94 protein-coding genes and 3 tRNA genes (2 of these 97 only partly in view) are annotated in these 115,343 nt (G+C 72.2%); 67 read left to right on the forward strand and 30 right to left on the reverse strand.

Annotation, left to right across the window (positions count from 1 at the left end; all coding sequences use genetic code 11):
* Positions 1 to 210: the 5' end (the start) of a cation diffusion facilitator family transporter gene (locus ACFVS8_RS08345; protein ID WP_387060173.1), read on the reverse strand. 753 nt of this gene lie to the left of the window's left edge; only the first 210 of its 963 coding nucleotides appear in the window; its start codon is at positions 208 to 210; the stop codon falls past the left edge of the window.
* A gap of 22 nt (positions 211 to 232) precedes the next feature.
* Here ACFVS8_RS08345 and proC point away from each other — a divergent pair, with 22 nt between their 5' ends.
* The 3 genes from proC to ACFVS8_RS08360 are packed head-to-tail and all read left to right on the forward strand — an operon-like array spanning position 233 to position 3,100.
* Positions 233 to 1,087, forward strand: coding sequence for a pyrroline-5-carboxylate reductase (gene proC / locus ACFVS8_RS08350; protein ID WP_387060175.1), 855 nt, complete (start codon positions 233 to 235; stop codon positions 1,085 to 1,087).
* A gap of 26 nt (positions 1,088 to 1,113) precedes the next feature.
* A complete protein-coding gene (locus tag ACFVS8_RS08355; RefSeq protein ID WP_387060178.1) occupies positions 1,114 to 2,463 on the forward strand; it encodes a beta-N-acetylhexosaminidase in 1,350 nt (449 codons plus the stop codon).
* A 25-nt stretch (positions 2,464 to 2,488) separates the two neighbouring features.
* On the forward strand, positions 2,489 to 3,100 hold the full coding sequence (locus tag ACFVS8_RS08360) for a DUF402 domain-containing protein (RefSeq protein ID WP_387060181.1): 612 nt from the start codon (positions 2,489 to 2,491) through the stop codon (positions 3,098 to 3,100).
* Here ACFVS8_RS08360 and ACFVS8_RS08365 read toward each other — a convergent pair.
* The 6 genes from ACFVS8_RS08365 to ACFVS8_RS08390 all read right to left on the reverse strand — a co-directional run bounded on the left by ACFVS8_RS08365 (position 3,082) and on the right by ACFVS8_RS08390 (position 11,052).
* A complete protein-coding gene (locus ACFVS8_RS08365) occupies positions 3,082 to 3,765 on the reverse strand; it encodes a response regulator (RefSeq protein WP_387060184.1) in 684 nt (227 codons plus the stop codon). The two genes, ACFVS8_RS08360 and ACFVS8_RS08365, sit on opposite strands and share 19 nt — an antisense overlap.
* A complete protein-coding gene (locus ACFVS8_RS08370; RefSeq protein WP_387060187.1) occupies positions 3,762 to 6,323 on the reverse strand; it encodes a DUF4118 domain-containing protein in 2,562 nt (853 codons plus the stop codon). Before ACFVS8_RS08370 ends, ACFVS8_RS08365 begins: the two co-directional genes overlap by 4 nt.
* Positions 6,324 to 6,458: 135 nt before the next feature.
* Positions 6,459 to 7,064 carry a potassium-transporting ATPase subunit KdpC gene (gene kdpC / locus ACFVS8_RS08375; protein ID WP_387060190.1) on the reverse strand — a complete coding sequence of 202 codons (606 nt, stop codon included), beginning with the start codon at positions 7,062 to 7,064 and terminating at the stop codon, positions 6,459 to 6,461.
* A gap of 22 nt (positions 7,065 to 7,086) precedes the next feature.
* On the reverse strand, positions 7,087 to 9,279 hold the full coding sequence (gene kdpB, locus ACFVS8_RS08380) for a potassium-transporting ATPase subunit KdpB (protein WP_387060193.1): 2,193 nt from the start codon (positions 9,277 to 9,279) through the stop codon (positions 7,087 to 7,089).
* A 1-nt stretch (position 9,280) separates the two neighbouring features.
* Positions 9,281 to 10,963 (reverse strand): potassium-transporting ATPase subunit KdpA, encoded by a 1,683-nt coding sequence (gene kdpA / locus ACFVS8_RS08385; RefSeq protein ID WP_387060196.1) that lies wholly within the window; start codon positions 10,961 to 10,963, stop codon positions 9,281 to 9,283.
* Positions 10,963 to 11,052, reverse strand: a complete 90-nt coding sequence (locus tag ACFVS8_RS08390; protein WP_387060198.1) for a potassium-transporting ATPase subunit F — start codon at positions 11,050 to 11,052, stop codon at positions 10,963 to 10,965. The genes kdpA and ACFVS8_RS08390 overlap by 1 nt, the downstream gene beginning before the upstream one ends.
* 401 nt (positions 11,053 to 11,453) lie before the next feature.
* Between ACFVS8_RS08390 and ACFVS8_RS08395 the strand changes: the two genes are divergently transcribed.
* From ACFVS8_RS08395 to ACFVS8_RS08405, 3 genes are read left to right on the forward strand one after another with little or no spacing between them, the layout of a single operon-like run.
* A complete protein-coding gene (locus tag ACFVS8_RS08395) occupies positions 11,454 to 11,861 on the forward strand; it encodes a YciI family protein (protein ID WP_387060201.1) in 408 nt (135 codons plus the stop codon).
* Positions 11,858 to 12,265 (forward strand): YciI family protein, encoded by a 408-nt coding sequence (locus tag ACFVS8_RS08400; RefSeq protein WP_387060203.1) that lies wholly within the window; start codon positions 11,858 to 11,860, stop codon positions 12,263 to 12,265. Before ACFVS8_RS08395 ends, ACFVS8_RS08400 begins: the two co-directional genes overlap by 4 nt.
* Positions 12,262 to 13,551 (forward strand): DUF6596 domain-containing protein, encoded by a 1,290-nt coding sequence (locus ACFVS8_RS08405; protein WP_387060205.1) that lies wholly within the window; start codon positions 12,262 to 12,264, stop codon positions 13,549 to 13,551. The genes ACFVS8_RS08400 and ACFVS8_RS08405 overlap by 4 nt, the downstream gene beginning before the upstream one ends.
* A 50-nt stretch (positions 13,552 to 13,601) precedes the next feature.
* On the opposite strand, the gene rlmC is transcribed toward ACFVS8_RS08405, so the two are convergent.
* Entirely contained in the window at positions 13,602 to 14,753 is a 1,152-nt protein-coding gene (rlmC, locus tag ACFVS8_RS08410; RefSeq protein WP_387061189.1) for a 23S rRNA (uracil(747)-C(5))-methyltransferase RlmC, read from the reverse strand.
* Between the two features lie 68 nt (positions 14,754 to 14,821).
* Between rlmC and ACFVS8_RS08415 the strand changes: the two genes are divergently transcribed.
* Entirely contained in the window at positions 14,822 to 15,217 is a 396-nt protein-coding gene (locus tag ACFVS8_RS08415) for a hypothetical protein (RefSeq protein ID WP_387060208.1), read from the forward strand.
* 57 nt (positions 15,218 to 15,274) lie between these two features.
* Here the strand turns inward: ACFVS8_RS08415 and ACFVS8_RS08420 are convergent, their stop codons facing one another.
* Together ACFVS8_RS08420 and ACFVS8_RS08425 are read right to left on the reverse strand one after the other, a co-directional pair.
* A complete protein-coding gene (locus ACFVS8_RS08420) occupies positions 15,275 to 15,943 on the reverse strand; it encodes a potassium channel family protein (RefSeq protein ID WP_387060210.1) in 669 nt (222 codons plus the stop codon).
* On the reverse strand, positions 15,936 to 17,381 hold the full coding sequence (locus ACFVS8_RS08425; RefSeq protein ID WP_387060212.1) for a TrkH family potassium uptake protein: 1,446 nt from the start codon (positions 17,379 to 17,381) through the stop codon (positions 15,936 to 15,938). Before ACFVS8_RS08425 ends, ACFVS8_RS08420 begins: the two co-directional genes overlap by 8 nt.
* 73 nt (positions 17,382 to 17,454) lie before the next feature.
* On the opposite strand from ACFVS8_RS08425, the gene ACFVS8_RS08430 reads away from it, so the two are divergent.
* Positions 17,455 to 17,895, forward strand: coding sequence for an ArsR/SmtB family transcription factor (locus ACFVS8_RS08430; RefSeq protein WP_387060215.1), 441 nt, complete (start codon positions 17,455 to 17,457; stop codon positions 17,893 to 17,895).
* A 38-nt stretch (positions 17,896 to 17,933) separates the two neighbouring features.
* Positions 17,934 to 18,425: a DUF1772 domain-containing protein gene (locus tag ACFVS8_RS08435; RefSeq protein ID WP_387060217.1), complete on the forward strand. Its 492-nt coding sequence runs from the start codon at positions 17,934 to 17,936 to the stop codon at positions 18,423 to 18,425.
* 48 nt (positions 18,426 to 18,473) lie between these two features.
* On the opposite strand, the gene ACFVS8_RS08440 is transcribed toward ACFVS8_RS08435, so the two are convergent.
* The gene (locus ACFVS8_RS08440; protein WP_387060220.1) at positions 18,474 to 18,983 is read right to left on the reverse strand and encodes a GNAT family N-acetyltransferase; all 510 of its coding nucleotides are present in this window, start codon (positions 18,981 to 18,983) and stop codon (positions 18,474 to 18,476) included.
* 118 nt (positions 18,984 to 19,101) lie between these two features.
* Here ACFVS8_RS08440 and ACFVS8_RS08445 point away from each other — a divergent pair, with 118 nt between their 5' ends.
* The 4 genes from ACFVS8_RS08445 to ACFVS8_RS08460 all read left to right on the forward strand — a co-directional run bounded on the left by ACFVS8_RS08445 (position 19,102) and on the right by ACFVS8_RS08460 (position 21,743).
* The gene (locus ACFVS8_RS08445) at positions 19,102 to 19,200 is read left to right on the forward strand and encodes a 30S ribosomal protein bS22 (protein WP_003792170.1); all 99 of its coding nucleotides are present in this window, start codon (positions 19,102 to 19,104) and stop codon (positions 19,198 to 19,200) included.
* Positions 19,201 to 19,314: 114 nt separating this feature from the next.
* Complete coding sequence (locus ACFVS8_RS08450) at positions 19,315 to 19,584, forward strand: glutaredoxin family protein (protein ID WP_387060223.1); 270 nt, start codon at positions 19,315 to 19,317, stop codon at positions 19,582 to 19,584.
* A 113-nt stretch (positions 19,585 to 19,697) separates the two neighbouring features.
* On the forward strand, positions 19,698 to 20,627 hold the full coding sequence (locus ACFVS8_RS08455; RefSeq protein WP_387060226.1) for an HAD family hydrolase: 930 nt from the start codon (positions 19,698 to 19,700) through the stop codon (positions 20,625 to 20,627).
* Between the two features lie 189 nt (positions 20,628 to 20,816).
* Positions 20,817 to 21,743, forward strand: coding sequence for a DUF559 domain-containing protein (locus ACFVS8_RS08460; RefSeq protein ID WP_387060229.1), 927 nt, complete (start codon positions 20,817 to 20,819; stop codon positions 21,741 to 21,743).
* Between the two features lie 92 nt (positions 21,744 to 21,835).
* On the opposite strand, the gene aspS is transcribed toward ACFVS8_RS08460, so the two are convergent.
* Positions 21,836 to 23,194: an aspartate--tRNA(Asn) ligase gene (gene aspS / locus ACFVS8_RS08465; RefSeq protein ID WP_387060232.1), complete on the reverse strand. Its 1,359-nt coding sequence runs from the start codon at positions 23,192 to 23,194 to the stop codon at positions 21,836 to 21,838.
* Between the two features lie 156 nt (positions 23,195 to 23,350).
* On the opposite strand from aspS, the gene ACFVS8_RS08470 reads away from it, so the two are divergent.
* The 7 genes from ACFVS8_RS08470 (at position 23,351) to ACFVS8_RS08500 (ending at position 31,280) form a co-directional block, all read left to right on the forward strand.
* Positions 23,351 to 23,995, forward strand: a complete 645-nt coding sequence (locus ACFVS8_RS08470; RefSeq protein WP_387060234.1) for a histidine phosphatase family protein — start codon at positions 23,351 to 23,353, stop codon at positions 23,993 to 23,995.
* Complete coding sequence (locus ACFVS8_RS08475) at positions 23,995 to 24,624, forward strand: TlpA family protein disulfide reductase (RefSeq protein WP_387060237.1); 630 nt, start codon at positions 23,995 to 23,997, stop codon at positions 24,622 to 24,624. Before ACFVS8_RS08470 ends, ACFVS8_RS08475 begins: the two co-directional genes overlap by 1 nt.
* Before the next feature lies 1 nt (position 24,625).
* A complete protein-coding gene (locus ACFVS8_RS08480; RefSeq protein ID WP_387060239.1) occupies positions 24,626 to 25,381 on the forward strand; it encodes a cytochrome c biogenesis CcdA family protein in 756 nt (251 codons plus the stop codon).
* Complete coding sequence (locus ACFVS8_RS08485; protein WP_387060241.1) at positions 25,365 to 27,137, forward strand: cytochrome c biogenesis protein ResB; 1,773 nt, start codon at positions 25,365 to 25,367, stop codon at positions 27,135 to 27,137. The genes ACFVS8_RS08480 and ACFVS8_RS08485 overlap by 17 nt, the downstream gene beginning before the upstream one ends.
* 52 nt (positions 27,138 to 27,189) lie before the next feature.
* The gene (gene ccsB, locus ACFVS8_RS08490; RefSeq protein ID WP_387061192.1) at positions 27,190 to 28,224 is read left to right on the forward strand and encodes a c-type cytochrome biogenesis protein CcsB; all 1,035 of its coding nucleotides are present in this window, start codon (positions 27,190 to 27,192) and stop codon (positions 28,222 to 28,224) included.
* Between the two features lie 115 nt (positions 28,225 to 28,339).
* Complete coding sequence (locus ACFVS8_RS08495) at positions 28,340 to 30,919, forward strand: ATP-binding protein (RefSeq protein WP_387060244.1); 2,580 nt, start codon at positions 28,340 to 28,342, stop codon at positions 30,917 to 30,919.
* A 163-nt stretch (positions 30,920 to 31,082) separates the two neighbouring features.
* Positions 31,083 to 31,280: a hypothetical protein gene (locus ACFVS8_RS08500; protein ID WP_387060247.1), complete on the forward strand. Its 198-nt coding sequence runs from the start codon at positions 31,083 to 31,085 to the stop codon at positions 31,278 to 31,280.
* Positions 31,281 to 31,444: 164 nt separating this feature from the next.
* Here ACFVS8_RS08500 and ACFVS8_RS08505 read toward each other — a convergent pair whose 3' ends face one another.
* Positions 31,445 to 33,511 carry a carbohydrate binding domain-containing protein gene (locus tag ACFVS8_RS08505; RefSeq protein WP_387060250.1) on the reverse strand — a complete coding sequence of 689 codons (2,067 nt, stop codon included), beginning with the start codon at positions 33,509 to 33,511 and terminating at the stop codon, positions 31,445 to 31,447.
* A 277-nt stretch (positions 33,512 to 33,788) separates the two neighbouring features.
* On the opposite strand from ACFVS8_RS08505, the gene pulA reads away from it, so the two are divergent.
* On the forward strand, positions 33,789 to 39,842 hold the full coding sequence (gene pulA, locus ACFVS8_RS08510; protein WP_387060253.1) for a pullulanase-type alpha-1,6-glucosidase: 6,054 nt from the start codon (positions 33,789 to 33,791) through the stop codon (positions 39,840 to 39,842).
* Between the two features lie 58 nt (positions 39,843 to 39,900).
* Here pulA and ACFVS8_RS08515 read toward each other — a convergent pair whose 3' ends face one another.
* Positions 39,901 to 40,551: a hypothetical protein gene (locus ACFVS8_RS08515; RefSeq protein WP_387060256.1), complete on the reverse strand. Its 651-nt coding sequence runs from the start codon at positions 40,549 to 40,551 to the stop codon at positions 39,901 to 39,903.
* 109 nt (positions 40,552 to 40,660) lie between these two features.
* On the reverse strand, positions 40,661 to 41,644 hold the full coding sequence (locus tag ACFVS8_RS08520) for an o-succinylbenzoate synthase (RefSeq protein ID WP_387060259.1): 984 nt from the start codon (positions 41,642 to 41,644) through the stop codon (positions 40,661 to 40,663).
* Between the two features lie 50 nt (positions 41,645 to 41,694).
* Between ACFVS8_RS08520 and metH the strand changes: the two genes are divergently transcribed.
* The 3 genes from metH (at position 41,695) to ACFVS8_RS08535 (ending at position 48,020) form a co-directional block, all read left to right on the forward strand.
* Positions 41,695 to 45,345: a methionine synthase gene (gene metH, locus ACFVS8_RS08525; RefSeq protein ID WP_387060261.1), complete on the forward strand. Its 3,651-nt coding sequence runs from the start codon at positions 41,695 to 41,697 to the stop codon at positions 45,343 to 45,345.
* Between the two features lie 225 nt (positions 45,346 to 45,570).
* Entirely contained in the window at positions 45,571 to 46,713 is a 1,143-nt protein-coding gene (locus ACFVS8_RS08530; protein ID WP_387060263.1) for a TerC family protein, read from the forward strand.
* Positions 46,713 to 48,020: a hemolysin family protein gene (locus tag ACFVS8_RS08535; protein ID WP_387060265.1), complete on the forward strand. Its 1,308-nt coding sequence runs from the start codon at positions 46,713 to 46,715 to the stop codon at positions 48,018 to 48,020. The genes ACFVS8_RS08530 and ACFVS8_RS08535 overlap by 1 nt, the downstream gene beginning before the upstream one ends.
* Here the strand turns inward: ACFVS8_RS08535 and ACFVS8_RS08540 are convergent.
* Positions 47,998 to 51,168, reverse strand: a complete 3,171-nt coding sequence (locus ACFVS8_RS08540) for an ATP-binding cassette domain-containing protein (RefSeq protein WP_387060268.1) — start codon at positions 51,166 to 51,168, stop codon at positions 47,998 to 48,000. The genes ACFVS8_RS08535 and ACFVS8_RS08540 overlap by 23 nt on opposite strands.
* Positions 51,169 to 51,184: 16 nt before the next feature.
* Complete coding sequence (locus tag ACFVS8_RS08545) at positions 51,185 to 51,736, reverse strand: hypothetical protein (RefSeq protein ID WP_387060271.1); 552 nt, start codon at positions 51,734 to 51,736, stop codon at positions 51,185 to 51,187.
* Between the two features lie 80 nt (positions 51,737 to 51,816).
* Here ACFVS8_RS08545 and ACFVS8_RS08550 point away from each other — a divergent pair, with 80 nt between their 5' ends.
* From ACFVS8_RS08550 to ACFVS8_RS08560, 3 genes are all read left to right on the forward strand, one after another.
* Positions 51,817 to 52,743, forward strand: a complete 927-nt coding sequence (locus tag ACFVS8_RS08550) for a 1,4-dihydroxy-2-naphthoyl-CoA synthase (protein ID WP_387060274.1) — start codon at positions 51,817 to 51,819, stop codon at positions 52,741 to 52,743.
* Positions 52,744 to 52,786: 43 nt separating this feature from the next.
* On the forward strand, positions 52,787 to 54,040 hold the full coding sequence (locus ACFVS8_RS08555; protein ID WP_387060277.1) for an AMP-binding protein: 1,254 nt from the start codon (positions 52,787 to 52,789) through the stop codon (positions 54,038 to 54,040).
* A gap of 122 nt (positions 54,041 to 54,162) precedes the next feature.
* A complete protein-coding gene (locus ACFVS8_RS08560; protein ID WP_387061195.1) occupies positions 54,163 to 55,173 on the forward strand; it encodes a 1,4-dihydroxy-2-naphthoate polyprenyltransferase in 1,011 nt (336 codons plus the stop codon).
* Positions 55,174 to 55,220: 47 nt separating this feature from the next.
* Here ACFVS8_RS08560 and ACFVS8_RS08565 read toward each other — a convergent pair whose 3' ends face one another.
* A complete protein-coding gene (locus ACFVS8_RS08565) occupies positions 55,221 to 55,508 on the reverse strand; it encodes a DUF4229 domain-containing protein (protein ID WP_387060279.1) in 288 nt (95 codons plus the stop codon).
* Positions 55,509 to 55,580: 72 nt separating this feature from the next.
* Here ACFVS8_RS08565 and ACFVS8_RS08570 point away from each other — a divergent pair, with 72 nt between their 5' ends.
* From ACFVS8_RS08570 to ACFVS8_RS08580, 3 genes are all read left to right on the forward strand, one after another.
* Entirely contained in the window at positions 55,581 to 56,012 is a 432-nt protein-coding gene (locus ACFVS8_RS08570) for a PLD nuclease N-terminal domain-containing protein (RefSeq protein ID WP_387060282.1), read from the forward strand.
* Positions 56,005 to 57,789 (forward strand): 2-succinyl-5-enolpyruvyl-6-hydroxy-3-cyclohexene-1-carboxylic-acid synthase, encoded by a 1,785-nt coding sequence (gene menD, locus ACFVS8_RS08575; RefSeq protein WP_387060285.1) that lies wholly within the window; start codon positions 56,005 to 56,007, stop codon positions 57,787 to 57,789. The genes ACFVS8_RS08570 and menD overlap by 8 nt, the downstream gene beginning before the upstream one ends.
* Positions 57,790 to 57,910: 121 nt before the next feature.
* Positions 57,911 to 58,765, forward strand: a complete 855-nt coding sequence (locus ACFVS8_RS08580; protein ID WP_387060287.1) for a polyphosphate kinase 2 family protein — start codon at positions 57,911 to 57,913, stop codon at positions 58,763 to 58,765.
* 75 nt (positions 58,766 to 58,840) lie between these two features.
* Here ACFVS8_RS08580 and ACFVS8_RS08585 read toward each other — a convergent pair whose 3' ends face one another.
* Positions 58,841 to 60,214 carry an isochorismate synthase MenF gene (locus tag ACFVS8_RS08585; protein ID WP_387060289.1) on the reverse strand — a complete coding sequence of 458 codons (1,374 nt, stop codon included), beginning with the start codon at positions 60,212 to 60,214 and terminating at the stop codon, positions 58,841 to 58,843.
* Between the two features lie 64 nt (positions 60,215 to 60,278).
* Positions 60,279 to 60,560 carry a DUF427 domain-containing protein gene (locus ACFVS8_RS08590; protein WP_387060292.1) on the reverse strand — a complete coding sequence of 94 codons (282 nt, stop codon included), beginning with the start codon at positions 60,558 to 60,560 and terminating at the stop codon, positions 60,279 to 60,281.
* A gap of 121 nt (positions 60,561 to 60,681) precedes the next feature.
* Here ACFVS8_RS08590 and ACFVS8_RS08595 point away from each other — a divergent pair, with 121 nt between their 5' ends.
* The 6 genes from ACFVS8_RS08595 (at position 60,682) to ACFVS8_RS08620 (ending at position 67,178) form a co-directional block, all read left to right on the forward strand.
* Complete coding sequence (locus tag ACFVS8_RS08595) at positions 60,682 to 61,389, forward strand: class I SAM-dependent methyltransferase (RefSeq protein ID WP_387060295.1); 708 nt, start codon at positions 60,682 to 60,684, stop codon at positions 61,387 to 61,389.
* A gap of 102 nt (positions 61,390 to 61,491) precedes the next feature.
* Positions 61,492 to 62,616: a polyprenyl synthetase family protein gene (locus ACFVS8_RS08600; RefSeq protein WP_387060298.1), complete on the forward strand. Its 1,125-nt coding sequence runs from the start codon at positions 61,492 to 61,494 to the stop codon at positions 62,614 to 62,616.
* 68 nt (positions 62,617 to 62,684) lie between these two features.
* Entirely contained in the window at positions 62,685 to 64,064 is a 1,380-nt protein-coding gene (locus ACFVS8_RS08605; RefSeq protein ID WP_387060300.1) for an FAD-dependent oxidoreductase, read from the forward strand.
* 100 nt (positions 64,065 to 64,164) lie between these two features.
* Positions 64,165 to 64,866, forward strand: a complete 702-nt coding sequence (locus ACFVS8_RS08610) for a prepilin peptidase (protein ID WP_387060303.1) — start codon at positions 64,165 to 64,167, stop codon at positions 64,864 to 64,866.
* A gap of 175 nt (positions 64,867 to 65,041) precedes the next feature.
* Positions 65,042 to 66,010, forward strand: a complete 969-nt coding sequence (locus ACFVS8_RS08615; protein WP_387061197.1) for an alpha/beta hydrolase — start codon at positions 65,042 to 65,044, stop codon at positions 66,008 to 66,010.
* Between the two features lie 193 nt (positions 66,011 to 66,203).
* Complete coding sequence (locus ACFVS8_RS08620) at positions 66,204 to 67,178, forward strand: type IV toxin-antitoxin system AbiEi family antitoxin domain-containing protein (RefSeq protein ID WP_387060306.1); 975 nt, start codon at positions 66,204 to 66,206, stop codon at positions 67,176 to 67,178.
* Positions 67,179 to 67,309: 131 nt separating this feature from the next.
* On the opposite strand, the gene ACFVS8_RS08625 is transcribed toward ACFVS8_RS08620, so the two are convergent.
* Entirely contained in the window at positions 67,310 to 67,798 is a 489-nt protein-coding gene (locus tag ACFVS8_RS08625) for a YajQ family cyclic di-GMP-binding protein (protein WP_387060309.1), read from the reverse strand.
* Between the two features lie 70 nt (positions 67,799 to 67,868).
* Positions 67,869 to 68,888 carry a LacI family DNA-binding transcriptional regulator gene (locus tag ACFVS8_RS08630; protein ID WP_387060312.1) on the reverse strand — a complete coding sequence of 340 codons (1,020 nt, stop codon included), beginning with the start codon at positions 68,886 to 68,888 and terminating at the stop codon, positions 67,869 to 67,871.
* A gap of 162 nt (positions 68,889 to 69,050) precedes the next feature.
* Here ACFVS8_RS08630 and ACFVS8_RS08635 point away from each other — a divergent pair, with 162 nt between their 5' ends.
* From ACFVS8_RS08635 to ACFVS8_RS08655, 5 genes are all read left to right on the forward strand, one after another.
* Positions 69,051 to 69,218, forward strand: coding sequence for a hypothetical protein (locus ACFVS8_RS08635; RefSeq protein ID WP_170298535.1), 168 nt, complete (start codon positions 69,051 to 69,053; stop codon positions 69,216 to 69,218).
* A 4-nt stretch (positions 69,219 to 69,222) separates the two neighbouring features.
* Positions 69,223 to 69,906 carry a PH domain-containing protein gene (locus ACFVS8_RS08640; protein ID WP_387060316.1) on the forward strand — a complete coding sequence of 228 codons (684 nt, stop codon included), beginning with the start codon at positions 69,223 to 69,225 and terminating at the stop codon, positions 69,904 to 69,906.
* Between the two features lie 146 nt (positions 69,907 to 70,052).
* Positions 70,053 to 70,134 (forward strand) — tRNA-Tyr (locus ACFVS8_RS08645).
* A 227-nt stretch (positions 70,135 to 70,361) separates the two neighbouring features.
* Positions 70,362 to 71,201: an inositol monophosphatase family protein gene (locus ACFVS8_RS08650; RefSeq protein ID WP_387060319.1), complete on the forward strand. Its 840-nt coding sequence runs from the start codon at positions 70,362 to 70,364 to the stop codon at positions 71,199 to 71,201.
* Positions 71,202 to 71,516: 315 nt separating this feature from the next.
* Positions 71,517 to 73,067: a M23 family metallopeptidase gene (locus ACFVS8_RS08655; RefSeq protein WP_387060322.1), complete on the forward strand. Its 1,551-nt coding sequence runs from the start codon at positions 71,517 to 71,519 to the stop codon at positions 73,065 to 73,067.
* A gap of 310 nt (positions 73,068 to 73,377) precedes the next feature.
* Here the strand turns inward: ACFVS8_RS08655 and ACFVS8_RS08660 are convergent, their stop codons facing one another.
* Positions 73,378 to 75,126 (reverse strand): glycoside hydrolase family 13 protein, encoded by a 1,749-nt coding sequence (locus tag ACFVS8_RS08660; RefSeq protein WP_387060324.1) that lies wholly within the window; start codon positions 75,124 to 75,126, stop codon positions 73,378 to 73,380.
* 273 nt (positions 75,127 to 75,399) lie between these two features.
* Between ACFVS8_RS08660 and ACFVS8_RS08665 the strand changes: the two genes are divergently transcribed.
* The 4 genes from ACFVS8_RS08665 to ACFVS8_RS08680 all read left to right on the forward strand — a co-directional run bounded on the left by ACFVS8_RS08665 (position 75,400) and on the right by ACFVS8_RS08680 (position 81,464).
* Positions 75,400 to 76,632, forward strand: a complete 1,233-nt coding sequence (locus ACFVS8_RS08665; RefSeq protein ID WP_387060327.1) for an extracellular solute-binding protein — start codon at positions 75,400 to 75,402, stop codon at positions 76,630 to 76,632.
* Between the two features lie 127 nt (positions 76,633 to 76,759).
* Positions 76,760 to 78,400: an ABC transporter permease subunit gene (locus tag ACFVS8_RS08670; RefSeq protein WP_387060330.1), complete on the forward strand. Its 1,641-nt coding sequence runs from the start codon at positions 76,760 to 76,762 to the stop codon at positions 78,398 to 78,400.
* On the forward strand, positions 78,400 to 79,413 hold the full coding sequence (locus tag ACFVS8_RS08675) for a sugar ABC transporter permease (RefSeq protein ID WP_387060333.1): 1,014 nt from the start codon (positions 78,400 to 78,402) through the stop codon (positions 79,411 to 79,413). Before ACFVS8_RS08670 ends, ACFVS8_RS08675 begins: the two co-directional genes overlap by 1 nt.
* A gap of 125 nt (positions 79,414 to 79,538) precedes the next feature.
* Positions 79,539 to 81,464 carry a glycoside hydrolase family 13 protein gene (locus ACFVS8_RS08680; protein WP_387060336.1) on the forward strand — a complete coding sequence of 642 codons (1,926 nt, stop codon included), beginning with the start codon at positions 79,539 to 79,541 and terminating at the stop codon, positions 81,462 to 81,464.
* Positions 81,465 to 81,489: 25 nt separating this feature from the next.
* On the opposite strand, the gene ACFVS8_RS08685 is transcribed toward ACFVS8_RS08680, so the two are convergent.
* A complete protein-coding gene (locus ACFVS8_RS08685) occupies positions 81,490 to 81,807 on the reverse strand; it encodes a PAAR domain-containing protein (protein ID WP_387060339.1) in 318 nt (105 codons plus the stop codon).
* Positions 81,808 to 81,809: 2 nt separating this feature from the next.
* The gene (locus tag ACFVS8_RS08690) at positions 81,810 to 83,096 is read right to left on the reverse strand and encodes a hypothetical protein (RefSeq protein WP_387060342.1); all 1,287 of its coding nucleotides are present in this window, start codon (positions 83,094 to 83,096) and stop codon (positions 81,810 to 81,812) included.
* 184 nt (positions 83,097 to 83,280) lie between these two features.
* Here ACFVS8_RS08690 and ACFVS8_RS08695 point away from each other — a divergent pair, with 184 nt between their 5' ends.
* The 5 genes from ACFVS8_RS08695 (at position 83,281) to ACFVS8_RS08715 (ending at position 91,095) form a co-directional block, all read left to right on the forward strand.
* Complete coding sequence (locus tag ACFVS8_RS08695) at positions 83,281 to 83,904, forward strand: LuxR C-terminal-related transcriptional regulator (RefSeq protein WP_387060344.1); 624 nt, start codon at positions 83,281 to 83,283, stop codon at positions 83,902 to 83,904.
* A gap of 147 nt (positions 83,905 to 84,051) precedes the next feature.
* Positions 84,052 to 87,603, forward strand: a complete 3,552-nt coding sequence (locus ACFVS8_RS08700) for a hypothetical protein (protein WP_387060347.1) — start codon at positions 84,052 to 84,054, stop codon at positions 87,601 to 87,603.
* Positions 87,600 to 88,220 carry a DUF4255 domain-containing protein gene (locus tag ACFVS8_RS08705; protein ID WP_387060350.1) on the forward strand — a complete coding sequence of 207 codons (621 nt, stop codon included), beginning with the start codon at positions 87,600 to 87,602 and terminating at the stop codon, positions 88,218 to 88,220. The genes ACFVS8_RS08700 and ACFVS8_RS08705 overlap by 4 nt, the downstream gene beginning before the upstream one ends.
* Before the next feature lies 1 nt (position 88,221).
* Positions 88,222 to 90,273: an ATP-binding protein gene (locus tag ACFVS8_RS08710; RefSeq protein WP_387060353.1), complete on the forward strand. Its 2,052-nt coding sequence runs from the start codon at positions 88,222 to 88,224 to the stop codon at positions 90,271 to 90,273.
* Positions 90,274 to 90,423: 150 nt separating this feature from the next.
* Entirely contained in the window at positions 90,424 to 91,095 is a 672-nt protein-coding gene (locus ACFVS8_RS08715; protein ID WP_387060356.1) for a DUF4157 domain-containing protein, read from the forward strand.
* 101 nt (positions 91,096 to 91,196) lie between these two features.
* On the opposite strand, the gene ACFVS8_RS08720 is transcribed toward ACFVS8_RS08715, so the two are convergent.
* Both ACFVS8_RS08720 and ACFVS8_RS08725 read right to left on the reverse strand, forming a co-directional pair.
* Positions 91,197 to 91,970 (reverse strand): hypothetical protein, encoded by a 774-nt coding sequence (locus tag ACFVS8_RS08720; RefSeq protein ID WP_387060358.1) that lies wholly within the window; start codon positions 91,968 to 91,970, stop codon positions 91,197 to 91,199.
* Positions 91,967 to 94,144, reverse strand: a complete 2,178-nt coding sequence (locus ACFVS8_RS08725; RefSeq protein ID WP_387060361.1) for a hypothetical protein — start codon at positions 94,142 to 94,144, stop codon at positions 91,967 to 91,969. The genes ACFVS8_RS08720 and ACFVS8_RS08725 overlap by 4 nt, the downstream gene beginning before the upstream one ends.
* Positions 94,145 to 94,284: 140 nt before the next feature.
* On the opposite strand from ACFVS8_RS08725, the gene ACFVS8_RS08730 reads away from it, so the two are divergent.
* From ACFVS8_RS08730 to ACFVS8_RS08790, 13 genes are all read left to right on the forward strand, one after another.
* Positions 94,285 to 95,127 (forward strand): class II glutamine amidotransferase, encoded by an 843-nt coding sequence (locus tag ACFVS8_RS08730; protein WP_387060364.1) that lies wholly within the window; start codon positions 94,285 to 94,287, stop codon positions 95,125 to 95,127.
* Positions 95,128 to 95,260: 133 nt separating this feature from the next.
* The gene (locus tag ACFVS8_RS08735; RefSeq protein ID WP_387060366.1) at positions 95,261 to 96,838 is read left to right on the forward strand and encodes a phage tail sheath family protein; all 1,578 of its coding nucleotides are present in this window, start codon (positions 95,261 to 95,263) and stop codon (positions 96,836 to 96,838) included.
* Positions 96,839 to 96,883: 45 nt separating this feature from the next.
* Positions 96,884 to 97,330 (forward strand): phage tail protein, encoded by a 447-nt coding sequence (locus tag ACFVS8_RS08740; RefSeq protein WP_387060368.1) that lies wholly within the window; start codon positions 96,884 to 96,886, stop codon positions 97,328 to 97,330.
* A gap of 1 nt (position 97,331) precedes the next feature.
* Positions 97,332 to 97,787, forward strand: a complete 456-nt coding sequence (locus tag ACFVS8_RS08745; protein WP_387060370.1) for a hypothetical protein — start codon at positions 97,332 to 97,334, stop codon at positions 97,785 to 97,787.
* Positions 97,784 to 97,942, forward strand: coding sequence for a DUF6760 family protein (locus ACFVS8_RS08750; protein ID WP_387060372.1), 159 nt, complete (start codon positions 97,784 to 97,786; stop codon positions 97,940 to 97,942). Before ACFVS8_RS08745 ends, ACFVS8_RS08750 begins: the two co-directional genes overlap by 4 nt.
* Entirely contained in the window at positions 97,942 to 100,704 is a 2,763-nt protein-coding gene (locus ACFVS8_RS08755; RefSeq protein ID WP_387060374.1) for a hypothetical protein, read from the forward strand. Before ACFVS8_RS08750 ends, ACFVS8_RS08755 begins: the two co-directional genes overlap by 1 nt.
* Before the next feature lie 62 nt (positions 100,705 to 100,766).
* Positions 100,767 to 101,204 carry a phage tail protein gene (locus ACFVS8_RS08760; protein WP_387060377.1) on the forward strand — a complete coding sequence of 146 codons (438 nt, stop codon included), beginning with the start codon at positions 100,767 to 100,769 and terminating at the stop codon, positions 101,202 to 101,204.
* A 9-nt stretch (positions 101,205 to 101,213) separates the two neighbouring features.
* Positions 101,214 to 101,978, forward strand: a complete 765-nt coding sequence (locus tag ACFVS8_RS08765; RefSeq protein WP_387060380.1) for a LysM peptidoglycan-binding domain-containing protein — start codon at positions 101,214 to 101,216, stop codon at positions 101,976 to 101,978.
* The gene (locus ACFVS8_RS08770) at positions 101,965 to 103,803 is read left to right on the forward strand and encodes a VgrG-related protein (protein ID WP_387060383.1); all 1,839 of its coding nucleotides are present in this window, start codon (positions 101,965 to 101,967) and stop codon (positions 103,801 to 103,803) included. Before ACFVS8_RS08765 ends, ACFVS8_RS08770 begins: the two co-directional genes overlap by 14 nt.
* A 12-nt stretch (positions 103,804 to 103,815) precedes the next feature.
* Positions 103,816 to 104,226 carry a GPW/gp25 family protein gene (locus tag ACFVS8_RS08775; protein ID WP_387060385.1) on the forward strand — a complete coding sequence of 137 codons (411 nt, stop codon included), beginning with the start codon at positions 103,816 to 103,818 and terminating at the stop codon, positions 104,224 to 104,226.
* A complete protein-coding gene (locus ACFVS8_RS08780; RefSeq protein WP_387060388.1) occupies positions 104,223 to 106,172 on the forward strand; it encodes a putative baseplate assembly protein in 1,950 nt (649 codons plus the stop codon). Before ACFVS8_RS08775 ends, ACFVS8_RS08780 begins: the two co-directional genes overlap by 4 nt.
* A gap of 1 nt (position 106,173) precedes the next feature.
* On the forward strand, positions 106,174 to 106,728 hold the full coding sequence (locus ACFVS8_RS08785; RefSeq protein WP_387060391.1) for a phage tail protein: 555 nt from the start codon (positions 106,174 to 106,176) through the stop codon (positions 106,726 to 106,728).
* A 1-nt stretch (position 106,729) separates the two neighbouring features.
* Entirely contained in the window at positions 106,730 to 108,175 is a 1,446-nt protein-coding gene (locus ACFVS8_RS08790; protein ID WP_387060393.1) for an NADase-type glycan-binding domain-containing protein, read from the forward strand.
* A gap of 42 nt (positions 108,176 to 108,217) precedes the next feature.
* Here the strand turns inward: ACFVS8_RS08790 and ACFVS8_RS08795 are convergent, their stop codons facing one another.
* A complete protein-coding gene (locus tag ACFVS8_RS08795) occupies positions 108,218 to 110,752 on the reverse strand; it encodes a BTAD domain-containing putative transcriptional regulator (RefSeq protein ID WP_387060396.1) in 2,535 nt (844 codons plus the stop codon).
* A 314-nt stretch (positions 110,753 to 111,066) separates the two neighbouring features.
* Here ACFVS8_RS08795 and ACFVS8_RS08800 point away from each other — a divergent pair.
* The 4 genes from ACFVS8_RS08800 (at position 111,067) to ACFVS8_RS08815 (ending at position 113,409) form a co-directional block, all read left to right on the forward strand.
* A tRNA-Thr gene (locus tag ACFVS8_RS08800) sits at positions 111,067 to 111,138 on the forward strand.
* Between the two features lie 47 nt (positions 111,139 to 111,185).
* Positions 111,186 to 111,259 (forward strand) — tRNA-Met (locus ACFVS8_RS08805).
* A 196-nt stretch (positions 111,260 to 111,455) separates the two neighbouring features.
* Positions 111,456 to 111,629, forward strand: a complete 174-nt coding sequence (locus ACFVS8_RS08810) for a hypothetical protein (RefSeq protein WP_387060399.1) — start codon at positions 111,456 to 111,458, stop codon at positions 111,627 to 111,629.
* A 1-nt stretch (position 111,630) separates the two neighbouring features.
* Positions 111,631 to 113,409, forward strand: a complete 1,779-nt coding sequence (locus tag ACFVS8_RS08815) for an FAD-dependent oxidoreductase (protein WP_387060401.1) — start codon at positions 111,631 to 111,633, stop codon at positions 113,407 to 113,409.
* 91 nt (positions 113,410 to 113,500) lie between these two features.
* Here the strand turns inward: ACFVS8_RS08815 and ACFVS8_RS08820 are convergent, their stop codons facing one another.
* Both ACFVS8_RS08820 and ACFVS8_RS08825 read right to left on the reverse strand, forming a co-directional pair.
* Positions 113,501 to 114,286: a DivIVA domain-containing protein gene (locus ACFVS8_RS08820; protein ID WP_387060404.1), complete on the reverse strand. Its 786-nt coding sequence runs from the start codon at positions 114,284 to 114,286 to the stop codon at positions 113,501 to 113,503.
* Positions 114,283 to 115,343, reverse strand: the 3' portion of a protein-coding gene (locus tag ACFVS8_RS08825; protein WP_387060406.1) for a globin domain-containing protein. 133 nt of this gene lie beyond the right edge of the window; 1,061 of the gene's 1,194 nt are visible here — the last part of the coding sequence; the start codon falls outside the window, past its right edge; the stop codon is at positions 114,283 to 114,285. Before ACFVS8_RS08825 ends, ACFVS8_RS08820 begins: the two co-directional genes overlap by 4 nt.

Genomic DNA, 115,343 nt, shown 5'->3' on the forward strand with positions numbered 1-115,343 from the left:
GAAGGGGTGCTCCTTGTCGGCCGCCTTCTTGGCCTTGCGCCCGCCCAGCATGAGCAGCAGCTGGTTGCCCGAGTCGGCGACCGAGTGGATGCCCTCGGCGAGCATCGAGGCCGAGCCCGAGAAGGCCCATGCGATGAACTTGGTGATGGCGATGCCGAGGTTCGCGAGGAATGCCGCGACGATCGCCTTGCTGCCGCCTGATGCGCTCATGCGCCAATCCTAGGATGGTCGGATGAGCGCCGCAGACGAGCCCGTGACCCTCCCGACCATCGCCTTCCTGGGGGCGGGTTCCATGGCCCGCGCGATCCTGACCGGGCTGCTCCAGCCGGGCATCGAGGTCGCCGGGGGCATCCGCGCGACGAACCGATCGGCGGCGAACGCGGCGGCGCTGGCCGAGCTCGACGGAGTGACCTCCTTCGCGACCGAGACGGATGCCGCGGCCAACCGCACGGCCGTCGCCGGCGCGAAGATCGTGGTCGTCGCCGTGAAGCCAGCGATGGTGCCAGACCTGCTGCGCGAGATCGGCGACGCGCTCGAGCCCGACGCCGTGGTGGTCTCGGTCGCCGCGGGCGTGACGGTGGCGACGTTCGAGTCGCTGCTGCCCGAGTCGGTCGCCGTGGTCCGTTCGATGCCGAACACGCCCGCTGTCGTCGGCCGGGCGGTCACGGGCGTCTCGGCGGGCACCCGCTCCTCCGAGGCCGACCTCGCGCTCGCCGTGACGATGTTCGAGACCGTCGGCGACGTGATCGTCGTGCCAGAGGAGCAGATCGATGCGCTCTCGACGATCTCGGGCTCCGGGCCCGCATACGTCTTCTACCTCATCGAGCAACTCTCCGCGGCGGCGGTCGCCAAGGGCTTCACGCCCGAGCAGGCCTCGCTCATGGTGCAGGGCACGTTCCGCGGGGCGAGCGAGCTGCTCGCCGCCTCCGACGCCGACCCGGCCGAGTTGCGTCGCCGCGTCACGAGCCCGAAGGGCACCACCGAGCGCGCCGTCGCCGTGCTCGAGGGTGCCGGGCTCGAGGCGCTCTTCACCGAGGCGACGGATGCCGCGCTCGCGCGCGCCCGCGAGCTGGCGGCCGGAGCGTGAGCGGGGCCGCGTCCGTGCCTGAGCCCGTGTCTGTGCCGCTCGCACCGCTCGACCTCGCCGGCCAGCCGCGGTTCGCGTGGCGCGGTGTCATGCTCGACGTCGCGCGCCGGTTCCGGCCGATCGCCGAGCTGCGGCGCTTCGTCGACCTGCTCGCCGCCCACGGGCTCAACGTGCTGCAACTGCACCTCACCGACGACCAGGGCTGGCGCTTCGAGGTGCGGGCGTATCCGCTCCTCACCGAGGTCGGGGGCCGGCGCTCCGCGTCGCAGCTCGGCCACGGGCCGGCCTCGACGCTCGACGGCGTGCCGCACGAGGGGTCGTACTCGCAGGCCGAGCTGCGCGAGCTCGTCGCGTACGCGGCCGCCCGCGGCATCCGCATCGTCCCCGAGATCGACGTGCCGGGTCACGCGCAGTCGATCCTCGCGGCCTACCCGGAGTTCGGGGTCGGCGGGGCCGACGCCGTGCGGGCGCGCGTCGCCGAGCCGTGGACGCGCTTCGGCATCAGCGACGAGGTGCTGAACGTCGAGGAGCCGACGATCGACTTCGTGTGCACCGTCTTCGACGAGCTGTGCGACGTGTTCGACTCCGACGTCGTGGGCTTCGGCGGCGACGAGGCGCAGAAGCGCCGGTGGCGCGACGACCCGCGCACGCAGGAGCTCATGGCCGAGCGAGGGCTCGCCTCCGCGGAGGAGCTGCAGGCCTGGTTCCTCGGGCGGATCGCGGGGCATCTCGCCGAGCGCGGGCGTCGGGTCATCGGCTGGGACGAGATGCTCGAGGGAGCGGATGCCGCGGACGCGGCAGGTTCGGACGGCGCCCCGTCCGGCGCACCGGCTGTGCCGTCGCTGCCCGCCGACGCCGTCGTCGCGTCGTGGCGCGGGCCGGTGGGTGCCGAGCTCGGCGCCCGCCTCGGCCACGACGTCGTGCTGTGCCCCGACCTCTGGACCTACTTCGACTATCGGCAGTCGGATTCCGCCGACGAGCCGATCCCGGTCGGCACTGTGCTCTCGCTCGACGACGTCGCGACGTTCGACCCGGTGCCGGCGTCGGCACCGGAGTGGTTCGCGGAGCGCGTCGTCGGCGTGCAGGCCAACGTCTGGACCGAGCACCTCGACACGCAGGCACGCCTCGACTACGCGGTGTTCCCGCGCCTCGGCGCGTTCGCCGAGGTCGCCTGGAACGGCGGACCGCTCGACCCCGACGGGTTCGCGGCGCGGGTTCCCGGGTACCTCGCCTGGCTCGACGAGCAGGGCGTCGACTACCGGCCGCTCGACGGGCCGCGGCCTGACCAGCAGCGCCCGGGCGTGCCCGGGGTGCCGCGCTCGCGCGAGGAGCGCCTCGCCGAACTCGCGCGGCTGACGGCGACGCTCGCGCGCTGAGGCCCGGCGAGCGTACGGTGACGACGTGACGACCATCGAGCCTCCCAGCGGCAGCCGGCCCGCCCGGCCGTCACTCCGCTCGCCACTTCCCGGGACGCCCGTGCGCGTGCGGGCGAAGAAATGGGGCGGCCGCCCGCACTGGGAGTTCGACGGACTCTGGCTCGGCGCCGACGAGCACGGCGACTGGGTCGGGTTTCCGCCGGGAACCTCGTTCGCCCGGCCCGGCAACGCCTTCGACTCGAGCTGGCCGTCGATCTCGCTCTTCCCGGAGAAGGGATGGGTCGCCGTGTTCCATACGCGTCACCCCCGCGGGCTCGGCACCTACGTCGACCTCGCCACACAGCCCGAGTGGCGCACTGATGCGATGGGCGCGACGGTCTCGTACGTCGACCTCGACCTCGACGTGGTGGAGCGCGAGGGCGCCGCGGCCTTCATCGACGACGAAGACGAGTTCGCCGAGCACTCCGTGCGGTTCGGGTACCCCGCCGAGCTCGTCGAGCGCGTGCGAGCCGACGCCGACGCCGTGCTCGCCGCGGTGCTGCGGCACGAACCGCCCTTCGACGGGGCGACGGCCGCGACCTGGTTCGCACGCCTCGCCGCGCTCGACGTGCCGCCCGCTCAGGGCTCGAAGCGGTAGCCCATGCCCGGCTCGTTCAGGAAATGGCGCGGCTCCGACGGCACGGGCTCGAGCTTGCGACGCAGCTGCGCCACGTACAGCCGCAGGTAGCCGGCGTCGTTCGCGTGGTACGGCCCCCACACCTCGCCGAGCAGCATCTGCCGGGTGAGCAGCTTGCCCGGGTTCTTGAGGAACAGCTCGAGCAGGCGCCACTCCGTCGGCGTCAGGCGAACGGATGCCGCGGGGTCGGCGTCGTCGCGGATCGTCTTCGCCGCGAGGTCGACGGTGAGGTCGCCGATGCGGACCGCCGCGGCATCCGTCGTCTCGCCGGAGACGGTGCGGGCGCGGGCGCGGATGCGCGCGAGGAGCTCGTCCATCGCGAAGGGCTTCGTGACGTAGTCGTCGGCGCCCGCGTCGAGCGCCTCGACCTTCTCGGCGGAGTCGGTGCGGCCCGACAGCACGAGGATCGGCACCTTCGACCAGGCGCGCACGGCGCGGATGACGTCGAGCCCCTCGACGCGGGGCATGCCGAGGTCGAGCAGGATCAGGTCGGGGTGCGCGTTCGCGGCGAGGTCGATGGCCTCGGCGCCGTCGTGGGCGGCGACGATCTCGTACCCGCGGGCGGCGAGCGTGATGCGCAGGGCGCGTTGCAGCTGGTCGTCGTCGTCGGCGAGGAGGATCTTCACGGGGTCTCATTCGTGGCGTCGGGGTCGGCGTCGGCCGTGGCCGGGGCGGATGCCGCGTCGGCGGCGGTGTCCGGCGGCGTCGCCGCGTCGGCGACGGGCAGCGTCACGACCATGGTCAGGCCGCCGCCCGGGGTGTCCTCGACCTCGAGGCGGCCGCGCATGCCCTCGGCGAAGCCCTTCGAGAGCGCGAGCCCGAGGCCGAGTCCGGTGTCGTTGTCGGTGTCGCCCAGTCGCTGGAAGGGCGAGAAGATCTCGTCGCGGCGCTCGACCGGGACTCCGGGGCCGCGGTCGACGACGCGCAGCTCGGAGCCCCCGCGGAACGAGCTCGACGCGACCCGCACGCGCTCGCCCGACGGGCTGTGCCGCACGGCGTTCGCGAGCAGGTTCACGACCACGCGCTGCAGCAGCACGGCGTCGGCCTGCACCGGCAGCGTGTCGTCGGTGAGGTCGAGCTCGACGTCGGCCGGGCCGAGGCCGAGCTCGTCGAGCGCGGCGAACACGACGTCGGCGAGGTGCGTCGGCGCGAGCGAGACCCCGAGGGCGCCGGCCTGCACGCGGCTGACGTCGAGCAGGTCGGTGACGAGCGCCGCCAGCGAGTCGAGGCTCTCGGCCGCGGTGTCGAGCAGCTCGGCGCGCTCGGCGGCCTCGAGCGGCAGGTCGGGCGTGCGCAGCGCGCTCACGGCGGCCGACGCCGAGGTGAGCGGCCTCCGCAGGTCGTGCCCGACGGCCGCGAGCAGCGCCGAGCGCACGCGGTCGGTCTCGGCCAGCACGTCGGCCGTCGACGCGGCACGGGCGAGCGCGCCGTGCTCGAGCGCCTGCTCGATCTGGGTCGCGACCACCCGCAGCAGTCGACGCTCCGACGCCTCGAGATCGCCGCCGTGCAGTTCGAGCACGGCGCCGCCCGAGAGCGGGATGTTCGTGACCCGGTCGTCGCGCGCCGGTTCGCCGTCGGCGACGCGCGACGTGCCGTCGACGACGAGGCGCACGCCGGTGAGGCCGAACGCCTCCCGCGTGCGGGTGACCATGGCCTGCAGGGCGTCCTCGCCGCGCAGCACACTGCCCGCCATGCCCGCGAGCAGCTGCGACTCGGCGGCCGCTCGGCGCGCCTCGCGCGTGCGCTTGGCGGCCTGGTCGACGACGTAGCTCACGAGCACCGCGTTCGCGACGTAGAACACGAGCGCGAGGAACTGCCGCGGGTCGGCGATCGTGAGCGTGTGCACCGGGGCGACGAACAGGTAGTTGAGCGTCAGGCCCGAGAGCACGGCGGCGAACAGCGCCGGCCAGATGCCGCCCACGAGCGCGACGACGATGACGAGCAGCTGGTACGCCAGCACGTCGCTCGTGATCGAGGACTCGGTGTGGAACGACACGAGCAGCCAGCTGAGCAGCGGGCCTGCGACGAGTGCGATCGCGGCGCCCGCGATGAGCCGACGGCGTCCGAGCGATCCGCGCACGTTCGGCAGCGAGAAGCGGGATCCGGCCGATGCGTGCGTCACGATGTGCACGTCGATGTCGCCGGATTCGCGGATGACGGTCGCGCCGATGCCGGGCCCGGTGAGCGCCGCGGTCAGCCTCGAGCGGCGGCTGACGCCGATCACGAGCTGCGTGGCATCCGAGGCCTTCGCGAAGTCGACGAGCGCGCGGGGCACGTCTTCGCCGACGACCTGGTGGAAGGTGCCGCCCAACTGCTCGGCGAGCGTGCGCTGGGCGTCGAGGGTGCCCGGATGCCGCGGCCGCATGCCGTCGGGGTTCGTCACGTGCACGGCGATGAGCTCGCCGCCCGACGACCTCGCGGCGATGCGTGCGCCGCGGCGGAGCAGCGTCTCGCCCTCCGGCCCGCCGGTCAGCGCCACGACCACGCGCTCGCGCGCCTCCCACGTGCGCTCGATGCCGTGCTCGGCCCGGTACGCCTTGAGCGCCTGGTCGACCTCGTCGGCGAGCCAGAGCAGCGCCAGCTCGCGGAGCGCGGTGAGGTTTCCGAGGCGGAAGTAGTTCGACAACGCGGCGTCGATGCGCTCGGCGGGGTACACGAACCCGCTCGCAAGCCGGTCGCGGAGCGCCTGAGGGGCGAGGTCGACGACCTCGATCTGGTCCGCCGCGCGCAGTACCGAGTCGGGGATCGTCTCGCGCTGCGGCACGCCCGTGATGCGCTGCACGACGTCGGCGAGCGACTCGATGTGCTGGGCGTTCACCGTCGAGATGACGTCGATGCCGTGCGAGAGCAGCTCCTCGACGTCCTGCCATCGCTTCGGATGCCGCGAACCCGGCGCGTTCGTGTGCGCGAGCTCGTCGACGAGCGCGACCTCCGGCGCCCGCTCGATGACCGCGTCGAGGTCCATCTCGTCGAGGGCGAGCCCCCGGTGCGTGCTCGCGGCGCGGGGCACGAGCTCGAGGCCGTCGACCATGGCCGCGGTCGCGGCACGGCCGTGCGTCTCGACGAGGGCGAGCACGACGTCGCGCCCGTCGGCCGCGAGCCGGCGGCCCTCCTCGAGCATCGTGTACGTCTTGCCGACGCCGGGTGCGGCGCCGAGCAGCACCCGCAGTCGTCCGCGTTTCATGTCGTCAGTCTCCCATCACGCTCCCGTCGACACGGGAGGAGCCGCCCGGATGCATGGGGCATCCGGGCGGCCCGGTTCCGATCGGGTCGGCGGCGGTCGCCCGGTGGGTGGGCACGGGCCGCCGCCCCGATCAGGTCAGAGGCGCTCGAGCGCCAGGTTGAGCTCGAGCACGTTCACGATCGGGTCGCCCAGGTAGCCGAGGTCACGGGCCTGCGTGTGCGCCTCGACGAGCGAGCGCACCTCGGCCTCCGGCAGGTTGCGGGCGGCGGCGACCCTGGCGACCTGCTGCATCGCGTACTCGGGGCTGATGTGCGGGTCGAGGCCCGAGCTCGACGCGGTGACCGCGTCGGCCGGGATCTCCGACTCGTCGACGCCGTCGGACTCGGCGATCTGCGCCTTGCGGTCGGTGATCGCCGCGATGAGGTCGGCGTTCTCGGGCCCGTAGTTCGAACCACTCGACGCGCCGCCGTCGTAGCCGTCGCCCGCGGCGCTCGGCCGGGACTGGAACCATTCGGGCAGCGGCGCGCCCTCGGCATCCGTGAACGACTGCCCGATGAGCGATGAGCCGACGGCCTCGCCCGAGTCGTCGCGGATGACCGAGCCGTTCGCCTGGGCCGGCAGGGCGAGCTGGCCGATTGCGGTGACGGCGAGCGTGTATCCGACGCCGAGCACGACCGTGAAGACGAGCATCGCCCGGACCGCGACCCAGTGGGTGCGGGCGGTGTTGCGTGTGGTGGACATGGTGATTCTCTCCTAGGACGGCTCAGAAGCCGGGGATGAGGCGCACGACGAGGTCGATGAGCCAGATGCCGATGAACGGGGCGACGATGCCGCCGAGCCCGTAGACGAGCAGGTTGCGGTTGAGGATCTGCGATGCGCCGAGCGGGCGGTACTTGACACCGCGCAGCGCCAGCGGGATCAGCACGACGATGATGATCGCGTTGAAGATGATCGCCGAGAGCACCGCCGACGAGGGCGAGTGCAGCTGCATGACGTTCAGCACCGCGAGCCCGGGGAACACGCCCGCGAACATCGCCGGGATGATCGCGAAGTACTTCGCGATGTCGTTCGCGATCGAGAACGTCGTCAGCGCGCCGCGCGTGATGAGCAGCTGCTTGCCGATGCGCACGATGTCGATGAGCTTCGTCGGGTCGGAGTCGAGGTCGACCATGTTGCCGGCCTCCTTCGCCGCCGACGTGCCCGTGTTCATCGCGACGCCGACGTCGGCCTGCGCGAGCGCGGGGGCGTCGTTCGTGCCGTCGCCGGTCATGGCGACGAGGTTGCCGCCCTCCTGCTCGCGGCGGATCAGCGCGAGCTTCTGCTCGGGCGTCGCCTCGGCGAGGTAGTCGTCGACCCCGGCCTCCTTCGCGATCGCCGCGGCCGTGAGCGGGTTGTCGCCCGTGATCATGACCGTGCGGATGCCCATCGCGCGCAGCTCGGCGAAGCGCTCGACGAGGCCCTCCTTCACGACGTCCTTCAGGTGCACGACGCCGAGCACGGATGCCGCGCCGTCGGCCGAACGCCGTGCGACCACGAGCGGCGTGCCGCCGCCCTGCGCGATGGCGTCGACCTTGCGGTCGAGCTCGGCGTGCTGGCGCTCGGGGATCGGGGTGGATGCCTCCACCCACGCGACGACCGCCGAGGCCGCGCCCTTGCGCAGGACCGACCCGTCGGGCAGGTCGAGCCCCGACATGCGGGTCTGCGCCGCGAACGGCACGACCACGGCGTCGGCGACCGGGGAGACCGACAGGCCGCGCGCGACCGCGAGGTCGACGATCGACGCGCCCTCGGGGGTCGGGTCGGCGAGCGAGCCGAGGGCGGCTGCCGTGCCCAGTTCGGCCTCGCCGACGCCGTCGAGCGACACGAAGTCGGTCGCGCGGCGGTTGCCGTACGTGATGGTGCCGGTCTTGTCGAGCAGGAGCGTCGTGACGTCGCCGGCGGCCTCGACCGCGCGGCCCGACATGGCGAGCACGTTGCGCTGCACCAGGCGGTCCATGCCGGCGATGCCGATGGCCGAGAGCAGGGCGCCGATCGTCGTCGGGATGAGGCACACGAGCAGGGCGACGAGCACCGGCACCGAGGCGGGCGCGGCCGCGTACGAGGCGATCGGGTTGATCGTGAGCGCCACGACCACGAACACGATCGACAGGCTCGCGAGCAGGATGTTCAGGGCGATCTCGTTGGGCGTCTTCTGGCGCGCCGCGCCCTCCACGAGCGCGATCATGCGGTCGACGAACGTCTCGCCCGGCTTCGACGTGATGCGAACGACGATGCGGTCGCTGAGCACGCGCGTGCCGCCCGTGACGGCCGAGCGGTCGCCGCCCGACTCGCGCACCACCGGGGCGGACTCGCCCGTCATGGCCGACTCGTCGACCGAGGCGATGCCGTGCACGATGTCGCCGTCTCCCGGGATGATCTCGCCCGCGACGACGACCACGAGGTCGCCGATGCGCAGGTCGCCCGAGGAGACGTCGCGGGTCGGGGTGCGCTCGGCCGCGGCATCCGCCACCTCGTCGTAGCCGGTCACGACGTGCGCGACCGTCGACGAACGGGTGGCCCGCAGCGATTCGGCCTGGGCTTTGCCGCGGCCCTCGGCGACCGACTCCGCGAGGTTCGCGAAGATCACGGTGAGCCACAGCCAGACGGCGATCGCCCACGTAAAGGTCGCCGGCACGGCCGTGCCGCCCGACTCGCCCGCGCCGCCGAGGAACGGCTCGGCGATCGCGAGCGCCGTGGTGAGCACGGCGCCGATCTCGACGATGAACATGACCGGGTTGTGCCACATGAGCCGCGGGTCGAGCTTGCGCAATGCGCCCGGGACGGCGGCCGCGAGACGGCGCGGCGTGAACGTGCCGCCCCCGCGGCGGCCCGGACCGGACTGCTCCGGATGCCGGGGCGCGGCGCCCGAGGCATCCGATCCGCTGTGCGCGGAGGTGTCGGTGGTGATGGTGGACATGTCAGATCAGCCCTTCGGCGAGCGGGCCCAGCGTGAGCGCCGGGAAGTAGGTGAGCGCGGTCACGATGACCGTCACCCCGATGAGGAGGCCGACGAACTGCGGCCGGTGGGTGGGCAGCGTGCCCGCGGTGGCGGGGACCTTGCCCTGCGCGGCGAGCGAGCCGGCGAGGGCGAGCACGAGCACGATCGGCACGAAGCGGCCGAGCAGCATCGCGACGCCGAGCGCCGTGTTCAGCCACGGGGTGTTCGCGGTGAGACCGGCGAACGCCGAGCCGTTGTTGTTCGCGGCGCTCGTGAAGGCGTAGAGCACCTCGCTCATGCCGTGCACGCCGGGGTTCCAGATCGACGTCGACTCGACGTCGTCGCGCACGCCGGGGATCGCGAAGCTCAGGGCGGTGCCCGCGAGCACGAGGGTCGGCGTCACGAGGATGTACAGGCTCGCGAGCTTGATCTCGCGCGGGCCGATCTTCTTGCCCAGGTACTCGGGGGTGCGGCCCACGAGCAGGCCCGCGATGAACACCGCGATGACCGCGAGCACGAGCATGCCGTAGAGGCCCGAGCCGACGCCGCCGGGGGCGACCTCGCCGAGCATCATGTTGAGCATCGGCATCATGCCGCCGAGGGCCGTGTACGAGTCGTGCATCGAGTTGACCGCGCCGGTCGAGGTGAGCGTCGACGTCGAGCCGAACAGCGTGCTGCCCAGGATGCCGAAGCGCACCTCCTTGCCCTCCATGGCGCCGCCGGCGAGCTGCGGGGCGGTGCCTCCGGCGTTCAGCTCGAGCGCCGAGAGTGCGACGAGCGAGGCCGTGAAGATCGTCGCCATGACGGCGAGGATCGCGAGGCCCTGCTTCGGGCTGCCGACCATGCGGCCGAACGTGCGCGGCAGCGAGAACGGGATGACGAGCATGAGCACGATCTCGAACAGGCTCGTCCACGCCGTGGGGTTCTCGAACGGGTGCGAGGAGTTCGCGTTGAAGAACCCGCCGCCGTTGGTGCCGAGCTCCTTGATGGCCTCCTGGCTCGCGACCGGGCCGCCGGGCAGCGTCTGCGTGCCGCCGGTGATCGTCGCGACCTCGGTGAAGCCGTTGAAGTTCTGCACGACGCCGCCGATGAGCAGCACGATCGCCGAGACGAACGCGAGCGGCAGCAGCAGGCGCAGGCAGCCGCGCACGAGGTCGACCCAGAAGTTGCCGATCGTCGATTCGCCGCGCCGCGCGAAGCCGCGCACCAGGGCGATGGCGACGGCGATCCCGACCGCGGCGGAGACGAAGTTCTGCACCGCGAGGCCGGCGAGCTGCACCGTGTAGCCGAGCGTGAGCTCGGGGGAGTACGACTGCCAGTTCGTGTTCGTCACGAACGACGCGGCCGTGTTGAACGACAGGCCCTCGGGCACGGCCGGCAGGCCCAGCGAGTACGGCAGCACGGCCTGCGTGCGCTGGAGCACGTAGACGAACAGCACGCCGACGATCGAGAACGCGAGCACGCTGCGCGCGTAGACCTGCCAGCTCTGCTCGACGCGCGGTGCGACGCCGACGAGGCGGTAGAAGCCGCGCTCGACCTTGAGGTCGCGGTCGGAGGTGTAGATGCGCGCCATGTAGTCGCCGACGGGGCGGTAGGCGAGCGCGAGGATCAGCGCGACGGTCGCGGCCTGGAGCACGCCGAACCAGACGTCCACGGCGGCCATCAGAGCTTCTCGGGCTTGATCAGGGCGTACACGAGGTACGCGATGGCGGCGACGCCGAGGGCGGCGGCGATGAGGTCGAAGACGATCACAGCTTCTCGACCCCCTTCGCGATGAGGCCGATGACGACGAACACCGCGACGGTCGCGGCGACGTAGATCAGGTCGAGCACGGGGACTCCAAGGATGCAGGGCCGCCGACCGAACGCGGTGGGCGGGCAGTCGGTCAGTGACTGCGACTCCGATGCAACACCTCTGCCGGGTGCGCGAGGCCGATCCTCACGGTTCCCTAACGGGTCGGCCGCGGCATCCGTACGGGTCGCATACCGACCCGCGCGAACGTCGCGCCGAACAGCCCCGCACCGAACAGGCCCTCACTGAACTCGCCACGGACGATTTCGCCCGGTGTGTCGATTTCGAGGGGTCGACCCCGTCACCATGGTGTGACGAACGTCGTCACGGGCCCCGGATGGGGCAGGAGCTGAGGAGACGCCATGACTGACACGTACGTCTATCTGATCCACGAACCCGACTGGGACTCCGACGCGTTCCTCACGGGCGCCGACGGCGACGCCCACGCCGGTGCCGTTCCGGGTGGGGAACCGCAGAACAACTTCCCCGAGCACAAGGCGTTCCAGGACGCCGTGGCACGCCTCGGCGCCCGCATCGTCGGCGCGGCCGCGCTGCAGAACGCCCGCCACGGAGGGCAGGTCACCCCGGGTGCCGGAGACCGTGCGCACGAGGACGCCGTGTACTCCGACGGGCCCTACCCGGACACGAGCGAGGTCGTCTCGGGGTTCTACATGGTCGAGACCGACGACGAGGAGACCGCGCGCCGGATCGCCGCGCTCGTTCCCACCGGCGGGCACATCGAGTGGCGCAAGGTGTTCCCGATCTCATGACCGATGACACGGGGACGCCCGCGATGGACACCTACCTGTACCTCATCACCGAGGCCGACTGGGACTCCGATGCCTACGCGGGCGAGGGCGGTCCGGGCGGCAGGCTCGAGACCGACTTCCCGTCGCACGCGCTCTTCGCCGAGGCGGTGGCGAGGCTCGGCGCTCGCATCGTCGGCGGCGAGGCCCTGCAGAGCGCGCGGTACGGCGGTCGGGTGAGGCCCGGCCGCGGAGCGGACCCGGAAGAGGGCGCGGTCTATACCGACGGCCCGTTCCCGGACACCACCGAGGTCGTGTCGGGGTTCTACCTCATCGAGGCTGACGACGAGGCGGTCGCCAGGCGCATCGCGGCACTCGTGCCATGCACGGGGTACGTGGAGTGGCGCAAGGTGTTCCCGCTCTCGTGAACGATTCGATCGCGGGGCTGGGCGAGGACTTCGTTGAAGCCTGGCCCCGCATCGTGCGCGCCCTCGCCGCCTACACGGGCAGCCTCGACGATGCGCAGGAGTACGCCGCCGAGGCGGTGGCGAGAGCCGTCGCGCAGGCTGGCGGCGACGGGCCGCCGCTCGGCTCGCTCGCCGCATGGTGCACGACGGTCGGCAAGCGCGCCTGGATCGACGACCGGCGACGGGCCGCGACCGAGCAGCGGAATGCGCACGCCCTCGCGGCCGACCGCTCGACGTCGACCGGGGAGCCCCATGCACTCACCGAGGCATCCGCGACAGGGGCTCAGGTCGGCGACGGCCTCGACGACCGGGTCGCACTGCTCTTCGTGGCCTGCGACCCCGCCCTCACCGAGCAGGCGCGGCTCGTCCTCGCCTTGCGGGTTGTCTGCGGGCTCGACGTAGCGCGCATCGCGGCGCACCTCGGCATCCAGCAGTCGAGCGCAGCGGCGCGTCTCACGCGAGCCAAGCACGCGCTCGCGAAAGCGCGCGGGCGCTTCCGGGTGCCCGATGCGCCCGAGCGCTTGGTGCGACTGCCGGTCGTGCTCGCGAGCGTCGCGGGCATGTTCACGGTCGCGCACCGCGACGTCCTCGACCCGCACGACCCGCTCGACGACCTGGGCAGGCAGGCGCTGTCGATCGCCGATGCGCTCGTCGCCGAGTACCCCGACGACTCCGAGGTGCGCGGGCTCAGGGCGGTGATCCGGTTGGGCCTCGCACGGCGGCCAGGTCGCCTCGATGCCGAGGGCATCGCGGTGCCGCTCGACGAGGCCGACCGCGGCCGGTGGGACCGCCGCTTGATCGAGGCCGGGCTCGCGGATGCCGCGGCCGCCGCCGACCGGGGCGACGGCCGGTTCGTGCTCGAGGCCGCGATCGCGGGCCTGCACACCTCGGCGCCGAGCTTCGCCGCGACCGACTGGACCCGCATCATCGGGTTCTACCGGGCGCTCGAACGCGTGTGGGGGTCGCCCTCGGTGACCGCGGGCCGGCTCGCCGCCGAACTGCACCGGAGCCTCCTCGCGCCCGCTTCCGGTGAGCGCACCGCCACGCTCCGGGCGATCGAGACCGAACTGCGCGAGCTCGCTGCCGGCCCGGCGCCGTATGCCGCGCTCGACGCCCGGTTCGCGCTCGCCGACCTCGCGTGGCGCACGGGTCGCCGCGAGCAGGCCGCCGACGAGTACGCGCGGCTCGCCGAGCTCGTGCCGACCGAGCCGGTGCGCCGGTTCTGCCTGGGGCGCGCCGGGGCCTGACGGCCCGGTCGACGCCGGCCCGGCCGGCGGTCCGACGACTCGGCGACGCGTCAGACTTCGGCGCGCCGCTCCAGCAGCGTCATGACCTCGAAGTGCGGCGTCTGCGGGAACATGTCGAACACGCGAGCGCGCACCGGCCGGTACGACGGCATGGCCCCGAGGTCCTTCGCGAGCGAGGTCGCGTTGCAGCTCGAGTAGAGCACATGGCGAATGTCGGATGCCTCGAGCCACGCGCTGAGCTCCGCGCCGATGCCGCGGCGCGGCGGGTTCACGACCACGAGGTCGGGCGCCTCCGCCGCCGGGGCGTCGAGCGCGAAGCGCGTGGCATCCCCGGCCTCGAAGCGCACCCGGTGGAGCGCGGCATCCGTTCGGCTGAGCTCGGCGCTCGCGACCGCCTCGACGCTCGTCTCGATGCCCGTGACGGCGGGACCGGCGTCGGGGTCGTCGCCCGCGAGGTGCAGCGCGAAGCCGCCCACGCCCGAGTAGAGGTCCCACGCGGAGGCCGGGGCGAGGTCGGTGATCCAGTCGCGCGCCTCGGCGTAGAGCGCCGCCGCGATGGCCGTGTTCGTCTGGAAGAAGCTCTGCGGGCGCAGGTGCATCGTCACGTCGTTCAGCCGCATCGACAGCGTCTGCGCCTCGGTCAGCACGATCTCGTGCTCGCCCTCGAGCACGGCCTTGTGCTCGGGCAGCACGTTCACGCTCACGACGCGCGTGTTCGGCAGCTCGGCCAGCAGCGTCGGCAGGTGCTTGCGGATGCGGGCGACGGGCTCGGTCGAGCGCAGCACGAACCGCACCATGAGCTCGCCGTCGGGCGACTCGGTGACGATGAGGTGCTTCAGCTCGCCCGTGCGCCTCGGCACGTCGTACGGCGTGAGGCGCGCGAGCGTGATGAACCTCGCGATCGGCCCGAACGCCGCGCGGTGCCCGGGCGAGCAGATTCCGCACGCCTGCAGGTCGACGCCGTGGCCGTCGGCGTCGAGGATGCCGATGGTCGGCGCATCGACCGTGCCGCCGACGACCATCTTCGCCTTGTTGCGGTAGTCGCGCTCGCCGCTCGCGACGGGCGGATGCCACGTGCCGACGCCGAACGGCGCGAGCAGCTGCTCGGCCTTCGCCTGCTTCGCCGCGACCTGCGACGGGTACGTCTCGCCCATGAGCGAGCACGAGAGGCATCGCCCGGCGTCGAAGTACGCGCAGTCCACCATGCAAGGCTACGCACTGCCCGCTGATCGTTCGCCCGGGGCCTCCGCTCGCCGGTAGCGTTCTCGTCATGAGCGCGTGGGAGACGATCGGGGCGATCGCCGAGGTCATCGGGTGGGTCGGACTCGCCGTCGGGCTCGGATGCCTGCTGCTCGTGCTGCTCATCCGCATCGCCGACGGCCGCTGGCTGCCCACCGACGCCCTCATCGTCGACGGGGCCGAGGGCAGCGTCGTGCGGTGGTTCGCCGAGGGCGAGTTCCACTCGCGTCGGCTGAGCGCCGACGAACGCCAGCACGTCGCGAACCCCGAGGAGGAGCCCGCCTTCTACCGCGAACGCGAGCCCGAGCACCTGCGCCTGCACGAACCGCCCGCCGGGCGCCGGGTGCTGCGGCTGCTCGGCATCGTGTTCCTCGCGCTCGCGCTGGTCGCGGGCATCGTGGGCGTCATCGCCATGCTCGTCGCCTGATCGGCGACCGCGCCGTCACCGGCTTCTGACGGCACGACGGATGCCGCGGCATCCGCCCTACTCGAGTGCGGCGAACTTCTCGATGTCGCCCTCGGTGCCCGAGACGATGATGAGGTCGTGGTTGGAGACCACGGTCTGCTCGGTCGCGTAGGTGAACGGCTTGCCCGGACTCTTCACGCCGACGACCGTGACACGGTGCTTCGAGCGCACGCCCGATTCGGTGAGGTTCTTGCCGCGAATGGGCTTCGGCGGGTACATCTTCACCAGCGCGAAGTCGTCGTCGAACTCGATGAAGTCGAGCATGCGGCCCGACACCAGGTGCGCGGTGCGCTCGCCGGCCTCGCGCTCGGGGTAGATCACGTGGTTCGCGCCGATGCGCTCGAGGATCTTGCCGTGCGACGCCGAGATCGCCTTCGCCCAGATCTGGGGGATCTTGAGGTCGACGAGGTTGGCGGTGATGAGCACCGACGCCTCGACCGACGAACCGACGGCACACACGGCGATCGAGAAGTCCTGCGCACCGATCTGGCGCAGCGCGTCGATCGACTTCGCATCGGCGACGACCGCGTGGGTCACCCGCTCCGACCATTTCTGCACGAGCAGCTCGTCGGTGTCGACCGCGAGCACCTCGCGGCCGAGGCGGTCGAGCTGGCCCGCCGTGGCGGCGCCGAAACGCCCGAGCCCGATGACGAGCACCGGGGCGTCGTGCTTGATGCGATCAACCAACGATTGGCCTCTCTTCCGGACGCTTGAACAACTGCCGTCGCTGGCTCGCTGCGAGGGCCGCGGCGAGTGTCACTGTACCAACGCGACCCATGAACATCGTGGCCGCCATGACGTACACGCCCTCTGGCGGCAGCTCGGCCGTGAGCCCCGTCGAGAGGCCGCACGTGGCGAACGCCGAGATCACGTCGAAGAGCACGTTCTCGAACGGCTCCTTCGTGATCTGCAGGATGATGATCGACGATCCGGCGACGATCGTCGCGCCCCAGAGCACCACGCTGACCGACAGGCGCAGCATGTCACGGGGGATGCGGCGTCCGAACGCCTCCATCGAGGGCGCGCCACGGGCCTCGGCGACGGCGGCGAGGAACAGCACGGCGAGCGTCGTGACCTTGATGCCGCCCGCGGTCGAGGCCGAGCCGCCGCCGACGAACATGAGCATGCTGCTCACGAGCTGGCTCGAGCCGTACAGGTCGTGCATGTTGACCGTCGCGAAGCCGCCCGACCGCGTCATCGCCGACATGAAGAACGACTGGAAGACCGTCGCGCCGGCGTCGAGGTGCCCGTAGGTCTTCGGGTTCGCGTGCTCGAGGATGACGAACATCGCCGCGCCGAGCACGAACAGGATCACCGTGGTCGCGAGCGTGAGCTTCACGTGCAGGCTCCACTTGCGCGGCTGCCGCCAGGCGCGGGCGAGCGCGAAGATCACGGGGAAGCCGAGGCTGCCGAGGAACACCCCGGCCATGAGCAGCGACTGCATCCAGTAGTCCTGCTCGAAGGGCGCGAGCCCGCCGGGGTTCGGGTTGAAGCCCGTGTTCGTGAAGGCCATGGCCGAGTAGTAGAAGCTGTACCAGATGCCGTGGAAGCCGTCGTACCCGGCGGCGAGCATGCTCGGGATCATCGCGATCGCGATCACGCCCTCGATGACCAGCGCGCTGATCGCGACCGTGGCCAGCAGCCCGCCCACCTCGCCGAGCTTGACGGCCTGCCGCTCGGCCACCGGCCCGACGTGGATGCGCGACGGGTTCGTGTCGCTCGCGGCCATGAGCTTCGAGCGCAGCCCGAGGCGGCGCGAGATGACGAGCCCGAGGATCGAGGCGAGCGTGAGTACGCCGATGCCGCCGATGTTGACGCCGATGTAGACCAGCGCGTTGCCGAACGGCGACCAGTAGGTCGCCATGTCGACGGTCGCGAGGCCGGTCACGCAGATGACCGAGACGGCCGTGAAGAGCGCGTCGTGCAGCGGTGCCGCGCTGCCCTCGCCCGCACGCGCGATCGGCAACGAGAACAGCAGCGTGAAGATCAGGATGAGGCCGGCGAAGATGACGATCGCGAAGCGCGACGGCGAGCTCCTGACGAACACGTCGACCCCGTCGCGCAGGCGACCCAGCCACGACCGCCGCTCGAACCTGCCCGAGCGGCCCATCGCCTGAACGCGCATCGACCCCCCTCAGTGCCTTCGCTCGATCGCGTGAGTCATGGTACTCCCCGGCCGGAATGACTAGCCTTGCACCATGGCGGACATCTTCGACGTGGTGGCAGACGCGACCCGACGCGACATCCTTGCAGTCCTGCTCGAGCGCGAGTCCGTCTCGCCCGAGTCGAACGGCGAGATCAGCGTGTCCGAGATCGTCGCCGCGCTCGGACTCAGCCAGCCGACCGTGTCGAAGCACCTCAAGGTGCTCCGCGAGGCCGGGCTCGTGAGCGTGCGCGAAGAGGGCCAGCACCGCTACTACCGGCTCGACCGCGGCCCGCTCGAGACCCTCGAAGACTGGCTGATCCCGTTCACGTCGTCGGATGCCGCGGCCGACGCCGCGACCCTGGCCGGTGCGGAGGGGGTGGCGTCCGAGAGCCTCCGCGACGATCAGCGCGCGTTCGCGTCGGCGCTGGGCAAGGCGTTCGCCGAGACGGCGCACCAGGTCAGCTCGGTGGTCGCGCCGATCAAGCGCAAGTAGGCCTCCCGCCTGCGGGCGCCGTCGGGCAGACTGACGGGATGAGCGTCGCCGCCACTGTCCTGCTCCTCATCGGCATCGTCGGCACAGGGCTGGTCTGCGGGGTCTTCTTCGCCTTCTCCGGATTCGTGGTGCAGGGCATCGACCGGCTGTCGCCGGCGGATGCCGCGCGAGCCATGCAGGAGATCAACGTGACGGCGCCTCGACCGCCGCTCATGCTCGCGCTCTTCGGCACGGGACTCGTGCTGGTCGCGCTCGCCGTGCTCGCGTTCCTGTTCGGCGGCGCGATCGGAGTCTCGGACTGGTGGGTGCTCTCGGCCACGATCCTCTACGTGGTCGGCGCGATCGGCGTCACGGCCGCGGCGAACGTCCCTCGCAACACCCGGCTCGCCGCCGCCTCCGAGCATGACGAGGCGGCGCTGGCCGCAGCCTGGCGCGAGTTCCGCCCAGGCTGGCTCGCGTGGAACCACGTGCGCTGGATCACCTCGACGGCTGCCTGCGCGTGCCTCGTCCTGGCGCTGCTCGCCCGATAGGGGCTCCGACCCGTCGATGCGCTCTCGCGTCGATGCGCACCCGCGCGGTCAGCGCAGGCGCTTGATCATCTCGAGCTCGAGGCCGCCCGGCGCGAGCTCGTACGCTCGCGAGTGCCCCGTGAGGGTGAACCCGAGCTTCTCGTAGAACGCGATCGCTCTGGGGTTCTGCTCGTGCACCTCGAGGCGCAGGGCGTCGCCGTGCGCGAGGGCCCACTCCTCGACGGCCTCGAGCAGGCGCCGCGAGACGCCTCGCCCGTCGCCCCGGTACGCCGGGCTCACGTAGACGCCGACGAGCAGCGGGCCCGAGGCGGCATCCGGAACCCACCCGCCCATGTGGCCGACCCAGCGGTCGCGGTCGATGGCGACGATCGAGGTCTGCCCGGGAGTCGTGCCGCGCGCCGCGCGCATGCGCCAGACCGCCTCGCCGACGCCCAGCGCGTGCTCGTAGGTCTCGCCGAAGGCGATGGGCGTGTCCTGCAGCATCTCGAGCCGGAGGTCTCGAACCTGCTGCCAATCCTCTTCGCGGGTGGTGCGCACGGTGAGTTCTGGGCGGGGCATCCCTCGACGCTAACGCACCGTGATCAGGGGTGCGTCTCGAATCGGCTAGACTATCCCGAGGCTTTCTGCCTGCGGCTGCGACTCGCGCGGCCGACACGATCTTTTCTGTGAGGTTCTGATGGGTTCCGTCATCAAGAAGCGCCGCAAGCGTATGGCGAAGAAGAAGCACCGCAAGCTGCTTCGCAAGACGCGTCACCAGCGTCGCAACAAGAAGTAGTCCGCTGCTTCACCGCTGAGAGCGTCAGGCCCGCGGCCTGACGCTTTTTGGCGTACCCGGGTGCGCCGCACCCGATGAGGTCGGGCGCGAACACCGCCCGCGTAGGCTGGTGGCATGCCCCGCGACATCCGTCTCACCCTCATCGGCAAACCAGGGTGCCACCTCTGCGACGACGCCCGCGAGGTCGTGCAGTCCGTGGTCGCCGGGTTCGAGGCGACCGATGCAGGCTCCGCGCCGGTGCTCGAAGAGGTCTCGATCCTCGACGACGCCGCCCTCGCCGACCGCTACGCCGAGGAGATCCCGGTGCTGCTCATCGACGGCGAGATGCACGCCTACTGGCACGTCGACGCGGCGCGCCTGACGGAGGCACTGCGCTCGCGCTGACCACGTCGCGGCGAGGGTTTGACCGGCCTGCGCGATGAGGCGCGCCCGCGCATGGCGCCTTGCCTCGCGTCGCCGGCCGTGGCAGCGTGGAGCCCGACCGTCGAGGGGGCCGCATGGCGAACGATCTGGAATCGTGGGCCGATTCCGCGACGCGCAAGGCGATCACGGCCTTCGTCGAGCGGGTCTCCGGCCCGGGTGGCGTGCCCGAGGCCGAGCGCCTCGCCGTCTTCGACAACGACGGCACGCTCTGGAGCGAGAAGCCCATGCCGACCCAGCTGCACTACATCGTGCAGCGCTGGGCCGAGGCGGCGAAGGCCGACCCCGCGCTCGCCGAGCGCCAGCCCTACAAGGCCGCCGTCACCGGCGACTACGCCTGGCTCGGCGGCGCGGTCGACAAGCACTACGAGGGCGACGACAGCGACCTCAAGGTGCTGATCGGCGCACTCGTCGGCGTCACCGCCGGAATGAGCGTCGACGACTACGCGGCATCCGTCGCGGAGTTCTACGAGCACGCCAGACACCTCACGCTCGGCACGCCCTACGCCGACGCCGTGTACCGCCCGATGGTGGAACTGCTGCGCTACCTCGAGGCGCACGGGTTCACGGTCTACATCGTGTCGGGTGGCGAGCGCGACTTCATGCGGCCCATGACGCAGGAGTACTACGGCATCCCGCCCCAGCACGTCATCGGCTCGGCGCTCGGACTCGCGTACGACGAGGACTCGCACGAGGTGCGCTACACCGCCGGCCTCGACTTCTTCGACGACGGTCCCGAGAAGCCCGTGCGCATCTGGAGCCGCATCGGCCGGCGCCCGCTGATCGCGTGCGGCAACTCGAACGGCGACATGCAGATGCTCGACTTCACCCGCAAGGCCGACGGCCTGGCGCTCCTCGTGCACCACGACGACGACACCGGCCGCGGCGACGAGCCCTACGACAAGGGGGCGGATGTCGCGCTCGCCGCGGCCGACGACCGCGGCTACACGGTGGTCAGCGTCAAGCGCGACTGGGTGAACGTCTTCGTCTCGCCGGTCGGCGGCTGACACCCGGCCTCCAGACGCGTGATGTCGCGCGAATCGTCGTGATTCCAGTCGGGTTGCGACGATTTGCGCGACATCACGGGCGGGCGGCGCGGCCGGGGCCGTCCTCCACAGGCCGGCCCGGGGATGCTCCGTATGCAGGCAGACGGGTGGGCCGAAGGCGCGCGCGCCGTCGTCGCGGATGCTGGGCGGATGCGACCGCACGCCGCCCTGCCCGCCGCCCTGCGTAACCGCGCATTCACGTCGGCCGAGGCCGTCGCCGCCGGGGTCGGCCCCGGGCGGTTGCGCGGACGCGACCTCGTGCGTCCGTTCCACGGCGTTCGCGTCGCGGCCCCGGAGCCCGGGCTCGAGGCGCGGTGCCGAGCGAAGCTCATCGTGATGCGGCCGGGGCAGGTGTTCAGCCACGCCACTGCCTGCCGCCTGTACGGCATCGTCGTGCCATGGGCATCCGACGGCGATCGGATGCCCGAGCTCGACGTCGCGGCGTTCGCGCCGGCCGCGATCCCGCGCGGCCGGGGTGTGCGCGGTCATCGGCTCGGGGCGGGCGGCACCCGCGTGGGGCTGCTCCGCGGGTTGCCGATCGTCTCGCCCGAGGACGCCTGGTGCCAGCTCGCAGCGACCTCGTCGGTGCGCGACCTCGTCGTCGCTGGCGACTCGTTGCTTCGGCGGGAGCGTCCGCTGTCGACGCCCGAGGCGATGGGCGAGGCCGTGCGGCGGCATCGTGGGCGGCGTGGACACCGAGCGCTCGTCGAAGCGCACGGACTCGTGCGCGCTCGCACCGACTCGCCGCAGGAGACGCTGCTCCGACTCGACCTCGTGCGCCGCGGACTGCCCGAGCCCGTCGTCAATCTCGAGATCCTCGACGAGTCCGGGCGGCTCTGCGCGCTCGGTGATCTGGCGTACGCCGAGCAGCGAGTGCTCGCCGAGTACGACGGCGAGCAGCACCGCACCGACGACCGCCAGTATGCGCGCGACGTCGAACGGCTCGACGAACTGACACGGCTGGGTTGGCGGGTCATCCGCTTCACGAAGCGGCATCGCGGGCGAGCTCGGGCCGCGCAGCTCGACCGCGTGCGCGACGCGCTCCTGGCCCGGGGATGGGTCGACCCGAAGCCGTGATGTCGCACGAACTGTCGCCATCCTCGGAGGATGACGACCGTTCGCGCGACATCAGCGGCCCGGCGCTGGCGCGTTGCGCGCCACACGGCAGGTCAGGGGAGCAGGCGCGTCGGGCCGCGGAAGAGGTACGTGGTCTCGCGGATCGAGCTCTCGCCCAGCATGAGCATCAGCACGCGCGCGAGGCCCATGCCGAACCCGCCGTGCGGCGGGACGCCGTAGCGGAAGAAGTCGAGGTAGAACTCGAGCTCCTCGGGGTCGAGCCCCTTCTCCTTCGCCTGCTCGACGAGCACGTCGACGCGGTGCTCGCGCTGCGCCCCGGTCGAGATCTCGACGCCGTTGTAGATGAGGTCGTACGAGTTCGTGAGGCTCGCGTCGCCCTCGTGGCGCATGTGGTAGAACGGCCGGATGCTCGACGCGTAGTCGGTGAGGAACACGAAGTCGTGCCCGTAGGTCTCCTTGACGTACGCCGAGATCTGGCGCTCGCCCTCGGGGTCCATGTCGGCGTCGGCGCGGGGCACGACGTAGCCGTGGTCGGCGACGATCTGCTTGGCCTCGGCCAGCGGGATGCGCGGGAACGGGCGCGAGGGCACCGTGAGCTCGATGCCGAAGTGCTCCTGGATCTCGGCGCCGTGCTTGGCGACGACGGCCTCGAAGCCGGCGACGAGGAGTTCCTCGTGCAGGGCCATGACGTCTTCGTGCGAGTCGATCCAGCTGATCTCGGTGTCGACCGAGGTGAACTCGGTCGCGTGGCGCGACGTGAACGAGGGGTCGGCGCGGAACGCGGGGCCGACCTCGAAGATGCCGCCGAAGCCCGCGGCCTGGGCCATCTGCTTGAAGAACTGCGGGCTCTGCGCGAGGTACGCCTTGCCCTCGAAGTAGTCGACCTCGAAGAGCTCGGCGCGCGACTCGGAGGCCGAGGCCATGAGCTTCGGCGTCTGGATCTCGATGAGGCCCTTCTCGACCCAGACCCCGCGCAGCGCGTGCAGGAAGGTGGTCTGGATGCGGAAGATGAGGGCCTGCTTCGGGTTGCGCAGGTCGAGGAAACGCCAGTCCATGCGCTTGTCGAGGCTCGAGTCGGCCGCGATGGGCGTCTCGGGGTTGGCCTCGGAGACGACCTCGAGGGTCGCGAGCTTGACCTCGATGCCGCCGAGCTTCACGCGCTCGTCGTGCTTGAGCTCGCCGGTCACGCGGATGAACGAGCCGTGCGCGAGCGCCGAGATCGCCTCGGTCGTCGCGAGGCGTGCGGGAGCGGTCTCGTCGACCGCGCCGTCTTCGCCGGGCTCGGGCAGTTCGCGGAGCGCGGGGTTCACGACCTGCACGGCGCCGGACTCATCGCGGAGGATGACGAACTGCACCTTCTTCTGATCGCGGACGGTCTCGACCCATCCGGCGATCGTGACGGGGCCGTCGGGCAGCGCGGCGAGGTTCTTGACGAGGGTGCGTTCGTTCACGAGGGTCCATCCTACTGGGGGAGCGCCCGCGCCATCGGGCTAACCGGTTGATGCGGTAGCGGCGGTGGTGCGGATGCCGCGGCCGCGCGTCGCAGCCCGGTCGCGAGCCGCGACGCTCGGCGGTTTCAAAGGAACACGATCCCTAGACTGGAGACCGTGCCTGCCGAGCAGATCCATCTCGTGCGCCATGGCGAGGTGTTCAACCCCCAGGGCGTGCTCTACGGTCGTCTCCCGGGCTACGGGCTCTCCGACCTCGGGCGGCGCATGGCGCAGGCCGCGGCCGACGAACTCGTGCGCGTCGGGCGCCCCGTGACGAGCCTCGTCGCCTCGCCGCTGCAGCGCACGCAGCAGTCGGCCGAGCCCATGTCGGCCGCGTTCGGCCTCGAGCCGACGCTCGACGAGCGCGTCATCGAGCCCGAGAACCGGTTCGAGGGCAAGCGCATGCGCGGCCAGGGCGGCGCGCTCCGCGACATCCGCAACTGGGGCCTGCTCGTGAACCCGTGGGAGCCGAGCTGGGGCGAGCCGTTCGGCTCGATCGCCACGCGCATGCTGCTCGCCGTCGACGACGCGTGGCAGGGTGCCGACGGCGGCGACGTCGTGATCGTCAGCCACCAGCTGCCCATCTGGATGGTGCACCGCAGGCTCGCGGGCGCCTCGCTCGCGCACGACCCGCGCCGCCGCCGGTGCGCGCTCTCGAGCATCACCACGCTCGAGCGCCGCGGCGACCGCTTCGTCGAGGTCGACTACCGTGACCCCGCCTCCGGCCTCGCCGCGCAGGCCACCGACGTGGGAGCAGTGTGATGCGCCGAACCCTCCGCGGGCGCCGCCCCGCCACTGCAGCGACGACCGTCGCGGCACTCGCCGCGGCATCCGCCCTGCTGCTCACCGGATGCACGAGCGACCCGCTCGCCGACCAGTTCCGCGAGGGCAGCGGCAAGAACTACATCGCGGGCGACGGCAGCATCAGCGAGTACGCCGCGGCCGATCGCGGCGAGCCGATCGAGTTCGCGGGCGAGACCGTCGAGGGCGACGCGTTCGACTCGGCGGACACGCTCGGCGACGTGACGGTCGTGAACTTCTGGTACGCGGGCTGCGCGCCGTGCCGGGTCGAGTCGCCCATCCTCGAAGAGGTCTCGCAGGGCTACGCCGACGACGACGCCGACGTGGCGTTCGTCGGCGTGAACGTGCGCGACCAGGCCGGCACCGCCGCGTCGTTCGAGAAGGAGTACGGGGTGACCTACCCGTCGATCCTCGACGTCGAGTCGGGCGAGGCGCAGCTCGCGTTCGCCGGGCCCGTGCCGCCGGCCGCGGTGCCGACGACCATCGTGCTCGACCGCGAGGGCCGGGTCGCGGCGCGCGTGCTCGGCCAGCTCACCGAGGCGTCGATCCTCGAGTCGCTCGTCGACCGCGTGCTCGACGAGCAGGCCTGACGTGGGCGGCATCGGCGAGATCGTCCTGAACGGGCAGCTGCTCGCCGCAGTCCCGATCGCGATCGCGGCGGGCATCGTGTCGTTCCTCTCGCCGTGCGTGCTGCCGCTCGTGCCCGGCTACCTCGGGTACATCGGCGGGTTCGTCGAGGCGTCGGCGGATGCCGCGGAGGAGCGTCGGTACCGTCGCCGGCTCGTGTTCGGCGTGCTGCTGTTCATCGCCGGCTTCACGGCCGTGTTCGTCACGTTCAACCTGCTCGCGGGCGTCGCCGGGGCCTGGTTCAACGCCTACGGAGACGTCATCACGCGGGTGCTCGGCGTCGTGCTCATCGTCATGGGCCTCGTCTTCATCGGCCAGTTCACGTTCCTGCAGCGCACGATCAAACCGTCGTGGCGGCCCGCGACCGGCCTCGGCGGGGCGCCGCTGCTCGGCGTCGTGTTCGGGCTCGGCTGGACGCCGTGCATCGGCCCGACGCTCGCGGTCGTGCTCACGCTCAGCGCCGACTCGGGCTCGGTGTGGCGCAGCGTGCTGCTCGGCCTCGCGTACTGCCTCGGCCTCGGCATCCCGTTCCTGCTCGTCGCGCTCGGCTTCGGCTGGGTCACGGGCTCGCTCGCGTTCGTGCGTCGGCACATCCGCGCGATCAACATCATCGGCGGGTCGCTGCTCATCGCGATCGGCCTCCTCATGCTCTCGGGTCTCTGGACCATCTGGATGTACGAACTGCAGGCGGTGATCTCCGGCTTTGTCCCCGCGATCTGACCCGGGCGCGCTCTCGCGCCCCGACGACCACATCGACTCCCCGACGCCCGAGCCGGGCGACGGGGCATCCGTCTCGCAACCGAAGCTCGGCTTCGTCGGATGGGTGCGCTTCGCCTGGCGCCAGCTCACGAGCATGCGCACCGCGCTGCTGCTCCTGCTGCTGCTCGCGATCGCGGCCGTGCCCGGGTCGCTCGTGCCGCAGCGCTCGAGCGACCCGAACGGCGTCACCCAGTACTTCTCCGACAACCCCGACCTGGCGCCGGTGCTCGACTCGTTCCAGATGTTCGACGTCTACACGTCGGCGTGGTTCTCGGCCGTCTACCTGCTGCTGTTCGTGTCGCTCATCGGCTGCATCATCCCGCGCACGAAGCACCACTTCGACGCCCTGCGCGCCCGGCCGCCGCGCACGCCCGTGCGGCTCTCGCGCCTCGCCGGCTACACCGAGCGCGCGCTGCCCGACGACGAGACGGCGGATGCCGCGATCACGCGTGCCGCGGCCGAACTCAAGCGCGCCGGCTACCGGGTCGAGCGCTACGACGTGCGCGGCGAGCCGTCGGTCAGCGCCGAGCGCGGCTACCTGCGCGAGACCGGCAACCTGGTGTTCCACACCGCGCTGCTCGGCATCCTCGTGGCGGTCGGCATCGGCGGCGGGTTCGGGTTCGCCGGCCAGCGCGTCGTCGTCGAGGGGCAGTCGTTCGTGAACACGCTCGCGTCGTTCGACTCGTTCAACCCCGGCCGGTTCTTCAACGACGCGAACCTCGACCCGTACAAGCTCACGCTCACCGACCTCGAGGCCGTCTACGAGACCGAGAACCAGAAGGCGCTCGGCCAGCCCATCGACTTCACGGCGAACGTCGAGATCACCGCGCGCGGCAGCGACGAGACCACCGAGGGCCAGGTCAAGGTCAACCACCCGCTGCGCGTGCACGGCACCGACGTGTACCTGCTCGGCAACGGCTACGCGCCCACCATCACGGTGCGCGACGCCGAAGGGGAGGTCGTATTCACCGACGCGATCCCGTTCCTGCCGCAGGACGCGAACCTCACCTCGATCGGCGTCGTGAAGGTGCCCGACGGCATGCCCGAGCAGCTCGGCATGGTCGGCTTCTTCTACCCGACCCAGACCACGCTCGACTCCGGCGCCTACTCGTCGAGCTACCCCGATCTCGTCTACCCGGTGCTCACGCTCAACGTGTACTCGGGCGACCTCGGCATCGACGGCGGCACACCGACCTCGGTCTACACGCTCGACCCGTCGACCATGGAGCAGCTCACGGGCGGCACGACCGGCGTCGACTCGATCGAGCTCATGCCCGGCCAGACGCAGGACCTGCCGAACGGCCTCGGCACCGTCACCTTCGAGGACGTCACGCCCGACGGCGAGCCGAACGCCGCCGACGGCGACTACTCGCAGAGCGTCGACCGGTTCGCGAGCTTCGACATCCACCGCGACCCGTCGCAGGGCTGGGTGCTCGTGTTCGCGGTGCTGATCATCGCCGGCCTCCTCGTGTCGCTGTTCATCCCGCGCCGCCGCGTGTGGGTGAAGGCCGCGAAGCGCCCCGACGGCGCGGTCGTGCTCGAGTACGCCGGCCTCGCCCGCGGCGAGGACCCCGGCCTCGACGAGGCCGTCGCCTCGTTCGCCGACAAGCACGGCGGCCCGGCGCCGCTCGACGACGCAGATGGCGGCGATGACGCCGGCGACGCCACCCCCGAAGACCCCGAATCCGCCGGTGAACCGGCGAAACCGACGACGTAAGGTTGTAGTCGTGACGCTCGACGAGATCTCCATCACCCTCGTGTACTCGGCCATGGCCGTCTACGCGATCGCGTTCATCGCCTACGCGATCGACCTCGCGCGCCGCTCGGCCGTCGCCGCCAGCGCTGCGGATGCCGCGGCCGCCGCATCGGCAGCCGCCCAGCCGGCCACGGCGACCGTCGGTGCCCCCGCGACCGTCGGGGCTCCGGCGACCGTCGGCGGCGGCGTGTCGGGCGCCGGGCGCGCGGGCGGCGCACCCGCGAAGGGAGGCCGCGGCGCGGCATCCGTCTCGACGATCGAGGGCGCCTCGGTCGCCTACGGGCGCTCGCCGTCGCTGCGGGTCGGCGTCGCCATGACCGTGCTCGCGTGGGCGCTGCACCTGGCCGCCGACATCACCCGCGGTCTCGCCGCCGGCCGCGTGCCGTGGGCGAACATGTACGAGTTCGCCCTCACCGGCACGCTCATCATCACGACCGTGTACCTGCTCGTGCTCGTCGTCTCGAAGCACGACCTGCGGTTCCTCGGCACGTTCATCACCGGGCTCGTGCTCGTGCTGCTCGGCATCGCCACCGTGAACTTCTACGTCAGCGTCGTGCCGCTGCCGCCGGCACTGCAGTCGGCCTGGCTCGTCATCCACGTGTTCGTCGCGACCTCGGCGGTCGGCTTCCTCGCGCTCGGCTTCGCGCTCTCGGTCGTGCAGCTCATGCAGTCGCGCCGCGAGACGATCCTCGCGACCGCCAAGCAGGTCAAGCGCTCGTTCCTCGCGACGCTGCCGAACTCGGCCACGCTCGAGAACCTCGCCTACCGCGTCACCATCATCGGCTTCATCCTCTGGACCTTCACGCTCATGGCCGGCGCCATCTGGGCCGAGGCCGCGTGGGGCCGGTACTGGGGCTGGGACACCAAGGAGGTGTGGACCTTCATCATCTGGGTGGTCTACGCCGGCTACATCCACGCGCGGGCGACCCGCGGTTGGCGCGGCTCCCGGTCGGCGTGGCTCGCGATCATCGGCTTCTCGACGGTCATGTTCAACTTCACCGTCGTGAACCTGTTCTTCAAGGGACTGCACGCCTACTCGGGGCTCTGAGCCCGGCAGGCGGCAACGCGAGAGGCGGCACCCGGTCTTCGGAGCGGGTGCCGCCTCCGCGTGCATCGAGATCCGGTGATTGCGGGCGGCCGCCCCTGCGGAGCACCATCGCTGTATGGATTCGGCCGGACTGCTCGAGCGCGCGAGCGAGCTCGACGAGCTCGCCTCCGCCGCAGCGACCGCGCGCGACGGTCGCGGGTCGGTGCTGCTCGTGCACGGCGAGGCCGGCATCGGCAAGTCGAGCCTCGTGTCGGCACTCCGGGCCGATCCGCCGAGCGGATGCCGCGTGCTGGTCGGGTCGTGCGACGCCCTCGCCACGCCGCGAGCGCTCGGGCCGCTGCGCGACCTGGCCCCGTTCGTCGGGCAGCGCCTCGCGGATGCGCTGCGGGCCGGTGACCGCGACGAGGTCTTCGACGCGCTGCGCGACGAACTCGTGGGCTCGCCCGGCACCGTGCTCGTGGTCGAGGACGTGCACTGGGCCGACGAGGGAACGCTCGACGCGCTGACCTTCGTCGCCCGCCGCATCGAGGCGTTGCCCGTGCTGCTCGTGCTGACCTACCGCGACGACGAGGTCGACCAGCGGCATCCGCTCGCCCGGCTGCTCGGCGACCTGCGCGCGAACGTGCGGCACCTCGCGATCGCCCGCCTGTCGCGCGAGGCCGTCGACGGAATCGCCGCAGGCCGCGGCCTCGATGCCCAGCACGTGTTCGAGCTCACGCTGGGCAACCCGTACTTCGTCGGCGAGCTCGTGGCGTCGTCCGACGCCGACCAGGTGCCGCGCTCGGTCGTCGACGCGGTGACGGGGCGCCTGCATCGGTTGTCGCCCGAGGTGCGCGACCAGGTCGAGCAGCTCGCGGTGATCCCGTCGGCGGTCGGTTCGACGGAGATCGGGCGTCTCGTCGAGGGTGGGGCGGGATCGCTCGGGGAGGCCGAGGAGCGCGGGCTGCTCACCGTGCGCCCCGACGGGGTCGCGTTCCGGCACGAGCTCACCAGGCGGGCCATCGTCGACGCGATGCCCTCGGCGCGCCGCATCGAGCTGAACGGTCGGGTGCTCGCCGTGCTCCTCGAGGTCGGGGCCGATCCCGCGCGCATCGTCTCGCACGCGGTCGCGGCCGGCGACGGCGACGCCGTGGCGGCCTGGGCGCCGACGGCCGCACGCGACGCGGCGGTGAGCGGTGCGCATCGACAGGCGGCCGAGCACTACCGCGCGGCGCTCGAGCACGCCGATGCAGAAGGGTCCGAGCGCGCGGACCTCGCGGAGGCCTATGCGATCGAGCTGTACACGCTCGGTCTCGACCAGGAGGCGGTGCAGGCTCAGGCCGGCGTGATCCGCGCGCGGCGCGAGGCCGGCGATGCGACCGCGCTCGGGGCGAGCCTGCGATGGGCCTCGCGGTTCCACTGGCTCGCCGGGCAGCGCGCAGAGGCCGAGGCCGCCGCGCGCGAGGCATCCGCGTGTCTCGAGCACTCGGAGGACCGCGCGCTGTTCGCGCTCGCGCTGAGCAACGAGGCGCAGCTCGCGATGCTCGCGCACGACCTGTCGCGCACGCTCGAGCTCGCGCCGGCGGCCGTCGCGATCGCTCGCGAGACGGGCGACCGCCGGGCGCTGTCGCACTCGCTGAACAACCTCGGCACGGCGCACCTGCTCATGAACGACGACGAGGGCATCGCCGAGCTCGTCGAGGCGGCCGAGGTCGCCACGGCGGCGAACCTCATGGACGACGCGGCGCGCGCGCACGTCAACCTCGTGTGGAGCCTGCTCGACCAGTACCGGCTCGAGCTCGCGGAACGCCACCTCGACGCGGCCCTCGAGACCTCCTCCAGGGCCGAGGTGATGGGGCTCTGGACCTATCAGCAGGTCGAGCGGGCGCGACTGCACCTGGCGCGCGCCGAGTGGGACCTGGCCCTCGAGGCAGCCGCCTACGGGCGCGAGGCCCTGCCGCACGCGCACTGCGTGGCGCTCACGGTGACCGGACTCGTGCAGGTTCGGCGGGGCGACGCCGAGGGCGAGCAGACGCTCGTGGAGGCGGCTGCCGTCGCGGCGAGGCTCGGCGAGTTCCAGCGCACCGGACCCGTCGCGGCGGCGCGTGCCGAGGCGGCACTGCTCCGCGACGACCCGGCGGCGGCGATCGCGATCGCCGGAGGTGCGTACAAGGAGGCCGTGCGCCTCGGCGCGGTGAACCAGCAGGCCGAGCTCGCGGCGCTGCTGCGGAGGGCCGGCGCACACGACGCGGTGCCGCCGAACGGCCCGCTCCCGTTCGCGGTGCAGGCCGGAGGCGACTGGCGCGGCGCCGCCGACCTGTGGCGCGGGATCGGTGCGCCGTACCACGAGGCCGCGGCCCTCGCCCAGAGCCCGCACGACGCCGACCTGCTCGAGGCGCTCGCGATGCTCGACCGGCTCGGCGCGCTGCCGCTCGCGCACTCGGTTCGGTCGGAGCTGCGGGCCCGCGGCGTGCGCAGCATTCCCCGTGGGCCATCGGGCGCCACCCGTCGCAACCCCGAGGGCCTCACCGACCGGCAGGTCGACGTGCTCGCGCTCCTCGCAGGCGGGCTCACCAACGGCGAGATCGCCGACCGTCTCGTGCTCTCGGTGCGCACCGTCGAGAGCCACGTCGCGGCGATCCTGCAGAAGCTCGACGCGTCGTCGCGACAGGACGCGGTCGGGGCGGCTCGCCGGCTCGGCGTGCTCCCGGACTGACGGCGGTGGCGGCTCGCCCACGGGCGGGCGGATCCGCGGCATCCGGAGATCTCGGTGGTGCTCGCGCGAGAAGTCGGTACCGACCGCGGATGAGCGTGGACGGTGGACGCCGGTGAACTGAGGTGTGCCCTGATCCGGGCGCGAATCGAGGATCGAGGACCCAATGGACACCGCACTCGTCATCACCCCCCGGACGCCCGCTCGCCCCCTCCGTGCCTGGCTCGCGACGCACCTGCCCCGCCGGCATCCGCGCGCCGAGGCCACCTGGACCGAACTGGCCGAGCTGCACGAGCGTCAGGTGGTCGCCGCGCGGTTGCGCGATGAGCAGTTCCGCTCGATCGCGGTCGGCCGCCTGATCTGACGGTCGCCCGACTCGGCGGTCGCCCGGCGGGCACGCGGAGGCGCGCGCAGGCGCGGGAGCACGCGCCAGTGCGGGAACGTCAGAGGGCGACGCCGGAACACCGACGCCGCCCCCTTCCCGGCTCGCACCGCCGAAGGGCCCGGCGATGCGAGGTCTTCACCGGGTCACGCGCAGGGGTTGCCCGCGGTGACCGCGCCGCCCTTCACCTGCTGGTATCCGGCGCCGATCGTGTAGTCCTTCGACCCGTTGTTGTCCCACGTGCCCGATCCGTTGTTGAAGGCGGCGGTGATGCCCGAAGCCCCGTTCAGCGGGATCGACTTCATGACCCAGCCCGTGCAGGCGGCGGTCATGCCGACCCCGGGCACCGCGGTCCAGGCGCCGGTGCCGACGCGGTAGTGCACGTTGGTGGTCGACCAGCCGGCGGTCGTCGAGTAGTAGACGACCGCGGTGTCCGCGGGCGGGGGAGTCGTCGGGGTCGTGGCGCACGGGTCGACCGAACCGACGGCCCCGCCGTTCACGGTCGCGACCGCGCCGCTCAGGGCGTAGTCCTTCGAGCCGTTGTTGTCCCAGGTACCCGATCCGTTGTTGAAGGCGGCGGTGATGCCTGCGGCCCCTCCGGTGATCGTCTTCGACACCCACCCCGGGCAGGCGGCGGTCATGCCGACCCCGGGCACGGCCGTCCAGGCGCCGCTGCCGACGCGGTAGTGCACGTTGTAGCTACTCCACCCCTTCGAGGTCGAGTAGTAGACCTTCAGATCGCCGGCGCCGGGGTTCGTGCCCGGGTCGGTGCTCGTGCCGGCCTTCGCACCGAGGTGCAGGGCGAGCGCCGCGTTCGCGCCGACGGATGCCGTGAACGTGCCGTTCGCGGCGACCGAGACCGTGCCGCCGGCGCTGCATCCGGTGCTCGTCGGAAGCCCGACGATCACGTTGCAGTAGGTGCCGGCGGGCAGCGAGGTCTGGAACGTTCGGTCGACCGAGCCGCCGCCGCGGTTGATCACGACGTAGCCCTTGTCTCCGCGCCCGAATGCGATCGCGTTCGAGCCGTTGGTCCACGTGTTCGTGACCGCGGTGCCCGAGGCGGCGTTGCGGAAGCCGACCATGTTCTCGATGTTCGTCTGCGCGTGCTTGCAGGTCCACCCGTTCTGGCCGCAGACGGGATCGATCACCTCGCCGTTGCCGGCGAGTGCAGGGCCCGCCTCCTTGTCGGAGAACTGGTAGCCCGAGTGGATCGAGGGCGAGCCGTAGTTCCACGCGAGGGTGAAGATCTGCGCCAGGTCGTAGGTCGTGCCGTCCTTGTAGCTCAGGGTCTCGCCGTTGCGCTCCGTGTCGTGGTTGTCGACGAACACCGCGGCGTTGGCCTGGGGCAGGAAGCCCGCCCACGACGGTCCGATGCCGTTGCCCGTGACGAGCCAGTTGATGGTGCCGCCGCCGAAGGCCTCCTTCAGCTTGCGGGCGAAGGCGAACTCGTGGATGTCGCCGTACGACGTGTACTCCTCGGGCTGGATCGGCTCGTTCGCGCGGATGACCTCCTGCACGACGTAGAGACGTGCCCGGTCGTTCACCTTCGACATGATGCCCTGCATGTCGCTCGCCGCGATGTGCTTGACGGCGTCGATGCGGAACCCGTCGACCCCGAGCGAGACGAGGTCGTTGAGGTAGCCGGCGATCTTGCCCTGCACGTACGACGACGAGGTGTTCAGGTCGGAGAGGTTCACGAGGTTGCACTCCTGCACCTCGGTGCGGTTCTGGTAGTTCGAGATGTCGCGTCGGCAGGAGTGGAAGTCCTGCGACTGGTAGATGCCCGGGTAGTCGTAGTGCTGGAACGACGAGCCGGCCCAGCCGGTGCCTCCGGCGCTCTTGCCCGACATGTGGTTGATGACGGCGTCGGCGATGACCTTGACGCCGGCGGCGTGGCACGTGTCGACCATGGCCTTGAACTCGGCGCGGGTGCCGAGCCGCGACTCGACCTTGTAGCTCACGGGCTGGTAGTAGGTCCACCACTCCGGGCCCTGCACGTGCTCCTGCGGCGGGGAGGTCTGCACGAAGCCGTAGCCCGCGGGGCCGAGGTTGTCGGTGCACTCGCGGGCGATCGCGTTCCACGTCCACGAGAACAGCACGGCCGTCGTGTCCTTCGGGCCGGGGGCCGCGGCCGTCGCCGGCGCCGCGAACGCGGTGGCGGAGAGGAGGGTGCCGATGAGGGCGATGAGTGCGGTGCTCGCAAGAAATCGCAAGCGTTTGCGGTGCGTCGCGGGCGCTGCGTCCCGCGGGTGAACAGTGGCTGACATGGGAACTCTTCCTCGTGTCCTCACGCAGATCACAAGCCGGGAACCCCGTGGTCCGCGAATCTGCCGCGCCGATGCGGCAGCTACGCCGCGAACGGCGCGTGACCCTCAAGATAGGGTGACCCGCGCAAGAATTGCAAGCGCTTGCATTAACCATCGCGGCGCTGATAGGTTCGCCGCACATGTCCCCAGGCACGTCGCCGTGCCCGAGCAGCAGGAGTCGACGATGACGCAACGCGGACGCGCGCGCAGCTGGATCGCCATGGGGGTGACGGGTGCCGTCGCGGCATCCGCTCTCACCCTCCTACCGGGCCTCGCGGCCTCGGCCGAGGAGCGCACGTTCGCACTCGTCGGCGACCTCCAGACCGAGGTGGGGTGCGCCGCCGACTGGGCGCCCGACTGCGCCGAGTCCGAACTGCTCGCCACCGCGACCCCCGGCGTCTTCGCGGCGGAGTTCGAGGTGCCGGCCGGCGACTGGCAGTACAAGGTCGCCGTGAACGACACCTGGGACGAGGCGTACGGCAAGGGCAGCGCGCCCGGCGGCGACAACCTCGAACTCTCGGTCGACGGCCCGAGCACCATCCGCTTCGTGTTCGACGACACCCAGAAGAAGGTGGGCCTCGAGCTCGTCAGCATGCGCGCCGGCTACAGCGAGGCGGATGACGCGGCACTCGTCGCCGACCCCGTGCGCCAGCCGGGCAGCGACGAGCAGTTCTACTTCGTGATGACCGACCGGTTCGCGAACGGCGACCCCTCGAACGACGAGGGCGGCCTCACGGGCGACGCCCTCACGACGGGCTACGACCCGACGAGCCGGGCGTTCTACAACGGCGGCGACCTGCAGGGCCTGCGCGACCGGCTCGACTACATCGACGGGCTCGGCACGACGGCGATCTGGCTCACGCCGAGCTTCAAGAACCGGCCGGTGCAGGGCGAGGGGGCGAACGCGAGCGCCGGCTACCACGGCTACTGGGTCACCGACTTCACCCAGATCGACCCGCACCTGGGCACGAACGCCGAACTCGAGGCGCTCATCGCCGAGGCCCACGACAAGGGCATCAAGGTCTACTTCGACATCATCACGAACCACACGGCCGACGTCATCGACTACGAGGAGCAGCAGTACTCGTACATCGACCAGGCGACGAGCCCGTACACCGATGCCGACGGCAACGAGATCGACCTCGCCGACTACGCCGACGGCACGACGCCGTTCCCTGCCCTCGACGCCGCGACGAGCTTCCCGTACACGCCCGTCGTGCGCCCCGAAGACGCCGACCTCAAGGTGCCGGCCTGGCTCAACGATCCGACGCTGTACCACAACCGGGGCGACTCGACGTGGGAGGGCGAGTCGGTCACGTACGGCGACTTCGTCGGCCTCGACGACCTCATGACCGAGCACCCGACCGTGGTGAACGGCTTCGTCGACGTCTACGAGCAGTGGATCGACCTCGGCATCGACGGGTTCCGCATCGACACCGCCAAGCACGTGAACTTCGAGTTCTGGCAGCAGTGGTCGACGCAGGTGCTCGACTACGCGCACGAGCACGGCAAGCCCGACTTCTTCATGTTCGGCGAGGTCTACGACGCCGACCCGCAGAAGCTCAGCCCCTACGCGCGCAAGACCGACATGAACTCGGTGCTCGACTTCACCTTCCAGTCGCAGGCCGTGAGCTTCGCCGCGGGCAACTCGGCGAAGAACCTGCAGTCGCTGTTCGCGGGCGACGACTACTACACGACCGCCGACTCGTCGGCGACGGCGCTACCGACCTTCCTCGGCAACCACGACATGGGCCGCGTCGGCTCCTTCCTGCAGAACACGGATGCCCCGCTGCAGCGCGACGAGCTCGCGCACGACCTGCTCTTCCTCACGCGCGGCCAGCCCGTCGTGTACTACGGCGACGAGCAGGGCTTTGCGGGGATCGGCGGCGACCAGAGCGCACGCCAGACCCTGTTCGCGAGCCAGGTGGCCGAGTACCAGAACCAGAACCTGATCACGGGCGAGAACGCGGGCAGCGTCGACCGCTACGGCACGGATGTGCCGCTCTACGAGCACATCGCGGAGCTCTCGGCGCTGCGGCAGGCGCACCCGGCCCTCGCGACCGGTGCCCAGATCGAGCGCTACGTCGACAGCGGCGCGGGCGTCTACGCCTTCAGCCGCGTCGACCGCACCGACAAGGTCGAGTTCCTCGTCGCGGCCAACAACTCGACCGCCGAGAAGACGGTGCAGGTGCCGACGCTCACCGACGGCGGTGTCTTCACGCCCCTCTACGGCGGCGGAGCGGCCGTGACGGCCGACGCCGACGGCGTGGCCTCCGTCACCGTGCCGGCGCTCGGCGCCGTGGTGCTGCAGGCCGACCGCGAGGTGAGCGCGCCCGACGCCGCCCCGGCCATCACGGTCTCGACCCCGGCCGCCGGTGCGGGCGTCTCGGGCATCGCGCCCGTCGTCGCCGACGTCGACGACGCGACCTGGCAGGAGACGAGCTTCGCGTGGCGGGTCGCGGGTGCGACCGGTGACGACGCGTGGCACCCGCTCGGCACGGCCGAAGACACGAGCCCGCGCGTCTTCCACGACACGGCGGGCCTCGCCGACGGCACGCTCGTCGAGTACCGCGCGATCTCGACGGATGCCGCGGGCCACCGCGCCGCCGCGAGCACCTACGCGAGCGTGGGCGACGCTGTGAACCTCGTCGAGGAGGAGGAGCCCGAGCAGCCGATCGACCTCGTGACGGTGCCGGGCAACCACAACTCCGAGATGGGCTGCGCGGGCGACTGGGCTCCGGGCTGCGAGGCCGCGAAGCTCACGAAGCGCGCCGACGGCATCTACGAGGGCACGTTCACGATCCCGGCGGGCGACTACGAGTACAAGGTCGCGATCAACGGCAGCTGGGATCTCAACTACGGCGCGAACGGCGAGCCGAACGGCGGCAACGTCTCGTACTCGACCGACGGCACCACGCCGGTCACCTTCTTCTGGAACCCCGTGACGCACGTCGTCTCTTCGACCGCCGAGGGGCCCGTCGTGACGCTGCCCGGCAGCTTCCAGTCCGAGGTCGGCTGCGCGGGCGACTGGGCTCCCGACTGCCTCGCCTCGCTCATGCAGGACGGCGACAAGGACGGCGTCTACACCTACTCGACGTCGAGCATCCCCGACGGCGCGTACGAGGTGAAGGTCGCGCACGGCCGCAGCTGGGACGAGAACTACGGCGTCGGCGGAGCAGCCGGCGGGGCGAACTACTCGTTCACCGCGACCGGCGGCAAGCTCGTCGAGTTCCGGTACACGCTCGCCACGCACGTGCTCGAGATCGTGGTCAGCGACCCGCCGCTCGCGGGCACCGGCCAGACGCGTGCGCACTGGGTGAGCGAGGACACGCTCGCCTGGCCCGCCGAGCTGCTCGGCGCGGCCGACGCCGATGACCCGACCTGGACGCTCGAGCACTCCGCCGACGCGACCCTCGCGGTCATCGACGGTGCGGTGACCGGCGGCGGTGACCCGATCGAGCTCGAACGCGACCCGGCGGGCCTCACCGACGCGCAGCTCGCGAAGTTCCCGGCGCTCGAGGGCTTCATCGCGCTGCACCCGGTGGGCCTCGACCGATCCGACGTGCAGTCGCTGCTCACCCGGCAGCTCGGCGTCGCGCAGACGACGGACGACGAGCTGACCGCCTTCACGGGCGTGCAGCTGCCCGGCGTGCTCGACGACCTCTACGCCGACGCCGTGGCATCCGCTGCGCTCGGTCTCGGCTGGCAGGGCAAGCGGGCCTCGGCCACCCTGTGGGCGCCGACGGCGCGCGACGTCGCGCTCGAGCGGTGGAAGGCCGGCGCGACCGGCGACCCCGAGCGACTCGACGCCGAGTGGAACGAGGCCGACGGCACCTGGAGCGTCGACGGGCTGAAGCAGGGCGACGAGTACCGCTGGTCGGTCGACGTCTTCGCGCCGACGACGGGCGCCTACGAGGTGAACTCGGTCACCGACCCGTACTCGGTCGCGCTCACGACGAACTCGACCCGCACGGTGGTCGTCGACCTCGACGACCCGAAGCTCGCGCCGAAGCAGTGGGCGAAGACGAAGGCGCCGGTCGTCGACCGCCCGGTCGACCGTGCGATCTACGAGTTGCACGTGCGCGACTTCTCGATCACCGACGAGACGGTGCCCGAGGCCGAGCGCGGCACCTACCGGGCGTTCACGGCCGACTCGGCCGGAACCGCGCAGCTCGAGCAGCTCGCCGACGCCGGCATCAACACCGTGCACCTGCTGCCGACCTTCGACATCGCCACGATCGAGGAGGACCGTGCCGCACAGGCGACGCCCGACTGCGACCTCGCGTCGTTCGGGCCGGCATCGCCTGAGCAGCAGGCCTGCATCGACGCCGTGCGCGACGCCGACGGCTTCAACTGGGGCTACGACCCGTTCCACTTCCAGGCGCCGGAGGGCTCCTACGCGGTCGACGCGAACGGCGGCGCCCGGGTCGAGGAGTTCCGCGAGATGGTGGGCGCACTGCACGGCATGGGCCTGCAGGTCGTGCTCGACGAGGTGTTCAACCACACCGCCGAAGCCGGCCAGGGCCAGAAGTCGGTGCTCGACCGCATCGTGCCCGGCTACTACCAGCGCCTGAACGCGGTCGGCGCCGTCGAGACCTCGACGTGCTGCCAGAACGTGGCCACCGAGCACGAGGTCGCCGAGAAGCTCATGGTCGACTCGGTCGTGCTGTGGGCGAAGGAGTACAAGGTCGACGGCTTCCGCTTCGACCTCATGGGCCACCACTCGAAGGCGAACATGCTCGCGATCCGGGCAGCGCTCGACGGGCTCACGCTCAAGAAGGACGGCGTCGACGGCAAGGCCGTGTACCTGTACGGCGAGGGCTGGAACTTCGGCGAGGTCGCGAACAACGCGCTCTTCGAGCAGGCCACGCAGGGGCAGCTCGGCGGCACGGGCATCGGCACCTTCAACGACCGGCTGCGCGACGCCGTGCACGGCGGCAGCCCGGTCGACGGCACCTCGACGTTCCAGCAGGGCTTCGGCACCGGCCTCGGCACCGACCCCAACGGGCAGCCGGGCACGCCGTCGCAGGCCGAGCAGCTCGCCGACCTCGGGCACCAGACCGACCTGGTGAAGCTCGGCCTCGCGGGCAACCTGCGGGCCTACGAGCTGACGGATGCCTCGGGCGAGACCGTGCGCGGCGACCAGCTCGACTACCGGGGTTCGCCGGCCGGCTACGCCGACGAGCCCGACGAGGTGATCAACTACGTCGACGCGCACGACAACGAGACGCTCTACGACCTCTCGGTGTTCAAGCTGCCGACCGACACGTCGATGGCCGACCGCGTGCGCATGAACACGCTGTCGCTCGCGACCGTCACCCTGTCGCAGTCGCCGTCGTTCTGGCACGCCGGCACCGAGCTGCTGCGCTCGAAGTCGCTCGACCGCAACAGCTACAACTCGGGCGACTGGTTCAACCGCGTTGACTGGACCGGGCAGGAGTCGACCTTCGGCTCGGGCCTGCCGAACGAGGCCGACAACGGCGAGAAGTGGCCGATCATGACGCCGCTGCTCGAGAACGCCGCGCTGAAGCCCGCCGCCGCCGACATCGCCGCGGCCGAGGCATCCGCCCTCGACCTGCTGCGCGTGCGCTCGTCGGTCGACCTGCTGCAGCTCGGCTCCGCTTCGCTGATCGACGAGAAGGTCTCGTTCCCGAACAGCGGTGCGGATGCCACGCCGGGCCTCATCGCGATGCTCGTCGACGACACGGTCGGCACCGACGTCGATCCGGAGCTCGACGGCGCCCTCGTGGTGTTCAACGCCTCGCCCGAGGCGATCACCGAGCAGGTCGACGGCCTGCAGGGCCGCGGGTTCGCGCTCGCGAAGGCGCAGGCCGCCGGTTCCGACGCGGTCGTGAAGACCACGAAGTGGAATGCCGCGACGGGCACGGTCACCATCCCGGCGCGTTCGGTCGCGGTGCTGGTCGACGAGCAGCCGCCGCCCGCGGTCGCCACCGTCACCGTCGCGGCGCCGAACAAGCTGCTCGTCAAGGCCGGCTCCGCGGTCAAGGTCGTCGGCCAGACCTTCGCGGTCGACGGCGGACGCCCGGTCGGCACCGTCACCGTGCTCGACGGCGGCAAGGCGATCGCGACGGCGACCCTGAAGGCGACCGACAAGGGCCGCTTCCAGGTCGACCTGCCGAAGCTCGGCAAGGGGCTGCACCTGATCCGCACGTCGTTCGACGGGGGAGCGGGCTTCAGCGACTCGACGTCGCTGCCGATCCCGATCCTCGTGTACTGACGCCCGCCCGTCGGTCGGGGAGGCGCTGCCTCCTCGACCGACCGGCGTCCGGTCGGCGTCAGCCGCGCGAGAGGGTGAGCGGCACCGTGCTGGGGCCGGTCGAGAAGTGCACCACGGGCGTGGCGCCCGAGCAGTCGTAGGCGGCCGCCGCGATCGGCGAGGCGAGGATCTGGTCGGTGACCGGGGTGCCGTCCATCGCGACGCCGTCGACCGTGACATCCATCGTCAGGCCGTTGGTGTCGTGGTCGGTCGTCACGGTCGAGGCGTCGGCCGTGTACTGCCCGGAGAGGGTGCCCGACATGGTGGCCTCGGCGGGCAGGCCGGCGATGTCGACCGCGAGCGAGAGGTTCGGCGAGTACGCGTAGGTGCCGTCGGCCTTGAACGCCAGTCCGGCGCTCCCGGTCGGATCGTAGACGATGCCGTACTCCGACAGGTCGACGTTCACCTGGTCGTAGAACGCCTGCATCTGGTCGTCGGCGAGCACCCAGTCGCCGACGAGGCAATCGCCGGGCGCGGGGGCCGTGGCATCCCCATCGGTGCCGTCGCCGGCGGCCTCGGTCGCCTCGGCGCTCGCGGATGCCTTCGGCTTCGCGGATGCCGTCGTCTTCACGTCGTCGGCGACGGAGCTGCACCCCGCGAGGGCCAGGGCCGCGAGCGCGATGATCGTGCCGTTCAGTGCGGTGCGGGCGAACTGCGGACGGACCTGCATCACTGCCTCCTGTAGGGGGAAACTCCGTGTGCCCGCGCGTCGACGGACGGGTGCGTGCATTCTCTCACCCGTGCACGTACGGACGAGGGCCGAACGACGGGCGAACCCGTCAGCCGGCGAGCACCGAGTGGCAGCGGCCCAGCCGTTCGAGCCACCAGTCGGTGCGCTCGGGCGACGCGGCGTAGCGGTCGAGCAGCGCGGGGTCGGGCACGACCCGGCGCACCTCGACGGCGCCGTCGACCGGCACGAGCGGCGAGCCCGTGACATCCGCCGCCAGCAGTGAGGCCGTGCCGAGCCCGCAGTCGTACTCGAGCTCCGGAACGGATGCCGCGAGCGCGGCCCCCATGGCGAGGCCCACGCTCGTGTCGAGCGCGCTCGAGACCACCACGGGCAGCCCGGCGTCTTCCACGATCCGCAGCGCGCGGCGGATGCCGCCGAGCGGCTGCGCCTTGATCACGAGCAGGTCGGCGGCTCCGGCCTCGGCGACCGCGAGCGGGTCGTCGGCCTTGCGCACGCTCTCGTCGGCGGCGATCGGGATGCCCATGTACTTCGTGCGGCGCCTGATCTCGGCGAGCTCCTCGACCGAGGCGCACGGCTGCTCGACGTACTCGAGGTCGTACTCGGCGAGCGCGTGGATCGCGTGCTCGGCCTCGTCGACGTTCCACCCGGCGTTCGCATCGACGCGGATGCGGCCCTCGGGGCCGAGCACCTCGCGCACGGCGCGCACCCTCGCGACATCCTGCGCCAGGGTCTGGTCGCTCGCGGCGACCTTGACCTTCGCGGTGCGGCACCCCGGGAACCTCGCGAGCACGGCGGCGACGCTGTCGGGGTCGACGCCGGGCACCGTCGCGTTCACGGGGATCCGGTCGCGCAGCGCCGCGGGCGGCTCGTTCCAGCCGTAGTCGATCGCCGCGTGCAGCCAGGCGGATGCCTCGTGGTCGTCGTACTCGACGAAGGGACTGAACTCCGTCCACCCCTGCGGGCCCTCCATGAGCAACGCCTCGCGCACGTCGATGCCGCGGAACCGCGTGACGAGGGGTAGCGCGACCACGCGCGCGGTGGAGAGCAGGTCGTCGAGCGACGGCGATGTCATGAACACATCATCCCAAGCGGCCGGGGTCGCCGCTGATTAGACTCGCGCGAGTGACCGGCACCCTGATCGAACCCCGCTTCCCGCTCGACGTCGAGGGTGTCGCGCGGCCGTCGCGCTCGCAGGCGCTGCTCGATGCGGTGCAGCGCGACGTGGTCATCGCCGACGGCGCGATGGGCACGATGCTGCAGCAGCACGACCTCTCACTCGAGGCCGACTTCGAAGGGCACGAAGGCTGCAACGAGGTGCTGAACCGCACCCGGCCCGACGTCATCGGCGGCATCCACGACGCGTACCTCGCCACCGGCATCGACGCCGTCGAGACGAACACGTTCGGGGCGAACTGGTCGAACCTGTCGGACTACGGCATCGACGACCGGATCGCCGAGCTCGCCGAGGCGGGGGCCCGCATCGCGCGCGAGCGCGTCGAGGCGGCCGAGGCCTCCGACGGCCGCGTGCGCTGGGTGCTCGGATCGATGGGCCCCGGCACGAAGCTGCCGAGCCTCGGGCACACCACCTACGACCACCTCAAGCAGACCTTCGCCCTCCAGGCCGAGGGCCTCATCGACGGCGGGGCCGACGCGTTCCTCATCGAGACCTCGCAGGACCTGCTGCAGACCAAGGCCGCCGTGAACGGCTGCAAGCAGGCCATCGTGGGCCGCGGCATCCGCCTGCCGATCTTCGTCGAGGTCACGGTCGAGACCACCGGCACCATGCTCATGGGCTCCGAGATCGGCGCGGCGCTCACGGCGCTCGAGCCCCTCGGCGTCGATGCCATCGGCCTGAACTGCGCCACTGGGCCGGCCGAGATGAGCGAGCACCTGCGGCACCTGTCGAAGCACTCGCGCGTGCCGGTGGCGTGCATGCCGAACGCCGGCCTGCCCGTGCTCGGCGCGAACGGCGCGCACTACCCGCTCGAGCCCGCCGAGCTCGCGACCGCGCACGAGCAGTTCGTGCGCGAGTTCGGCCTCGGCCTCATCGGCGGATGCTGCGGCACGACGCCCGAGCACCTGCGGGCCGTCGTCGAGCGGCTGCGTCCGCTGCGCTCCGCGGGCGGATCCGAGCCGGGCGCCGCGCGCGATGCGAAGCCCGAGCCGGGCATCGCGAGCCTGTACCAGCACGTGCCGTTCCACCAGGACGCCTCGTACCTCGCGATCGGCGAGCGCACGAACGCGAACGGGTCGAAGGCGTTCCGCGAGGCCATGCTCGCCGGCGAGTGGGACGAGTGCGTCGAGATCGCCCGCAACCAGATCCGCGTCGGCGCGCACCTGCTCGACGTCTGCGTCGACTACGTGGGCCGCGACGGCGTCGCCGACATCCGCGAGGTCGTGTCGCGCTTCGCGAGCGCCTCGACGCTGCCGCTCGTGATCGACTCGACCGAGCCCGCCGTCATCGCGGCCGGACTCGAGCTCATCGGCGGTCGCCCGGTCGTGAACTCGGTCAACTACGAGGACGGCGACGGGGCGACGAGCCGCTTCGGGCGCATCATGCCGCTCGTGAAGGAGCACGGCACCGCGGTCATCGCGCTCACGATCGACGAGCAGGGCCAGGCCCGCACGGCGGTCGACAAGCTGCGCATCGCCTCGCGCCTCGTCGACGAGCTCGTGGCCGACTGGGGCATGCGGGTCGAGGACATCATCGTCGACTGCCTCACGTTCCCGATCGCGACCGGCCAGGAGGAGACCCGCCGCGACGCGATCGAGACCATCGAGGCGATCCGCGGCCTCACCGCGAAGTACCCCGGCATCCACACCACGCTCGGCGTCTCGAACGTGTCGTTCGGCCTCAACCCCGCCGCCCGCAGCGTGCTGAACTCGGTGTTCCTCCACGAGGCCGTCGAGGCCGGACTCGACTCCGGCATCATCGACGCCGCGAAGATCGTGCCGCTCGCCTCGCTCTCGGAGGAGCAGCGAAAGGTCGCACTCGACCTCGTGTGGGACCGCCGTGAATACGACGCCGACGGTGCCACCAGCTACGACCCGCTCGCCGTCATGCTCGACCTCTTCGCGGGCGTCGACACCGCGGCCCTCCGCGACCAGCGGGCCGCCGAGCTCGCCGCGCTGCCGGTGGGCGAACGCCTCGAGCGCCGCATCGTCGACGGTGCGTCGAAGGGGCTCGAAGACGACCTCGACCTCGCGCTCGCCGGCGGGCTGAGCGCGCTGCAGATCATCAACGACCACCTGCTCGAGGGCATGAAGGTCGTCGGCGAGCGCTTCGGCTCGGGCGAGATGCAGCTGCCGTTCGTGCTGCAGTCGGCCGAGACCATGAAGTCCGCCGTCGCCCTGCTCGAACCGCACATGGAGAAGACCGAGGCCTCCGGCAAGGGCACCATGGTGATCGCGACCGTGCGCGGCGACGTGCACGACATCGGCAAGAACCTCGTCGACATCATCCTCACGAACAACGGCTACAAGGTCATCAACCTCGGCATCAAGCAGCCGATCGCCGACATCATCGCCGCCGCCGAGGAGCACGATGCCGACGTGATCGGCATGTCGGGCCTGCTCGTGAAGTCGACGGTCGTCATGAAGGAGAACCTGCAGGAGTTGCAGTCGCGCGGTCTCGCGAAGAAGTGGCCGATCATCCTCGGCGGCGCCGCGCTCACGCGCGCGTACGTCGAAGACGACCTGGCCTCCCTCTTCGACGGCGAGGTGCGCTACGCCCGAGACGCGTTCGAGGGCCTCTCGCTCATGGAGCCGCTCGTCAAGGTGGCACGCGGCGCCGACCCCGCCGAGGTCGGGCTGCCGGCGCTCAAGAAGCGCATCCACAGCGCCGGATCGAAGCTCACCCTGACCGAACCCGAGGCCATGCCGGTGCGGTCCGACGTGGCATCCGACAACCCGGTGCCGGCCCCGCCGTTCTGGGGCACGCGCATCGTGCGGGGCATCGCGCTCGCCGACTACGCCGCGTTCCTCGACGAGCGCGCGACCTTCATGGGGCAGTGGGGGCTGAAGCCCGGTCGCGGCGAAGACGGCCTGAGCTACGAGCAGCTCGTCGAGACCGAGGGGCGCCCGCGCCTGCGGTACTGGCTCGACCGCATCCTCGGCGAAGGCATGCTCGACGCCTCGGTCGCCTACGGCTACTTCCCGGTCGTGAGCGAGGGCGACGACCTCGTCGTGCTGCACCACGGCGACGACCCGACCGGTCGCTTCGGCACACCCGGCCTGCTCGCGCCCGACGGCGGCTCGGGCGGCCCCCTCGGCGAGGAGCGACTGCGGTTCCACTTCCCGCGGCAGCGCCGCGACCGCCACCTGAACCTCGCCGACTTCGTGCGCTCGACGGAGTCGGGCCAGGTCGACGTGCTGCCCGTGCAGCTCGTCACCGCCGGCGCCCGCATCGACCAGGTGACCGCGAAGCTGTTCGCCGAGAACAGGTACCGCGACTACTACGAGCTCAACGGGCTCGTGATGCAGCTCACCGAGTCGCTCGCCGAGTACTGGCACTCGCGCATCCGCGACGAGCTCGGGTTCTCGGCCGAGGACCCCACCGACACCGCGGGCCTCTTCAAGCTCGAGTACCGCGGCGCACGCTTCTCGCTCGGCTACCCCGCGTGCCCCGACATGGAGGACCGCCGCAAGGTCGTCGAGCTGCTGAAGCCCGAGCGCATGGGCGTGGTGCTGAGCGAGGAACTGCAGTTGCACCCCGAGCAGTCGACCGACGCGTTCGTGTTCCACCACCCCGAGGCGAAGTACTTCTCGGTCTGACGGATGCCGCGGCGGGCCTGTATTCGACCCCGGATCGTGCGGCACGCGGCATCCTCTCAGGAAACGCTCGCCCTGCGCCCGTAGGCTCGCACCACCAAGGGAGTACTCCGACACGGTCGGCTCGTCATTACGGATGCAGGGCGCATCCCGGACGACCGGTCCTCGTGCACGAGGATGGAGAAGACCTTGACGTCGTCAGCGACGCCAAAGGTCTGGAGCTCCCGTTTGAACGTCACCCCCCTCGTGTGGATCATCACGATCGCGGTCACGATCGCCTTCTTCGTCTACGAGTTCTTCGCGCACGTGCGCAAGCCCCACGAGCCGTCGATCGGCGAGTCGGCCCGCTGGTCGGCGTTCTACATCGGCCTCGCCGTGCTGTTCGGCGTCGGCGTCGGCGTGGTCTCCGGCTGGACGTACGGCGGCGAGTACTTCGCCGGGTACCTCACCGAGAAGGCGCTGTCGATCGACAACCTCTTCGTGTTCCTCATCGTGATGACCGGCTTCGCGGTGCCGAAGATCTACCAGCAGAAGGTGCTCATGATCGGCATCGTCATCGCGCTCGTGCTTCGGGGCGCCTTCATCGCCGTCGGCGCGACCCTGATCTCGAACTTCTCGTGGATCTTCTACCTCTTCGGCGCGCTGCTGCTGGTGCTCGCGTACCGGCAGGCCTTCGCGCACGGCGACGCCAACCCGGCCGACGGCCGCTTCATGCGGTTCGTCCGCCGCATGCTGCCGGTGAGCGACGAGTACAACGGCGATCGGCTGACCGTCAAGAAGGACGGCCGTCGCTTCGTCACCCCGATGCTGCTGGTCATCGTCGCGATCGGCTTCGTCGACCTCATCTTCGCGGTCGACTCGATCCCCGCCATCTACGGCCTCACCGAGGAGGCGTACCTCGTCTTCACCGCGAACGCGTTCGCGCTCATGGGCCTGCGTCAGCTGTACTTCCTCATCGGCGGGCTGCTCGAGCGCCTCGTCTACCTCGCGCAGGGCCTCGCCGTCATCCTCGCCTTCATCGGCGTGAAGCTCGTGCTGCACGCCATGCACGTCAACGAGCTGCCCTTCGTCAACGGCGGCGAGCCCATACTGTGGGCGCCCGAGATCCCGATCTGGTTCTCGCTGACGTTCATCGGCGCCACCATCGCGGTCGCGACCGTCGCCAGCCTGTTGAAGACGCGCGGCGGCCGTGGTGCGGGTCACCTGCCCGGCGGGCCGGCCGTCGAGGTCAGCGCTGCCGCCACGGATGCCGCGTCCACCGCCGACACGGATGCCTCGGCGGCCGCAGACACCGATGCCGCGCCGGTCGCTGGCACCGATGCCGCGAGTGCCACCGCCTCGGGCCGGACGCCCGCCGAGAAGCGCCGCTGATGGGCGACCTGCTCTGGAACGTCGCCCTCGTCGTCGTGTTCGTCCTGATCGGCGGGGTGTTCGCGGCGACCGAGATGGCGCTCGTCACCCTCCGCGAGAGCCAGATCAACGCGATCGCCGCACGCGGTCGCCGCGGCGCCAAGGTCGCGGCGCTCGCGCGCAACCCCAACACGTTCCTCTCCGCCGTGCAGATCGGCGTGACGGTCGCGGGCTTCGCCTCGGCCGCGTACGGTGCGACCTCGATCGCGCCGTCGGTCTCGCCGCTGTTCGAGCTCTGGGGCCTCGAGCCGCAGCTCGCGATGACGCTCGCCACGGTGCTGCTCACGCTCGTCATCGCCTACCTGTCGCTGGTGCTCGGCGAACTCGTGCCGAAGCGGCTCGCCATCCAGCGCAACGCGCAGTTCGCCTACGCGGTCGCTCCCGTGCTCGACGGGTTCGCGAAGGTCATGCGCCCGGTCATCTGGCTGCTCTCGGTCTCGACGAACGCGCTGGTCAGGCTGCTCGGCGCCGACCCGCACAAGACCGGCGACGAGATGAGCGAGGAGGAGATCCGCGACATCGTCGCCACGCACCAGGGGCTGCCCGACGACGAGCGCCGCATCCTCGACGACGTGCTCTCGCTCCGGGGGCGGCAGATCAGCGAGGTCATGCGGCCGCGCCCCGAGGTGGTCGCCCTCGACCGCACGGCGAGCATCGCCGACTCCGCGGCGCAGGCGCGCGAGCTGCCGTTCTCGCGCTACCCGGTCGTGGACCGCTCGATCGACGACATCACCGGGTTCGTGCACGTGCGCGACCTCCTCGACGCCTCCGCGGTCGATCCCGACGGCTCGGTGGAGCGACTCGTGCGCCCGATCTCGTACCTGCCGTCGACCGCCGGCGTCCTGCCGACGCTCACGCGACTGCGCGCGGAGGGCCACCACATCGCCGTGGTCGTCGACGAGTACGGCGGCACCGACGGCATCGTCACGCTCGAGGACCTGGTCGAGGAGGTGGTCGGCGAGATCTTCGACGAGTACGACACCGCCGCCCTGCCGCCGGCCGTGGGCGACGAGCTCGACGGGCGCCTCAACCTCGCGGACTTCGAGGCGGTCACCGGGCTCGACCTGCCGCGCGGCTCGTCCGACACGATCGCCGGATTCGTGACCGAGCGGCTCGGCAGGCTCGCGGTCGTGGGCGACACGATCGAGGTGCCGGGAGCCGGCATCCGCGTCACCGCGCTCGACCGCCGGCGCATCGCCGGGGTACGCGTGACGCCGGCGCCCGAGGCCCGCGAGGCGGAAGCGGTCAGCGACGCGTCGGCGCGGTGACCAGGCGGTCCGCCGGTGCGTCGGCCGACCGCCTCGGCGAACGCGGCGAGCCCGCGCCGACAGGCTTCGCCCGGCGCAGCGACGCGAGCACGGCACCGCCGATGACGGCGAGGCCGACGACCGTCGTGACCGCGCGCAGCGTGTCCCACGTGAGCGACGACGTCACGAGCGAGTACAGCAGGAAGCTCGAGAGGTTCTGCCCGAGCGGGGCTCCCGGCTCGTAGGCGATGCCGGTCGCCGTGCCGACCGCGAACGGCCAGAACCACAGGTTCATGATGAGGCCGAACGCGTACGAGGCGAGCACCCCGTAGACGGCGAGCATGGCGACCTCGGCGCGCCGCGGCATCCGCTCTCCGTGCAGGCCGCGGCGGCCGGGCATCCGTCGGGGCAGCAGGCCGGCTCCCGCCCCGACCCACGCGCACGCGAACATCTGGAACGGCGTCCACGGCCCGAACGTGCCGGTCACGATGGTCGAGAGCGCGATCGTGAGCAGGCCGAGCAGCAGCCCGAACCGCGGTCCGAATGCGCGCCCGGCGAGGATCAGCAGCACGAACACGGCCTCGACGCCGCCCACGCCCGTTCCCGCGATGCGCACGGCCGCGCCGATCGCGGCCAACGTGCCGAGCAGGGCGAGCGTGTGGGCGCTGCGCACGGAGCCGTCGAGCGCGGCGAGCACGACGAGTGCGGCGAGCGGTGCGAGGGCGAGCGCCGCGACGGGCACGGCTGCGCTCGCCTGCTCGGGCAGCGCCGTCGCCACCAGCGGCCAGGTGAAGGCCGCGAGGGCCACGAGGTTCGCGACGGCCAGGGCGACCGTCGGTGCGAGCGCGCTCGCGTGCGACGGCGATCGGAGCGAGCGGATGCCGCGTGCCGCACGCCGAGCCGATGCGCCCGCCGGTGACGCCCCGGCCGATGGGCGCTTCGCGTGCGTCGTTGCGGATGCGCCGGGAGCGTCGGGCGTGCCGGAGGCAGCGGCCGGGGTGGCGGATGCGGCGGCGGCCGTAGCGGCGAAGGCCGTGGAGGTCGCGGATGCGTCGGAGGCGGCCGACGGCGCGGACGCCGTCCGGTGCGAGGGTCGCGCGGGCAGCAGCTCGGGGCCGAGACGGCCCGCAGACATCGGCAGCACGCGATCCGCGACCGCGGCGACGAAGTCCGCGTCGTGCGCGGCCACGAGCACGGCCGCCCCGCGCGCGGCCTCGCGCACGAGGGCGGCTGCGACGACCTCCCGCGCGGCGGGGTCGAGTCCGCGGGTCGGTTCGTCGACGAGCAGCACGCTGGGCTCGCCCGCCGACTGGATCGCGATCGCCAGGCACCGGCGCTCGCCCGCCGAGAGGTCGCGCGGGTGGCGGCCGAGACGGTCGGCGAACGCCGCCGAGTCGGAGTCGAGGCCGAGGAACGCCGCGAGTCGTGCCGCGGTCGTGCCGTGCGGCGCCCGAGCCCGCCGATCGGTTCGCCCGCACTCGGCCGCGACGGTCGTGGCCGAGAACAGGTCGTCGGATGCATCGGGCACGAGCGCGATCCCGAACCCGCGCGCCGCCACGACGTTTCGCCGGGCGACGCTTCTCGCGGCGGGCCGCGCAGGCGTCGTGGCCGGGCGGAAGGTCGTCACGGCGGCGGAGTTCCCGGTCGCGAGCGCGACCAGCAGGCTCGACTTGCCTGCGCCGTTCGGGCCCGTGAGCGCCACGATCTCACCGGCGGCGAGGTCGAGGCTGACGGCGTCGACCGCACGCGTCGCACCCCGCTGCACGCTGAGGCCGCGTACGCGGAGCAGCACGTCGTCGGGCCCGGCGGGCGCGGGCGCGGGCGCCGCGGTCGGTGCGCCGTGCGGATGCGCCGGGTGCACCCCGAGGGGCTCGGCCTGCGCCGCATCCGCGAGCGGCAGGGCGGCCTGCGCAGCATCCGCGAGCGGCAGGGCGGCCCCCCGCGCAGTCGATCGCTCGGTTCCGCCGTCGACCGCGTGCAGGATGCCGTCGGCGACCTCGAGCCGCAGGTCGGCGCTCGCCGCGAACTCCGCCGCGCGGTGCTCGGCCACGACCACGCAGATGCCCGCCTCGTGCGCGAGCGCGTCGAGGAGCGCGACGATGCGGGCCCGGGCGCTCACGTCGAGGTCGGCCAGCGGTTCGTCGACGATGAGCAGGATCGGATGCTCGGCGATGGCCGCCGCGATCGCGACGAGCGTCGCCTCTCCGGCCGAGAGCCCGCGCAGCTCGCGATCGAGCAGCGAGCGGATGCCGACCCGCGCCGCGATCTCGTCGACGCGCGCCCTGACGATCACGGGGTCGACGCCCCGGAGCTCGAGCGTCAGTCCGAGCTCGTGGTCGACCCGCTCGGTGGCGAACCCCTCGCGCGGATGCTGCAGCACGACGCCGACGGTGCGAGCCGCGTCGCGAGGGGGAGTGGCAGCTCGGTCGTGGCCGACCACGAGCAGTTCGCCACGGGTCGTGCCGCCGTCGACATGCTCGTGCAGTCCGGCGAGGGTGCGCAGCAGCGTGGACTTCCCGCTTCCGGTCGCCCCGGTGACGAGCGCGAGCGTTCCCGGCGCGAGGTCGAGCTCGGGCACGACGAGCTCGGCGGCCGAACCTCGGTGGGAGATCCCGAGCGAGCGGGCCTGCACCGGCCGCTCGCAGACCCCGTCGACCGGGTGCCCCGCGAGTCCGCGGAGCTCGAGCGCCGCAGCGACGGCGGTCGCGCGTTCGAGCGTGCGCTCGAGCACGGGGGCGAGCAGGCGCGGGCCCGACCGTTCGCCCTTGAGCCGTTGCGCGAACCGCACCCTGCGCACCGCGTCGGCGAGGGCGGGGAGCCCGGCCCAGGCCACGGCGAGCGTGCGGGCGACGCCTCGCAGCGGTCCGCGCCCGGCTCCGCGCGCGAGCAGTCGCGGCACGTCGAGCACGGCGTTCAGCACGCCGAACGCGAGGATCGCGAGCGCGATCGGCACGGCGCTCGCCGCGGCATCCGCGAGGCCGTCGACCGTCGCGGGCCCGAGCAGCACGACGTGCGAGAACGGGCGTGGCAGCTGGATCTCGGGGAGCGGCAGCACCACGGGGCCGCTGCCGTCGGCCCCGTGGAACAGCACCCGGTAGACGACCCGCACCCCCACGAAGCCGGCGGCGAGGATCGCCGCGGTTCGCAGGGGTGCGGGCCGGATGCTCATGAGGTCGGGTCGACGCTCACGCGCTCGGTGCGGCCGGCTCGCCGTTCACCGTGAAGAGCAGCGCGATGCGCTCGCCGGGCGAGACCTCGAGCGTGGCGAGACCCTCCTCGGCGTAGCCCCACTCGCCGTCGACGGGCTTGGTCCAGAGCGACCAGTACGCGAACGCGGCGGGCATCGAGGCGCAGGTCTCGAAGTAGTCGGTGCCGTCTTCGGCGGGCAGCGCGAAGTCCTCGGCGGGAACGCCGTTCACGCGGCACACGACCTGGTCGCCGTACTCGTCGGTGCCCTCGGTGGTGAGGCCGGCCTCGGCGACGGCGTCGCTCGCGAGGATCGGTGCGTCGGCTGCGACGCAGGTCGTGCCGGCGGGCGAGTCTGCGACGTCGAGGTCGGCGGGCAGCTCGACGACGACCTCGACTCCGGCGCACTCGCCGTCGGAGCCGGCGGCGGAGTCGGATGCCGACGCCGTCGGCTGCTCGGTGCCGCCCCCGTCGGCGGGCGCGCACGCGGCCAGGGCGAGGGCGAGGAGCAGGGCTGCGGAGGCGCCGAGGGCGCGCGTCGTCGTGGTCACCTCCCAAGGGTAGGGCGCGACCGCGCGAGCCGCAGGTCCTGTGTCGTCGTGCGTAGGGCGGGGATCGTTAGGCTGGTCTGGTGAGCGTTTCCGAACTGTTCGATGCGTGCGAGTGGGTCGACGCGGCATCCGCGATCTCGGGCCCCGAGGGCCTGACCGACCTCACCTACCACCACTCGAACGACGGGCGCATCGCGCGCATCGCGTTCGACCGGCCCGAGGTGCGCAACGCGTTCCGGCCGCACACGGTCGACGAGCTGTACCGGGCGCTCGAAGACGCCCGTACGAACCCGCGCATCGGCGTCGTGCTGCTGACCGGCAACGGCCCGAGCGCGAAGGACGGCGGCTGGGCGTTCTGCTCGGGCGGCGACCAGCGCATCCGCGGGCGCGACGGCTACCAGTACTCGGCCGACGAGGCGAACGTCGTGCGCGACCCGGCCGCGGCCGCGAGCACGGGGCGCCTGCACATCCTCGAGGTGCAGCGGCTCATCCGCTTCATGCCGAAGGTCGTCATCGCGGTCGTGCCGGGGTGGGCGGCCGGCGGCGGGCACTCGCTGCACGTCGTCTGCGACCTGACGATCGCGAGCCGCGAGCACGGGCGGTTCAAGCAGACCGACGCCGACGTCGGCAGCTTCGACGCCGGCTACGGCAGCGCGTACTTCGCCCGCCAGATCGGGCAGAAGTTCGCGCGCGAGGTCTTCTTCCTCGCCGAGGAGTACTCGGCCGACCGCGCCTACGAGATGGGCGCGGTGAACCGGGTCGTGCCGCACGCCGAGCTCGAGCGCGAGGCGATCGCGATGGCCCGCACGATCCTCACCAAGTCGCCCACGGCGATCCGCATGCTGAAGTTCGCGTTCAACGCGGTCGACGACGGCATGGTGGGCCAGCAGGTGTTCGCGGGCGAGGCGACGCGCCTGGCCTACGGCACCGACGAGGCCGTCGAGGGTCGCGACTCGTTCCTCGAGAAGCGCGACCCCGACTGGGGCCCATACCCCTGGCACTACTGATGCCGGTTACGGGTAACCGGTCGATGAGGTTCCGGATGCCGCGATGAAACCGCTTCTCCGGGTGCCGGCGGGCGACCTGCCGGCGTTCACCGCGCAGCTTCGCCAGGCGCTGTTCTTCGAGGCGGGCGCTCCCGCGGTGCTGCCCGTCGCCGGCGCGGAGGAACCCGCGTCCGAACAGCTCGTCGCCGGCTTCGTGCCCGACGACATCGCGGTGGTCGTCGAGACGAGCGGATCGACGGATGCCCCGAAGCGCGTCATGCTCACCGGGGCCGCGCTGCGCGCGAGCGCGTTCGCGACCGAGCGCTGGTTCGGAGGCACCCATGGCCAGTGGCTCCTCGCGCTGCCCGCGACCTACATCGCCGGCATCCAGGTGCTCGTGCGCTCGCTCGTCGCGGGCACGGCGCCGGCGGTCATGCCCGAGGGCGGGTTCACGCCGAAGGCCTTCGTCGAGACCGCCCGCACCATGGACCCCGACCTGCCGTGGTTCACCTCGCTCGTGCCGGTGCAGCTCGCCCGGCTCGTCGAGGCCGCGGCCGACGACCGGGGTGTTCGCGCCGCGCTCGGGTCGTTCGAGGCCATCCTGCTCGGCGGGCAGGCCGCGCCCGCCGGCCTCGTCGAGCGAGCCGCCGAACTCGGCGCCCGCGTGCACCGTACCTACGGCTCCAGCGAGACCGCGGGCGGCTGCGTCTACGACGGACGCGCGTTGCCGGGCGTCGGCGTGCGCATCGTCGACGGCGAGGTGCAGCTCAGCGGCCCGAGCCTCGCGACCGGATACCTCGACGACTCCGACCGCACCGCACGCGCCTTCACGGCCGACGCCGACGGCACGCGCTGGTACCGCACCGGCGACCTCGGCGAGCTCGTGCCCGACCCCGACCCCGAGCCCGCTCCCGAACTCGGTCCCGGAAGGACGTGGCCCGACCGCCTGCGCATCACGGGCCGCGCCGACGACGTGATCATCTCGGGCGGCGTCAAGGTCGCCCTCGGCGAGGTCGAGCGCGCCGTGCGCTCCGTCGCCGGGTACGCGGGCGCCGTCGTGCTGCCCGTGGCCGACGCCGAGTGGGGCGAACGCCCGGCGGTGGTCGTCGAGCGAGCGGATGCCGCGGCATCCGTCGGGCGGAGCGCGCCCTCCGAGACCCCGGCGTCCGACGACCTCGCCGGGCTCGCCGCCGCGACGGACGCAGCGGGGCTGCCGCCGGCCGGGCGCCCGGTGCGCCTGCTCGTGCTCGAGCGCATGCCGCTGCTCGCGTCGGGCAAGCCCGACCGCCGCGCGATCGCCGCACAGCTCGCCGAGTGAGGTCGGCGGTCGCGCGGCGGCCGCCCGAGGCATCCGGAACCGCACGCGCGGCCCGAACCCCGAGCCGGGTCATAGGAAACCCGAATTAGCATGTGGGTGTGGCACGCCCGAACCCCCAGCGCATGAACCAGGCCGACGCGAAGTCGACCGCGAAGCCCATCGCCAAGCCGGCGAAGACGAACGGTCGATCCGGCAACCCGGCGAGGGCGGCCGCGGCGGCGAAGGCCGGCCCGGCGCTGGCCGCGCGCACGCGCCTGACCCCGCGCGACTGGATCGCCGGTGCACGCCTGCGCACGCTGCCGCTCGCCATCGCGCCCGTCGCCCTCGGCACGGGTGCCGGAGCCGTCGCGATCCCTGACGACGTGGCGTGGCACCCGACCCGGTTCGTGCTCGCGCTCGTCGTCGCGCTCGCCCTGCAGATCGGCGTGAACTACGCCAACGACTACTCCGACGGTATCCGCGGCACCGACGACCACCGGGTGGGGCCCGCCCGGCTCACCGCGTCCGGCCTCGTGAACCCCAAGGTCGTGCTCGGCGTCGCGCTCGCGTTCTTCGGCGTCGCCGCGCTCGCGGGCCTCGCGCTGACGGTCATCACGCAGCAATGGTGGCTGATCGCCGTCGGCGCGGTCGCCATCGTCGCGGCCTGGTTCTACACAGGCGGCAAGCGCCCCTACGGCTACGCCGGCCTCGGCGAGCTCTTCGTCTTCATCTTCTTCGGGCTCGTCGCCACAGCCGGTTCGGCGTTCGTGCAGGCGCTCACCGTGAACCTCGAGGCCTGGCTCGGCGGCGTCGGGGTCGGCCTGCTCGCGTGCGCCGTGCTCATGGCGAACAACCTGCGCGACATCGAGCAGGACCGCCTCGCGGGCAAGCGCACCCTCGCGGTGCTCGTCGGCCCGATCGGGGGCCGCATCCTGTTCACGGCCTTCATGCTCCTGCCGTTCGCGATCGTGGGCGTGCTGGCCCTGTTCTACCCGACGGCGGTGCTGGTGTTCTTCGCGCTGCTGCTGGCGCTGCCCGCGTGCCTCATCGTCATCACGGCGAAGACGCCGCGCGAGCTGATCCTCGCGCTGCAGCTCTCGAGCTTCACCGCGCTGGCGTACGGCATCGGGCTGGGGCTCGCGATCGCCCTCTGACGGGCCGGCCCGGCCTATTCGGCGGTGGGCCTGCTCGGCGGTGGGCGCTACTCGGCGGTGGGCCTGGTCGTCGTGTCGGCGTCGATCGCGGCATCCTCTTCGGCGTCGTCCTCATGCACGAGGGGCGTCTCGCGGTGGCGCACCGCGTAGAGGTCGTTCGACATCGACTCGCGCGGGCGGCGCAGGAACAGCAGCGAGGCGCTGAGCCCGAACAGGGCGGCGACGAGGGCGGCGATCCAGCCGGGCACTCCGGCGACGAGCAGCACGACGAGCGGCACCGCGAACAGCAGGATGCGCAGCGCGGTGTACCAGATCCAGGCGGGCACGGACTTCACCAGGCAAGTCTAGGTCGGGCCGCCTGAGCGCTCTCCCAGCCGGAACACCGCCGACGCGCCTAGACTGGCGGAATGGTACGCGTCTGGTTCGTGGGCGGCATCGTCGCCGTGATCTTCTGGATTTACGCGATCGCCGACTGCGCGTTCTTCGATCGTTCCCGCATCCGGGGCGTGAGCCGCGGTTGGTGGCTCGCGATCATCATCCTGCTGCCGGTGATCGGCGGCATCCTCTGGTTCCTCATCGGGCGCGGTCGTGCGTGGCGGGGCCGGGCGGGCAAGACCGTCGCGCCAGACGACGACCCCGAGTTCCTGCGGGGGCTCCAGGCCGATGCCGATCAAGACGAACGCATCCGCCGCCTCGAGCAGGAGCTCGCCGAACTCGACGGCGACTCGCCCGAGTCGGGCGACGGCGGGCCCGCGCGACCCGAGGCGCGCGAGCCGAAGCGGCACGACGGCCCAGACGCCACGGGCGAGGCAGGAGCCTCCGGCCGGCCGAATGGCTGACCGCGAGGGCGAGGGCGCCGACTCCCGCGCCAGGCGCAGTCCGGCGACGGCATCCGCCCTCGCACTCCTCTCGGGCTTCGTGCGTTCCGGCGTCCGCGACGTCGTCGTCGCGCCCGGCTCCAGGTCGCAGGCGCTCGCGCTCGCCGCGGCCGAGCTCGAGCGCGTCGGGGCGATCCGGCTGCACGTGCGCATCGACGAGCGCGGCGCCGGGTTCCTCGCGCTCGGACTCGCGATCGAGTCGCGCCGGCCCGCCGTGGTCGTCGTGACCTCGGGCACCGCGGTCGCGAACCTGCATCCCGCCGTGCTCGAGGCGCACCACGCCGGCGTGCCGCTCATCGTGTGCTCGGCCGACCGCCCGCTCGAGCTGCGCGGCATCCGATCGAACCAGACGACCGTGCAACCCGGCATCTTCGCCGATGCCGTGCGCCTCGAGCGCGACGTCGCCGCACCGACCGAGGCCGACGACGACGAGGCGGATGCCGCGGCTCGACTCGCACGCACGGCGGTCGCCGTCTCGCTCGGCCTCGACGAACGGGGCGAGCCCTCCGCGCATCCGGGCCCGGGGCCGGTGCACCTCAACCTGCAGTACTCCGAGCCGCTCTCGTCGGCTGTGCACCTCGACGAGGCGCCGACCGTCGACGAGCTGTGGACCGAGGCCTCGACGGCAGCCGCGGCATCCGACGGCGCCCGGGCCGAGTCGAGGGGCGCGCTCATCGCGGCGGGACCCCGAACCGTGGTCGTCGCCGGAGCCGGCGCGGGCCCTGCCGCCGAGCGCTTCGCACGCGAGGGCGGATGGCCGCTGCTCGCCGAGGTCACGAGCGGCGCGAGGTTCGGCCCGAACCTCGTGGTCGCGGCACGGGAGTTGCTGAACGAACCCGGGTTCGGCGACCGCATCGAGCGGGTCGTGGTGTTCGGGCATCCGACGCTGTCGCGAGAGGTGCCGGCGCTCGTGCAGCGCCCGGGCGTCGAGGCGATCGTCGTCTCCCCGTCGGGCATCGAGTGGTACAACCCCGGGCGGCGCGTGCGACGCTTCGAGCGGGCCGTGCACGCCGAACCGGCCCCGACGCCGATGCCGCCCGAGGCGCGGGAGTGGCTGGGGCGCTGGGTGCACGCGAGCCGCTCGATCATCGACGCAGGCCTGCCGCAGACGCTCGGCCTCATGAGCGGCGTCGACGAGACCGGGCACGTCTCCGACTACGCGGCGCAGCGCGAGTACATGAAGGCGCAGCTGGCCGCGGTGCGCGAGCCTGTGTCGCGACGCATGCTCGTCGACGCCGTCTGGGCGGCGACCTGGCCGCACGATCGGCTCGTCTTCGGCGCATCCCGCCTCATCCGCGACGCCGACCGGGCGGTGCCGGGGCGCCGCATCACCGTGCACGCGAACCGGGGGCTCGCGGGCATCGACGGCACGATCGCGACCGCGTTCGGCGTCGCGATCGCGAGCGGGGGCGTCACGCGCGCCGTCATCGGCGACCTCACGCTGCTGCACGACGTCGGGTCGATGCTGCTCGGCGCGGGCGAGGCCCGTCCGCGGCTGCAGGTCATCGTCGGCAACGACGGCGGCGGCACGATCTTCGACGCGCTCGAGGTCGCGGGTTCGGCCGACGCCGACGAGTTCGACCGCGTGCAGTACACGCCGCAGTCGGTCGACCTCGCCGCCCTCGCCACCGCCTACGGCTGGCGCTACGCCCGGGCCACGACGCGGGGCGAGCTGAGCGATGCGCTCGCGGCGCCCGTCGACGGTCCCTCGCTGCTCGAGGTGCCGCTGCCGCGCTGAGCGGCTGAGCGTCGGGCCCTGCGGCTCGGCGTGCGCGACCGATCGGGGCCTTGCCGCGACATCCGCTCGCTCGACAGGATGGACCCGTGCGCGGCGCAGCGCTGCGCGAGGGGAGCCGACCATGAACCACGCGCCGCACTGGACCGCAGACCCGATCGACCTGTTGCGGGTGGGCGACGGGTTCCGGCTCGCCGACGTCGACCCCGACGGCCGACCCGGATTCGACGGCGGCAAGGCCGAGGGCGAGCAGGCGCTCGCCGACGGCGTCGCCCGGCTCGCCGACCTGCAGGAGCAGCTGTTCGCGTGCAGCAGGCTCGGCGACGAACGGCGGATCCTGCTCGTGCTGCAGGCCATGGACACCGCGGGCAAGGGCGGCATCGTGAAGCACGTCATGGGCTCGGTCGACCCGCAGGGCGTGCAGCTCGCGAGCTTCAAGAAGCCGACCGAGGAGGAGCTCGCGCACGACTTCCTCTGGCGCATCCACAAAGAGGCGCCGAAGCCGGGCATGATCGGCGTGTTCGACCGCTCGCACTACGAGGACGTGCTGATCGGGAGGGTGCGCGAACTCGCCCCTCCCGCCGAGATCGAGCGCCGCTACGGCGCGATCAACGACTTCGAGCGCGAACTCGCCGCGACGGGCACGACCATCATCAAGGTCATGCTGCACGTCTCGGCCGACGAGCAGCGCGAGCGGTTGCAGGAGCGCCTCGACCGACCGGACAAGCACTGGAAGTTCAACCCGGGCGACATCGACGAGCGGCTGCTCGCGCCGAAGTACCAGGAGGCCTACCAGGTCGTCTTCGAGCGCACCGCGACGACGGATGCCCCGTGGTACGTCATTCCCGCGAACCGCAAGTGGTACGCGCGACTGGCCGTGCAGCACCTGCTCACCGACGCGCTCGAGCGCATGCGGCTCGACTGGCCGAAGGCCGACTTCGACGTCGAGGAGCAGAAGGCGAGGCTCGCGGCGAGCTGACCGGCGCCGGCGCCGCGGGCTCGGACCTTGCGCCCGGGCTCTGCTCCGACGCCGCCGGCTCGGACCCGACGCCCGTCAGCCGCCGAAGGCCTCGACGATCGGGCGGAACTTCATGACGGTCTCGGCGAGCTCGTCGGCCGGCACGGAGTCGTGCACGATGCCGCAGCCGGCGTACGCGCGCACCGTGCCGTCGTGGTCGACCTGTGCGCAGCGCAGGGCGATCGCCCACTCGCCGTCGCCGTCGCCGTCGACCCAGCCGACCGGGCCCGCGTAGCGCCCGCGGTCGAAGCCCTCGAGCTCGGCCAGCACCGACAGCGCGACGCGGCGCGGCGTGCCGGCGACCGCGGCCGTCGGGTGCACCGCGCGCACGAGGTCCAGCGCGCTCGAACCGTCGCCGAGCGTGCCCTTGAGGTCGGTCGCGAGGTGCCACAGGTTCGGCAACTGCAGCGTGAACGGCTCGGGGCTCGCGTCGAGGCGGGCGGTGTGCGGCTCGAGCCGCTTCACGGCGCTCGCGACCGCGAGGGCGTGCTCCGCCCGGTCCTTCGCCGACTCGGTGAGCGCGACCGCGCGCTCGCGGTCGGACGCCTCGCCCGCGCCCCGCGCCGACGTGCCCGCGAGCACGCGGGCCGAGACCGTGCCATGGTCGACGCGCACGAGCGTCTCGGGGCTCGCGCCGATCAATCCGTCGACCGCGAACACCCAGGTGTCGGGGTAGTCCTCGGCGAGCCGGTGGATCGTCGCCCGCAGGCCGTCCTCCTCGTGCAGCTCGCCCACGAGCTCGCGCGCGAGCACGACCTTCGCGAGCTCGCCGCCGTCGATGCGTCGCACGGCCTCGGCCACGGCCGCCTCGTAGCGCTCGGGCGGCACGGCGCCCGGCACGAACGCGACGCGCGGCACCCGTCGGCGCGGCGCTGGCTCCGGGATCTCGATCTCGACGGACACGGATGCCTCGGCCTCCGCCCGCCCGTCACCGCCGCCGCGCCGACCGGGTAGCCGATCACCGTCGCCGGCCTCGTCGTGTCCCGCGTCCTCGTCGCCCGCCCCGTGGTCGCGCTCGGCGAGCGCGATGCGCGTGACCCAGGCGCGGCCGTCGCGTCGGCCGAGCACGAGCTCGGGCACGACGAGCACGCTCGTCGAGGCGGACTCGTCGGCGAACGCGAACGCGCCGAACGCCACGAGCCCGGTGCCGGGCAGTCCAACGCGGTCGTCGATGTCGGCGTCGGTCGAGAGTTCGGTCCAGACCGCTGCGGCATCGGCGACCCGGTCGACGCCGGACGTCTCGATGCGGAGGGTCTCGCCGAGCCCCACGATGCCCTCGCCGCGGCGCATCCAGAGCAGCGGATGCCGCGGGTCGGCCCGCGGGATCAGCGGTGCGAGTTCGTCGACCGGCTCGGTGCGCACGACGAGGCGCGACCGGGAGCGCTCGCGCGCGGCATCCGTGTTCGTCACCGGATCAGCCTACGACTCGGGTGCCGGGCGTCGGCTGCGCCCTCGCCCGCGCTCGCGCCTGCGCTCAGGCGACGACGTCGACGCCGCGCCAGAACGCGACGTGGCCCGCGATCTCGGAGGCCGCCTCCGACGGGGTCGGGTAGAACCAGGCCGCGTTCGGATTGCGCGATCCGTCGACCTCGACGTGGAAGTAGCTCGCGGTGCCCTTCCAGTGGCACACGCTGCGGTTCTCGCTCGACGCGAAGTGCGCGTCGACGATCGACTCGCGGGGGAAGTAGTGGTTGCCCTCCACGACGACCGTGTCGTCGGACTCCGCGATGACCGTGCCGTTCCAGATGGCCTTCATTCGTGCTCCTCGTCTGCTCGGGGCCGGTGCGGCCCACGGGATCCAACGCGCCCGGCCGCTCGGGCATTCCGCGCGCATGCTTCCCAGCGCATGCACTGCCTCCGCGGCCTAGGATCGAAGGATGACGCGCGCAGATCTCGGCAAGGACCCGGGGCAGGTTTCGGCGATGTTCGACCGGGTCGCGGCCCGGTACGACCGCACGAACACCGTGCTCTCGATGGGCAACGCGCCGCTCTGGCGCATCGCGACGACCCGGGCCGTCGCGCCGAAGCCGGGCGAGCGCATCCTCGACGTCGCCGCGGGCACCGGCACGTCGAGCGCGAGCCTCGCGGCCTCCGGCGCATCCGTCGTCGCCGCCGACTTCTCCCCGGGCATGATCGAGGTCGGCCGCGCCAGGCAGGAGAAGGTCCCGAACCTCGTGTTCGTCGAGGCCGACGCCACGAACCTGCCGTTCGGAGACGACGAGTTCGACGCCGTGACGATCTCGTTCGGCCTGCGCAACGTCGACGGCCCCGAGCGGGCGCTCGCCGAGTTCCTGCGCGTCACCAAGCCCGGCGGACGCCTCGTGATCTGCGAGTTCTCGCAGCCGCCGGCACCGCTCATCCGGCAGGGCTACCACGCGTACCAGCGCTACGTCATGCCGACGCTCGTGCGCCTCTCGAGCTCCAACGACGACGCGTACGACTACCTCAACGAGTCGATCGACGCGTGGCCCGAGCAGCCCGAGCTCGCCGCGCTGATCCGCAGCACGGGCTACACCGACGTGGCGTGGCGCAACCTCACCGGCGGCATCGTCGCGCTGCACCGCGCGCGCAAGCCGTTCGCCTGAATTCCGGCCTGACCGGCGGTTCGACATCGTGTCGACCGCGAGGGCTCGCCGTGGCAGCCGTGTCGATCTGCCGCACAGGTCGACCCCGATAGACTCGGGATCGTGAATCCGAGCCATCCGGTCGCACGTCGCGGCTCCGCGCTCGCTTCGAACCTCGGTCTGAGCGAACGCCTGTTCGCGTCATCCGCCGACAAGGCGATCGCGAGAGCGATCGACGACGGCATCGACCGGGTCGAAGCGGGTCTCGTCCGCGAGGTCAGTTTCGCCGATTCGATCGCGGATGCCTCGACCCGCTACCTGCTCGAGGCCGGTGGCAAGCGCGTGCGCCCCATGCTGACGCTGCTCACCGCGCAGCTCGGCGCGGGCATCACCGACGACGTCGTGACGGCCGCCGAGGCGATCGAGATCACGCACCTCGGGTCGCTCTACCACGACGACGTCATGGACGAGTCGGAGCGCCGGCGAGGGGTGCCGAGCGCGCAGACCGTCTGGGGCAACTCGGTCGCGATCCTCACCGGCGACCTGCTGTTCGCGCGGGCGAGCCAGCTCATGGCCGGTCTCGGCGAACGCGCCATCCGCATGCAGGCCGGCACGTTCGAGCGCCTCGTGCTCGGCCAGCTGCACGAGACCGTCGGCCCCGGCGAGGGCGACGACCCCATCCAGCACTACATCCAGGTGCTCGCAGACAAGACCGGATCGCTCATCGCCGCCGCCGCGCAGTCGGGCCTCATCTTCTCGGGAGCCGATCCCGCCTACGAGGAGCCCGTCGTCGAGTTCGGCGAGAAGATCGGCATCGCGTTCCAGCTCATCGACGACGTCATCGACCTCTCGCCGCAGCCCGAGACCACCGGCAAGGTGCCGGGCACCGACCTCCGCGCCGGCGTCGTCACGCTGCCCGTGCTGCGGCTGGCCGAGATGGCGAAGACCGACGCCGCATCGGCCGACCTGCTGCGCCGCATCGAGCGCGACGTGATGGTGCTCGTCGACCCCGCCGACGCCGGCGACCCGCACGACACGAACACGCTCGCGGCGCGCGTGGTGCCCTCGCGCGAGACCGTCGACGCGATCGTCGCCGAGCTCCGCGATCACGAGGCGACCAGGGCGACGCTCGACGAGGCGCACCGCTGGGCCCGCGAGGCCGTCGAGGCGCTCGCCCCGCTGCCCGAGGGCACCGTGAAGAAGGCGCTCGTGCGCTTCGCCGAGACGGTCGTCGACCGGGCGAGCTGACGGCGCAACCGGCGGGCGCGCGGGAGCGAAGCGGGCATCGGGCGTTCGAATCGGGGAGGATCGAGCACGTGACCAGGAACAAGCTTCGACTCGCGATCGTCGGCGCAGGCCCGGCCGGCATCTACGCCGCCGACATCCTGCTGAAGGCCGAGCGCAACTTCGACGTCTCGATCGACCTCTTCGATCACCTGCCGGCGCCCTACGGCCTGGTGCGCTACGGCGTCGCGCCCGACCACCCGCGCATCAAGGGCATCATCACGGCCCTCCGCGAGGTGCTCGACCGGGGCGACATCCGCATCTTCGGCAACGTCCGATTCGGCGAGGACCTCACGCTCGACGACCTCAAGCGCCACTACAACGCGGTCATCTTCGCGACGGGCGCCGTCGAGGACGCCTCGCTGCGCGTGCCCGGCATCGGGCTCGACGGCTCGTACGGCGCGGCCGAGTTCGTGAGCTGGTTCGACGGCCACCCCGACGTGCCGCGCACGTGGCCGCTCGAGGCGGAGTCGGTCGCCGTGATCGGCAACGGCAACGTCGCCCTCGACGTCTCCCGCATGCTCGCCAAGCACGTCGAGGACCTAATGGTGACCGAGATCCCCGACAACGTGGCCGCCGGGCTCGCCGCCTCGCCCGTCACCGACGTGCACGTGTTCGGACGCCGGGGCCCGACATCCGTCAAGTTCACCCCCCTCGAGCTGCGCGAGCTCGGCGAACTGCGCGACGTCGACATGATCGTCTACGACGAGGACTTCGACTACGACGATGCGGCCCGTGCGGCCGTCGCCGGCAACAAGCAGGTCTTCGTCATCGACAAGGTGCTGCAGCAGTGGCGGCAGCGCGAGGTCGGCGAGGCCTCGCGGCGCCTGCACCTGCACTTCTTCGCCAAGCCGCTCGAGATCGTCGACGACGGCACGGGCCGCGTCGGTGCGATCCGGTGGGAGCGCACGCGGTCCGACGGCGCGGGCGGCGCGGTCGGCACGGGCGAGATCCGCGAGCTGCCGATCCAGGCCGTCTACCGGGCGGTCGGGTACTTCGGGTCGCCGCTGCCCGGCATCCCGTTCGACGAGCAGTTCGGCGTGATCCCGAACCACGAGGGCCAGGTGCTCACGCGCGACCCCGAGACCGGCGAGTCGCGGCAGATGTACGGCGTCTACGCCACCGGCTGGATCAAGCGCGGGCCCGTCGGCCTCATCGGGCACACGAAGTCCGACGCCATGGAGACCATCAAGCACGTCATCAACGACCTCGGCAACTGGTGGCGGCCCGAGTCGCCGTCGGAGGAGTCCGTGCTCGAGCTGCTCGACTCCCGGGGCATCGCCTACACCGACCTCGACGGATGGCATCGCCTCGACCAGCACGAGCGCTCGCTCGGCGAGGCCGAGGGCCGCGTGCGCATCAAGGTCGTGCCCCGCGACGACATGGTGCAGGTGTCGCGCGGCGAGGTGTAGGCCGACCTGGGCCGCGTCATCCGGCGGCCGGACGGATGCCGCGGCGCGGCCTGTGCACGACGCCCGAGGCGGAGCGCGTCGACCGACTACGCTGCACGACGTGCCATCCGCCGCTGCCGCCTCCATCTCGTTCGCGGTGCTCGCGCTCCTGCTCACCGCGTTCGGCGCCGCGCTGGGGTGGTGGTCGCTCTCGGCGCTGGTGCAGCGGGCGCTGCGGACTCCCGCCGGCATCGGCGAGGAGCGGATGCCTCGGCGCACCGTTCGGGTGTTGTCCGCTGCCATCACGGGGGTGACCTTCGGCCTGCTCGGGCTGCGCTTCGGCGCCTGGCCGCTGCTGCCCGCGCTGCTCGTGTTCGCCGCTGGAGCGACCGTGCTCGCACTCGTCGACCTCATCGAGCACCGACTCCCCAACACGGTGGTCTTCACGACGCTCGGAGTGGTCGCGGTGTTCGTCGGCTTCGCCTCGCTGTTCACCGCAAGGGCGGCGCCCGCGCTCTACGCCCTTGGCGGAGCCGCCGCGATGTTCGCGGTCTACCTGCTGCTCGCCCTCATCTCGCCGGGCGCCATGGGCATGGGCGACGTGAAGCTCGCGCTGCTGATCGGCTTCGTGCTCGGATGGTTCGGCCTCACCGCGTGGCTCATCGGCCTGCTGGGAGCCTTCGTGATCGGCGGCGTCATCGCGATCGTCGGCCTCGCCGCGAGGCGCGTGACACTCCGGGGCTCGATCCCGTTCGGGCCGTCGATGCTCGCGGGTGCCATCGTCGCGCTGGTGCTCGTCGGTCCGCCCTCGGTCGGCGGCTGAACCCTCGACGCGGGCCGCGACGGCGTCCGGTCGATCCGTCACGACGCGGCGATAGGCTGGGTCGCACCGAGACCCCGGGGGAGGTGTCGTGCCAGAGACGGAATCCGCTCCAGCGCCAGCATCCGGGCCTGCGCGTGCGACCACCGGCGGCACACCCGACGGCTGGCGTCCCGACGTGCTCGGCCCGGGCTTCGAGCAGCGCACGCTCCCGCTCGGCAGCGACGACGAGGGCGCGGTCGTCGCGACGATCGTGCGGCACTCGCCCGGGTTCCGCTGGCCGCTGCGGCGCGGCGCGGCATCCGGAATCGACGTGCTCTACGTGCACGGGTGGAGCGACTACTTCTTCAACCCCGAGGTCGCCCGCTACTGGTCGGACGCAGGGGCGCGGTTCTTCGCGCTCGACCTTCGCAAGTACGGGCGCAGCCTCCGGCCTGGGCAGACGCCCGGTTTCGTGACCGACCTCGCCACCTACGACGCCGACATCGAGGCGGCGCTGGCGGTGATGGGGCACGGACGCGGCGACGCGACATCAGCCCGGTCGTTGCTGCTGCTCGGCCACTCGACCGGCGGGCTGACGCTCAGCCTGTGGTCGGCGCGCAACCCCGGGCGTGCGGCCGCCCTCGTGCTGAACAGCCCCTGGCTCGAGTTCCAGCTCAGCAGTGCCGGGCGACAGGCGCTCGCACCGGTCATCGGCTGGGGCGCGCGCGTGAACCCGCTCGGGCCGATGCCGAACGTCGATCTCGGGTTCTACACACGCACCGTGGCCAAGGAGCAGGGCGGCGAGTGGGAGTACGACCACGCCTGGCGGCCCGACCGCGGGTTCACCACGCACCCCGCGTGGCTGACCGGGGTGCTCGCCGGGCACGCGACGGTCGCCGCGGGCATCGACGTCGGCGCGCCCGTGCTCACCCTGCTCTCGGCGAGGTCGACGCTGCTGCCCAGGTGGGACGAGGCCATGCGCTCGTCGGACATCGTGCTCGTCGTCGACGAGATCGCCGAGCGCACGCTGCGCCTCGGACCGACGGTCACCGTCGCTCGGCTCGACGGCGCGCTGCACGACGTGTTCCTCTCGCGCGAGCCCGTGCGCGCCGCCGCCTATGCGGCCATCACGCGCTGGCTGCGCGGGTACGCCCCGCAGCGCTGACGCGGCCGGGCGTGGGCCCGCCCCTGCGCGCCGGCGGCCGCCCGCTCCGCGCCCTCCCGTTCCGCGCCCTCCTCGTGCCCGCCCCGGGCGACCGCGGCGGGCACTCATCCTGCACAGGCAGGTTCGGCGCAGAGCCCTTCGGAGAACGGGTCGGATGAGCTCTCTCCGGCGGATCCGACGACAGCATCGACGCATGGACCTTCCACGGAATCGGCACGGGTTCGTGCTCGCACGAGACGTTCGTGCCGCTGGCCTGGGTGCACGCCTCGCCTCGGCCGTCGCCGACGGCTCCCTGCAACGCGTGCATCGGGGCGTCTACCTTCCGTCCGCCGACCCGAGCACGGCGGCGTCGGCGAGCGAAGGGCGGGTCAGGCAGTACACGATGAGAGTCCTCGCTGCTGCGCAATCGCTCGAGCAGCCGATCTTCACGGGCTTCTCCGCGTGCGCGCTGATGGGGCTGCCGATCATCGGCCCGTGGCCCGAGCGCGTCTTCGTCATGTCCTCGGATCGGCATGGACACAGTCGTCCGGGTCTCACCGCGGTCGCGAAGAGCCGCGACTTCACCGTCTCGACCGCACTCGGGTACTCCGTGACATCCGTCGAGTTCACGCTCGTGCAGTTGGCACGGCGTGCGAGCCTCGCGGCCGCGTTGACGGCGACGGATGCCGCGCTTCGCGTGGGCCGTGGCGCTGACGCACCTCCTCCGCTCACGACCGTCTCGCGGTTGCGCGCCGAGCACGAGCGATTGCTCCCGTACCCCGGGAGTCGTCGGGCCGAGGCCGTGCTGTCACGGACCACACCGCTGGCTGACACGCCGCTCGAGACCGCCAGCCGGCTCGTCATCGAGGAGCTCGGGTTTCCGCCGCCCGAGCTGCAGCATCGACTCTGGCTCCCGAATCTGGAACGCTCGGCGTTCCTCGACTTCCATTGGGAGGAGTACGGGGTCGGCGCAGAAGCCGACGGACAGGGCAAGTACCTGGGCGAGCGGGGCGCGCGTGCGTCGGCCGCGGTGGTGATCGCCGAGAAGGAACGCGAAGACGAGCTGCGTCTCGTGCTTCGCGGCTTCGCGCGGTGGGACTGGTCCGAGATGTGGGGGCGGCGAGTGCTGGGCGAGCGCCTGCGGCGTGCCGGTCTGCCGGTGGTGAGCCGCCCGGTCCGTCTCATGTGATTCGGGTCGACGCCGCGCGCGGGAGGACGAATCGAACGCGCGAGGACGCGGCGACACGACCTCGGGTGTGAGAGTCGTCCTCCTGCGGGGGCAACGCGCGGCGCGCGGCGTGCGCGCCCGGGCGGCGGCGCTCAGCGGAAGTTCGTGAACTGCAGGGCGACCTCGAGGTCCTTGCCCTTCAGCAGCGCCATGGTGGCCTGCAGGTCGTCGCGGCTCTTCGACGAGACGCGCAGCTCGTCGCCCTGGATCTGGCTCTTGACCGACTTCGGCGCCTCGTCGCGGATGATCTTCGAGATCTTCTTCGCGTTCTCGCTGTCGATGCCGTTCTTCAGCGAGATCTCGATGCGGAACTCCTTGCCCGATGCGTACGCGTCGCCGGTGTCGAGCGAGCGCAGCGTGATGCCGCGCTTGATGAACTTCGACTCGACGACCTCGAGCACGGCCTTGACGCGCTCCTCGGTCTGGGCCTTGAGCAGGATCTTCTCGCCCGACCACTCGACCGAGGCGCCGACGTTCTTGAAGTCGTAGCGCTGCTCGACCTCCTTGCGCGCCTGGTTGACGGCGTTCTCGGCCTCCATGTGGTCGACCTTGGAGACGATGTCAAACGTGGAATCAGCCATGCGGGCCAGTCTACCGAGGGGCGACATCTCAGGAAGAGCGGATGCCGCGGCGCGGGCGTCGCACGCGCGCTCAGGCGGGCGGCGGGGTGGCCGTCGACGAGCGCACGCGCAGCTCGAACGGCAACGGGGTCGAGGCGGGCGCCGCGGCATCCGACCCGGGCTCGAGCTGCTCCATGAGGATCTCGACGGCCTTCTCGCCCTGCAGTCGCGGGAACTGGGCGACCGTCGACAGGCCGAAGAAGTCCGCGAGGTCGTGGTCGTCGATGCCGATGATCGAGACGTCGCGGGGCACGACCAGGCCGAGCTCGCGTGCCGCGAGGATGGAGCCGATGGCCATCTCGTCGGAGGCGGCGAAGATCGCGGTGGGTCGGTCGTGGGGCACGCCGAGCAGCTGCTTGGCCGCGTGGAACCCGCCGCGGATCGTGAAGTCGGCCGGTGCGAAGAGGCGGTCGTCGACCTCGATGCCCGCGGCGTGCAGCGCGTGCTCGTAGCCGTGGCGGCGATTCGTGGGCAGGTGGAAGTCGAGGTCGTTCTCGAGGTCGCCGCCGATGTGCGCGATGCGCCGGTGGCCGAGCGCCAGCAGGTGCTCGGTCGCGAGCGTGGCGACGGCGACGTCGTCGATCGTGAGCGTGCGCACGCCCTCGATCGGCCCGCCGACGCCCACGAGAGGCTTGCGGAGATCGTGCAGGCGGGCGACCTCGGGCTCGGTGAGCTCGAGCGACACGGCGATCACGGCGTCGACGCGCTGCCGAAGCAGGAAGTGCTCGAACACGCTCGAACGTTCGCCGCTGTCGCCGGACAGGTTGTAGAGCGTCAGGTCGTACCCGCGGCGCAGCAACGCGCCCTGCGCGCCCTCGAGCACCGAGGAGAAGAACCAGCGGTTGAGGAACGGGATCACGACGCCGATGTTGCGCGTGCGCCCCGACGCGAGGCTCGAGGCGTTCGACGAGACGACGTAGCCGAGCTGCGCTGCCGCGTCGAGCACCTTCGTCTTCGACGCCGCCGAGACGTGTCCGCGGCCGCTGAGCGCGCGCGAAACGGTCGCCGTGGAGACGCCGGCGAGCCGGGCGACCTCTTCGATGCCGGCCATCGGGCCTCCGTACGGGTCGGGCTGAACCTCGACATCCTATCGTCGCCGACCCTGCGTGGCGCGTTGCCCGCCCCGCCTTCCTGAGGTAGAAATGCACGGTCGGGCCCACGTTCGGGGGAGGGGCGGTGTCCGCCAACCACCGAACCGAAGGGAATCACGCACGTGAAGTGGGTCAAACGAATCGTCCTCACGCTCGTCGTCGTGTTCGCCGCGTTCTACGTGATCACACGCCCCGAAGAGGCCGCGAACATCGTGCAGGGCGCGTTCGGCGCCGTGTTCAGCGCGACCGAGGCGATCGGCCAGTTCTTCAGCACGCTCGCGTCGTCGTAGCGCCATGGCGTTCCCCGACCCGCGCGTCGAACGGCACCTGATCGCCGACGAGGGCGAGTTCGTCGTCGACGAGGTGCGCAAGCACTGGGCCGCCGTCGTCGGCGCGATCCTCGAGGCGCTCGCCGCGATCCCGGTGCTGCTGCTGATCCTGTGGCTGCCGTCGCAGGCCTACTGGGTTCCGCTCCTGCTCTCGCTCGCGCTCCTGGTGCACGCGACGTGGCGCATCCTGGGCGCGCGCATGGACCGGTTCGTCATCACGAACATGCGCGTGTTCCGCGTGCACGGCATCCTCACGCAGAACATCGCGACGATGCCGCTCGCGCGAATCCTCGACATCTCGGTGCATCGGCCGCTGATCGGCCGCATCCTCGGCTACGGCCACTTCGTGTTCGAGTCGGCGGCGCAGGAACAGGGGCTGCGCGACATCCGCTTCGTGCCGAAGCCCAACGAGCGCGGCCTCACGATCCAGCGGGTGATCCAGCGCGCGGGCCTCCGCGGGTCGACGCAGTCGTGGCGGCAGGACGACGAGCGGCGGGAGCGCGAGGCGGCCGAGGCTGCGGCGGCGGCGGCCGCAGCGGCTGTAGCGGCGCCGATCGCCGCGCCGCAGTACTCCACGAGCGACACGGCCGAGCTTCCCGGCGAAGACCACAACACGACGGCCGAGATGCCGTGGTGGCGCGCGCAGTAGTCGGCTGACGGCCGCGCCGTTCCGGGCATCTCGACGAGCGAGCGGATGCCGCGGCATCCGGTTCGGGCCTCGATTTCACGACTCGGCGCACTGCGGGTATCCTTTACAGGCCCCCGGTTGTGTGCAGAACTCGGTCGGGTGCGACTGGCGAGTTACCCAAGCGGCCAAAGGGATCTGACTGTAAATCAGCTGTCATCGACTTCGGGGGTTCGAATCCCTCACTCGCCACGAGAAAGCCCCGGTCCGACGCCACGCGTTCGGAGCCGGGGCTTCGTCGTTCCGTGGGCGCGATCGGCACGGTCGCGATCGAGTGTGCGGCCCGGCGTGTGCGGGCCGACGGGTGTGGGCCGAGGGTGCGTGCAGAGACGGGTGCGGGCCGACTCGGGCGTATCGACGGATGCGTGCCGACGGGTGCGGCCCGTGACGGCGGGCCGGTGGGCGCGTAGCTTGGGGGCATGACCTCCGCCGCGGCATCCTCCGACCTGCTGGACCTCGTGCGAGACATCGCGGTGCGTGCGGGCGAGTACGCGCTCGAGGCGCGGCGGAACGGGGTCTCGGTGGCGGCGACCAAGTCGACGCCGACCGACATCGTGACGGCGGTCGACCGCGACACCGAGGAGCTCATCCGGTCGCTCATCCTCGACGCGCGCCCCGACGACGGCATCGTCGGCGAGGAGGGCGCAGCGCACATCGGCACGAGCGGCCTCGACTGGATCGTCGATCCGATCGACGGCACGGTGAACTTCCTCTACGGCCTGCCGGCGTGGGCGGTCAGCGTCGCCGTCGCCGAGGGCGGTGGGGCGGATGCCGCGGGCGGCCCGGGTGCGATCGACGGCACGACCCTGGCGGGCGTCGTGAGCAACCCGGTCACCGGCGAGCTGTTCGAGGCGAATCTCGGCGGAGGCGCGCGCGCCGGCGCGCGGACGCTCGGGGTGAACCGGGGTGTGCCGCTGCATCAGGCGCTGGTCGCCACGGGCTTCGGCTACGCCGCGGATGTGCGTCGACAGCAGGCGGAGGTGCTGCTGGGGGTGCTGCCCTCGATCCGCGACATCCGTCGCAACGGGTCGGCCGCGCTGGACCTGTGCGCGCTCGCCGCGGGCCGGATCGACGCCTTCTACGAGCACGGGCTCAACGCCTGGGACCACGCAGCAGGCGGCCTCATCGCCCGGGAGGCGGGTGCTCGCGTGGCGGGGCCGCACGGCGGCCCGGAGAACTCGGAGCTGCTCGTCGCCGCGGCGCCCGGGTTGCACGAGGAACTGGTAGCCCTGCTGCGCAGTGCCGGCATGCAGGCCTGAACAGAGCCTGCGCCGACGACTCGCGGACGAGTCGCGCCGGTCGATGATTCGCAGGAGTTTCGCAGCCTGTCCGCAAGCGCCGCCGGTGCCACGGGCGCGACGAATCGGAACCTGCGGAATACGTCGCCCGAGCGCCGTTCGGCAACGAATCCGCCAGTTCGACGTGGCGCTCGATGACGGGTCCGGGGTAGCCTTTATGAATCTGTAATCTCGGCACGAGTCGGGATGCCACCTCCGTTCCCCCGCTCATCGTCGAAGGTCCTTCCCACCGTGCTCGAGCCCTCCCTCGTGCCGGACGCCCCAACGCCCGGCAACATGGATCCCCTGCGGTCCGGGCGACCCCTCACCCGTCGCGAACTCCGCGAACTCGAGGCGGCGCAGCAGGCGCAGGCGACCCAGTCGATGCCGCAGCAGCAGGCGCCGATGCCGGCTCCGCAGCAGGCGCACCAGCAGCCGGCCCAGCCGGCGCAGCCGTCGGCCGCTCAGCAGGCCCACCAGCAGCCCCGGCAGCCGGCGCAGCCGCAGGCGCGACCCGAGCCGCAGGCGCGACCCGAGACGCAGGCCCCGCGCGCCTCGTTCGACGAGCTGTTCGGCGGCACCGCGCCCGTACGGCCCCAGGGCCGCGCCCAGGCGGAGCCTCCGGCCGCCGCAGCCGGGCGGCAGGCGCCGGTCCAGCAGCAGGCGCACGTGCGCCCGCAGGCAACTGCGCAGTCGCAGTCGCAGTCGCAGCCGCTCGCCTCGCAGCACGCTCCGGTCGCCCCGCAGGCGCCGGCGGGCGAGCAATCGCGCCGCTCCCGGCGCGCGGCCGACCCGGCGCCCGCGGCAGCGCCCGCCGGGCCGCAGGCGCGCGCAGCCGCTCCCGCGATCCCCATGCCGGCCGCCCCCCTCGAGATCCCGGCGACGACCGAGATCACCGGACTCGACATCTTCGGCCTGCAGTCAGAGACGGGCACGCCCGCGTCGGAGGCCGCGTCGGCCACCGCCCGACGCCAGCGGCATCCGGCGAGTCGGCAGCCCGAGGCATCCGCCCGTTCCTCGCGCCGCGGTTCTCGCGGCACCGCCGCAGCCGCTCCGCACCAGGGCCGGCGCCGCGACACCGCCGCCGAGACGACGGCCAAGCCGTCGGCCGACGCGCGCCCCGCGGCCCCGCGACCGCAGCGACGTCGTGCGCGCGGCCTCGCGAGCATCGTCGCCATGAGCTTCGTCGCGATGCTGGCCGTGACCACGACGATCCCGTCGCTGTCGCTCCTCACCGAAGACGACGTGCAGGCGCTCGCCCTCAGCCAGTACGGCACCGACTCGCTCGTCGGCCAGCGCCTGCTCATCAACGGCGACGTCGTCGCGCAGTCGGTCGATCGCGAGGGCTACGAGTCGCAGACGATCGAGGAGTACGCCGAGGCGGCGGGCATCCGCCCCGAGGCGACCTTCACGAACGACCCGAACGGCACGATCCAATGGCCGTTCGCGGTCGGCGTGCACATCGGCGACCGGTTCGGCTACCGCGACTGCGCCGGCTGCTCGTCGGACCACCACGGCCAGGACTTCAACCCCGGCTACGGCGCCGAGATCCAGGCGATCGCCGACGGCGTGGTCTCGAACTCGACCGACGAGGGCGGTTCGCTCGGCGTCGTCACCATGATCGACCACGTGATCGACGGCCAGACCGTCACGAGCGTGTACGCGCACATGCAGTACGACTCCCGGCGATTCGAGGTCGGCGACGTCGTGCACGTGGGCGACGTGCTCGGCAACACCGGCACCACCGGCATGTCGACCGGCCCGCACCTGCACTTCGAGATCCGCATCGGCGGCATCGACGGCGAGTGGGTCGACCCGCTCGAGTGGCTCTACGCCAACACGAACTAGTCGTCGGGAGCCTGCCCAGCGTGCGCGGCCGTCGTCCGCGGACGACCCGATGACGCGCTGACCGGCGATGCGCTGCCCGGGTGACGCGAGGCACGGCGCGGCGCAGCGGGAGCCTCGAGCGCATGCCGCGGCGCAGCGGGAGCCTCGAGCGCATGCCGCGGCGCAGCATGAGCCCCGACCGGATGCTGTTGCTCGCCACCGCGCACGCCGCGAGCGGATGCCGCGGCTCGCCCGACACGCAGAACGGGCGCCCGCGGTGTGCGGGCGCCCGTTCGAGCGTTCGTGCCGGTCGGCGGTCGGCCGGATGCAGCTAGGCGGCGAGCCAGGCGGTCGTGTCGCCGGGCAGCGCGTCGCCGTCGAGCGGGCCGCTCGTGAGCAGCACCGTCGCGCCGGCGGGGAGCGCGGCGGGGGCCGAGCCGGTGTTCGCCACGACGAGCACGTCGCCGTTGCGGAACGCGAGCACCGAGGAGTCGACGCCGTCGAGGGTCTGCCACTCGAGCGAGCCGGCGCCGAGCGCGTGCTCGCGGCGCAGGCCGAGCGCGGCGCGGTAGAGCGCCAGCGTCGACGAGGGGTCGCCCTGCTGCACGTCGCGTGCGAGCTCGCCCCACTGCGCGGGCTGCGGCAGCCAGGGCGTGCCGGTGGCGCCGAAGCCGTAGTTCGCGGCATCCGACGTCCAGGGCAGCGGCACGCGGCATCCGTCGCGGCCGTAGCGCTCCCCGTCCGTGCGGAACCAGGTCGGGTCCTGACGGGCGTCGTCGGGCAGGTCGATGACCTCGGGCAGGCCGAGCTCCTCGCCCTGGTAGAGGTACGACGAGCCGGGCAGCGCGAGCATGAACGCGGTGGCGGCGCGGGCACGGCGCACGCCGGTGGCGTACTCGGGCAGGCCCTTCGAGCGCGGGCCGAGGCCGTGGCCCTGCGGGTTCGCCTCGGTGACCGACAGGCGCGTGGCGTGGCGCACCACGTCGTGGTTCGAGAGCACCCAGGTGGAGGGCGCGCCGACGGCGCCGAACGCGGCGAGCGAGGCGTCGACGACCGAGCGGAGCGCCGCGGCATCCCACGGGGTCTCGAGGTAGGCGAAGTTGAACGACTGGTGCATCTCGTCGGGGCGCACCCACTTGGCGACCTTCGCGAGCGGGTCGACCCACGCCTCGGCGGCGAGGATGCGTTCGCCCTCGTAGGAGTCGAGCAGCGTGCGCCACTCGCGGTAGACCTCGTGCACGCCCTCCTGCGCCCAGTAGGGGGCGCCGTCGCCGTTCTCCTCGCTGATCGCGGGTTCGAGGGCGACGCCGGCCGCATCGGTGCCGACGGTGTCGGCGTGCACTGCGGAGGGGGCCTCGGATGCCTCGTCGTCGAGCCCGCCCGCGCCGCCCATGCTGCCGGCGCCCTCGGCCGGGGTCCAGTCGGGCAGGCCGTCGGCCTTGATGAGGCCGTGGGCGACGTCGACCCGGAAGCCGTCGACGCCGCGGTCGAGCCAGAAGCGCAGCACGTCGAGGAACCGGTCGCGCACCCAGCGGTCGTTCCAGTCGAGGTCGGGCTGCGACGAGTCGAACAGGTGCAGGTACCACTCGCCCGGGTTGCCGTCGGCCTCGACGATGCGGGTCCAGGCGGGGCCGCCGAAGACGGACTCCCAGTTGTTCGGGGGCAGTTCGCCGTCGGTGCCGCGGCCGGGGCGGAACATGTAGTGCCCGCGCTCGACGCTGCCGGGGCCGGCGGCGAGGGCGGCCTGGAACCAGGCGTGCTCGCTCGACGTGTGGTTGGGCACGAGGTCGACGATGACGCGGATGCCGCGGCTGTGCGCCTCGGCCAGCATCGCGTCGAAGTCGGCGAGCGTGCCGAACAGCGGGTCGACGTCGCAGTAGTCGGCGACGTCGTAGCCCGCGTCTTTCTGGGGCGACGTGTAGAAGGGCGACAGCCAGATGGCGTCGATGCCGAGCTCCTCGAGGTCGCCGAGGTGCGCGGTGATGCCCGCGAGGTCGCCCATGCCGTCGCCGTTCGCGTCGGCGAAGGAGCGTGGATAGATCTGGTAGATCGTGGCGGTGCGCCACCACTCGGAAGTCATGGCGCCACTGTACGTCATGCGTCAACCCAATGGAAACGCTTGCATAACCAACCCGAAACGCGAATGGTCACAAACCCGTATCGATAGAAGGATCCCGGTTTGGCGATTGACTTGCGGGAAGGTATACCTGTAATCGCTTGCATTTCCTGCGGGCATTCCACACGGAAGAACGGCCTTTCGGTCTCGGTGCACGTGCCGTCCCCAGTACGGGTGACAGGCGTCGGGCGCCCGGCGAAGGAGCCGGACACCACGCACACTGAGAAGGGCACACCAATGAGGGTGAACACGAAGAGCCTCGTCGCCGCGGGCGCGCTCGCGGTCGTCGCGACGCTCGGCCTCGCGAGCTGCGCATCGGGCGACAGCGGTTCCGAGGGCGAAGCCTCGGCCAGCGGCACGCTGACGGTCTGGGTCGACGCCGAGCGCGTCGACGCGCTGCAGGGCGCGGCTGACGCCTACACCGAGAAGACCGGCGTGAAGGTCGACCTCGTCGGCAAGGACAACGCCGACATCAAGGACGACTTCATCCAGCAGGTGCCGACCGGCAAGGGCCCCGACATCACCATGGGTGCGCACGACTGGCTCGGCGAGCTCTCGACCAACGGCGTCGTCGCCCCGCTCGAGCTCGGCGACTCGGCCGCCGACTACCTGCCCGTCGCGATCGACGCGTCGACCTACGACGGCACCGTCTACATGCTTCCGTACGCGGTCGAGAACATCGCGATCATCCGCAACGCGGACCTCGTCGCCGAGGCGCCCACGAGCTTCGACGACATGATCGCCAAGGGCAAGGCCGCCGGCCTCACGCAGCCCTTCGTGGTCGAGCAGGGCGCCGAGGGCAACCCGTACCACCTGTACCCCTTCCAGACCGCGTTCGGCGCACCCGTCTTCGGCAGCGACGAGAACGGCTACAACGCCGACGACCTGCAGCTCGGCAACGCCGGCGGCGACGCGTTCGCCACCTGGCTCGGCTCGCAGGGCAAGAACGGCACCGGCGTCTTCAACACCGACATCGACGGCGACATCGCCAAGCAGGCCTTCCTCGACGGCACGGCGGCCTTCTGGCTGACCGGCCCCTGGAACGTCGGCGCAGCCGTCGACGCCGGCATCAACGTCGCGGTCGACCCGACGTACAGCCCGACCTCCGACCCCGCGCAGCCCTTCGCCGGTGTCAAGGGCTTCTTCATCTCGGCCGAGTCGAAGAACAAGGTCGCCGCGAACGACTTCCTGGTCAACTACCTCGGCAGCGAGGACACCCAGCTCGAGCTGTTCAAGGCCGGCAACGTGCTGCCCGCAAACGCCGCAGCGGCCGAGACCGCCTCGAGCGACCCGATCATCGAGGGCTTCGCCGCCGCAGGCGCCGACGCCGTGCCGATGCCCGCCATCCCGGCCATGGGCCAGGTGTGGCAGTACTGGGGCATCGCCGAGGCCGACATCATCAACGGTGCCGACCCGGTCGCCACGTGGCAGAAGCTCGCGAGCGACGTGCAGGCGGCCATCGCCGGCTAAGCGAGCGGATGCCCCGGGGCGGGGCCCGTCGTCCACGTCCGCGCAGCGCGCGGCAGGCGACGGGCTCCGCCCTCGGGGCGCATCCCCTCCGACTCGACGGAAGCCTCGACAGGAAGACCAGGGCAGCATGAGCACCACGATCGACGACCCGGCCACGGCCGGCGAGCCCCACACGGGCGCCACGGGCGGCACGCCGCCCACGCGACGACAGCGACAGGCCGCAGGCATCGCCGACGCGGCATCCGTCGGGGTCAAGGTGCTGCTCGTCAAGCTGCTGGGTCTCGGCATCGTCGACGCGCTCGCCGTCTTCGGCATCATCATCCTCGTGGGCGCCGAGCAGTGGCTCGTCGCGGCGATCGTCGCGCTCGTCGCGATCGTCGTCAACTGGATCTACTTCTCGCGCCGCAAGCTGCCCGCGAAGTACCTCACGCCCGGCGTGATCTTCCTCGTGGTCTTCCAGGTGTTCGTGCTCGTCTACACGGGCTACATCGCCTTCACGAACTACGGCACGGGCCACAACGGCTCGAAGGAGCAGGCCGTCTCCTCGCTCATGGCCTCGTCGCTCGAGCGCGTCGAGGACTCGCCGAGCTATCCCGTCACGGTCGTCGACCGCGCCGGCGAGCTCGGACTCCTCCTGACCGACCCCGACGGCGACGCGCTCGTCGGCACCGCCGAGCAGCCCCTCGAGCCGGTCTCCGCCGAGTTCGACGGCGACAAGGCCGTCTCGGCCGACGGCTGGAACACCCTCGACTTCGCGCAGGTGCTCGCCCGCACCGACGAGATCACCGAGCTCGCGGTGCCCTTCTCCGACGACCCGAACGACGGCGCCGTGCGCACGCCCGACGGATCCAGCGCGTACCTCTACGTCTCGACGCTCGAGTACGACGAGGCCGCCGGCACCATGACCGACCTCGAGACCGGCACCGTCTACTCCGACATCGGCACGGGCGCCTTCACCGCCGAAGACGGCACCGAACTGCTGCCCGGCTGGCAGATCGTGATCGGCTTCGACAACTTCGTGCGCGCCGTGACCGACGAGCGGCTCGCCGGCCCGCTCGTGTACGTCACGCTCTGGACCTTCGCGTTCGCGCTCATCTCGGTCGCGTCGACGTTCTTCCTCGGCCTGTTCCTCGCGATCGTCTTCAACGACATGCGCATGCGGGGCCGCAAGTTCTACCGCGTGCTGATCATCCTCCCGTACGCGATCCCGTCGTTCCTGTCGGCCCTCGTCTGGGCGGGCATGATGAACGAGAGCTTCGGGTTCATCAACCAGGTGCTGCTCGGCGGGGCATCCGTGCCCTGGCTCACCGATCCGTTCCTCGCGAAGGTCTCGGTGCTCATCGTGAACCTCTGGCTCGGGTTCCCCTACATGTTCCTCGTGTGCATGGGCGCCCTGCAGTCGATCCCCGACGAGCTGCAGGAGGCCGCGACCGTCGACGGCGCGAGGCCGTGGGCGATCTTCCGCCTCATCAAGCTGCCGCTGCTGCTCGTCAGTGTCGCCCCGCTGCTCATCGCGTCGTTCGCGTTCAACTTCAACAACTTCAACGTGATCTACATGCTCACCGACGGCGGGCCGCGCGACTCGAACGCGCCGATCCCGGTCGGCTTCACCGACATCCTGATCTCGATGGTCTACAAGGTCGCCTTCACCGGGCAGACCCGCGACTACGGCCTCGCGAGCGCGTACTCGATCCTCATCTTCATCATCGTGGCCGTGATCTCGATCATCGCGTTCCGCCGAACCAAGTCCCTCGAGGAGCTGAACTGATGGCCGCTCAGAGCAAGAAGGTGCACGACCTCGGCCCGTGGGTCGACCATCTTTCCCCCGAGGGGGAGATGCTCGCGGCGTCGCTCGACGCGGCGGCCGACGAGAAGGCGGTGCACAAGGCGCAGAAGAGCGGCGGCTACGTGCCGCCCAAGCGCCCGTTCAACTTCGGCCGCTGGTTCCGCGCGACCGGCTGGCGGCACATCGTCGGCGTCGTGATGCTGCTCTTCTCGCTGTTCCCGATCGTGTTCGTCGTGTCGTCGTCGCTCAACCCGAACGGCACGCTCACCGGGTCGAACGCGCTGTTCTCGAAGATCGGCCTCGACAGCTACGTGCGGATCCTCACCGATCCGCAGGTGCCCTTCACGACGTGGCTCGGCAACACCCTGATGATCGCCGGCATCACGGCGCTGCTCACGGTGTTCCTCGGGGCGCTCGCGGCGTACTCGTTCTCGCGCATGCGGTTCACGGGCCGTCGCTTCGGCCTCATCGGCATCGTCGTGGTGCAGATGTTCCCGCAGCTGCTCGCGGTCGTCGCGATCTTCCTGCTCATGAGCGCGATCGGCGACCTGTTCCCGGCGATCGGCCTGAACACGCACATCGGCCTGATCATGGTCTACCTCGGCGGCGCGCTGGGCGTGAACACCTACCTCATGTACGGCTTCTTCAACACGATCCCGCAGTCGATCGACGAGGCGGCCAAGATCGACGGCGCCGGGCACGCGCGCATCTTCTTCACGATCGTGCTGCGGCTCGTCGCCCCGATCCTCGCGGTCGTCGCGCTGCTGTCGTTCATCGCGTCGGTCAACGAGTTCGTCGTGGCATCCGTGCTGCTCATCGACACCGAGAAGCAGACGCTCGCGGTCGGCCTCACGAAGCTCGTGTCGAACCCGCGCTACGCCGACTGGAGCGCGTTCTCGGCGGGCGCCGTCATCGCGGCGCTGCCGGTCGTCGCACTGTTCCTGTTCCTGCAGAAGTACATCGTGGGCGGGCTCACGGCGGGCGCGGTCAAGTAAGGGGCGAGCGGATGCCGCGTGGCCGGCGCCCGTGAGCGGATGCCGCGCGGCATCCGCGTGTTCCGGGTCGCCGTCACTGCCGATCCGTTCATGCCGATGTCACACCGACATGGAAGGGTGAGCGCATGTCCGAACAGCTGAGCGGGCTCGGTCCGCACCACGACGGATCCCCGCTGCACGTGTCGACGCAGACCCCCGCGCTCGGCGAGACCGTGCGCGTGCGCCTGCGCGTGCCCTCCGATGCGATCGCCGCCGACGGCACGCCGCTGGGGTCGCTTGCCTGGGTCGGCACCCGGTCGAACCCGAACCGGGAGCCGCGGTTCTCCGAGGCATCCCTCGTCTCGGGCGGCATCGAAACGGGCGGCGACGGCTGGCAGTGGTGGGAGGCCGAGGTCGAGGTCGAGAACCCGGTGCACGGCTACCGCTGGCTGCTGGTCGGCGACGACGGGCGGCAGCACTGGCTGAGCCAGGCGGGCCTCAGCCTCGGCGAGACGCGCGACCGCGACGACTTCAAGCTCGTCGCGCACGAGCCGGCGCCCGAGTGGGCGGCGACGAGCGTGCTCTACCAGGTGTTCCCCGACCGGTTCGCGAGGTCGGAGGCCGCCGACGAGCGGCCCGCTCCCGAGTGGGCGTTCCCCGCGGAATGGGGCGACCCGCAGCGGCTCGATCCTCCCTACCGGTCGGGGCAGTTCTACGGCGGCGACCTCGACGGCGTGCGCGAGCACCTCGATCACCTCGAGTCGCTCGGCGTGAACCTGCTCTACCTCACGCCCGTGTTCCCGGCGCGGTCGAACCACCGCTACGACGCGTCGACCTTCGACCGGGTCGACGAGCTGCTGGGCGGCGACGACGCGCTCGTGCGGCTCGTCGAGGCGGCGCACGCCCGCGGCATCCGCGTCATCGGCGACCTCACCTCGAACCACTCGGGCGACGCGCACGAGTGGTTCCGCACGGCGCAGGCCGATCCCTCGTCGGTCGAGCGCTCCTTCTACTCCTTCCGCGACGACGGATCGTACGAGTCGTGGCTCGGGGTGCCCAGCCTGCCGAAGTTCGACTGGTCGTCGACCGAGCTCCGCCGGCGGTTCATCGAGGGGCCCGACTCGGTCGTGGCGAAGTACCTCCGGGAGCCGTTCGGGCTCGACGGGTGGCGCATCGACGTCGCGAACATGACCGGGCGGCTCGGCGGCGTCGACCTGAACGCCGAGGTGCGGCAGACGATCCGCCGCACCATGCTCGAGGTGAACCCCGACACCATCCTCCTCGGAGAGTCGACCAACGACGCGGCATCCGACTTCCAGGGCGACGCATGGCACGGCGCGATGACGTACACCCCGTTCACGCGCCCGCTCTGGAGTTGGCTGCTCGAACCAGGCAGCCCGGCGGGCGGCGGCATCGGCTTCGCGCTGGGCCGTGTGCCGACGATCACGGGCCGTCGCTTCGTCGATGCCCACCGTCACTTCGTCGCCGAGTTCCCGTGGCGCACGCGCCTGTCGACCATGAACGCGCTCGACACGCACGACACCCCGCGGTTCGCGACGAACTCGCGCGAGGGCGTCGTGCCCGTCGCGTTCGGCCTCGCGGTGACGCTGCCGGGCATCCCGGTGGTGTGGGCCGGCGACGAGTTCGGCCTCATCGGCGAAGACGGCGAAGCCTCCCGCACGCCCATGCCGTGGGGCACCGAGGGCGACCCCGAGGTCGCGCCGGTGCTCGAGACCTACCGGGCGCTGCTGCGGCTGCGTCGCGAGCAGCCCGTGCTCGCGACCGGCGGCATCCGCTGGCTCGCGGCCGAGGGCGACGCGATCGCGTTCGTGCGCGAGTCGGCGGATGCCTCGGTGCTGGTGTTCGCATCGCGGCACGCCGCCGCGATCGAGTTCGCCGCAGGCGCGCTCGCCGTCGGTGCGACCGGCGGCGCGGCAGGCGTCGCAGATGCCGCGGCGGCCCTGTACGGCGACGTGCGGCTCGCGGCATCCGACGGCCTGGTCAGGCTCGAGAGCGACGGACCGGCGTTCGGCGCATGGCTGCTGCCGGGGGTCGCCGCGCCGAGCGCCTGACGCGGTCGCCCGCGGTCGGTCCCGATCACCCGCCGATGATGACGGTCGGCGCACCGGGGCCGGGCACGATCGGCTGGCCGTGCATGCTGAGGTCGGCGACGCGGGCTGCCGGGAATCCGCCGATCAGCACCGTGAGGCTGCCCTGCGCGATGCCGTTCGGCGCAGGCGAGACGCACACGATGCCGCCCGGGATGCCGTTCGCGACCGCCGCGGGCATGTTCGCGATGAGCACCGTCATGACGGCGGCGGCCGGTGTGATCGGCCCGCCGACGTGCGGCTTCGGCCCGTCAGACAGGGCGCAGGTCGCCATGTCTCCCGCACGCAGGGCCGGCCCGGTCGGCATCGTCAACCCGTCGTGATGACGCGGCCGGTGATGAGCACCGATGCGTCGCACGCGTCGCGCTGCGGACCCGTCACCGGTGGGGCGACCTTCGCGCAGTCGAGCGTCGCGAACAGCTCGTCGCCCTCGGCGAGCTGCACGGCGGTCACCCAGTGGAAGTCGATGTCGCGGAAGTTCTCGATGCCGGTGGTGAAGATCGGCGCGGCGATGTCGGCGTTCTCGAGCGTCATCACGCCGAAGTCGCCGCCGGGGTTGCTGATCACGATGTCGGTGATGCGCAGCACCGACTTGGCCGGCACGACCCAGCGGTCGGACTCGTCGGGTGCGCCGCCGACGACGTCGCTCAGTTCGAACCGGATGTCGACGTTCGTCGTCTTCGAAACCGGCTCGACCGGTTTCGGCGTCTGGCCGACCGCCTCGAGTGCCTCGTTCGCGGTCTGCGCGGCGGAGTCGGCCTGCTCGGCCGCCGAACCCGCTTGGTCCGCCGCCGAGTCGGCCTTCTCGTTGGCCTGCGCGAGCGGTTCCGCGACCGCGTCGCGGGCGGCCGACTCGATCGTCGGCTTCAGCACGAAGAACCAGAGCGCGAGCAGCAGCAGGAGGAGCAGCAGCAGCGCGAGCAGCAGCTTCCAGAGCCACTTCGGGAACACACGCTCCTGCACGTAGCTGCCCGGCAGCACGAACGGCTCGGCCTGGCCGTCCGGTGCGACGATCACGCTGTACTGGTGCGTCACGGCGTCGCCCCGCCACACGCGCTTCACCGGCCGCAGGTCGACGTCGATGAACTCGGTGTGCCCCGGATCGACCGACACGTCGGGGGTCGGGGTCGAGAGTCCGAGCCGGTCGTCGCTCTGCCCCGCGACCGATGCGACGAGCGGCACGTTGCCGCGATTGTCGATCGCGACCCGCACGCGCTTGCGCCCTCGCCCGTGCGCGATGCGCGGCAGCAGTTCGGCCTCGGTCTCGGAGAACGGGTTCACCGTCAGCATGGCCTCGGCGACGACCTGCACGTCCGGCTGCTCGACCGCACGCGCCCGGATGCCGAGCGCCACCTCGCCGACCACCGAATCGGGCAGCCTCGGTGCGAGCACCGTGACCGTCGCCTGCTCGGTCTGCCCGGGGTAGATGGTGAGGGTGGCCGGCTCGATGCGCGTCCACCCGGCCGCATCGCCGACGGCCACCAACTCGAACGACTCGACGAGGAGCGTGTCGTTCAGCACGCTCACGCTGAGCGTCGCCGCCGTGCCCGGATCGACGGACAGGGCGACCGGGGCGATGGTCGCACTCGTAGCCATGGCGTCACCGTACGGGCGCGGCGGGCCCGCCGGGCAGGGCCCCGCGGTCAGCCGCTCGCGCAACCGGAGTTGCCCGTTGAGCGGATGTTGAGTGCGCGAAGAGGACACCGCGGCATCCTGTTCGTATTCCCCCTGCTGCACTGCATCGATGCACTGCCGCATCACCGAACACCGGGGGGAAGCCATGACCAGAACCACCGTGCGGGTGTACGCACGCGACCCGATCTCAGAGGCCGGCGTCACGAGCGCGCTCAGGCCCAGACCGGAGGTGCGCGTCGTCGGACCGGACGACGCCGAGGCGCCGGAGGTCGTCATCGTCGTCGTCGACGTGTTCGACGACGAGACCATGAACAGCCTGCGGTTCCTGCGGCGAAACGGCGAGGCGCGCGTGATCCTCGTGGCCTCGCAGCTCGACGACCGGGTGCTGGTCGACGCCGTCGAATGCGGCGTCGTCGGCCTGCTGCGCCGCTCGGAGGCGACGACCGACCGGCTGCTCTCGGCGATCACCGCGGCCGCGGCCGGCGAGGGAACCGTGCCGCCCGACCTGCTCGGGCGCCTCCTCGACCAGGTCGGGCGGCTCCAGCGCACCGTGCTCGATCCTCGGGGCATCACCTTCAGCGGGCTCGCCTCCCGGGAGGTCGAGGTGCTGAAGCTCGTGGCCGAGGGCTGGGACACCGCGCAGATCGCCAAGGAGCTCTGCTATTCCGAGCGCACCGTGAAGAACGTGCTGCACGACGTCACCACCCGGCTGCAGCTGCGCAACCGCTCGCACGCCGTCGCCTACGCGGTGCGCGAGGGGCTCATCTGAGCGGACGCCGCGGGCGGGCGCCGGGGTCGCCGACCTCGCGCTGACGAGCCGGTGCCCGAGCGGGCAGGTGCGCCTGCCCTGTCTGGTGCACCGGGCCGGGAGCGGGGCCGTCGACCGTTCGTCATCGTGAGGACAGGAGGAGACGCCGTGAGACGAGTGGGACACGCGTGGGCCGCAGCCGTCGCGGTCGTCGCGCTGCTCGCGCCGGGCGCACCCGCGTTCGCGGCGCCCTCGGTGCCCTCCGCTCCTGCGGCGCTCTCGCCGACCGCCGCGCCTCCTGCGGTGGAGCCCGATCTGGCCGAGCTCGCCCCCGCCGTCGCGGCCGCCTCCTCGGCCGAGCCGCACCGGATCGCTGAATCGCACATCGCCGAGTCGGCCGCGCGCCGCCCATCCGCGGTCCCGTCCGCGCTTCCGGCGGCGACCCGATCGGCCGACGCCGTCGCCGCGTCGGGAGAGCTCGAACTGTCCGTTTCCGCGGAACCGATGCCGGTGGCGATCGGTGGAATCGTCACGGTCACGATGACCGTGACGAACCTCGCTCTCCCAGCCGACCTGGAGACCGATCGTCTCGCCGTCACCCTCGACTGGAGAGCGTCCTCGTTCAGGCCCGTCGCGGAGTCCGGGAGTTCGCTGTGGCACCTGATCGGTACGGGTGACGGCTACCGCAACTGGCCCGAGACGACGGGCGACCGATGCTTGATCGAAGGCGCGAGCGTGCCGGGGGCCACCGGGCAGTGCGTCGTGCGGCTTCGGGACACGGGCGTCCGGCCGTTCGGTACGACCTCGGCCGAACGGGGGGAGTTCCGGGCGACCGCCGTCGGTTGGGTGGACGTGTCCACGGAAGCATTCGAATTCACGCCGCTGGAGGACGACCAGATCGTGTCGAGCGCGGTCGGGGTCGCGGCGGAGTCGGCGTACCAGCTCTCCGTGGAGAATTTCGACTACCTCGGCCTCGCCGCGGTCGGCGACGACGAGCCCGTGCTGGGCCGGTTCACCGTGACGAGCAGCGAGGTCGCCGTACGTGGCATCGACGACGCGGAACTCGTCGTCCGGCTCTCATGGCCGGAGGGCATGGTGCTCGACGGCTCGCCGCCCCCGGGATGCGTCGCGCTCGGCGCAGCCGCCTTGGACTGCACGATCGACGACGCGAACCTGCTGCCGGGCCTCCCAGACCCGCCGGTCGAGTACGACGACCTGTACCAGCGCGTGCTGCGCGGCTGGGACCTGTACTTCACGACGCCGGCCTTCCAGGTCGAGCGCGAGCGCCTGGACACGTTCGACATCGAGTTCGTGAGCGGGTGGACCTACACCGAGCCGATCATCGCCCTCGCGTCGTGGGCGAATCGTGCTCATGGCGCGTCGGGCGTCGGACGCGCAACGTCCTCGCGGACGGTGCCGGTAGGCCTCGAGACCAGTGTTCTTCCGGCCGCGAGTCCGACCCCGCCGGGGGGCATCACGATGAACCCGGCATGGGCGAACTCGGACAGCACGCCGTTTGCGATCCTCGACCGGGTCTTCACGACCACGACGGAGGCGGATGCCGAGTTCCTCTCGTCGGGCGGCGACGAGGTGTCAGTGGTCGTCACCGTCATGCACCATCCGGAGGTCACCACGGTGCTGACCGCCTCGGAGGTCGCTGTGCGGCTGGACTGGCCGGCCTTCGTCGTGCCGCTCGGCGCTCCTGAGGGCTGCACGTCGTACCTCGACCATGTCTGCACGATCGAGGGTCTCGACGAACCCGGTGCCACGGTCGAGATCACGATGGAGTTCGGGGTGCCAGCCGGGCCACCGATCGCGGGCTTGTTCGAGACCACGGCGGAGTCCGTCATCGTCGTGGAGCCGAACTCGGACGGTGATATCGAGCACGGCTTCCCCGATCGGTGGATCCAGTCGAGCATCGACCGGCTGGTGCTCGATGACGCACTCGTGTCGCTCGACGTCCTGCTCAGCGACGACTACGTCTGGGAGGACGGCCCGATGCTTTCGGCGTTGGTCACGCCGACCCGGGCATCTCGGGAGGTGGAGCAGGACAGCTCCTCGTACGAGTTCTGGGACCAGATCATCGTGGAGATCGCGATCACCTGGCCGGACTACCTCACGCTGATGAGCACGCCGAGCGGATGCGCCCTGCAGGCGCAGGGACTGGTGTGCGAGGTCACCATGGAGGAGCCCGGAACCGGCCCCACCATCCCCCTGGCCTTCAGCGTCGGCCCGGGCGTGACCGACGGGCTGGTCACGGCCGAGGGCGCGCACCTGCAGAACTACTTTCCAGGGTTCTCGGATGCACCCCCGTACACGGAGGACCTCCCCGTCGAATGGGTGATTCCGGACGACGAGCCGTTGGCCGGCATCGAGCCGTTCATCCCGCTCGATGTCGAGGTCGACCGCGACCTGGTCTGGGCGGGCGGCGGCGAGGTCGCCGCGACCGTGACGGCGACCCGGCCGGTATTCCCCGGGGCGAAGCGCGATCCGTTCGACGAGCTGGTTGTCTCGGTGAGGGTGACGTGGCCGGCGTTCCTGCATCCGACCGCGCCGCCCGTCGGCTGCGAATCGTGGAATGGCGAGATCTGCGTGATCGTGCTGCCGAAGCCGGGTGCCGTCGTGACGGTGGGGTTGGCCTTCTCGGTCGGCGGCGCGCCACCCGGCAGCGTGCTCACGGGGCCGGTGCGGGCCGAGGCGGTGAGCCTGACCGACCGGAACTCGGACGGCGAGCTCGACCTGCCGCTGGAGTGGGTCGCTCCCGACGAGGAACCCGTGACGCGCTTCCGTGCGACCGTCGGCCTCGACCTGACGCTCGACCACGACCCCGGATACACGGGCGGCAAGCAGCTCGTCGTCACGACCACCGTCACGCGCGAGAATCCGGGCGCGACGCTCGACGGGCTCGTCATCGGACTCGACTTCGAGTGGGCCGGATACCTCACCCGCACCACGCAGACCGGATGCGCGACGTTCGCGGGCACGACGTGCACCGTGACGGGACTCGACGAGCCAGGGGCATCCGCCGTGGTGACGCTGACCTTCGCGATGCCGCCGCCGACGCTGCCGCCCACGCCGATCCAGGCGCCGCGCACCGACGACCTCGCGGTCGACGGCGTGAGCCTCTCGTTCGATGCGCCGCCCGCGAAGCCGCTGCCGCAACCGCCGGAGCCCGAGCCGGACCCCGACCCCGATCCCGACCCGCCTGGGTGGCCTCCTGACGGTTGCTACATCAACTCCGACGGGGTCTGCGTGTGCACCAACCAGTCCCAGGTCTGCCCGCCGGAGCCGACCCCGACGCCCGAGCCGACACCCGAGCCCGAGCCGGCGCCCACGCCCGTCGACGGCACGCTGCCGCCGTCCTGGATCGGCCAGGACCGCGAGCCGTTCACGGTGCTGCAGCCGAACCTGCTGTTCTCGCAGTCGGTGGCGACGCCGGGCGACGGCATCGAGGCGTTCGGCGCGTTCCTGCCGCCGAATGCGCGCATCACGCTGCGCTGGGAGGGCACGTCGCCGACGGTCGGCACGCAGTGGCCGAACCCCGCGAATCCGACGGAGGGGCGCTGGTCGCTCGTGGTGCTGCGCTGGCAGGGCGTCGGGGAGCAGCAGCTCGTGATGCACAGCGAGGACGGCCTGTTCGCAGACGTGCCGACGAGCAATTCGCTGCTCGTCGTGCCGCGCTCGGCGATGGGCCCCGATCTGGTGGGGAGAGGCGGATGATCGGCGAGATCGACGAGGCGCTGCGATCGCTCGTGAAGGCGTCGGAGGGCATCGCCGCCGACATCGACATCGCGCTCGACGCACCGACGAAGGACTGGGCGGCGCGTCGCAACGCGCCGACGGTCGACCTGTTCCTCTACGACATCCGTGAGGATGTGCGCCGACGCGAGTTCGGCTTCATCGAGCAGCGCGACGAGCACGGCATCGTCGTATCGCGCGAGCCGGCTCCGCGCTTCTTCAAGCTGTCGTACCTCGTGACCGCGTGGACGCAGCGACCCGACGACGAGCACCGCCTGCTCGACGCGCTGCTGCGCTGCTTCCTGCGGTTCGACGCGATCCCCGACGCGTTCGTGGTCGACACCCTGGCCGAGACGGGACTGCCGTGCTCGATCACGATCGCGCAGCCGCCGCCCGAGGATCGTGCGTTCGCCGACGTCTGGTCGTCGTTGGGCGGCGAGCTGAAGCCGTCGCTCGACGTCGTCGTGACGGCGCCGCTGAGCCGGGCGATCTCGTACCACGTCGGGCCGCCCGTCACCTCGGGCGTCAGCGCCGGCTTCGAGGCGATGGGATTCGGGAGCGAAGATGCCAGATTCCAGCCGGCACCAGACGAGGACTGACATGGCCCAGGACCCGGGCCTCGCGCACCTGCTCGGGCGCCTCGGGGCGATCGAGGACCGCATCCGACGCCTGGTCGCGGCCAGGCGCTCGGTCGACCCGCAGCCCGACGACCCGTTCCGCGGGCTCTACCTCAGCGACGAGCTCATCGACCGGATGCTCGAGGGCGCGCCGGAGGTGCCGGACTGGTCGGATGCCTCCTCGCGACTGGCCGCGTGCGAGCAGGCCGCCGACATGGCCGAGGCCGCGGGGCACCCGGTGCGCCTGCGCCGCCTGGCCGACGAGTTCGGGTTGGCTCCGATCGACGTCGACCTGCTCGTGATCGCGCTCGCCGCAGACCTCGACCCCCGGTTCGAGCGGTTCTTCGGCTACCTCAACGACGACGTCGGCCGTCGGCGGCCGTCGGTCACCGTCGCGCTCGAGCTGTGCGGCGTGCCGCTCACGAACGCGGCCGACCGGGCGCGACTGCTCACCGGGCCGCTCGTGGCCGGCGGGCTCGTGCTCGTCGAGGACGAGGACCGCCCGTTGCCCGGCCGGGCGGTGCGCGTTCCGGACCGGGTGGTCGGGCACCTCCTCGGCGACGACACACCCGACCGGTCGCTCGACGGCGTGCTCGTCGGCGCCCAGGAGATCGAGTGGGGAGACGACCGTCGCCTGCGCAATGCGCTCGCCGGCGGCATCCGGCTCATGTACCTGCGCGAGACCGCGACCGGCTCCGGCGAGGCGATCGCCCGACGCGCCTTGCGCGCGAACGGCCTCGGCACGGTGCAGGTCGACCTGGCCAGACTCGGTCGGGAATCGGATGCCGCGGGGCTCGCGCGTCTCGCGGTGCGGGAGGCCAGGCTCACCGGCCGTGGGGTCGTCGCGTCGCCCGTGACCCTCGAGACTCCGACCGCGCTCATCGAGGTGCTCGCGGACTCGCCGCGGCCGACCGTGCTCGTGGGCGAGCCGACGTGGGATCCGGGCTGGTTCCGCGAACTGCCAGCCATGGACGACGTCGCGGCGTCGACGACCGAGGAGCGCACGGCGCTCTGGTCGCACGCACTCGGGCCGGCTGCGAAGGGGCTCGACGTCGCGTCGGCGACCGCGCAGTTCCGCCTCCGCCCCGAGCAGGTGCTGCGCGCCTCGGCGACGGCGCGCACGCAGGCGTCGCTGTCGACGACGGGCGAGCTCACCGCCGCCGATCTCGCGGCCGGGGCGAGGGCCGAGAACGCGTCGGCGCTCGACCGTCTCGCGCGTCGCGTGACCCCGCACGTCGGCTGGGCCGACCTCGTGCTGCCGTCGGCGACCATGGAGGCGCTGCGCGAGATCGAGGTGCGCGCCCGCCACCGCGAGCAGGTGCTCGGCGACTGGGGCATGCGGCCGGGCGGTGGTCGGGGGCACGGGGTGGTCGGCCTGTTCGCGGGCGACTCCGGCACGGGCAAGACCATGTCGGCCGAGGTCGTCGCGGGCGAGCTCGGCCTCGACCTCTACGTGATCGACCTGTCGTCGGTGGTCGACAAGTACATCGGCGAGACCGAGAAGAACCTCGAGCGCATATTCGTCGCGGCGGCCGGAACGAACGCCGTGCTGCTCTTCGACGAGGCCGACGCGGTGTTCGGCAAGCGCAGCGACGTGAAGGACGCGCACGACCGGTACGCGAACGTCGAGAGCGCCTACCTGCTGCAGCGCATGGAGACCTTCGACGGGCTCGCGATCCTCGCGACGAACCTTCGGGCGAACATCGACGAGGCGTTCACGCGCCGGCTCGACGTGATCGTCGACTTCCCGATGCCGGATGCCGCGCACCGCACGCGGCTCTGGGATCGCAGCCTCGGCTCGCGACTGCGTCGCGGCGACGATCTCGACCTCGTCTTCCTCGGCGACGCGTTCGAGCTCGCGGGCGGGGCGATCCGCTCGGCGGCCGTCACCGCGGCCTACCTCGCGGCGGCCGACGACGGCATCGTGCGCATGCACCACCTCGTGCTCGCCGTGCACCGCGAGTACCGCAAGCTCGGGCGCCTGCTCGTCGAGCGCGAGTTCGGGCCGTACTGGGACCTGGTGGTGGGGCGATGAGCAGGGGCGCGGATGCCGGTGGCGGTCGGCGTGCGGCCGGCGGGCCGCCGCGCGCTCGATCGCGACGGGCCGGGTGCCCGATCGGGCAGAGTTCGCGCCGACCGGCTCCGGCGGCGGTGGAATGGGATCGGGCGACCATGGAGGTGCACCATGCACGCACAAGACTACGACGGCGCGGAGCTCGACCTCGCGCGGAGGACGACGGATGCCGCGCGCGAGGCCGACGCGCGGACGGCGGGGCTCGCCGAGCGGCGCACCGACGTGATCGGGCCGGCCGGCATGCTCCGGCTCCAGCGGGAGGCGGGCAACGGCGCCGTCGCCGAGATGGTCGAGGAGCAGCGCTCGCCCGTGCTCGACGTGGTCGGGTCGTCGGGCTCGCCGCTCGAGCCCGCGGTGCGCACCGACATGGAGTCGCGGCTCGGCGCCGACTTCGGCGACGTGCGGGTGCACACGGATGCCGCGGCCCACGAGTCCGCGAAGTCGGTCGGCGCGAACGCCTACACGGTCGGCAGCAACGTGGTGTTCCAGCGCGACGCCTACGATCCGGGATCGCTCGCCGGGCAGACGACCATCGCGCACGAGCTGACGCACGTCGTGCAGCAGCGATCGGGCCCGGTCGAGGGCACGCCGAGCGGCGGCGGGGTGAGCGTCAGCGACCCGGGCGACCGGTTCGAGCGCGCCGCCTCCGAGAACGCGACGCGCGTCATGAGCGAGCCCGCCCCGGTGCAGCGGCACGCCGAGGGCGAGGAGGAGGAGGCGCCCGTGCAAGGCAGCTTCGTGCAGCGCGAGGAGGCGCCCGAGGAGGAAGAGGAGGCGGGCTGAGCCCCGGCCTTCCACGTCGTCCGGCCCTCCGGGTCGCGCGGTCCTTCGCGTCGCGGGGGGCGCTTCGGTTCACAGACCGAGCAGCTCGCCTCTGCGGCGGGTCAGCCGAGTGCCGTCGCGGGCACGACCTGCGCCGGTGCCCGCAGCACGAACCGCTCCATGGGGCCGCCCGCCCATGGGCCGACGAGCGCCAGCCAGCCCGAGAGGGATGCCGCGGTGATCGCCGTCGCGTCGGCCGCCCCCGCGGCGGCCAGCAGTTCGAGCGGGAACGAGCAGCTCGCGCGACTGCCCGCGGGCAGTTCGGCCGTCGCCCGGATGCCGTCGCGGAACGACCCGTCGCCGTCGACGAGCCCGAGCGACGGCGGCGCGAGCGCGACCGTCCCACCGCCCGTCGAGACCTCGAACCGATCGGCGTCGAGCAGCAGCACGACGGTCTCGGTGCCCGACGTCGCGAGCGTGTATCCGAGCATCGAGCCCATGCCGGGCACGTCGACCAGGTGCGCCTCGAGCTGCACCGCGGCCACCGGCGAGTCCAGCGCGCGCGTGATGAGCGGGTCGACCACGGCGTCGAGTCCGACCTCGACGGCGATCGTGTGCGGCACGTCGCCGGCGTGCCCGTCGAGGTCGAGCGACCAGCCGGTGTCGCCGCCGACGCCCGCCGTCGACGCGTCGAGCGCAGCGGTCGCGGCCGACCACGCGGCATCCGCCTCGGAGCCGGAGCTGTCCGCGCGGAACACGCCGACGGGGTCGCCCGCCGAGCCGGGGCGCCTGAGCACGGCGACCCAGCACGCGGCATCCGCCACAGCGACGGCCAGGTCGTTCTCGGGCCCGCGCACGCGTGCGAGCAGCCGGCGAGGGGCGCCGAGGCTGCTCACGCCGCGCCCATCTCGATGCGGAAGTCGCTCTCACGGCTGCGCTTCAGGCCCGAACCGTTGAACGCGGTCGCGATGTCGGCGAACTGGTCGGCCCGGAAGATGTCGGTGTTGTCGCTCATCATGTTCACCGTGCTGTACGTGACCTCCTGAGCGGGTGCGGCCGTTCCCGGGTTCACGGGGGTGCCGCCGCTCACGATCTGCGAGATCGTCGCACCCGCCTTCGCCAAGGCGAACCTGCCGGCCATCGCGGCGGCGATGCCGGCGATCGCGGGGTCGCGCGGTGCGGTCTGGGCCAGCTTCTCGGCGGGGGTGCCCATGATGCGCGTGACCTCCTCGCCGATCGCGGTCATGAGCGACCCCGTCGACCTCGTGATCACCGGCTGGATCTCCGACGAGAGGAACGCGCGCACGGCATTGGTGCTGGCGGCCGTCGCAGCCGTCTTGGCCGCCGCGTTCAGTCCGGCGACGAACGTGCCGAGCCGCGCGGTCGTCGTGGGAGCCGCCGTACCCGCGAGGATCGGACCGACGCGCGCGATGAACGCACTCGCCAGCGACTGCTTGACGTCGTTGGTCACCGTCGCGACGGACATGCTCGCGGGCGCACCGCCCGCGAGCGCCGCCCAACCGGCGGGCAGCGAGGAGAGGTCGCGCAGGATCGAGCCCGACGCGCGCAACGGCGGCACCCGCCCGGTGCGGGAGGCGCCCGCGACCTGGTCGACGACCGCCGAGAGGTCGCCGGCGGAGGCCGGCCCGCCGGCCCACAGCCCGCTCGCCCCGCCGACCGCCGGGCGCCCGTCGGCCGTGAGTCCGGAACTGCCCTCGATCGTGATGTGCATGCCGAGGTTCGCGCCGACATCGACCACGCCCGTGGCCGCTCCGTCGAGCGACGATATGTACAGACGCCGCAGCATCGACTCGATCGGGGCGGGCGCGAACTCGGCGGCCACCGCGGCAGAGGCGGGGGCGGTCGTGTTCGCGGGGTTCCTCGCCGCGGCCGCGAGCGTGCGCGGCACGTACGGCGCCAGTCGCGCCGCGGTCGGCGGAACCGCGATCTGCAGGGCCGCGACGGTCGACGGATCGGCCATCGCGGCACGCACGCTCGCGCCCAGCGCCGCACGAACCGGTCCCTGCGCCCGCAGGAACTGCTGCGAGATCTCGCCGGCGGCGCCGGCGACCCGCGCGTGCAGCTGCGGCACGAGCGACGCGAGGATCATGCGGCGCACGGCCTCCCGGTCGAGGGCCGCGCCCCGCTGGGCCGACGTCGCCGGGTCCATCTGGTGCATGAGGGCGTGCATCTGCGGGTTCGACTGCGAGTACTCGTCGGAGAGGCCGATCAGGTGCCCGTACTCGTGCGCGTAGATCGCCTCGGCGTTCGCGGCCCCGTACGCCGCCACGTTCATGTAGTAGTTGCCGGCGTCGATGGGGTGCGTGTTGCCACCGGCCGCCTGCGTCTGCGGGAAGAGCCGAACGGTCGGGTACCCCTTGTCCTTGCCGCTGAGGTCCCACACCGGCTCGGCTTTGAACCGCAACGGCAGGCGCACCGGACCGCCCTTGTCGGAGGTGAACAGCCCGGCGATCAGGCCCGGCGCGGCACGCTCGCCGACGAGGACCGCACGGTTGTTCCAGTGCCCGGGCGCGGTCGTGCAGGTCGTCACCGCGAACGCACGTCGGGCGTCACCCGCCGGGATGACCCGCTCGGTGTCGGCCACGATCGTTCCGCCCGGGCCCGGAACCGGCGTTCGTGCCTGGTCGACGAAGCGGATGTGCACGGTCGCGGTCGCCACCTCGGGCGAACCGCCGCGGGTCAGGTCGAGGTTGCGTCCCCTTGCGCTGCCGTAGACGGCCGCGCCCGCCGTGCCGGGGGCGACGGGCGCCTGGCGCTGGTTGAAGAGGGTCTCCTGGCGGGAGGGCACGGTGACGGGCACGCGCTGCACCACGGCGGATGCCGCGTGCCGTCGGTCGTGCGCCGGCCCGGCCGTTCGTGCGGCCGGCGCGGCCCGCTGCCGCTCGACCAGCGCGCTCACGGCCCGGTTGCCGGCCGTGCGCTGCAGGGCGACGAGGTCGACGGCCGGGCCCGCCCACGATGCGCCGCCACGGGAGGCAGGCGCGGCGTGCGCGGTTCGCATGCTCGACGTGCGAACCGGGGCGGCCTGCTTCGCTGCGACCGGGGTCACCCCTCCAGAGTGGCCCTCCGAGCCGCCGATCGGAAGCGGCGATGCCCGATGGGGCACGACCATGTGCCCGTACGCGCGTGCGGGCCTATGATGCCCGCAGAAGGATCTTCCGGCGGCGTGAGCGGCGAAGGGAGCCGAAGATGTGCAGGTGGCTGGCGTACTCGGGCGAGCCGATCCGACCCGCCCTGCTCATCCTCGAGCCGCGTCACTCGCTCGTCGCGCAATCGCTGAACTCGCCGCTCGGCGCGGAGACGGTCAACGGCGACGGGTTCGGGGTCGGCTGGTACCCGTCGACCGGGATCGAGAAGCCCGAGCCCGCCCTCTTCCACAGCATCGAACCGGCCTGGCACGACGAGAACCTGCGCGAACTGACCCGCGCGATCGAGTCGCCGCTGTTCTTCTCGCACGTGCGGGCCGCAGCCGGTCCGCCGATCCAGCAGACGAACTGCCACCCGTTCCGGCACGGGCGCTGGCTCTTCATGCACAACGGGGTGATCGCGCATCACGCGCGCCTGCGTCGGGACCTGATGCTCGCGCTCGATCCGGAGCTGTTCCCGCTGGTGCACGGGTCGACGGATTCCGAGGTGGTCTTCTACCTCGCGATCACCTACGGGCTCCAGGAGGATCCGATCGCGGGCCTCGGCCGGGCCCTCCGCAGGATCGAGGAGATCGGTCGCGCGCACGGCGTGCCGGAGACGGTGCAGGGCACGTTCGCCGTCGCCGACGGCGAGACGCTCTGGGCGTTCCGCTACTCGACGTCGCACCGGTCGCGCACGCTCTACTACTCGGTCGACATCCCCACGTTGCAGGGGATGTACCCCGAGGTCGAACGGCTTCGCCTCTTCGGCGCCGAGGCGCGGGTCGTCGTCTCCGAGCCGCTGAACGACCTCCCCGGCGCGTTCCTCGAGGTGGAGGAGGCGACGGTGCTGACGCTCGACGCGGACGGCTTCCGCGAGGAGGCCTTCCTGCGGGAGCCGGCCTAGCGACGCATCCGCTGCCCGATCGCGCACGCCTCGCTACCCGCACGCCCGTCCCGGCGGACAGCGCCGCCCCGCGGCATCCGTTCGATGCTGAACCCGAGCATGCGAACCGCTGCGAACCGCGAAGGAGCATCCGATGCCCACCTATCTCTCTCCAGGCGTGTACGTGCAGGAGATCGAGGCTGCGACGAGGCCCATCGAGGGCGTCGGAACCGCGGTCGCGGCCTTCGTCGGCATGGCACCGAAAGGCCCCGAGAACACCCCGACGCTCGTGTCGAACTGGACCCAGTTCGTCGACACCTTCGGCGGGCTGTATCCGGGCGCGTATCTCGCGTACTCGGTGTACGGGTACTTCCTGAACGGCGGCGGCAACTGCTACGTCGTGCGCATCGGCACGGCCCCGGCCGGTGGCGGCGGCGGCAAGGGCGGAGGCAAGCGCGGTGAGCCGAAGTCGCTCGCCTCGGGGCCGCAGACCGCCGCGATCGGCAACTACGTCTTCACGGCGAAGAACGCCTCGCCGAACGCCAAGCCCATCACGGTGGAGATCGCCGACCCGGGCGGCGAGGAGCCCGAGGAGGGCGCCTTCAAGGTCGTCATCACGGTCGACGGGCGCTCGCCGGAGACGTACGAGCAGGTCTCGCCGAAGCCCGACAGCGCCGCCTACGTGGTCACGAAGGTGACGGCCGACTCCAAGCTCGTGACCGTCGAGGAACGCGACCCGGCCTCGGCCGGCGTCACGCCGCGCACCGGCACGTTCGAACTCGCCGTGCCGGAGCCCGAGGAGCAGCCGATCGTGCTCGACGGCATCTCGGCGGCGAACTACATCGGCAGCCCCGCCGACCGCACGGGCTTCGGCGGCCTCGAGGAGATCGAGGAGGTCACCATGGTGGCCGTTCCCGACCTCATGGCCGCCTACGAGCAGGGCGCGGTCACGCTCGAGGTCGTGAAGGCCGTGCAGCTCGCGGTCATCGCGCACTGCGAGCTCATGGGCGACCGCATGGCGATCCTCGACCCGCCGCCGGCCCTCTCGGCGCAGGAGGTGCGCGAGTGGCGTCGAACGGGCGCGGGCTACGACTCGAAGTTCGCGACGCTCTACTACCCGTGGATCAAGGTGCTCGACCCCGTGACCTCGACGAACCGGTTCATGCCGCCGTCCGGCCACATGGCCGGGGTGTGGGCGCGCAACGACGCCGAGCGCGGCGTGCACAAGGCGCCCGCGAACGAGGTCGTGCGCGGTGCGGTCGAGCTCGCGACGCAGCTGACCCGCACCGAGCAGGAGCTACTGAACCCGATCGGCGTGAACGCCATCCGGGCGTTCCCGGGCCGTGGGCTCCGCATCTGGGGGGCGCGCACCCTGTCGAGCGATCCGGCCTGGCGGTACGTCAACATCCGTCGCCTCTTCAACTACCTCGAGAAGTCGATCCTCGGGGCGACCCAGTTCGCGGTGTTCGAGCCGAACGACGAGGCGCTGTGGGGCAAGCTCCGGCGCTCGATCTCGGCGTTCCTCGTGAACGAGTGGCGCAAGGGGGCGCTCTTCGGAGCGACCGCCGACCAGGCGTTCTTCGTCAAGTGCGACGAGGAGACCAACCCGGCCGAGGTCATCGACGCCGGCCAGGTCGTCTGCCAGATCGGCGTGGCGCCCGTGAAGCCCGCGGAGTTCGTGATCTTCGAGCTCTCGCAGTTCTCGGGCGGCACGAGCCTCGTCAACGAGTAGTCCCGACCCGCACGCATCGACCACCTCACCGAATAGGAGCACATCATGGGACTCGCAGATGCGATGGACTCGTCACCGGCCTACGCCTTCAAGGTCACCATCGACGGCATCGAGGTGCCGAAGGTCACCGAGGTGTCGGGCCTGAAGAACGAGGTCGACAAGATCGAGCTGAAGCAGCAGCTCGCCGACGGCAAGTACGTCGTCCGCCAGCTCATGGGCCGCCCGAAGGCGGGCGAGTTCACGGTCACGCGCGGCCTCACCGACTCGAAGACGATCACCGACTGGCTGACCAAGGTCATGACGGGCGACGTCGCGGGCTCGCGCAAGACCGCGGCGGTCGAGCTGCTCGACTACGCGGGCGCCTCGCTCAAGAAGTACGAGTTCACCAACTGCTGGGTGCGCAGCGTCGAGGTCAACTCGCTGAAGGCGGGCGCGACCGAGCAGGCCACCGAGAAGTTCACGGTCTGCTACGACGAGTCGAAGGTGGTGTGACGTGCAGCGCGTCATCGCGACCCGCCCGACCGAGGTGGCGGATGCCGCGGGGGCGACGGGTTCGCCCTCCGCGGCCGACGACGGGGTGATGCGCACCGAGTTCGCCTTCGAACTGCCACGGGGATTCGTCGGACAGGACGGCACCGTGCACCGGCGCGGGGTCATGCGCCTCGCGACGGCCCGTGACGAGCTGCTGCCGCTCTACGACGCCCGCGTGCAGGAGAACCCGGCGTACACGACCGTGGTGCTGCTCGGCAGGGTGATCACGTCGCTCGGGTCGCTCGGATCGATCGACGCGTCGATCGTCGAGAACATGTTCGCCTCGGACGTCGCGTTCCTGCAGGACTTCTACCGCCGGGTCAACGCCGAGGGGCACACGCGCATCGCCGTGACGTGCCCGGAGTGCGCGCACCGGTTCACGGCCGACCTCGCGGGCGGTCGCCTGGGGGAATCATGACGTACTCGACCGACCGCATCCATGAGGAGGTCGCGTACGTCGCCTATCACTTCCACTGGTCGCTCGACGAGATCCTCGACATGGAGCACGCGGAGCGTCTGCGCTACGTGCGCGAGATCGCGGCGATCAACACCAGGCTCGCAGAGGAGCGGTGATGAGGTGGCCGTGGCAGCGCGTCGCGGCGGATGACGGGGATCGGGCGCAGCGAGCCGACCCGGCGACGGGCGGCGCCGCGCAGCAGGATGTCGCGCCCCGAGCCGTCGCGCCCCGAGCCGTCGCGCCGCCGGAGCACTCGCCCGCCGGGTGGGCGTTCCTGCCGCCCCTGCAGCGCGAGATCGCGCAGGCGCCGCCGGCGACGCTGCGAGCTGGGTGGATCGAGGCGCTGCCCACGCGGGCCGTGCCGAGCCGCGTCGCGGGGCTCACGCACGTGGTCGACTCGTCGGCGCCGTCGGGCACCGTGGCCGTCGCGCCGGACGAGCTCGGCGAACCCGTGCAGCGCGCCGTCGTCGCCGACCTCACGCTGCGGCCCCCGCGCACGGCGGCCGAGTCGGCGCGCGAGCGGGCTACGGCCGTGCAGCGCCTGGCGGTCGCGGGCGCACCTGCCGGTCAGGGCGGGCGGATGCCGGTGGCGGGCGACGCACCGAATGCCTCAGCGGTCGACGGCGGGCCGGGTCCGAGCTGGTCGGAGGCCGCACCTCCGATCGAGGTTCCGCTCGTCGATGCTCCGCTCGTCGAGGCGCCGGCGGCCGTGACGCCGCTCGGGGGTGAGGGCTCGGGGGAGACCCCGCCCGCGCACGACCTGCACGAGCCGGGCGCGGCCGAGGAGCCCCCCGCGCACCCCGTCGCGCCCGACCTGGTGCTGCCGAGCGTGCAGCGCAGCGTCGCGGCGTCGACGGATCGGGCCGGCGGTTCCGTGGGGGCAGCCGAGGAGCGGGCTGCCGATGGGATCGTGCTTCCGGATGCCGCGACGGGAGTGATCGGGACGACCGGCGCCGCGACATCCGACCAGCTCGTGGCCTCGACCGAGCCGACTCTCATCGAGACGCCGACCATCGGAGAGCCGGCGGCCGAACGCGACCAGGGCCGGTTCGGGCTCGCCCCGCCGCTGCCGAGCGCTCGCGCCTCTGCCATTCCGCCCGGTTCGGCGGTGCAGCGCTCGACCCCGTCTGAGGACCACGGGTCGATGGGCGTTCCCGCGTCGCCGCAGCGGCGGTTCGGACTGGGGGCCCCGCTGCCGCGCGGAGTCGAGCCGACGCCGGTGCAGCGCTCGCACGCGGACTCCGGCACCGGCCGCGAAGGCGGGCCGGCGGGCCGCGGCACGGCGGACGACGCCCCGCCGCGATCGTCGATGCCCTCGAAGCCGCTGCAGCGCGAGGCGGTCGCGGCGCCCGAGTCGGCGGCCGCGTCGCGCCCCGCTCCGCCGGAGCCCGCAGGAGAGCCGGGTGCCGACCGCGCAGACGGCTCCGCGGGCGACCTCGCCGGGGAACGGTCGGTCGGCCTCGGCCTCGGCGGCGGGGGAGTCGGCGGCGCGCTCGCCGATGGGTTCGGTGCAGGCGACCGATCGCCGGTCGACTGGGTCGCGCCCGTGGACCTGACGCTGCAGCGCACGGGCCCGGAGCCCGCAGGCCTCGACGGCGCCTCGCACGGGGGCGCGGCTGCTTCCGCCCTGACCGCCGTCGACGGCACCGGGCTGGAGGCGACCGCCTCAGCAGCAGCCCCGGCAGCGGCAGCTCCGACAGAGGCCGCCCCGACAGGGGCCGACCCGACGGACGCCCGCTCGGCCTCGACCGACCCGACGTCGGCCCCGCCGCACGTGCCGGAGCCTCAGATCGTGCCGCTCATCGCCCAGCGGGCGCTCGACAGCTCGTTCGACCGGGTCGACGCTCCGGTCGGCGGGGTTCGCCCGCGGGCCGTGCCCGCGACCGCGGTCGTGGTGCAGCCGCAGTTCGACGGTCGCGGCGGGTCGGGGGCGCAGCCCGCTCCGACCACGATCGGCGCGAGGGCGGCGGTGGCATCGTCGACGGCGTCGGTGCAGCGGGAGCGCGCGAGCAGCGGAGCCCCGGCACGGCTCGGCGCCGGAGCGTCGCCAGCTGCGCATTCCGATCCGGGAGCGCACCTCGCCCCACCGGCCCTCGGCACGGTCGTGCAGCGCGAGGGCGAATCCGACGGCGGCGCAGCGTCGACCGCCTCGGGCGGGGTGTTCGCCTGGTTCCGTCGGCAGTTCGGCGGGTCGACGCCCGCGGCCCCGACGCCCGAGCAGGCCGGACGCGCGCTCGCCGAGGTCGCGGGCGAAGACCCGGTGGCCGCCGCTCAGGGCGCCGTGCAGGGCGCCGAGGCTGCGGGCCGGGGCGCCGCGGACGCGGTGATGCCCGACGGCGCGGTGCCGGGGCTTCCGCTCGCGGGCGCCGGGCTTCAGGGTCTCGGCCAAGGGCTCGGCCAGGGCCTCGGCATCGGCTCCGCGGCGCAGGCGATGTCGCAGGCCGCTTCGGTGATCGCCCCACCCGCGCCTCCGGCGCTGCCGCAACTGCCGGTCGCCGCGAACCCGCTGCGCGGTGCGCAGGAGGCGATGCAGGGGGCGGGCCTCGGCGGCCTGCCGATGGGCGCGGGCGCGATGCTGCAGGGGGTCGGCGCGCCGGCATCCGTCGTCGACGCCGTCTCGTCCGCGGGCGGCGCGAGCGACGACGGGGGAGCCTCGAACGGCGGCTCCGCACCCGGCGGAGCGGGAGCCTCGGGCGGAGCGGGAGCCGCGGCAGCCGCGGGAGTGGCGGGAGCGGGCGGTGCCGCGGGCGCCGTCGACACCTCGCCTGCCGGCATCGAGACGCTGGCCGCCAGGCTGTACGGCCCGCTCGCGCGCCGGCTCAAGGCCGAGTTGCTGCTCGATCGGGAACGCCGCGGCATCCGGATCGATGGAATCTGAGACCACGACGGCAGGGCCGGCTGCCGCACGAGACATGGACGCATGAAGGGAAGGGGATCGGCATGATCGACGTCATCGAAGACGCGAAAGTCGCCGTCGGCGTCAGCTACCTCGTGACGATCGACGGCGAGTCGCTCGGCGCGTTCGCGAGCTGCGACGGGCTCGGAGTCGAGGTCGTGCTCGAATCGCGCGAGGAGGGCGGCAACAACAGCTTCGTCTGGCAGCTGCCGACGAGGCTCAAGTTCTCGAACGTGAAGCTGTCGCGGCCCGTCGGCAAGGGCACCTCGCAGCCGATTCTCGCGTGGATCGCCAAGGCGCCGTCGCTCGAGCCCAGCAACGCCGAGATCCAGGCGCAGAACGCGTACGGCGAGAAGATCGCGACCTGGCACCTGCAGCGCGTGGTGCCCGTGCGCTGGACAGGCCCGTCGCTCACCGCCGACCAGCCGAAGGTGCTCACCGAGACCCTCGAGCTGGCCCACCACGGCCTCGACGCGGAGTGAGGTGCCCCGATGCCCGTCACCAAGACCGACACCACGAGCGCGAGCCTCACGCACGCCGAGCTCGAACTGCTCGAACCCGGCAAGACGCCGGGGGTGCCGGGCGCGCCGATCGGGGCGATCCAGTTCCAGATGAACCCCAAGGAGCTGACGATGGCGAAGTCGGCGAGCTGGAAGACCGAGAAGCAGAAGAAGGCGTCGTCGGCGCCGCCCGCGACCTATCAGGGCCCCGAGGCGCAGAAGCTGTCGGTCGAGATGTTCTTCGACGACACGGCCGGCGGCAGCGGCGACAGCGTCGTGCAGCGGGTCGAGAAGCTCTTCCAGGCCTGCGCGCCGACGAAGGACTCCAAGCGCAGCGACAAGCCGTCGGCCCCGTGGGTGCGGTTCAAGTGGGGCGTGCTGTCGGGGTTCGTCGGGTACATCAAGTCGGTCTCGGCGAAGTACACGCTGTTCTCGCCGACCGGCACCCCGTTGCGGGCGGTTTGCACGGTCGCGCTCGAGGAGATCGCCGAGGAGCCGGGCAAGCAGAACCCCACCTCGGGCGGACTGCGCCCGCGACGCGTGCACACGATCCGCGAGGGCGACACACTCGCCGCGATCGCCTACCGCGAGTACGGGAGCGCCGCGATGTGGCGCGTGCTCGCCGAGGTCAACGGCATCGACGACCCCATGCGCCTCGCGCCGGGCCGACCCGTGTTCCTCCCGTCGGCCGACGAGCTCTCGCAGCCCGCCTCGGTCGACGTCGCTCGCCGGGAGGTCGCGCATGCCGGCCGTTGACACGTTCACGAGCCTGCTGCTCGTCTCCGTCGGCGGGCGTCCGCTGCCGGCGACGGTGTCGAGCCTGCTCGTCGAGGGGCGGGTGACGGATGCCGCGAACCTGCCCGATTCGTTCGAGCTCGAGTTCATCGACGCGGGCGGCACCGTGCTCGTCGACGGGGGGTTCGAGATCGGCGTGGCCGTCGTGCTCACCGTCTCGGAGAACGGGTCGCAGGGGCCGCAGCGCCTGCTCGACGGCGAGGTGACGGCGATCGATCGCGAGGATGTCGCGGGGTCGTTGCGCACGCGCGTGCGCGGGTTCGACCGGTCGCACCGCCTCTCGCGGGGCCGACGGGTCGCCGCGTTCGTCGACATGACCGTGGCCGACATCGTGCGCAAGGTCGCGATGGGCGCCGGTGTGCGGGTCTCCCGCATCGAGGTGCCGGTGAGCTCGGTCATGAAGCACGTCACGCAGGACAACGTGAGCGACTGGGTCTTCCTGAAGCGGCTCGCGGATGCCTCGGGCTGCACGTTCTCGGTGACCGAGCAGGGGCTCGTCTTCACGCCGCGCACCCTCGCGAACGAGGCGCCCGCGGGCGCCGAGTCGGCACGCGACGACCCCGTCGTGATCGAGCACGGCATGAACACGATCCGGCTCACCTCGACCGTGACGGCCGCGAGCCAGGTCTCGGGTGTCGAGGTGCGCGGGTGGGACCCGAAGCAGAAGAAGGCCGTGATCTCGAAGGCGAAGCCCGAGACGCGGTCGGTGGACCTCGGGTCGTTGAAGCCGGAGAAGGTGGCGAAGGCCTTCTCCTCGCCCGAGTACCTCAGCCCCACGGGCGACGGCGTTCCGAACACGCAGGACGTGCGGGCGAAGGCGGTCGCCGACCGCATCGCGGGCGGGTTCGCCGAGGTCGAGGCGCGCGTGCTCGGCAACTCGCACCTGCACTCGGGCACCGCCGTCTCGCTCAAGGGGTACGGCGCGCCATTCGACGGCCGGTACACCGTCTCGGAGGCCGTGCACGAGTTCTCGGCGGAGGCCGGCTACACGACCACGGTCGTCGTGAGCAATGCGTCGGACCGGTCGCTGCTCGGCCTCGCGAGCGGCGGAACGCTCGGTGGCGCCTCGACCGGTGACCCGGCATCGCGCATGCCCGGCGTCGTGTCGGCTCTCGTGAGCGACATCGACGACCCCGAGAACGCGGGCCGGGTGAAGCTCGCCTTCCCGTTCCTCTCCGACGACTACGTCAGCGGCTGGGCGCGCACGGTGCAGTTCGGCGCGGGCGACAAGCGCGGCGCGGTCTTCATGCCGGAGGTGGGCGACGAAGTGCTCGTCGCCTTCGAGGGCGGCAGGTTCGACCGGCCCTACGTGATCGGCAGCCTCTACAACGGACGCGACGAGCCGAAGACGGGATGGGGCGAGTCGGTCAAGGGCGGCAAGGTCGAGCGGCGCTCGTTCACCTCGCGCACCGGCATGGAGGTCGTGTTCGTCGAGCAGTCCGGCACCGAGACGCTCACCGTCTCGACGACCGACGGCAAGCAGCGCATCACCCTCACCCAGACCGGGCAGAAGGGCATCGAGATCATCTCCGAAGGCCCCGTCACGGTCACGGCGAAGGCCGATGCGACGGTCAAGGCCGACCAGGGCAAGTTGGCGATGTCGGGCCAGAGCGTGCAGATCAAGGCCACGGGCGAGCTCTCGATCGAGGGTGCGACGCTCGCGCTCAAAGGCACGCAGTCGGCCGAGGTCAAGGCCGCCATGCTCACGCTCAAGGCCGACGCGACCGCCGAGCTGTCGGCATCCGGCATCACGACGGTCAAGGGATCGATGGTCAAGATCAACTGAGAGGTGGGGCGGATGTCTCGAGAGTTCGTCGGGCACGGCTGGGCGTTCCCTGTGCACGCCGATGCGACGGGTCGCATCGCGCTCACGTCGGACGAGCGCGAGATCGAGGAGAGCATCCGGCTGATCCTCGCGACCGCCCCGGGCGAGCGCCCCATGCGCCCGGAGTTCGGGTGCGCGGTGCACGACTACGTGTTCGCGCCGGCCGATGCCTCGACCGCGGGCGCCATGGGCGTCGCGGTGCGCGCCGCCCTGCGCTTCTGGGAGCCCCGCATCGAGCTCGGCGAGGTGACGGTCTCGCTCGAGCACGCGCACGAGGGCGTCATGTACATCGACGTCGGCTACACGATCCTCGGAACCAACGACCCGAGGAACCTCGTCTTCCCGTTCTACGTGATCCCGCAGGAGCAAGGAGCGCCGTCATGAACCTGCCAGCACCGAACCTCGACGACCGACGCTTCCAGGACCTCGTCGACGACGCGAAGCGGCTCGTCGCGCTGCGCTGCCCGGAGTGGACCGACCACAACGTGTCGGATCCCGGCGTCACGCTCATCGAGGCCTTCGCGTTCATGACCGACGAGCTGCTCTATCGGCTGAACCGCGTGCCCGACCGGCTCTACCTCGCCTACCTCGACCTGCTCGGCGTCAAGCTCTTCCCGCCGGCCAACGCGAGCGTCGACCTCGTGTTCTGGCTCTCGGCGCCGCGCGAGGAGACCGTCGTCGTTCCGGCCCGGTCGGAGGCCGGCACGCCGCGCACCGAGACGAGCGAGGCGATCGTGTTCACCACCGTCGATGAGCGGGAGATCCCTCCCCGCACGCTGGTGCGCATCGGCAGCCAGCCCGCCGGCGGCGACCCGTGGGTGCGCGACACGAACCTGCAGGGCGAGGAGCTCGACGCGTTCCAGAAGGCGCCGGTCATCGGCGACGCGCTGCTGTTCGGGCTCGACGAGCCCGCGCCCGGGCTGGCGATCGCCCTGCACCTCGACTGCGCGGTGCGCGGCGTCGGCGTCGACCCGCTCGATCCGCCCATCGTGTGGGAGGCATGGTGCGGTTCGGAGTGGCGCGCCTGCGATGTCGTGCGGGATGTCACGGGCGGCCTCAACCGCCGGGGCGACGTGGTGCTCGTGGTACCGGCGGGGCACGTCGCATCCGTCGTCGCGGGGGAGCGGGCCGGATGGATCCGCACGCGGCTCGAGGAGCGGGATGCTGACGTGCCCACCTACAGCGCCTCGCCGCTCGTGCGGTCGGCCGCGGCCGACACGGTCGGGGCGGTCGCGCACGCGATCCACGCGAGCACGGTCGACGACGAGATCCTCGGGCTCAGCGAGGGCGTGCCAGGGCAGGAGTTCGCGCTCGCCGTGAGCCCGGTCGTCGACGACGGCGCCCCGTTCGTCGTCGAGGTCGGCACGGGCTCCGAATGGGCGGAGTGGGCCGAGGTCGAGGAGTTCGCCGACCAGGATGCCGACGCCAGGGTCGTGCGGGTCGACCGCACGCGTGGCGTGGTCACCTTCGCACCGGCGGTGCGCGAAGACGACGGACGGCTGCGGCACTACGGCGCCGTGCCGCCCAAGGGCGCGCCGATCCGCGTGCCGCGCTACCGCGTCGGCGGCGGTGCGCGCGGCAACGTCGCGCCGGGCGCGGTGTCGGTGCTGCGCTCGACGGTGCCGTTCGTGAACCGCGTCGAGAACCGACGCGCGGCGCACGACGGCGTCGACGGGGAGACCGTCGACGAGGCCAAGGCCCGCGGACCCCTCACGCTGCGCACGCTCGACCGGGCGGTCACGCTCGAGGACTACGAGCAGCTCGCGAAGCGCGTCGCCCCGTCGATCGCGCGCGTCAAGGCGGTCGCCGCGACGGGCAGGGGCTCGGAGCAGGGCGTGCGCCTCCTCGTGGTGCCCGCGGCCGCCCGCGCCGCCGACGGGCGCGTCGAGTTCGCCGACCTGATCCCCTCCGAGGAGGTGCTCGCGCTGCTGGCAGACGACCTCGACCACCGTCGAACGGTCGGCGCGAGGCTCGCGATCGAGCCGCCCCTCTACCAGGGCATCACGATCGTCGCCAAGCTCATCGCGAAGCCCCGCGTGGCGACCGAACGCCTGCGCGACGACGCGGTCGCCGCGCTCTACGGCTACTTCGACGCGGCGGGCGGCGGCGCCGACGGCGGCGGGTGGCCGTTCGGGCGGCCGGTGCTCGCCGGCGAGGTGTACGCCGTGCTGCAGTCGCTGCCGGGCACGGAGCTCGTCGACGAGGTGCTGCTGTTCGGCGCGGACCCGGTCACCGGCAAGCGCGGCGATCCGGTGCAGCGCATCGACCTCGAGCCCGACGCGCTCGTCTTCGGGTTCGAGCATCGCGTTCGCGTGACGGCGGGGGTGTGACGTGCGCGGCCTGGTGCCCCGGCTGGAGAACCCGTCGCCCTACGTCACGCGGCTGCCCGCGGTGCTGCAGGAGGACGAGTTCCTGCAGCGCTGGCTGACGGCGTTCGACGCGTCGATCGCCCCCGTCATCTCGGTGCTCGACAACCTCGACGCCTACGTGCGACCCGGTACGACGCCCGTCGACTTCCTCGACTGGCTCGCGACGTGGGTCGACGTCGAGCTCGACGAGGAGTGGTCGGTCGACCAGCGACGCCGGGTCGTCGCCGACGCCGCGGGCCTGCACCGGCGGGCCGGCCGGTTCGACGGCGTGCTCGAGACCGTGCAACTGATCGCCGGACCGGATGCCTCGGTCGAGGTCGCCGAGAGCGGGGGCACCTCGTGGTCGGCAACCGCCCACGGCCCGCTGCCCGGATCGCCCGACGGCGCCGTGCGCATCACGGTCGCGGTGCCGCGGCTCGGCGACCGCGCCGAGGTGCTGCGCCGTCGGCTCGACCGGGCGGCACGACGGGTCGTTCCCGCCCACATCCGCACCGAGATCGAGATCACGGAGGCGTGACATGGCCGACGGCATCGTGTGCGACGAGTGCGGCGCGCAGAACGAGGCGGGCGACGACTTCTGCGGGCAGTGCGGGGCGTACCTCGCCTGGGAGCGGCCGGCGTCGACGGATGCCGCGGCGTCGGCGCCGTTCGAGCCGGAGCCCGGGCCGGAGCCGGAGCCCGTGCCGGAACCGGAGCCCGTGCCCGAGCCCGAGGCGGAACCGGAGCCGGAACCGGAACCCGAGCCTGTACTGGAACCGGTCCCGGAGCCGGAGCCCGTGCCTGAGCCGGTGCCGCAGCCCGAACCCGAACCCGAACCCGAACCCGAGCCTGTGCTGGAACCGGAACCGGTACCCGAGCCAGAGCCAGAGCCGGAGTCGGTCCCGGAGCCGGAACCCGAGCCAGAACCGGTCCCGGAGCCCGAGCCGGTCACCCGCCGCTCCCGGCGCGAGGCGAGGCACCAGCGGGCGGCGGAACCCGAGCTCGCGGCGAACACATCGGCGTCGGCGACGACCACGGCAGCGGCGGCCGCCGTGCCTGCTGCGGTCGCCGCGGCATCCGTTCCTCCTCCCTCGATCTCGACGTCTGCCGTCGTCGCCCCTGAGGCGACGGTGCCGCAGCCCACGGCCCCCAAGCCCGCAGCTTCGAAACCCACGGTCCCGCAGGCGATGGCCCCGACGAACGCCCCGGCAGCTCGCAAGCCGACCGCGGTGCCGGCGCGCCCGGTCAAGCGCGCGCCCGGCCCGCTCGACGCGCCGAAGCCGGGCGACCTCGTCTGCCCGAAGTGCGGTGCCGGCAACACGCCCGGCCGGCACTTCTGCCGGCGATGCGCCGCACCCCTGGAGGTCGAGCCCGACCGATCGCTGCCCGCGTCGCGGCAGGCCGCAGCGGGCACGCGGCCGAAGCGTCGCCGCCGGTTCCGGATCGGGTGGCTGGTCACGCTGGTCGTCATCGCGGCCGCGCTCTGGGCCGGGTGGATCTTCCGCGGTGCGATCAGCGGGTTCGTCGCCTCGGCGGCCGACCGGGTCATCGACTCGAGCGCGCGCAACCCGTCGGGCCTCACGGCGTCGAGCTCGGCTGAGGGCCGCACCCCCGAGCTCGCGCACGACGGCTTCTCGGACCTCTCGTGGGCGCCGGCGCCGACGGGCCCGGCGGTCGGCGAGTGGCTCGACGCGACGTTCGACACCCCGTTCCGGCTCGTGGCCGTGCAGGTCTCGCCGGGCGCCTCGGTCGAGCAGGCCGACTTCCTCGCGCAGGCGCGGCCGTCGTCGATGCTCGTCACGACCACGGACTCGTCGGGCGCGACCCACGACCTGCGCATCAAGCTCGCCGACGAACCCGGTCCGCAGCGATTCGAGGTCGGCGTCGACGGCGTCGTGGCGGTGCGGTTCACGATCGAGGGCGCATACGGGGCCTCGCCCGACACGCACGTCGCGGTCGCCGAGGTCGAGTTCACCGGCAGGTGACGGATGCCGCGGGCGGCCGTTCCCGGCGCCCGCCGCCCGCGTTCACTCCGCGCCGAGCGCCTCGCGCATCGAGCGGTACCCCTCCTCGGCGCGGCGCGCGGCGATGACGTCGCCCGCGCGATCGTGCATCGCGACGAGCGTGCGCCAGGAGTCGTCCAGCCACGGATCGATCTCGACCGCTCGCCTGGCCATGGCGACGGCGGCGTGCTGGTCGCCGAAGTGCGAGTGCAGGTGCGCGAGCGAGGAGGCGGCCTCGCCCGCGCGGTGCCGGTAGCGCTCGCGCGCGCCGACCGCCCACTCGGCGGGTCCGTCCTCGGGGAGCACGTCGCCTCGGTACAGCTCGAGCGCGGCGACGAGGCGATCCCGCGCGATGCCCGGGTCGCGCCGGGCCTTGGCGATCGCCGCCTCGCTGAGGTGCTCGTCGAAGCCCGCCAGGTCGCAGTCGCGGCTCTCGGCGATGCCGAGCCGGTACGCCTCGCCGACGCGTTCGACGATGCCGCCCTGCCGCCCCGATGCGGGCAGCATGCGGCGGAGGCTCGAGACGCTCACGTGCAGCGCGTGCAGCGCCGACTCGCTGCCGAGATCGGTCCAGAGCAGGTCGGCGATGAGCTCCCGGTGCAACGGTGCGCCGGCGTTGAGCGCGAGCATGCGCAGCAGCATGCGCGCCTGCGGGCGCACGAGCCTGAGGTCCGCCTCGACGCCGTCGAGCTGCAGCCGGAACCCGCCGAAGCACCCCACCGCGACGCGCACCCCCTGCCGGTCGGTGGTCTCGATGCGCGGCCGCGGCTGCCTGGGCAGGGCCGACGGGAGCCTGGGCAGCCCGGTCTCGATCGCGATCCGGCGTGCGATCGCGGCGTGCGCGGCCGCGGCAGCCGGGTCGCTCGTGCGCACGGCGACCGCTGCCTCGAGCAGCGCCCGCGGTCCCGGCATCCGCTCGGTGATCGTCGCGGCGTCGACCGACGCGATGAGCTCCGACGCCCTGGGGCTGCCCGTGACCGCGGCCCCGACGGCGGCCATGGCGCGGCACCAGACCGCGGCCTCCGTGTACCCGAACCGCTCGCACCGCCCGGCGAACTCGATCGTGCGGTCGACCTCGAAGATGCCCCGGCGAAAGCGGTGCAGCACGTCGATCGCACTCACGGCGCACGATCCGACGTCGTCGCCGCGCGCCTCGAACTGGTCGACGACCTGGCTCACGGTGCCCCGTTCGCGTACGGTCGTGAGCGCGGCGATCGCGCCGCGCGCGAGGCGGGCGAGGCCCCCGAGCCCGTGGTCGACGCACTGGCGCTCGAGCGCGAGCAACCCGTCGAGCGTCTCGGCGGGACCGGCGGTCGTCGCCCGCACCACGAGCAGCAGGAGGCGGGCCTTGCAGCGGTCGGACGCGGCCTCGGCGGAACGGGCCGCGCGGCGGAGGATCGGCACCGAGCCCGCGAGGTCGCCGCGACCGATGCGCATGCCCGCCTCGGCCAGCAGGGGGCGACGCGGCGTCGGTCCGGCGGCGCGGCGGTCTGCGGATGCCGGGCCGGCGCCGTCGGCGGCCACGATGCCGTCCGTGCCGCCCACGTCGGTCGGGACGAGTCGATCGTCGCTCGCGGCCCTGGCGAGAGCGGCGGCGATGCCGGTGGACCGGCGCGCGAGGCGCGTCGGCGGCCGCTCGACCCAGAGCGCCGCACCCAGCCGCGCATCGGCGTCGTCCCGGAGCAGGTCGTCGAGCTCGCCCCACTCGCGTCCGGCCGCGAGCGCATCGGCGGCCTCCGTGGTGGCCCCCTCGTGGAGCAGCAGGTCGGTCGCGGCCCGCACGGCGCGCGAGCGCGTGCGGGGGGCCATGCGGTGCAGCAGGTGCCGGCGCAGCATCGGGGGCAGGGCCTTGCGGCCGCCGTCGTGGCGCGTGTGCATCACGACGCCCGCATCCAATGCGGCGAGCAGCGCGGAAGCCTCCTCATGACCGAGCAGGCCCGCGATCCGCGCCAGGTCGAGCTGCGGCAGCGGGCTCGACGCCGTCAGCGCGTCGAGGAGCGGCGGCGGCAGCTCGGCGAGCACCTCCTCGATCCAACCGGCGGCCACGTCGCCCTCGACCGCGTCGCTCAGCCACGCGTCGAGCTCCTCGTCGGTCTCCGCCTCGGCCGAGATCGCGAGCTCGTGCACGAGCCGTGCCCACCCGCCCGTCTCGCGGCGAACTCGCGAGCCGATCTCCGGGTCGATGCGCCGCCGGCAGACCGACCGGAACACGGCGGCGACCTCCGGCAGCCGCAGAGCCAGCGACGATGCCGGAACGACGCAGTCCCGGTCGATCGAGAACGACGGCGGCCGTCGCGACACGACGATCAGTCGGTCCAGGGCGGATGCCGCGACGAACTCCTCGAGCACGACCTCGGCGGCCGTGCCGATGACGTGCTGCGCGTCGTCGACGGCGAGGGTGCCGCTCGAACCCGCCGCGGCCTCGTGCAGTGCCCGACGTGCGACATCCGGATCGCTCCAGTCGCGCGCCGCCTCGACGAGCGACCCGTCGGCCTCGACGACGAGCCGGTGCGCCAGCGTCGACTTGCCGCTGCCGGGCGCCCCGATCACGTAGGTCACGTCGTGCGAACCCGGCGCACCGCCGGGCACGCCCGCAGACGGTGGATCCGATTCCGCCGGGCCGGGCGCCGGACCGGAATCGCGCACAGGCGCAGTCATCGAGAACACCGTCACCCCCAATTGACGGACCGCTCGGGAATGCGTCGAGGCTACCCCGCGCCCAAGGCTTCCGGAATCGGTGGTGCCACTGATCGGGACGACCGGAATGTCCCCAGTTCGGGGGTGCTCGGGTGCCCGGGATCTCCTCGGGCGACCGTGGTTCGGAACATGGCCCGGGAGGTGATATCCTCTTCAGGTTGCCGATTACGGCACACGCCCCGATAGCTCAGTGGTAGAGCACTTCCATGGTAAGGAAGGGGTCGTCAGTTCAATCCTGACTCGGGGCTCGGTTTTCTTCGGTTCGGCTTCACGGCGGGGCCGGTGAAGCCTTCCCGGCGGGGTAGCTCAGGTGGTTAGAGCACACGGCTCATAATCGTGGTGTCGCGGGTTCGAGTCCCGCCCTCGCTACAACAGGCCCGGACTTCACAGAAGTCGCGGGCCTTTTGCGTTTCCAGGCGGCCTGCGCCCCGCGCCCCGCAGGTCCACTCGTTCAGATCGAGCTGGACCGATCCGTTCCCAGCGCCTCGCCAGATACCCCCTGGGTATTCTGGAACGTCGGTCCGAGACGATCGAACCGGCATCTCGAGAAGGAGCGAACCCGAGCATGTGCAGCGCCATCACCTGTCGAACCTGCGGCAAGACGACCTGGACCGGATGCGGCCAGCACGTCGAGGAGGCCCTGCGCGGCGTCCCGCAGGCCGACCGTTGCACCGGCCACGACTCCGGCACGGATGCAGGGGCGAAGCCCGGCCTGTTCGCGCGGATCCTCGGGCACTGACGTGAGCCTCGACTCCTCGCGGCCCGACCACGCCGCACGCCCTCGCCGCACCGTCATCGTCGGCGGTGTCGCCGGAGGCATGTCCGCCGCCACCCGCCTCCGGCGCCTCGACGCCGAACGCGAGATCGTCGTGCTCGAACGCAGCGGCGCCGTGTCGTACGCGAACTGCGGCCTGCCCTACCACCTGGGCGGGGCGATCCCCGAGCGGGGCTCGCTCGAACTGCAGACGCCCGACGGGCTGCGGAACCGCTTCGGCCTCGACGTGCGCGTGCAGACCGAGGCGGTCGCGATCGACTCCGTCGCGCAGACCGTCGAGGCCCGAGACCTGCGCACGGGTCGCGTCGAGCAGATCGCCTACGACGAGCTCGTGCTCGCACCCGGGGCGCGGCCGCGGCGGCCCGAGCGCCTCGCAGCCGGCGCCGAGGTCGAGACGCTCCGCACGCTCGACGACCTCGACCGCATCGCGGATGCGGTGGACGCCCTCGACCCCGGCGCTCCCGTGGTCGTGATCGGCGCGGGCCACCTCGGCATCGAGATCGCCGACAACCTGCACCGCCGCGGACTCGCGGTCGCCCTCGTGCAGCGCGGCACGCACCTGTTGCCCGCACTCGACGCCGAGATGACCGCCCCGCTCGCCGACCACCTGCTCGGGCTGGGCATCGACGTGCGCGTCGGCGCGGGCATCGCGGAGGTCGGTGCGCGCGAGGTGCGTCTCACGAGCGGCGTCCGCCTGCCGGCCGCGCTCACGATCGCCGCGATGGGGGTCGAACCCGAGACGGCGCTCGCCCGCACGGCCGGGATCGAGGTCGGTCCGGCCGGCGGCATCGTCGTCGACGGACTGCACCGCACCGGCATCCCGAACATCTTCGCGATCGGCGACGCGGCCGAGAAGGTCGACGCGATCGATCTCGCCTCGCGCCCGGTCGCGCTCGCGGGTCTCGCCAACCGTCATGGGCGGCACGTCGCCGACGTCATCGCCGGCGGCGACTCGACCCCGGCGAGCCCGGCGCTCGGCACCTCGATCGTCGACGTCGCCGGGGTGACTGCCGCATCCGTCGGGTGGAACGAGGCGAGGGCACGCTCGAAGGGGCGCTCCGTGCGCGTGCTGCACTCGCATCCGCTCTCGCACGCCGGCTACTACCCGGGCGCCCGGCCGATGTCGCTGAAGCTCGTCGTCGATGCGGTCGACGACCGCATCCTCGGCGCGCAGGCCGTCGGCACCGAGGGCGTCGCCCGCCGCATCGACGTCATCGCGGTCGCCATGAGCGCCGGGCTCCGGGCATCGGCGCTCGCCGACCTCGAGCTCGCCTACGCGCCGCAGTACGGCAGCGCCAAGGACCCGGTCAACCAGCTCGGCTACCTCGCCCGCAACCGGGCCTCGGGAGGCGACCGCACGATCCAGTGGCACGAACTCGACGAGGCGGTCTCCGACGGCGCCATGCTCCTCGACGTGCGCGCGGAGGCCCAGCTCGACGAGGGGCTCATCCCCGGCGCGACCTGGATCCCCGTCGAGGAGCTGCGATCGCGTCAGGCCGAGTTCGCCGGGCGCCCGATCGTCGTGCACTGCCGGGTCGGCCAGGGTGCCCACACCGCGGCGCGTCTGCTCGCGGAACTCGGTCACGACGTGCGCAACCTCGACGGCGGGTACCTGACCTGGCGCGACGGCATGCGCTCGCGCGAGCTTGCGACCGCCTCCAAGGCGGCCGCTGAGCCCGCGGCCGACAGTGGGGCCGACGAGGCCGACAGCGTGCACGACCTCGACGAGCGGAGTGCGGCATGAGCGTCGACGAGCTCTTCCTCCGCCTCAGCTGACGGAGGTCGAGCCCGACGTGGGCGGGAGCGGGCGAATCGCGCGCTCCCGCCCACGTGCGTCACGGACTGACGTACGTCTGCCGCTGGATCGTCGGCTGCGGCGGCACGGCTGGCAGCCAGTTCGGCTCCTCGTCGGGGAACTCGTCGTCGGGGAGCTCGTGCGGCGAGGGCGTCGTCGGCTCGGCCGTCGGCGTGGTCGCCGCCGCTTCAGCGCCGTCGTGCATCGGCAGCGAGCCGAGCCGGTCGACCTGCTCGGTCAGCGCGTCGAGCACCGAACGCAGCTGGATCTGCGCGACCTGCGCGTAGGTGCGCACGTACTCGATCTCGGGCATGGACGGCAGGGCGATGCTGCCCGTCGCCGTGGTCGGCTCGGCGGCCGAGGCGGAGGCCGCGGCCGCTGATGCCGCAGCAGCAGCGTCGGCGTTGCGCTCCTGCGTCTCGCGGTACTGCGTGCGTGCGGTGAGCACGAGGTCGCGCGCGTACGCCTCGGCGTCGGCGACCGCCTTGTCGGCGATCATCTGCGCCTGCGAGAGCAGGCCCACCGCGCCGAGCGCGACCTCGTTCTCGAGGTCGGCGTTGTCGGTGCTCCTGAGCTTCGCGTTCTCGGCGCGCAGCTCGGCGAGCTCCCGGCGATCCTCATCGAGGGCCTCGCGGACCTCGAGCACGGTCTGCGCCAGGTCTGCGAGGAACGCGTCGACCTCGGCTCGGTCGTAGCCGCCGATCGGCCGCGTCGCGAAGCTCACGCCGCCCGGCTCGGGCAGTCGGAAGACGGCCGCCACCAGGCCGCCCTCGGGTGCGGGCGGCAGGGGGATGGGCGCGTCGTCCTCGTCGTCCCACATGGTCATCGGGCACTTCCCATCGGTTGTTCGGCGAGTGCCGACGGTTGCGGGTCTCGGTCTCCGGCTGCCTGCTCGAGATCGGCGAACCGTTCGAAGCGGATGTCGGAGGCGGGCACGCCGAGGCCGCGGAGCGCGGCGGAGGCGTGGCGCACCATCGCCGGCGAGCCGCACACGATCGCGAGGGACCCGGGGGGGACCCCGACCTCGGTGACCGCGTCGCTCACCAGGCCGGTGCGGCCGGGATAGCTGGGATCGTCGGAGACGACGGGCGTGTAGTCGAACCAGGGCCGACTGGTGAGGCTCTGCAGCAGACGGCGCTCGTACAGATTCCAGGGAACCCGCGCGCCGTGGAACAGGTGCACGCGGGGTGCGGCACCGGTCGCCTGCCACTGCAGGTCGATGCGCTCCAGGTGCGCACGGAGCGGCGCCAGCCCGGTGCCGCCGGCCACCATCACGAGGTCGCGGCCGCGATCGGCCTCGTCGAGCGTCAGCTCCTGGCCGACGGCGGCGCCCAGGCGCAGCACGTCGCCGACCTTCAGGCGACGCACGAAGGCGCTCGACACCTGCCCGCCGGGCACGAGCTGCACGTGGAACTCGATCGTGCCGTCGGCGCGCGGCGCGTTCGCGGGGCTGAGGTAGCGCCACATCCGCGGGGTGTACGGCGTCTCGACCGCGAACGACTGCCCCGGCTCGAACACGAGCTCGGGCTCGGGTCGCACGTGCACGACCGCGATGTCCATGCTGCGGCGCTCGACGCCGATGACGTGGCCCTCCCAGGCGGGCGGACTGCTGAGCTCCGACTCCTCGGCGGCCTGCACCATCGCGGTCGCGATGACGCCGTAGGCGGCGGCCCAGTCAGCCGCGAGCTCGGCGGTCCAGAGCTCGCCGAGGAAGTGCTTCAGTGTGGTGAGCAGCGAGAGCCCGACCGCGTCGTAGTGCTCGGCGATGACCTCGAACCGGCGGTGGTCGCGGCCGAGCTGCTGGATGAACGCGGTCACCTCGTCGAGCTGGTCGACGTTCGACACGATGCGCCCGAGCGCGCCGACCAGCCGGTCGCGCTGGG

It is taken from the genome of Agromyces sp. NPDC058110 (assembly GCF_042884735.1).
Lineage (GTDB): Bacteria > Actinomycetota > Actinomycetes > Actinomycetales > Microbacteriaceae > Agromyces.

Coding starts and splice junctions, on each gene's coding strand:
- proC (WP_387060175.1), top strand. CDS start 233: ATGAGCGCCGCAGACGAGCCCGTGACCCTCCCGACCATCGCCTTCCTG.
- ACFVS8_RS08370 (WP_387060187.1), bottom strand. CDS start 6,323: ATGAAACGCGGACGACTGCGGGTGCTGCTCGGCGCCGCACCCGGCGTC.
- kdpC (WP_387060190.1), bottom strand. CDS start 7,064: ATGTCCACCACACGCAACACCGCCCGCACCCACTGGGTCGCGGTCCGG.
- kdpB (WP_387060193.1), bottom strand. CDS start 9,279: ATGTCCACCATCACCACCGACACCTCCGCGCACAGCGGATCGGATGCC.
- kdpA (WP_387060196.1), bottom strand. CDS start 10,963: ATGGCCGCCGTGGACGTCTGGTTCGGCGTGCTCCAGGCCGCGACCGTC.
- ACFVS8_RS08395 (WP_387060201.1), top strand. CDS start 11,454: ATGACTGACACGTACGTCTATCTGATCCACGAACCCGACTGGGACTCC.
- ACFVS8_RS08400 (WP_387060203.1), top strand. CDS start 11,858: ATGACCGATGACACGGGGACGCCCGCGATGGACACCTACCTGTACCTC.
- ACFVS8_RS08415 (WP_387060208.1), top strand. CDS start 14,822: ATGAGCGCGTGGGAGACGATCGGGGCGATCGCCGAGGTCATCGGGTGG.
- ACFVS8_RS08425 (WP_387060212.1), bottom strand. CDS start 17,381: ATGCGCGTTCAGGCGATGGGCCGCTCGGGCAGGTTCGAGCGGCGGTCG.
- ACFVS8_RS08430 (WP_387060215.1), top strand. CDS start 17,455: ATGGCGGACATCTTCGACGTGGTGGCAGACGCGACCCGACGCGACATC.
- ACFVS8_RS08435 (WP_387060217.1), top strand. CDS start 17,934: ATGAGCGTCGCCGCCACTGTCCTGCTCCTCATCGGCATCGTCGGCACA.
- ACFVS8_RS08440 (WP_387060220.1), bottom strand. CDS start 18,983: ATGCCCCGCCCAGAACTCACCGTGCGCACCACCCGCGAAGAGGATTGG.
- ACFVS8_RS08445 (WP_003792170.1), top strand. CDS start 19,102: ATGGGTTCCGTCATCAAGAAGCGCCGCAAGCGTATGGCGAAGAAGAAG.
- ACFVS8_RS08450 (WP_387060223.1), top strand. CDS start 19,315: ATGCCCCGCGACATCCGTCTCACCCTCATCGGCAAACCAGGGTGCCAC.
- ACFVS8_RS08455 (WP_387060226.1), top strand. CDS start 19,698: ATGGCGAACGATCTGGAATCGTGGGCCGATTCCGCGACGCGCAAGGCG.
- ACFVS8_RS08460 (WP_387060229.1), top strand. CDS start 20,817: ATGCGACCGCACGCCGCCCTGCCCGCCGCCCTGCGTAACCGCGCATTC.
- ACFVS8_RS08475 (WP_387060237.1), top strand. CDS start 23,995: ATGCGCCGAACCCTCCGCGGGCGCCGCCCCGCCACTGCAGCGACGACC.
- ccsB (WP_387061192.1), top strand. CDS start 27,190: ATGGCCGTCTACGCGATCGCGTTCATCGCCTACGCGATCGACCTCGCG.
- ACFVS8_RS08495 (WP_387060244.1), top strand. CDS start 28,340: ATGGATTCGGCCGGACTGCTCGAGCGCGCGAGCGAGCTCGACGAGCTC.
- ACFVS8_RS08500 (WP_387060247.1), top strand. CDS start 31,083: ATGGACACCGCACTCGTCATCACCCCCCGGACGCCCGCTCGCCCCCTC.
- pulA (WP_387060253.1), top strand. CDS start 33,789: ATGACGCAACGCGGACGCGCGCGCAGCTGGATCGCCATGGGGGTGACG.
- ACFVS8_RS08515 (WP_387060256.1), bottom strand. CDS start 40,551: ATGCAGGTCCGTCCGCAGTTCGCCCGCACCGCACTGAACGGCACGATC.
- ACFVS8_RS08520 (WP_387060259.1), bottom strand. CDS start 41,644: ATGACATCGCCGTCGCTCGACGACCTGCTCTCCACCGCGCGCGTGGTC.
- ACFVS8_RS08535 (WP_387060265.1), top strand. CDS start 46,713: ATGGGCGACCTGCTCTGGAACGTCGCCCTCGTCGTCGTGTTCGTCCTG.
- ACFVS8_RS08540 (WP_387060268.1), bottom strand. CDS start 51,168: ATGAGCATCCGGCCCGCACCCCTGCGAACCGCGGCGATCCTCGCCGCC.
- ACFVS8_RS08555 (WP_387060277.1), top strand. CDS start 52,787: ATGAAACCGCTTCTCCGGGTGCCGGCGGGCGACCTGCCGGCGTTCACC.
- ACFVS8_RS08560 (WP_387061195.1), top strand. CDS start 54,163: ATGAACCAGGCCGACGCGAAGTCGACCGCGAAGCCCATCGCCAAGCCG.
- ACFVS8_RS08570 (WP_387060282.1), top strand. CDS start 55,581: ATGGTACGCGTCTGGTTCGTGGGCGGCATCGTCGCCGTGATCTTCTGG.
- menD (WP_387060285.1), top strand. CDS start 56,005: ATGGCTGACCGCGAGGGCGAGGGCGCCGACTCCCGCGCCAGGCGCAGT.
- ACFVS8_RS08580 (WP_387060287.1), top strand. CDS start 57,911: ATGAACCACGCGCCGCACTGGACCGCAGACCCGATCGACCTGTTGCGG.
- ACFVS8_RS08590 (WP_387060292.1), bottom strand. CDS start 60,560: ATGAAGGCCATCTGGAACGGCACGGTCATCGCGGAGTCCGACGACACG.
- ACFVS8_RS08595 (WP_387060295.1), top strand. CDS start 60,682: ATGACGCGCGCAGATCTCGGCAAGGACCCGGGGCAGGTTTCGGCGATG.
- ACFVS8_RS08620 (WP_387060306.1), top strand. CDS start 66,204: ATGGACCTTCCACGGAATCGGCACGGGTTCGTGCTCGCACGAGACGTT.
- ACFVS8_RS08625 (WP_387060309.1), bottom strand. CDS start 67,798: ATGGCTGATTCCACGTTTGACATCGTCTCCAAGGTCGACCACATGGAG.
- ACFVS8_RS08630 (WP_387060312.1), bottom strand. CDS start 68,888: ATGGCCGGCATCGAAGAGGTCGCCCGGCTCGCCGGCGTCTCCACGGCG.
- ACFVS8_RS08640 (WP_387060316.1), top strand. CDS start 69,223: ATGGCGTTCCCCGACCCGCGCGTCGAACGGCACCTGATCGCCGACGAG.
- ACFVS8_RS08650 (WP_387060319.1), top strand. CDS start 70,362: ATGACCTCCGCCGCGGCATCCTCCGACCTGCTGGACCTCGTGCGAGAC.
- ACFVS8_RS08655 (WP_387060322.1), top strand. CDS start 71,517: ATGGATCCCCTGCGGTCCGGGCGACCCCTCACCCGTCGCGAACTCCGC.
- ACFVS8_RS08660 (WP_387060324.1), bottom strand. CDS start 75,126: ATGACTTCCGAGTGGTGGCGCACCGCCACGATCTACCAGATCTATCCA.
- ACFVS8_RS08665 (WP_387060327.1), top strand. CDS start 75,400: ATGAGGGTGAACACGAAGAGCCTCGTCGCCGCGGGCGCGCTCGCGGTC.
- ACFVS8_RS08670 (WP_387060330.1), top strand. CDS start 76,760: ATGAGCACCACGATCGACGACCCGGCCACGGCCGGCGAGCCCCACACG.
- ACFVS8_RS08675 (WP_387060333.1), top strand. CDS start 78,400: ATGGCCGCTCAGAGCAAGAAGGTGCACGACCTCGGCCCGTGGGTCGAC.
- ACFVS8_RS08680 (WP_387060336.1), top strand. CDS start 79,539: ATGTCCGAACAGCTGAGCGGGCTCGGTCCGCACCACGACGGATCCCCG.
- ACFVS8_RS08685 (WP_387060339.1), bottom strand. CDS start 81,807: ATGCCGACCGGGCCGGCCCTGCGTGCGGGAGACATGGCGACCTGCGCC.
- ACFVS8_RS08690 (WP_387060342.1), bottom strand. CDS start 83,096: ATGGCTACGAGTGCGACCATCGCCCCGGTCGCCCTGTCCGTCGATCCG.
- ACFVS8_RS08695 (WP_387060344.1), top strand. CDS start 83,281: ATGACCAGAACCACCGTGCGGGTGTACGCACGCGACCCGATCTCAGAG.
- ACFVS8_RS08705 (WP_387060350.1), top strand. CDS start 87,600: ATGATCGGCGAGATCGACGAGGCGCTGCGATCGCTCGTGAAGGCGTCG.
- ACFVS8_RS08710 (WP_387060353.1), top strand. CDS start 88,222: ATGGCCCAGGACCCGGGCCTCGCGCACCTGCTCGGGCGCCTCGGGGCG.
- ACFVS8_RS08715 (WP_387060356.1), top strand. CDS start 90,424: ATGCACGCACAAGACTACGACGGCGCGGAGCTCGACCTCGCGCGGAGG.
- ACFVS8_RS08730 (WP_387060364.1), top strand. CDS start 94,285: ATGTGCAGGTGGCTGGCGTACTCGGGCGAGCCGATCCGACCCGCCCTG.
- ACFVS8_RS08735 (WP_387060366.1), top strand. CDS start 95,261: ATGCCCACCTATCTCTCTCCAGGCGTGTACGTGCAGGAGATCGAGGCT.
- ACFVS8_RS08740 (WP_387060368.1), top strand. CDS start 96,884: ATGGGACTCGCAGATGCGATGGACTCGTCACCGGCCTACGCCTTCAAG.
- ACFVS8_RS08750 (WP_387060372.1), top strand. CDS start 97,784: ATGACGTACTCGACCGACCGCATCCATGAGGAGGTCGCGTACGTCGCC.
- ACFVS8_RS08755 (WP_387060374.1), top strand. CDS start 97,942: ATGAGGTGGCCGTGGCAGCGCGTCGCGGCGGATGACGGGGATCGGGCG.
- ACFVS8_RS08760 (WP_387060377.1), top strand. CDS start 100,767: ATGATCGACGTCATCGAAGACGCGAAAGTCGCCGTCGGCGTCAGCTAC.
- ACFVS8_RS08765 (WP_387060380.1), top strand. CDS start 101,214: ATGCCCGTCACCAAGACCGACACCACGAGCGCGAGCCTCACGCACGCC.
- ACFVS8_RS08770 (WP_387060383.1), top strand. CDS start 101,965: ATGCCGGCCGTTGACACGTTCACGAGCCTGCTGCTCGTCTCCGTCGGC.
- ACFVS8_RS08775 (WP_387060385.1), top strand. CDS start 103,816: ATGTCTCGAGAGTTCGTCGGGCACGGCTGGGCGTTCCCTGTGCACGCC.
- ACFVS8_RS08780 (WP_387060388.1), top strand. CDS start 104,223: ATGAACCTGCCAGCACCGAACCTCGACGACCGACGCTTCCAGGACCTC.
- ACFVS8_RS08790 (WP_387060393.1), top strand. CDS start 106,730: ATGGCCGACGGCATCGTGTGCGACGAGTGCGGCGCGCAGAACGAGGCG.
- ACFVS8_RS08810 (WP_387060399.1), top strand. CDS start 111,456: ATGTGCAGCGCCATCACCTGTCGAACCTGCGGCAAGACGACCTGGACC.
- ACFVS8_RS08820 (WP_387060404.1), bottom strand. CDS start 114,286: ATGACCATGTGGGACGACGAGGACGACGCGCCCATCCCCCTGCCGCCC.